Source organism: Geitlerinema sp. PCC 7407 (assembly GCF_000317045.1).
Classification (GTDB): Bacteria; Cyanobacteriota; Cyanobacteriia; order PCC-7407; family PCC-7407; genus PCC-7407.
In genome coordinates this window covers 257,501-370,995 of record NC_019703.1, presented here as the reverse complement: position 1 = coordinate 370,995, position 113,495 = coordinate 257,501, and the positions used below count along the sequence as shown (strand labels likewise).

Sequence of the window (113,495 nt, the reverse complement as noted above, 5' to 3'; positions counted from 1 at the left end):
TGCGAATCTGAGAAACAGTAAAGCTGGGTAATCTTTCAGCTTAGTTGAAGAAGTAGCTGGAAAACAGGATGCCCAGCACAAACACCAGCAGCAGACCCAGGTACAGAGAAGTCCGGTTTAGCTCAACTGGCTGCTTGTTGGGGTTAGTAACTCTTTCTGGCATGGTGATCTCCTATCGCTGAATAAATTGCATTGAAGCGATCGCACCCAAGAAGAAAACCGTAGGCACTGCCAGCGCATGGACCGACAGCCAGCGAACGGTGAAAATTGGGTAAGAAATGGGTTGGTTCGGATTATTGCTCGTCATGATCCCAATATGAATTAAAAGGGTCTATTTACCAATGAATTCTTCGACTTGCTGCTTCGCACCAAAGCGATCCATCACGATGGGCAGTTCTTGACGCTGCTGGGTGAAATACTCGTCTGGACGAGGCGTGCCAAAGGCATCATAGGCCAGGCCAGTGCTCACAAACAGCCAACCAGCAATGAACAGAGCAGGAATGGTAATGCTATGAATCACCCAGTAACGAATACTGGTGACGATGTCAGAAAATGGGCGCTCGCCGGTAGATCCAGCCATGCAGATTCCTCCTTCAACAACACGTTAGACGTATATCTATCATAGTGAAATTCCCCTGACGCTGAATCGAGGATCGCAGCGCGAGCTTCTGAAACATAAGCTCGTTTTTGCAGGGGTCTCGTACTTTGAGCTTTACATCGGAAGATATGCTTCGAGGCCTATGGTGAGGCTCCACATACCAGTTTCACGTTTCCCAAAGATCGGGACACCGATGGGCGTTACCAAGCTAATTTTTGCACTCTTGGCGATTCGTCGCCAACCCTACTTAGAGCTTGAGTGTTGGTCAAAGGTGTTTGACGATTTAGCGTCTCACCACCCCGGCTTTCCTCCCCCACTCGCCTTTTGGTGTAGTGGGGGTTTTCCACCAAATTAGCCAAGAGATCCCTGAATGACTCACAAGAAAGAGAGTGGATTTTCTCTCTGGGTCTATAGGCTTGACCACAGGAGAGAGGCTCCTTTCAAGGATCTCGAAATTGTCTTAGGCTGCCTGGGAATTGCCCTCGTATTTGAGTAGCGTTCCCCGCTGGCCTAACACAAACCCTTTGTCACCATCAAAGAAGACAACCCGATAGAAATTCGAGGGAATATCTTCGACAGAGCGATCTTTCTCCCAAGTCTTGCCGCCATCGACGCTGCGCAACAGGTTAGCGCTGCCGCCGGTCACCCACAGCTCATCCGGGGTCCGATAGGCCAGGTCGAGCAGGCCCCAGCTGGTCGAGAATTCTGGGTTGACGGGCTCATCCCAAGCTTCGTAGTCGCCCTGGGTAAACTGCAGTTCGCCACCGCGAGCGATCAGCCACAGGTTGCCGTCGGCGGTAAAGCCCATGTTTTGGAGGCGGCGAGAAGAGTTGCGGTTGTGCTGAACCCAGCGATCGGCGCCTGGCTCCCAGGTGGAGTAGAAGTTACCCCGAGCGGAGACAGTGACGTACTTGCCGTCGGAGGAGCGAGAAATATTTCGGAAGACGCCGACCGCTTCTTGGACGAGGGCTTTCCAGTTTTTGCCGCCGTCTTGGGTGCGGTAGATGGCGCCCACGTTGGTGGTGAGCTCAGCGCTGTTGGGGCCGAGGGCGGTGATCACCTGGGGCGCACCAGGCAGCTTTTCGCTCAGGGGCACCTGAGACCAAGACTTTCCTTCGTCTGTTGTGTGCAGCAGCAAAGAGGGCTGACCCACAACCCAGCCTTCTTTGCCAGCGAAGCTGACGGAGGTGAGGCTGTATTTTGCTTCGTCGAGGTCCAAAACTTTGGCATCCCAGGTTGTGCCGCCGTCCTGGGTTTCCAAGAGGGTGGAGCGGCTACCGACTAGCCAGCCGTGCTGAGAGTTGCTCTCTGCAAAGGCAATGTCTAGCAGGGTAATGTCTTCTACCTCCAAAGGCAGGCTGACGGAGCGCCAGGGGCTGCTTTCTAGGGAGGGCAGGTAGCCAGCGCAGCCTGCGCACAGCAGGACTACGGCCACGAGGGCGAAAAGTTTTTGCAGGTGCTTGAAGGCGAGTCGCATGCTGATTTGGGTGGGAGAAGGATGGGCTAAGTGGGGTGGAAGTTGGAACAGAGAGGGTTGGAAATAAGGCGATGATTGAGCCTTACTGCAAGCCGTAGAGACTCATAAACAGAAGAAAGGCGATCGCCAATCCCCCGAAGATGAGAAGGTTTTTCTGTCCCGGCGTTAGGGTATTGACGCCTAGTCCATAACCAAGATTCTCCTTGAAACCAGACGGTGATCCAGCTGGACCAATATTTTCGAACTGCGCAGGTCGAGCACTGCACACGGGACACCGCCAGGTTGCTGGCAGCTCTGCGAAAAGGGTTCCGGGCGCAATTTGAGCGCGATCGTCGCCTTTGGTGGGCTCGTAGGTGTAGCCGCAGGCGCGACACTCATAACGATCTAGCGCTGGAGAATCAGGGGTTTCTGTCGTCATCGCCAACTCGCTGTCAACCAGCTCAATAGAAAAATTATTAGCGATCCTTAAAATATCCATTAAGGATTATGACATAACTCGGTACGCTTCTTGAGCGATCGCCGCTGACCCCGGCCACAGACTCATGAATAGCAACCTCTGAAATGCGCTTAGCTAAAGGGTTAGGGGGCGATCGCAAGTGTGAAGGTACGCATCAGGAAGCTCTGCAATCTTGGGGAGGCGGTTCTGAGGGCCGGCAGAAGGAGAAGCGCATCTCTGGGGGGCGATCGCCCCTGGGAAACTCCCCATGGTCTCAGCCAAAACCCCTTTGACGCCTGGGCTTGGCCCGCCCTTCCCGAAAATCCATCTAGCGTTTTCCACCAAATTCTTAGAAACGCGCGACGGCCAAGTATCAACAGGCCTATGGAGGTTGCCAATGGGTGGCCTAGGAAGAATTCACTGCCACGCGTGTCAGGAAGGATGTCAAAATGTGAAAGAGAATTAACGAATGTCCCCTCGCTAAAACGGTGGTCGGATACTGTGTTTTCGCTTAGCGGTTACGAATATTTCTTGGGTTTTCTGCTCCTGTGCAGTCTAATTCCCCTTCTGGCACTCACCGCTTCGAAGCTCGTTCGTCCCAGTCGTCGGGGTCCTGAGCGGCGGACAACCTACGAGTCGGGCATGGAGCCCATCGGCGGTGCATGGATTCAGTTCAACATCCGCTACTACATGTTTGCGCTGGTGTTTGTCATCTTCGATGTTGAGACTGTTTTTCTGTACCCGTGGGCCGTCGCCTTTCATCGACTGGGTCTACTCGCCTTCATCGAAGCGCTGATCTTTATTGCGATTCTGATTGTCGGACTTGTTTACGCTTGGAGGAAAGGAGCACTGGAATGGTCATGAACTCCAACCCTGCGGATTTGAATTGGGAAGCGCAACAGAAGGAGCGAATTCTCAACCCCATCGGATCACCCGAGGTGACCCAAGAGCTGTCCGAAAACGTTATCCTGACGACCGTTGACGATTTGTACAACTGGGCTCGCTTGTCGAGCTTGTGGCCTCTGCTGTACGGGACGGCTTGCTGCTTCATTGAGTTTGCGGCCCTGATCGGCTCGCGCTTCGACTTTGACCGGTTTGGTCTGGTGCCGCGATCGAGCCCCCGTCAAGCTGACCTGATCATCACGGCAGGCACCGTCACGATGAAGATGGCCCCTGCCCTGGTGCGGCTGTACGAGCAGATGCCGGAGCCCAAGTACGTCATTGCGATGGGTGCCTGCACGATTACGGGCGGGATGTTCAGCACCGACTCTCCCACCGCAGTGCGCGGGGTCGACAAGCTGATTCCGGTGGATGTTTACATTCCTGGGTGCCCCCCTCGCCCCGAGGCGATTATTGACGCCATCATCAAGCTGCGCAAGAAGGTGTCCAATGAATCGCTGCAAGAGCGCGGCAAGCTCCAGCAGGTTCACCGCTACTACAGCACCACCCACAACATGAAGCAGGTGGAGCCGATTTTGACGGGTCAGTATATGCAGTCAGCGACTCGCCAGGCGCCTCCGCGGGAGTTGATGGAGTCGATTGGTATGCCGGTGCCCCCCGCACTGAAGGAGTCTCGCAAGGAGGAGGTCGATCGTGGCTGAAGAAGCAAACCAGGTCCCTGCTGAAGGGCAGCCCGAACAAGCGCCGATTATTGAGGCGGGCAAGGTTGCGAAGTGGCTCAACAGCAATGGATTTGAGACGGAGTCTCTGGGGCCAGATCACTCGGGTGTAGAGATGATTCGGGTGGAGCGAGAGGTGCTGGTGCCGATCGGGACGGCCCTCTACGCCTACGGCTTCAACTATCTCCAGTGCCAAGGGGCCTACGATATGGGCCCGGGTCGGGAGTTGGTGAGCTTTTATCATTTGGTGAAGCTCAGCGACAATGCCGATCGGCCGGAGGAAGTGCGCCTGAAGGTGTTCCTCAATCGGGAAGAGCCGACGCTGCCGTCGGTGTACTGGATCTGGAAGGCGGCGGACTGGCAAGAGCGGGAGTGCTACGACATGTACGGGATCGTCTATGAGGGCCATCCCAACTTGAAGCGAATCCTGATGCCGGAGGACTGGGTGGGCTATCCGCTCCGCAAGGATTACATCTCGCCGGATTTCTACGAGTTGCAGGACGCCTACTAGGGCAGGCTTTAGATTCTGGAGGTTCCAAGCACCTCGAAAGCACCAAAGGCAGCGCGATCGCGCTGCCTTTGGTGCGTATTTGGGAATAAACGAGCTGCCACAATGGAGATTGCCCCTGTGGGTCAAAGGCGCGATCGCCTGTTGTTGTGAACTGTCAGCACCGTTATGAATGCTTTGAATACCGCTGTTTCGACCAATTCGCCGACCCCTTCCCCTCGCCCGTATTTGCCCGGCGTGAATGTGGCGGGCTACGTTAGCAGCGAGTTTGGTCTGGGAGAAGCGGTCCGCACAACGATTCGGGCGATCGAGGCGGTCGAGATCCCGGTGGCGATCAACAATTTCGAATTTAATCCCCACCGCAAGCAGGACGCGACGTATCGCGATCGCTTTTCCAGCGACAATCCCTACCCGGTCAACATCATCCAGGTGAATGTGGACGCGGTGGATGTGCTGCTAAAGCAGGTCGACCCCAGTTATTTCCAGAACCGCTACAACATCGGCATTTGGGTGTGGGAGCTGCCGGAGTTTCCGGAGCACTGGCGGCCGCTATTTGGGATTTTTCACGAGATTTGGGTGCCGAGCCACTACGCGCTGGAGGCGATCGCCGCCGTCTCGCCCATTCCTGTGATGCGCCTGCCCCACAGCATTCAGCTTGCCACCCCCCAGGCCACCCGCGCTGATCTCGAGATTCCCGCAGAAACCTTTGTGTTTCTGTTCATGTTTGACTTTTGCAGCGTCTACGAGCGCAAAAACCCGGAAGCGGTGATCCAGGCCTTCCATCAAGCGTTTGGGGATGCCCCCGAGAATGTGCAGCTGATTATCAAAAGCTCCAACGGCGAGCACTATCCCCAGGAGCGGCAGCGGCTCCAGGAGGCCGCCCAGGGCTGCGCGGGCATTCGCTTCATCGATGGCTACCTGCTGCGCGACCAGCTCGACGGCCTGCTCTACCACTGCGACTGCTACGTTTCCCTCCACCGCTCCGAAGGGTTTGGGCTGACGATGGCGGAGGCGATGTTTTACGGCAAACCGGTGATTGCCACGGCCCACTCGGCCAACACCGAGTACATGAATGTGGGCAATAGCCTGCTGGTCCCCTACGAGTTGCAGACGCTGACCGAGGACTACGGCCCCTATCGCGCGGGCAACCGCTGGGCCGAGCCGGATGTGGCAGAGGCGGCCCGCTGGATGCGCTGGGTCTACGAAGAGCGCGATCGCGCTCAGGCCCTGGGCGATCGCGCAGCCCAAGACATCCGCCAGCAGCTCAGCCCCCAAGCCGTCGGCCAGATTGTTCAGCAGCGGCTTCAGGCAATTCAGCACTTCACCGGCCAGTTCAGCAGCCTCACCCCGACGGCCTTTTTGCACACCCAGGTAACCCACGCCCGGATGCGCTACATGGACCTGCAGGTCCAGATGAGCGGCGCCCACCAAGATTTGCTGCGCCTCCAGGCCGAAAAACGCGACCTCGAGGCCCTGGTCCAGCACCATCAGCGCGACGCGGCGTCTTACCAGCAGGGCTACGAAGAGTATCGCCAAGCCTACGAAAAAGCAGCCCAAGATAGCGCCGAGTATCGCAAGGCCTACGAGGAATATCGCCAGGCCTACCAAGAAACCGCAGCCCGCTGCGAAGAGCAGCGCCAGCAGACAATTCAGGCAGAGCAAGCACTTCATGCGCTACAGCTTCCGCAAGCCCGTAGTCCCCTCCAAAAAATCCGGGACCGGCTACGCAGGCTCAGGAAGCAGTAGACAGCACGATCTAGTCCCGCGAAACCGCTACAATCGAGCACGCAGCGTCCTACCGAAGAGGTTGTTTTGAAAGCCACCGTCTTGATTCCGACCAAAAATCCGGGTGCCCTATTTCGCAAGGTGATGGAGGCTGTTTTGAGTCAGGAGACACCTTGGCCCTACGAGGTCTTGGTGATCGACTCTGGGTCAACGGACGGCACCGTGGACTATTGCCGGTCCCTGGGGGAGCAGGTGCGCGTGCACACCATTGCGCCTCAGGAATTTGGCCACGGTCGAACCCGCAATTTGGGGATTTCTATGGCCAAGGGCGAGTTCGTGGCGCTGATTACCCACGATGCGCTGCCAGCGAGCTCTGCCTGGCTGCGAAATTTGGTCGGAGCAGCGGATCAGGCGCCGGACGTAGCGGGAGCCTTTGGGCGTCATTTGCCCTATCCGGGCTGCAATCCTTTTGTGGCGAGAGATTTGCAGCTTCATTTTGATCATTTCTTGACTTGGCCGCTGGTGGCGCGCCTAGAAGATCGCGATCGCTATCAGCGGGAGGCGGGCTACCGGCAGGTCCTGCACTTTTTCTCAGACAACAATGCCTGTGTGCGGCGCAGCGTCTGGGAAAAGTACCCTTATCCCGATGTGGACTTTGCGGAGGACCAGATCTGGGCCAAGCAAATCATCGAGGCGGGCTATGGCAAGGCCTACGCCGATGATGCGGCGGTCTACCACTCCCACAACTACTCGATCGTGGAGTACGGGCGGCGCTCCTTTGATGAGTCGAAGGCGCTGCGATCGCTCTTTGGCTATCAGCTGTGTCCCAGCTTTGTTCACTTGGTCGGCCACTTTGTGCGCAGTACGCTGGCGGACTGGCGCTACGCCAAGCAGACGCGGCTGTTTCGCCAGGCCCCCGCTTGGCCCCTGCGATCGCCCTTTTTGAATCTGGCGCGGCAGCTCGGCTACTACCTGGGGGAGCGGGCCGATCGGCTCCCGCGGCGGCTCGTCGCGACAATTTCCCTCGATCAGTCGCTGAAGCGGCGGGCTTAGAGCGTATTGTTTTGTTGGATGTCTCCGCTGGGGGACTCAGGAGTTAGGGAAAGGGGCGATCGCCGCCAAAGGCACCACTTGTGATCATTATCAAGGTCCGCAAAAAACTAGGGTTACTGAAGTTCTACTGGCGCAAGCTCGGCACCCGCGGCCTCTTGCGTCACCTCTATTTCCGGTATCTCAAAAAGTCCATCACCGATCTTTCGACCCAAAATCTGGGCAAGATTGACGTCGTTTCGTTCTACGACTTTGTCCGCCACCAGCCCTTCGGCGAGCCCCTCGATCGCGATCGCTGCGATCGCAAGTCCGTGAACTGGGTCATCCCCGACTTTGGCATCGGCTCCGGTGGCCACATCAATATTTTTCGTCTGGTCGAAAACCTCGAGCGCCAGGGCTACACCTGCCACATCACCATCGTCGGCCCCTGTCAGTTCGCCTCCGGCGAGGCCGCCCGCGACTCCATCCGCAAGCACTTTAGCCCTGTGCAGGCGAGCGTTGGCATCGGCGAAGCCTCCCTCCAGCCTGCCTGGATCACCGTGGCCACGAGCTGGATCACGGCCCACACCGTCCGCAACTTCCGCGGTACGGCCCTGCGGTGCTATTTCGTCCAGGACTTTGAGCCTTTTTTCTACGCCCACGGCAGCGACTATCTGTGGGCTGAGCAAACCTACCGGTTCAACTTCTTTGGCATCACGGCTGGCCAGTGGCTCGCGGACAAGCTGGCCCGAGAATATGGCATGCGCACGGCGGCCATGGGCTTTTCCTTCGATCGCGACCTCTATCGGCCCTATCCACGCCGCGACCCCCACACACGCACGGTCTTCTTTTATGCGCGGCCGGTGACGCCGCGCCGCGCCTTCGAGCTGGGGCTGTTGGTGCTGGCGGAGGTGGCCAAGCAGCTGCCGGACACCCAGTTTATTTTGGCGGGCTGGGACACCTCCAATTACGTTTTGCCCTTCCAGCACTCTAGCCCCGGGGTTTTGGCTCTCAAGGATCTGCCGGAGCTCTACAGCCAGTGCGATGCGGCGCTGGTCCTGTCCTTTACCAACCTGTCGCTGCTGCCTCTGGAGCTGATGGCCAGCGGCTGCCCGGTGGTGAGCAATCGCGGTCCCAATGTGGAATGGCTGGTCACCGAAGACGTGGCGGTGCTGGCCGAGCCGACGGTGGAGGCCCTGAGCGAGGCGCTGGTGGCGCTGCTGCTGGACGAGCCGCGCCGCAAACAGCTGATCGAGCGGGGCCTAGACTACGCCCAGCAAACCAGCTGGGAAGCGGAATCTGATAAAGTTGCGAAGATCTTTGACCGCCTCAGCCATGAACTCTAAGGGATCGTTGGTGTTGGGAGCCTCGGGGTTTCTGGGCTCCCATCTGTGTGAAGCGCTGAGTGCTGCGGGGCAGCCGGTGCGGGCCTTTGGGCGATCGCAAGTTCCCCTGGTGCTGGGCTCTGGGAAAGTCGAGTGGGCGATCGGGGACTTTTGCGATCGCGCGGCCCTCGAGGAAGCGGTCACGGGCTGCGACACGATCTACCACCTGATCAGCACGACGGTACCGGAGTCCTCGAACCGCGACCCCATCTACGATCTGCGCTCCAATGTCGAGAGCACCCTGCAGCTATTGGCGATCGCCCAAGAGGCTGGCGTCCGCAAGATCGTGTTTGTCTCCTCCGGGGGCACCGTCTACGGCATTCCGCGATCGCTCCCCCTCCACGAGGACGCCCCCACCCAGCCCATCTGCGCCTACGGCATCAGCAAGCTGGCCATCGAAAAGTACCTGCACATGTACGCCGCCGTTCACCACATCGACTACTGCGTGCTGCGGGTCTCCAACCTGTTTGGCGAGCGCCAGCCCCTAGAAAAGCGCCAGGGCGTGGTCGGCATCTTTTTGGCCAAGGCCCTGCGGGGCGAAACCATCGAGATCTGGGGCGATGGCGAGGTGGTGCGGGACTACGTCTACGTGCAGGACGTCGCCGCCGCCCTGGTCAAAGCTGGCCAGTACAGCGGCCCCGAGACGCTTTTCAACATTGGCAGCGGCCAAGGCTACAGCCTCAACCAGGTGCTCGACTCCCTGGAGGCGGTGCTCAAGGCCCCGATCGCCCGCATTTACAAGCCTGGGCGGCCCATCGATGTCCCGATCAATGTTTTGGATATCTCCCGGGCGCGGCAGGTGCTGGGGTGGCAGCCCGAGACCGCCTGGCCCGAGGCCCTGAAAAAAACCTACGCCTGGATGCGACAGCAGATCTAGCGATCGCCCATTCCAGGGCACAATGGCTTGAGTGATTTCCCGGCGGGTCGCCTATGCAGTTTCACCCTTCTGAGATTCCCGACGTCTTGCTCCTCGAACCGCGGGTGTTTGGGGACGATCGCGGTTTTTTCTTTGAAAGTTACAATCAGCGGGTTTTCACCGAAAAGGCTGGAAACTCGGTCCAGTTCGTTCAAGACAACCACTCCTCGTCCCGGCAAAATGTCCTGCGCGGCCTGCACTACCAGATTCAGCAGCCCCAGGGCAAACTCGTCCGCGTGATCGTGGGCCAGATCTACGATGTGGCGGTGGATCTGCGGCGCAGCTCTCCCACCTTTGGTCAGTGGGTCGGCTACGAGCTGAGCGCCCAAAACAAGCATCAGCTCTGGGTACCGGCGGGCTTTGGTCACGGCTTCCTGGTGCTGTCCGAGCAGGCCGAGGTGCTCTACAAAACCACGGACTACTACGCCCCCGAGCACGAGCGCTGCATCCGCTGGGACGATCCGGATTTGGCGATCGCCTGGCCCCTGACGGGTGAGCCGATTCTTTCGGCCAAGGACCAAGCAGGCGTGCCCTTCGCGGCGGCGGAGGTGTTTGCGTGAAACGGTTTTTGCTGACCGGGGTGACCGGCCAAGTCGGCCACGAGCTCCAGCGCACCCTAGCCCCCCTGGGAGAGGTGATCGGCGTAAGCCGCGAAGAGATGGACTTTGCCCATCCCGAGCGCATGGTCGGGCTGCTGGAGACGGTGGGCCCGGATGTGGTGGTCAATGCGGCGGCCTACACCGCCGTGGACCGGGCCGAAAGCGAGTCAGAGCTGGCCTACGCCGTAAACGCGATCGCCCCTGACCACCTGGCCCGCGCCGCCCAGAGCCACGGCGCCGCCTTTATTCACATCTCCACGGACTACGTCTTTGACGGGCGCAAAAACACGCCCTACCGGCCCGACGACCCCACCAGCCCCCTGAGCGTCTACGGCCATTCCAAACTGGCGGGGGAGCAGGCCGTCCAGCAGGCCTACCGGGTGTCCGGAGACGCTTCCTACGCGATTTTTCGCACCGCCTGGGTGTGTGGCCCCCACGGCAAGGGCAACTTTGTCAAAACCATGCTGCGCCTCGGGAGCGATCGCGAAGAGATTCGCGTCGTAGCCGATCAGGTGGGCAGCCCCACCTGGGCCGGGGACTTGGCGGGGGCGATCGCCCAGTTTGTCCCGCACCTAGGCCCCCAGACCGCTGGCATCTACCACTACACCAGCAGCGGCGTCGCCAGCTGGTACGACTTCGCTATCGCCATCTTCGAAGAGGCGCGCGCCCTCGATTTTCCGCTGGCCGTGCAGCGCGTGGTGCCCATCACCACCGCCGACTACCCGACCCCGGCGCGGCGGCCTGCCTATTCCGTCTTGGCCTGCGATAAGCTAGCGGCAGTTCTGGGCGAAACGCCGCCCCACTGGCGTCAGGGCCTCCGACAGTTACTCCACCACCTAAAACAATGAAAGCGCTGATCCTCTCCGGCGGCAAAGGTACGCGACTCCGGCCTCTCACCTACACCGGCGCCAAGCAGCTTGTGCCCGTGGCCAACAAGCCGATTCTCTGGTACGGCATCGAGTCCATCGTGGCCGCAGGCATCACCGATATCGGCATCATCATCAGCCCCCAGACAGGCGACGAGGTGCGCAGCAAAACCGGCAGCGGCGATCGCTTTGGCGCCCAGATCACCTACATCCTGCAAGAGGAAGCCGCCGGACTGGCCCACGCGGTGAAAATCGCCCAGCCTTTCTTGGGGGACGCGCCCTTCATCATGTACCTGGGCGACAACCTGATCCAAAACGAGCTGCAAGGCTTCCTCAATCGCTTCAAGAGCCAGCACCTCGACAGCCTGATCCTGCTGCGATCGGTCAAAAATCCCAGCGCCTTTGGGGTAGCGGAGGTGGACGCCGCGGGCCGGGTGCTGCGCCTGGTGGAAAAGCCCGCTCAGCCCGCGTCTAACCTGGCGCTGGTGGGCGTGTATTTCTTCAATGACTCCATTCACGATGCGATCGCCAATATCCAGCCCTCGGCCCGGGGCGAGCTGGAAATCACCGACGCCATTCAGTACCTGATTGACCAGCAGCGCGCCGTGGAGGCCTGCACCCTGGACGGCTGGTGGCTCGACACCGGCAAAAAAGACGATCTGCTCGAAGCCAACCGGATCATTCTCGATACCAAGCTGCACCACAGCGAGGTGCTGGGGACCATCGACGAGAGCAGCAAAATCATCGGGCGCGTCCAAATCGGGGCCAACTCCGAGATTCGCCACTGCACCATTCGCGGCCCGGTGATCATCGGCGAAAACTGCCATCTAGAAAATTGCTTTATCGGCCCCTACAGCAGCATTGCCAACGGGGTCAAGCTGGTGGATGTGGACCTAGACCACAGCGTGATTCTCCAGGGGGCGACGGTCACCGGCATTCATCAGCGGATCGTCGACAGCGTGATCGGCCAGCGCGTCCAGCTCTGCGTGGCGGAGCGGCGGCCCAAGGCGGTGCGCTTCATGGTGGGCGACGATTCCCAAATTGAGCTGGTGTGATTTATTTCATCACGGTCAACTACCGCTCATCGGCGCTGCTGGCGCGGCTCCAGGCGTCTCTCATGGCGGAAACGGCGATCGCCTGGCGCTGGGTGATCGTGAACAACTCACCCGAAGACCGGGCCGTCTACCAGTGGGCGAGCGATCGCACCGTGATCTTGGAGACGGGGGAAAACTGCGGCTTCGGCGGCGGCTGCAATGCGGGCCTGCACTACGTGTTTGCGCAGGATCCCCAGGCGATCGCCTGGCTGATCAATCCGGACGCGTGGCTGGGCGATCGCGCCCTGAGCCAAGCCCAGCAGCTATGGGAAAGCCAGCCTCCAGCGTCCATCCTGGGGACCGTGGTGCTGACGCCGGAGGGGGAGCCCTGGTTTGGCGGCGGCTTTTTTGATCCGGCGCGGGGCGAAATCCACGCCCTCGAAACCCTGCCCTCCCCAGAGCAGCCCTGGATCCCTACGCCCTGGGTGAGCGGCTGCAGCCTGATGCTCCAGCTGGGGCGCTTTAACCGGTGTCCCCAGTTTGATCCGGCCTATTTTCTCTATTACGAAGACGTGGATTTTTGCCGCCGCTACGCCGAACAGGGCCACACCGTCGGCCTGGCGACCCAGGTGCAGGTGATTCATGCGCCGTCCTCGGTGACGAGCCGCAACGCCCGCCAAAAGTTTCGCTACAGCACCGAGAGCTATCTGCTGACGCTGGCGCGCTACGCCCACCGGCGGGCGCTGTGGGGGCGATCGCTGCGCCTCGGCCTAAAGGCGATCGCCCTGCTGCCCCTCAAACCCGCGATCGCCCTTGGTAAACTACAGGGGTTGTGGATGTCCGGGCGGCGCGCCCTAAAGCTTTGAGCGATTCTCTGCTGATCAATCTATCGCTGCTGATGCAGCAGCCCACGGGCCTGACCACCTACGCTCGGCAGCTGGTGCCTCACCTGCGATCGCTCCAGCCCACCCTGCTGACAGCCCATCCCTTCGAGGGCTTTCGCTGCATCCCGACCCCCGCCAACCTCACCGCCGAGCACGGCTCGCGAGGTCACCTGCGGCGGCTGCTGTGGACCCAGTTTCAGCTGCCCAAGCTGTATCGCCAGCTGGGGGCGTCTCTGCTGTTTTCCCCGGTGCCGGAGACGCCTCTGTGGCGACGCACCCGCTCGGTGGTCACCGTCCACGACCTGATTCCCCTGCGCTTCGGCTCGGCGCGATCGCCCCTGCGGCTGTACTTTCGCCACTACGTGCCCCAGGTGCTGCGCCAGGCTGCCCACATCCTCTGCGACTCGGAGGCCACCGCCCGAGACATCACCCACTTCTACGGCCTGCCCGCCCGCAAAATGACCGCAGTGCCCCTGGCCTACGACGCCGAGCACTTCCGGCCCCTTTCTTTGCCGACCCAGAACTACTTTTTTTACGTCGGTCGCCACGACCCCTACAAGAACCTCCACCGCCTGATCGAGGCCTTTGGTCAGGTGCGGGATTTGCCTGACGTCGAGCTGTGGATCGCTGGCCCCGCCGATCCGCGCTTTACGCCCGCTCTGGCGGCGCAGGCGGCCGAGCTGGGCTTGGCCCACCGGGTGAAGTTCTTGTCCTACGTGCCCTACGGCGATCTGCCGCGCTTGCTCAATCAGGCGATCGCCCTGGTGTTTCCCAGCCTGTGGGAGGGCTTTGGCTTGCCGGTGCTGGAGGCCATGGCCTGCGGCACCGCCGTGATCACCTCCAACCAGGCCTCGGTGCCCGAGGTGGCCGGAGATGCAGCCCTGCTGGTGGACCCCTACCGGCCCGAGGCGATCGCCGCCGCCATGCGCCAGGTCGCCACCGATGATCATGGGCGATCGCAGCTTCAATCCCTCAGCCTCGCGCGATCGCAGCAGTTTAGCTGGGAGCGGACCGGCCAGCAAACCGCCGCCATTTTGGGCCAGTATTTGTAACTCCAGGGACCGGGCGATCGCGCCTTGACGCCGGGGGTCGCTATTAGCGATACTGATAAACTGGCTGTCTTAATTCCTGCTCGGATCAGGTTCAGACATCGCGAAAGGCCGGAGCATCCGACGAGCGGACTCACTGGCTACCTGTACGGCAATTCTGGAAACCACCACCTGCTATGACTTACGCAATTATTGAAACCGGCGGCACGCAGCTGCGCGTCGAGCCCGGTCGCTTCTACGACGTCAACCGCCTGGCCGTCGACGCCAATGGCACCCTCACCCTCGATCGCGTGCTCCTCGTGCAAAACGATGGCGAAGTGACCATCGGCCAGCCCTTTGTCGAAGGGGCAACCATCGAGGCAACCGTCCTCAGCCACCTGCGGGGCAAGAAGATCATCGTCTACAAGATGCGCCCCAAAAAGAAAACCCGTAAGAAGCAAGGTCACCGCCAAGAGCTGACCCGGATTATGATCGACGCCATCAGCCTGAACGGCACCAAACTGACGGCGGCTGAAAAGGCTGAGGCCTAGAAACGCTAGGCGCGATCGCCCACGGTTTACCCCTAAAGAGACGACAGGAAGGACACAATGGCTCATAAGAAAGGAACAGGTAGTACTCGTAACGGCCGCGACTCAAACGCCAAACGCCTCGGCGTGAAGCGCTACGGCGGTCAAGTTGTGCGGGCTGGCAATATCCTGATTCGTCAGCGCGGCACCAAGGTCCACCCTGGAAACAACGTGGGTCGGGGCAACGATGACACGCTGTTCGCCCTCGTAGACGGCATTGTGACCTTTGAGCGTCGCGGCAAGAGCGGCAAAAAGGTCAGCGTCTACCCCATCGCCGCAGAAGCTACGGCTTAATTGCCCAAGCAACCAGAGACTGACGATTTGGGGTTTGCTGCATTCGATCGACCCTAAGTCAAAGAGGCGATCGCCCTAGGGCGATCGCCTCTTTGCGTTTGTCTGCGGTTTGTTTGCTTTCCCAGATCGCGAGACTTTACAGAACATTACGGCGGCGCAGTCCCGTCTTGGTCAGACCTTAAACTTTTAAGAAGTCCCGCCGACCCTAGACGTTTTTCTAAAGCGCGTAGCACAAGAAGATTTATGTTCCCAGTTCATCGTCCCCGCCGACTGCGCAGCAACGCCCAAATCCGCCGGATGGTGCGCGAAAACAGCCTCACCACCAGCGACCTGATCTACCCGCTGTTTGCGGTGCCCGGTGAAGGCATTGCCCAGGAAGTGAAGTCCATGCCGGGGGTGTACCAGCTCTCCATCGACAAGATCGTCGAAGAGGCGAAGGAAGTCTACGACCTGGGAATTCCGGCCATCATCCTGTTTGGGATTCCGGCAGACAAGGACATTGACGCTACGGGCGCCTGGCACGACTGCGGCATCGTCCAAAAAGCGGCCACGGCGGTGAAAGAAGCGGTGCCCGATCTGGTGGTCATTGCCGACACCTGCCTGTGCGAGTATACCAGCCACGGCCACTGCGGCTACCTGGAGACGGGCGACCTGACGGGTCGGGTGCTGAATGACCCCACCCTGGAGCTGCTCAAGAAAACGGCAGTGTCCCAGGCCAAGGCGGGGGTTGACATTATTGCGCCGTCGGGGATGATGGATGGCTTTGTGCAGGCCATTCGGGCGGGTCTGGACGAGGCGGGCTTCGAGCAGATTCCCATCATGTCCTACGCGGCGAAGTACGCATCGGCCTACTATGGCCCCTTCCGGGATGCAGCGGAGTCGGCGCCCCAATTTGGCGATCGCCGCACCTACCAGATGGACCCCGGCAACGGCCGCGAAGCCCTCAAGGAAATTGCCCTCGACATCGCTGAGGGTGCTGATTTCCTGATGGTGAAGCCAGCCCTAGCCTACATGGATATCATTTGGCGAGTGAAGGAAGCGACGAACCTGCCCGTCGCCGCCTACAACGTTTCGGGCGAGTACTCCATGGTCAAGGCCGCCGCCCTCAATGGCTGGGTAGACGAGGAAAAGCTGGTCATGGAAACCCTGCTGAGCTTCAAGCGGGCAGGGGCTGACCTGATTTTGACCTACCACGCCAAGGACGCAGCGCGCTGGCTGGCCCAATAGAGACCCAATAGATTTGATTGACTCGGCTATCTGGCTCCCCTGTGGGGGAGCTTTTTTTGGGCTTTTTTGCGCGGCTAGTTGAGGGCGGTGGGGGGCTCGGCGGGCTGGCGGGGCTGGGGCGATCGCGCCAAGCCGATCACCCGATACACGTCCACCAAGTGGTGCTTGCCCTTGAGGGCCAGGGGTCCCCAGTGATCCACCTCGAATTCATCGTTTAGGTAGACCAGGGTTTCCTTGGCGATCAGGACGCGGCACACATCGCCCTGGCGATCTTTTTCGCAGCTTTCGAGGCGGGCGGCAATATTCACGCTGTCGCCGATCACGCCGTACTCTAGGCGCTCCTTGCTGCCGAGGCTGCCCGCCACCACTGGCCCGGTGAAGATACCAGCCCGAATTTCAATCAGGGGCAGGCCCTGCTCGCGCCAAAGCTGGTTCATGGCCCGGAGGCGATCGCCCATCACCAGGGCGCACCGCACGGCATTGCGGGCGTCGGCGGCGATTTCGGCCTCGCTCTGCCGCGGCACCGGCACCCCAAACACGGCCATCAGGCCGTCTCCGGTGAACTTGTTCACCACGCCCTGGTGGGCGAGGACTTCTTGGGTGGCTGCCGCTAGGTAGGTGTTGAGCCACTCCAGGAGCAGCTCGGGCAGCAGCATCTCGGAGATGGTGCTGAAATTTTTGATGTCCACAAACATGGTGGTGGCCGTCAGCTTTTGGCCGGGCAGCTTGCCGGACTTGAGGAGGCGATCGCGGCTGGTCCAGAGGGCCGCAGCCACCTCCGGCGAGGTGCTCTGGCCCAGCAGGCGCATCACCGTCTGCTGCTGCTGGTGGGCCTCGTAGGCGCGGTGGGCCACCACCAGGCTGCCGGTCAGGACCAGCCCCAGGGCCGGGGCGATCGTCGGCACCCAGTAGGCGTGGGCCTCAAACAGCGAAAAACTCGCCATTCCCAGCAGGACCAGCACCCCCGCTGCGCCGGACAGCAGCAACGCCGGATGGCGCACCCGCCAAGCCAGGACGCCCCCGGCGATCGCCCATCCCCAGAGCCACAGGCCCTCGCCCGTCGGCGTCCAGTAGCGAAACAGCGGGCGATCGCCCGCGACCGCATCCAAAATCTGGCTCAGCATTTGGGCGTGGACCAGCACCCCGGGCATTTCGGGGATTTCTTCTTCGCTAGCGCTAAAGGGCGTATAAAACACATCTTTTTGGCTTGAGGCCGTCGTGCCCACCAGCACCACCTTGTCGCGCACCCAGGCCGGGTCAAACTCACCATTGAGCAGCTGCGTCAGGGAGATTTGGCGCACCGATTGGCGGCCAGAGCGGTAGTTGATCAGCAGCTGATAGCCCCGAGCATCCACCTTGGCGTAGCCCCCCGAGGTCGCCTGGAGCGGCTCAAACACCGTCTCGCCAATCTGGAGATGGTTGGGGTTGCTGGGGCTGTTGCGGGCCGTTTGGCCTTCGGTATCCAGATAGGCGATCGCCAGCAGCAGCGGAAAGGAAAAGTAGGTCTCTTCGGCCACGGACGCGATCATCAGGTGGCGGCGCACCACATTGTCGCTGTCGATCAGCAAATCATTGAAGCCGACTCGGTCGGTGGGCAGGCCCTCAGGGGCGGGCACCCCGGCGTCGTCGCCGCTGCCCAGATTGGTGATAGCGATCGTGTTTTCCGCCTGGAGCGCTTTGAGCAGCTGCGATCGTCCCGGCATCTGGGGCACATCTCGATACACATCCAGGCCGATCAGGCGGGGCTGGTGCTGCTGCAAGCGCTGCAAGGCGTCGGCGACGGTCTGATCCGACAGCGGCCAGCGGCCCTGGCGCTGAATGTCTGCTTCGGTAATGCTCACCACCAGCAGGCGCGGGTCCGGCCCCAGCTCAGGACGGCGGCGCACCATCGTATCAAAAACCTTCAATTCGGCCTGCTGCAACGCTCCCACAGACTGGAGCCCGAGCAAACTGGCGGTCACTGCCGCACTGGTCACAAACGGCATCACAACCGGAGCCAGCAGCCACTTTTTGAGGGGCAGCGACTCAACTCGCGAACAAACCTGGGCGAGACGTTTTAAGACCACAAAGGTGGAGGAAAAAGAATGAGGAGAAGGCAAGCGATCGCGACCGGACAGCCTGAGCGAGAGCCAGGGATCCCTTTTCTCCTCCGAGCGCACCAACGCTTGATCCGGAGAGGGGACGCGGTCTCACCCCAATCGCAGCGACTCCACCACTATGGCACTTTTTAAATGAGGGGTCACACCCCCCAGGCGCTGGGCGGCTCATCGGCGATCGCCCCCCGTACCAAAATAACCGTACAGGGACTTTTGCGGGCGATCGCCTCCGGGATATTCCCCTGCATCACCTGCTGCAGCAGCCCCTCCCGCGTTGCCCCCAGCACGATCACATCGGTCTGATCGCGCAGCGCCAAATCCTGAATGGATTCAGCCACCGAGGAATCCTGGGCCGTGGTCGCGACCACCGGGCAGTTGAGGTGCTGACTCAAAAATTCCACATCCTGGACCAGCAGGTCGCTCGACATCGGCGCCTGAAGCGACGTGAAAACCTGGTACAGCCGGACCTTCGGATGCGAACTCAGGGCAATGAGCCCCGGCAAAAAGTGCAGAGCGCGCTGGGCATTGGGTCCGCCCGCGATGGGCAGCAGCCAGCGATCGAAGTTTTGGAGGGAGGCAGCCGCCCGCGCCTTTTCCCCGCCAAAGGGCAGGCGGTGGGCCTCCGCAAAGATCGGCGAGCGCGGGGCGAGGGCCACCCCCGCCCCAAACTTCACCAGCATCACGTCACAGGCCGCCTGCCGAATCACGGTATCCATGGTGCTGCCAAACACCCGCCCCGGCGTGGTTGTGCTGCCTTTCCAGCCCATGCAGATCAAGTTGATGTGGCGCTCCTCAATGGTTTCCAGCACCGCCTGCGCCGGGTCGTGGGCCACTCGGATTTGGGTGTGGACGGGAATGTGCAGGTCACGGCCCAAGCGGACGGCGCGCTGGAGCAGGCGGCGACTCTCCAGGGTGTCCACGCTGGTTTCCGTGGGCAGCTGGTGGCGCGAAATCTGAATCACCCGCAGACACTCGATCTCGTAGTGGCGATCGCGGGCGATCGCCACCGCCATTTGCAAGAGCAGATCCGCCGTCTGGGGATTGCCCAAGGGGACCAGCAGGCGGCCCTGGCCGACCGTGGGCGATCGCGTCTGGTACACGCAGTAGGACGGCGCCGTCTGGGGACCGGGGCGATCGCTTTCTCCCGTTAGCCGGTCCGCCTCCACCCGGATAATGTCCGCCCGCGTAATAATTCCCACCAGCCGCCGCCCCTCGGTCACCGGCAGGCGGCTGAGCTTGTAGCGGTTGAGCAGATACAGGACCTGGTTGAGGGTGTCGTCCGGGCTGACCGTCACGGGCTGGGGCGTCATCAGATCCCGCAGCACCGTGGCCGAGCGGGCAGCAGCCTGGGCCAGGTCCGACTGGGTGATGATGCCCACCAGCTTGCCGTCGTCAACCACTGGGAAGCCCCGATGGTGCGATCGCGAAAAGGCCTGCATCGCCTCTTCAACGCTCAGCTGGCTGGCCAGGGTCTCGACCCGTCGCTGCATCACATCCGCCGCCCGCAGGTTGGCCCACTCTGGCTCTGCACTGGGCGATCGCTCCAGCTCGATGCCATTCCAGGCCAGCAGATGGTCGTAGAGCGACGCACTGTCCACCTTGTCCGCCACAAAATAGGCCACCACCGACCCCACCATCAGCGGCAGCACCAGATTAAAATCCGTCGTCATCTCAAAGATGATCACCACCGACGTGATCGGCACGTGGGACACAGCGCTAAAAAACGCCCCCATGCCCACCAGGGCATAGGTCGTCGGCAGGCCCACCCCCAGCAGCTGCTGTTCGCCAGCCCCCACCATATAGCCCAGGGCCGACCCCAGCACCAGAATCGGCGCAAACAGGCCGCCAGGAGCCCCCGAGCCGTAGGCCAGCATGGTCAGCACCGCGTGCGCCCCAAAGGCGATCGCCATCGTCTGCCAGTCCGCCGCCCCCGTCACCAAAGACGCCCGCAGCCCCGCATGGTCCCGAAAGGGCAGCGGCAACACCGACACCACCAGCCCCGACAGACAGCCCGCCAAAGCCATGCGCCAGGGCATACTCAGCTTGAGCACCCGCCGATTAATGGTCAGACTGGCCAAAATGCCGCGGCAAAACAGCGGCCCTAGCACCCCCGCCAGCAGCCCCAGCAGCAGATAAAACGGGATATCCACCGCGTGAAAATTGGCCTGCACCGGCACCGCAGCTAGATTCACGTCCAGGCCGCGTCCCCCCAGCAGTCGCGCCACGACGGACCCAATGAACGAGGCCAAAATCGCCGTCCCCAGCGTAAAGCCCGAGACATCCCGCAGCAGCTCCTCGACCACAAACAGCACGCCCGCCAAGGGCGCATTAAAAGAAGCCGCCAGCCCCGCCCCTGCCCCCGCCGCAATCAGCTGTCGACGGTGATCGGGCGACGTCGGAAACCAGCGGCTCAGCTGAGCCCCGATCGCCGCTCCCATCTGAATCGTCGGGCCCTCGCGCCCCAGGGTCAGCCCAGACCCCAGCGCCAGCACCGCGCCCAGCAGCTTGACCGCCGCGACCCGCAAGTCCAGAGGGATCGGCACTCGGGCCAAAACCGCCTTGACCTGGGGAATGCCGCTGCCAGCGGTCTCGGGGGCCACTCGCTCCACCAGCCAGCCAGCCAGAAAGCCGCCCACAGCCCCAATGCCCGACAGCACCAGCCAGGCCGGACCTTGCTGGGCCAAGTGGACTCGCCATCCCCCCAGCAGCCCAATGCCCTGACGCAAAATCACAACCGCAAAGGCCGCGACCAGCCCAATGAGGCATGCTTCCAGAATTGCGGTCCGTTTGGGTCTCAGCAACGGTCGCACAAACTGGAGCACAGGGGGGTAGCGCATGGGGTTAGGAGTGGGGGGACAGCTGGCGGCTATTGACGTCCGGTGGTGGAGAGCCCCTCAACGATGAGCGACGGGGTGTAGCAGGAGCCGTTCCAGTCGGCGTCACCCCCGAGTTCGACAAGCTGCTTGAGGGCTGCGTAGACATTGCCAAACACCATGGTGTCTTTGACCCGTCCAGTCACCTGGCCCTTCTGGACTCGGAAGCCGAGGTCAACATTGATCGAGAAGTCGCCCGAGAGACCAGCACCCCCGCCGAGCATCTGATCCACGATGATGGCGTCATCGAGCAGACTGATCAGGTCTGACAAAGACTTTTGGCCCGGCGCTACCAGCAAATTGAAAAGGCCCGGCGTGGGATAGCTGCCCAGCCCCGGCCGAAATCCGTTGCCGGTGCTGCCGCTGCCTAGCTGGCGGCCCGTGGTGCCGTCGGCATAAAACATTTGCAGCACGCCGTCGCGAATGAAGACGAAGGGATGGGTTGGCATGCCTTCGTCGTCAAAGGGACAGCTAAAAGGACCCGCGTCGGGGTCCTGGGAGAGGGTGAGCTGGGGCGCAATGACGAGCTGCCCCAGGCGATCGCTCCAGGGAGAAGATTTTTCAAGGACGTGCTTGGCGTTGAGGGCGGCCTGGATGGTCCCCCAGAGCATGTCGGCGGCCTTGGCGGTGAAGAGGACCGGCACGCGGCCAATGGGCGGCGCGACGTTTTCTTGGGCCCAGGCCAGGCGCTGCAAAATTTGGTCTGCCAGGCTGGCGGGGTCGAGGACGTCGCGCTGGGTCTGGCCGTCGGACACGCTGAGGAAGTCGTCCCCCCGGACCCACTCCGCCGAGAGGTAGCAGCTCAAGGTGGTGTCGGTGTAGCCGCAGTCTAGGCCCTGGGAGTTGACCAGGCGGGTGGTTTCGACGTCGCACTCCCACTCGGCGGTGCACAGCAAATCGGGATAGACCTGGCGCACGAGGGCGATCGCCTCGCGGCCCCACTCCACCAGCTGCTCCACCGGCACCGAATGGCCTAAGTCGGGATAGGTGGTTTTGCTGGTGTTGGCAAATTCGACCGTTTCGGGCTCGTTGAGCTGGCTGAGGGCGATCGCCCGATCCACCAAGACTTGGGGCTCCACCGGGCCATAGGCCACGGCCAGCCCAGGCCGTCCTGCGCGCCAGAGTCGGAGACTGGTGCCTGCCGCTTGAGCGCTTTCCAGCTGCTTGAGGCGGTTGGCCTCGAAGTACACCGGGCGCGAGAGGGACTGCGACTGAAACACCTCCGCCGCCTCGGCTCCAGCCCGAGCGGCCAACTCCAACAGCTGTTCTGCCAGCGCCTCCTGTTGCAACTTATCAGACCCCATGACCCTGCGATGCTGAATCCTAAATGACCGGAGGCCGCAAGCAGCCGCCCGCCTAAGATTTAGACTACGCTAGATTGACCTCCTGTAACAGCCAAAATCCGCTAAAGGCCTCAGACTGAGGATCGCTCTGAACGCCAATGAAATGGACATTCTGAGCTGCTTGCTTGGCTAACTCAAAGTTTTTGGCCTCCTGCTGCTGCGATCGCTCCGCCAGATTTCCGCGCAGCAGCCAGCGCTCATTGGCCCCCGTATCCAGGACCAAACAGGGGTTGGGCGTCTCCTCGTAGCGCACAAAGGCCATCTCGAGTCCCGACATCCAGGCCGCCAAGGGCAGCGCCCGCGACGAAAAGAGCAGCACCCCCGGCACCCGCGTCTCCGGAGTCAAGCCCAGGGCCTCAAGGGGAAACGCCTCGCCAAAGTCGATGCTCCACTCGGTCATATCGGCAAAGGCACCGGCCTCCAGGGTCACAAAGGCCAGCCGGTCGTAGTTGAGGGCATCGGGGAGTCGCTTGGGCTCGGGGGTTTCGAACTGCACCGACGGCACCACCACCCCCTCGCGGTAGTTGGGATCGAGAGGATAGACATCGCGCGATCGCTCCTCCAGCCACTGATTGAGCGTGACTGTCCGCCGACTGGGCAGCGGCAGCACTCCCAGATCGCTACAGGCCTTGGTGATCATGTTGGTGAGCTGGCGGCGAAAAAAGCGGATCTTGTCTGGAGGCTGGGGGGCTTGGGCGATCGCCCGCTCCAGAGCCTGACGCAGCCGCACCGAATTCACTTCACCACTGTCGCAGTACTCGGCATAGCGAAATAGCGTCTCCGGTGCCTGGTTGACGGTCTGGGGACTCTCGCATACAAGCACTTCCCACACCTTCTTTTCGCGCTCATCCAAGATTGGACGGGAATAGAAATCAAGCTCCCAAATCGTCGCCATGGTGATTTAACGTCAGCATCTTAAACAACCAGCGAGGGCTGCCAGGGCCTCTTTCGCCAGGGCTCAAGGCTTGCGGGGGCGGCTATCTCCAGGCCCAGCAATCGCTGTTTGAGCGCGACAAAAGAGGCGGCCTGGTAGCCGCCCCTTTATCAGTATCGTTGAGGTTGGGAACCGATAGTGCGATCGCCCTCTCAGGACGATCGCTGATTGCCCATTATTCCGCGTCGCTGAGCTGCTTTTTGGCCCGGCTCGCGCGATCGCCCGCCTCCGCCATCACAGTTTCAAACTTCTCCAAAATCTCGCCCGGATAGCTCTCCAGCACCCGCGTCGACAGAGAAATGCGCCCCTGCCACTCGTCGAGGTCCGTGATCACCACTTTGATGGCTTGGCCCACGGAGAAGTGCGCCTGGAGAGACGAGATATAGTTTTGGCTGATCTGCTTGATGTGCAGCAGGCCCGTCGTGCCGCCCAGGTCCACAAACAGGCCAAAGGGCTTCAGGCTGACCACCTTGCCTTCGACCAGCTGACCAATTTCAAACTGGCCAATGCTGGCGGCTTGGGCGGCCTGGCGGTGGGAGAGCACCAGCTTATTGGTCTCCCGGTTGACCTCCAGCAGCTTCACGGTCAGCGTCTTGCCGATGAGGCTGTCGAGGTCCTCGCGCTCCACGAGCTGCGATCGCGGAATGAAGCCCCGCAAGCCTTGGGCATCGGCCGTCACGCCCCCCTTATTCACCCCAGAAACGCGCACGGCGATCGTCTCATTGTTGGTCTGCATCTCCGCCAGGCGCTCCCAAACGCGATTGAGCTCCAGGCGGCGCACCGACAGGGTCACCTGACCGTCGGCGTTTTGGTTCGAGATGATGAGAAAGTCCCGCGCCTCATTCAGCGGCAGCGCCGTTTGCAGATCGACTCGGCTGCTGAGGGAGGCTTCTCGGGCCGGCACAAAGGCCGCGGCCTTGCCGCCGATGTCTACATAGGCACCGCTGCTGTCATATTCAAAGACCGTACCGCGCACAATCTGCCCCGACTCAAACTGGTAGTCGTGGGATTCTAGGGCCTTGGCAAAGTCATCCATTGAAAAGCCAGGAGCCGCTGCTTGAGGACGCGTTGATTCGGAATTCATGATTACTTTTGAACTAAAACGAATGGTGCACGACGAGCCATGGGGATGAGGCGACGCCGCGCGAAGATATCGCCAGAGCGGGCCTGACCTCGGCCTAGAGACCGACAGCCCAGGACATCCTAGAGCAGGTACCCACCTCGGTCTCGGAGTGCCCCTGACGAGCTATCTCCACTTTGACACTTCCTGCTCCAGAAACGCAGAAAATCCCGCCGCCTCTGAGGGGGGACTCCGGGGCGCGATCGCCGCCGAGTCTAATCTCCCTGGAGAACGCCCTGGAAGAGGCGCTGCACCTGCTCCCAGGCGTCGGCGGCGGCTCGGGACTCGTAGCTCTGGCGGCGATCGCAAAAGAAGCCGTGGCCCGCCCCTGCGTAGCGAAACACCCGATGCTTTACTCCGTGCTGGGCCAAAGACGACTCGATCTGGTTCACGTGGGCCTCAGGAATGCTCTGGTCCTCCATGCCAAAGAAGGCGTAGAGGGTGCCAGAAATTTGGGCGGTCCGCTGGAGGGTGGGCTGAGCCTCGCCGGGACACCAGTCCGGAATGCCAGCGCCGTAAAACGAAGCCGTCGCTCTGATCGCGGGCAGGGTCGCGGCCAAGTAGGCCACGTGCCCACCAAAGCAGAAGCCGATCGCGCCCAGGGCCTGGGCGCGCACATTGGGCTTTTGCTGGAGATAGGTAAGGGTGCTCTGGATGTCGCTGAGCAGCTCTGGAGCGCGGGTTTGGTTTTTGTATTCGCGGCCAACCTGAATGTCTTGGGGCGTGTAGCCCGCTTCGAAGCCCGGAGCCAATCGCTGGTAAAGGGCCGGGGCGATCGCCACATAGCCCAGGCGCGCCAGCCGCTCAGTCACCTCTCGAATATGCGCATTCACGCCGAAAATTTCTTGCAGCACCACCACCGCCGGAAACGGTCCGGGGCCAACCGGCTCTGCTAGGTAAGCGGCGATCGCCACTTCACCCGGGACTGTCACCGTTTCTGTCCGAATGTCTGCCGCCATGATCACCCTCGAAGCAACCGAAAATACGTTTGTTATATCGCGCCCTCCCTATATTTCGCCCTTCAGTCAAAGGGCTCGGAGGGTATGCCCCTGGACCCAGGCCCTCAAAAATAGGTTTGGCTGCCCCTTCCCGAGCCCATGAACTGGCTCATAGATCAGGCGATCGCGCTGGGCAACTTTTGGCCCCCTTGGCGCGTCTAAAACGCTGGGCCGCGCCTCCAAAGCATCCACATTACCGTCCTGGGTGGTTTGGATGCCCGTGGCCTAAAGTATTATCAGGAGCGAATCGCTGCAATTTGGCCGCAGACCACCGCAGGTTCCCGTTGGCCGGCGAAGACGCTTCTACTTCGCGGAGCATTGCTTTTCTGACGGGCGATCGCCAAAAAAGTCCGGTTTTTGGTCACTTCAAGCCCTGTGGCCGGCATCGCAGCCCTGACCCGTCAGCCCTCAGGAGGATCTTGGGATGGTTCAATTTCATATTCAGTCCGACAGCGACATTCCGGCGTCTGCCCAGCTCTACAATCAAATTCGTTTCGCCATTGCTTCGCGGCAGTTTCCCCCCGGACACCGACTGCCCAGCACCCGGCAGCTCGCCATGCAGACCGGCCTCCACCGCAACACCATCAGTAAGGTCTACCGACAGCTCGAAGAAGCAGGGGTGGTCGACGCCCAAGCGGGCTCTGGCATCTACGTGCGCGCCCAGGGCGACGAAGGCGGCACCCAAGCACCGCGATCGCCCCTCTTTGAGAAATATCCCATCGCCTCTCGCCTCGTGCGCGGCAGCCTCGACGAACTGCTCAAGCAAGGCTGCTCCCTCAATGAAGCGCGGGAGCTTTTCCTTAGCGAGATCGACTGGCGGCTGCGGTGCAGCGCTCGGGTGCTGGTCACGGCGCCCCAGCAAGACATTGGCGCGGGCGAGCTGATGGCCCGCGAGCTAGAGCAGGCCTTGCAAATGCCCGTTCAGCTAGTGCCCATGGAGGAGCTCGGTCAGGCCCTCGACCAGACACGCTCGGGCACCGTTGTCACCAGTCGCTATTTCATTGGCGATGCGGAGGCGATCGCCGCTCCCAAATCCGTGCGCGTGATTCCCGTCGACATCTACGACTACGCCAAGGAAATCCAGATGCTGCTGCAGCTACCCAAGGATAGCTGCGTTGGCCTGGTCAGCCTCAGCAGCGGCTTTTTGCGGGCCTCCGAGCTGATTGTGCACAGTCTGCGGGGCGATGACCTGCTGGTCATGACCGCCCAGCCCGATGACGCCTTCAAGCTCAACGCCATGGTGCGCGGCACCCAGCAGATTGCCAGCTTTGACCCCAAGAGCTGCGCCGCCGTCAAAACGGCCCTAGCCGCCGCCCGCGAGGACATCATTCGTCCGCCCAAGCTGATGTGCTGCGAAAACTACATCGGCACCAAGTCCATTAACCTGCTGAAGCGGGAACTCGGCCTCGACTAAGTCCCCTAGGTCTCTCTCCCAACTCCCTCCCTGGGCGGTTGCCTTTTGAGGGCCGTTCTCTGAAGCTAGGACTCACGGGGAGTCGCCAGCAGCGGCTCTTTGGCAGGCTCCAGTACGCCCTCAAGAGCGAGACTTGACATGACCATCGAACTTCAGCCTTCTCTAGGACTTCAGGCAGCGATCGAGCAGCGTCGCGCGACGCGCTCTTTTCGTCCTGACCCGATTCCGCCAGCCATTCTGGAGGAGATTTTTCGGCTGACGCTCCAGTCTCCGTCTGGCTACAACCTCCAGCCTTGGCGTTTTGTCGTGGTTCAGGCCCAGGAGAACAAAGACAAGCTGCGAGAATGTGCCTTTGATCAGCGCCAGGTGAGCGAAGCGCCGGTGGTGGTGATTTGCTGCGGCGATCGCCGGGTTGGGGACAGCGACTACATTGAGGCCGTCATCGATCTGGGGCGACAGCACGACGCCATGACCGATGCCTACGCCGAGGTCGTCCGCCAGCAGGTACCAGGCCTCTTTGAAAACAAACCCTGCTTTGAAACCATGGAGGCCTGGACCAACCGCCACACCATGCTGGCTGTGGCCCACATGCTCATCGTCGCCAAAAGTCTCGGCGTCGACAGCTGCCCCATGGAGGGCTTCAGCAGCAGCCAGGTCAAAGCCGCCTTTGGGATTCCGGGCGAAGTAGACGTGTGCTGCCTCGTAGCCCTAGGCTATGCTGCCGAGGAACCCGCCAAATCCTACGGGGGACGCTTCGAGATTTCTCAAATGTTCTTTGGTGAGCGCTTCGGCGATCGCCTGCCCAACCACACCCTCTAAGGCGACCAGCCCTGCCGATCAGCTCGGAGAGGACGTCGCAGGCTGCTCTGCTGCCAAAAAGCTTCGCACCCGGTGGAGATAGGTCTCCGGATCCTCCAGCATCGGGAAATGAGCCGTCTCCGGAATCACCGCCAGCTCCACGCGATCGCTCAGCTGAGCAGCCTGACGCCCCATCTCCGCCGGGATAATGATGTCGTACTCCCCCGCCACCAGCAGGGTCGGCACCGTTATAGCCGCAAACTCGCGCGGCATTTCTAGAGCCGCCCGCTCGCTGACCGCCGTATAGATCGTGTTTAGGGCCGCGTCATAGTCCGCCTGAATGAAATCCTCCAGAAATGCCTGACTGATCGCATCCGGCAGAGAGCGCCGCAAAAAGCGCGCCATAAACAGACGATTGGCGAAGGGGAGTCTGGCCAGCCAGGGGGGGCGAAACTTCACCACGTAGCCGCCAAACTTGTGAAAAGCCTTGAAAGCGCGCTCGTCGTACTCAAAGATGCCGCTACAGGTCAAGATGGCTCGGTGAACCCGCTCAGGATAGCGATTGACAAACAGCGTGGCGATCGACGCGCCGGTGGAGTGGGCGTTGAGGTAGACCCGCTCGAGCCCCATCTGATCGAGTAAGCCCGCCAAATCGTGGGCGTAGCTCTCGAGGGCGTAGCGATCGCTCTCTTCGTAGGGCGGCACCGCTTCCGGCAGAGTCACAACTCCGCGCGATCGGCCAAAGCCTCGCAAATCGTAGAGCAGACAGTCAAACTCATCGGCGATCGCCTGGGCCGTGCTCTGCCAGTAGCGCAGCGAGCCCCCCCAGCCATGCAGAAACACCATTACCGGCTTACCCGAGGGCTGGTCTCCCGCCTCGCACACCCACTCGTAATAGTGCTCGACCCCGAAAATAGAAGCGTAGGGCATCAGGCAGACTCAGGCTTGGGCAGCGAGGATGGATGCATCAGCAGCTCAGCCGTCGATCGCTTCTCCACCATCTCCCGCGTGATCAAGCAGCGCGTCACATCCTTGCGCGACGGCAGCTCATACATCACATCCAGCATCAGCTCCTCGACAATGCCTCGCAGGGCTCGCGCTCCGGTCTTGCGGCGATAGGCCTCTTGGGCGATCGCCCGCACAGCCTCCTGCTTAAACTCCAGCTGCACATTGTCCATCTTTAGCAGCTTCTGATACTGCTTCACCAGCGCGTTGCGCGGCTCCGTCAGGATCTCCGTCAAGGCGTCTTCATCCAGCGGATCGAGCACCGCCACGATGGGCACCCGGCCAATAAACTCCGGAATCATGCCAAACTTCACCAAGTCATCCGGTTCTAGGTGCTTGAGCACATCCGCCGCCCGCTTCTCCTTCGACATCGGATCATTGGGCTGCACGAAACCAATAGACTTCTTGCCGATGCGCTGCTCGACAGACTTCTCGAGGCCCACGAACGCCCCGCCACAGATAAAGAGAATATTGCTCGTGTCGATCTGGATGCAGTCTTGGTAGGGGTGCTTGCGACCGCCTTGGGGCGGCACATTGGCCACCGTTCCTTCCAGCATCTTCAGCAGCGCCTGCTGCACACCTTCCCCAGACACGTCCCGTGTGATCGACGGGTTTTCGCTCTTGCGCGCAATCTTGTCAATTTCGTCGATGTAGATAATGCCGCGCTGGGCTTCTTCGACATCTAGGTCTGCCACTTGCAGCAGCCGCAGCAGAATATTTTCAACGTCTTCGCCGACGTAGCCCGCCTCCGTCAGAGTCGTCGCATCAGCGACCGCAAAGGGCACGTCCAGGATCTCAGCGAGGGTTTGGGCTAGCAGGGTCTTGCCGCAGCCCGTCGGGCCAATCAGCAAAATGTTGGACTTTTGCAGCTCTACCGCGTCGTCAAAGTCGCCCTTGCCCTTGCCTTGGATATAGCTGAGTCGCTTGTAGTGGTTGTAGACCGCGACCGAAAGAATCTTTTTGGCCGATTCTTGACCAATGACGTGCTCATCGAGATATTTCTTAATCTCTTGAGGCTTCGGCATCTGGCCGAGGGACAGGTTCGAAGAACGCGTGTGGCGCTTCTCTGGGGTCTGTTCTCGACGAGGCGCTGGCTGAGGAGCCGCTGCGCTAGAGTCAAACAGCTCCTCGTCCAATATCTCATTACAAAGATCGACGCATTCGTCGCAGATGTAGACTCCCGGACCGGCAATGAGTTTTCGTACTTGTTCCTGTGACTTACCGCAGAAGGAACATTTCAAATGGGAGTCGTACTTAGACATAGCTGCCTCTTACTGCGCTAGAGCAACGTTTTCTCCCGGAGTCGGAAGAGTTTGCCGAGAGATCACTTGGTCAATCAAGCCGTAGTTGCAAGCCTCTTCAGCAGACATGAAGAAGTCGCGTTCGGTATCTACCTCGAGTCTATCAAGGGGCTGTCCGGTGTGATGGGACAACAGCTCGTTGAGTCTGCGCTTGTGGTAAAGGATTTCTCGCGCCTGGATCTCGATGTCCACGGCTTGTCCCTGGGCTCCCCCAAGGGGCTGGTGAATCATGATTCGAGAGTTGGGCAAGGACAGGCGTTTGCCCCGGGCACCGCTGGCTAGCAGAAACGCTCCCATGCTAGCAGCCAAACCGAAGCAAATGGTAACGACGTCGGGGCGCACTTGCTGCATGGTGTCGTAGATTGCCATGCCTGCCGTGACCGATCCACCGGGGGAGTTGATGTAGATCTGGATGTCTTTTTCGGGGTCGTCCGCTTCTAGAAAGAGCAGCTGCGCAACGATAGAGTCGGCAACAGCGTCATCTACGGGCGTGCCCAAGAAGATGATGCGTTCGCGCAGGAGGCGGGAGTAAATATCAAAGGCTCTTTCACCCCGACCGGACTGCTCCACCACCATGGGAACGATATTGCTCGGTCCGGCATAGATGTTGTGGGCTTGAAGGCTTGAGATCGCGTATTGGGATGATTGAGATTCCAACATAGGGGTCACGATAGATGAGCAATCAGCCCGCTGCAATGCCGAGTGAAGACACTGTCTAGGCCACGGTAGGGCATTTATACCCTCTCTGCAACCATTATGCCCTAACTGCTTTGAGACCGTCGGCAGAGGGTATCAAAATCCTCTTGGCACGTTGGCGTACGGATTAGGGGCGATCGCGACAAGATTTTGGAAGGAAGTTTGCGATCGCCCACGCACACTCTTTTCAAAATTCTTAACGTTGGGTCCAGAAGCATTTAGGCCCAGTCTCGCAAAGCGATAACTGGGCCTAAAGGGCAAGATTACTCTGCCGGGGTTTCTTCAGTCTCAGAAGACGCTTCTGCCTCTTCCGCCGCAGCCTTGCTGAGGGTTCCTTCGGGGACGAGCTCCACCGTGGACTGCTCGATCAGCCAGGTGAGGATTTTTTCCTTGAGCATGTCCTCTTCGGTGACGGCCCGCAGCTGGTCAACGTCAATTTCTTGAGCTTGACCTTTGTACTGCTCGAGCACTTCTTGGACACGGGCATCAACGGCGGTCGCCTCGATCTCGATGGACTCTTTCTTGGCGACTTCGCCGAGGGCCAGGGTCCGCTTGAGGCGCAGAACGGCCTCCGGACGAGAGCGATCGCGCAGTTGCGGAATCGTATCTTGGTTGAACAGCTGCTTGATGTCCATGCCCTGATTGCTCAGCTGCATGGCGGTCTGGGTGAGCATGTAGTCCACTTCCCGCAGGATCAAGGTCTCCGGCAGCTCAGCTTCGACGCACTCCACAAGAGCATTGAGCACCGCTTGCTCCTTGTTGCCGCGCGTCTTCTTCTCAGCTTCCTCGCGGTAGCGCTTTTCGAGGGACTCGCGCAGCTCTGCCAGGGTCTCGAACTCGCTGACATCCTGGGCGAAGTCATCGTCCAGTTCAGGCAGCTCTTTCTCTTTGACTTCTTTGAGGGTGACCGTGAACTGGGCGTCCCGACCCGCAATGGTTTCTTGGGGGTAGTCGGCGGGGAACTTCACGTCAATTTCCTTGGTTTCCCCAGCGCTCATGCCGACAATGCCGTCGATGAAGCCTTCAATGAAGCGGCCTTCTCCGAGGTCAACCTGGAAGTCTTGGGCCGTTCCGCCCGGGACCTCTTCAAATTCACCCGCGTCGTTCTTGTAGCGACCGGCGTAGTCTACGACAGCCACATCGCCCGATTGAGCGGGGCGGCCTTCTACTGGCACTAAGGTGGCCATACGCTTGCGGTAGTCCTCTAGGACAGTATCCACCCGGCCTGCGTCGTAGGTCACTTCTTCTGCTTGCAGGGTCAGACCCGTGTAGGTTTTGAGGGTGACTTCGGGCTGGACATCAACCGCTGCCGAGAAAGTCAGGGCTTTGCCGGGCTCGTACTGCTCAAGCAGCTCATCAAAGGACGATCGCAGCTGGTAGTTGCCGATGGCTTCGATGTTCTCTTGCTTGAGGGCCGCTTTCAGACTGTCTTGCACCAGATCTTCTAGGGCCGTCGCCTTGAGGCGCAGGGTCCCAAGGCGCTGAACCAGAATGTGGCGAGGCACCTTTCCTTTCCGAAACCCAGGAATGTTGGCCTCACGGATAAATCTTTGGACAACCCGCTCGTAAACTTGCTTGGACATGTCGGGCGAAATTTCGATTTCCAAGCCAATTTGGCTGGCGGGAAGTTTCTCCTGGGTGACTTTCATCGGCTCTCTTAAATCTTTCAGATGACTAGTAATTGACGGACTCCCTAACCCAGAGCGGGCGAGGATTTTGGGTTCAAGGCGCGATCGCAGGCATTGCCTGATAGTGCGATCGCGCTACCCATGGGTCGAGGCCCCAACCGCGTTGCCGTTCAGCATTCTTCTGGAGCTATGCTACAGAAGTTCGCAACAGCTTTTGTGGGTCCGCTCCTACCCCACGCAGACTTAGGTTTGGGACTTGGACGAGGACAACAGGCAATAAGTCCCTGAGGTCTCCCAAATTCTAGAGTTGGGACCCCAACTCGATGAGAGAGGAGGCTGAAGCTGACCCCTGGTGAAGCATCGCGCTCTATGGAATGACAGTAGCTCGTGAAAACCCACTGTGACGGCGCTTCCAACACGGTTGCTGAAGGGATTGGCCCCTCTGGCGATCGCCATTGACCAAACTCTGAACAGTAAGCTAGCCTAGCACCTCCCTGATACCTCTGGCATAAATTTGGGCAGGCTAGGGAAACCAGAGAAAAAGTTCGGGTTAAGATGGAGCTTGGCTATAAATTGCCCATCGCGGCCTTCAGGCCACCGACTCGTCATAAACTAAGGTCTAGCTAGTCGAAGACGAGTGGCGAACTAGCGATATCATTATTCAAAATTTTACTTAGATACTGATACCCTCAGCCAATATCAAGAAACTTGTACAAAAGCTCTTCTGCAAACTGCCACTAAACCTTTTGTTTACTGACCTAAAACCCCAACGGGGAGGAGAAAATCAGCTTGGATCGAACCTATAGCGTCGCCATCTTGGGTGCAACCGGTGCAGTCGGCACTGAGCTGCTCGCCCTGCTAGAGAGCCGCAACTTTCCCCTCTCAAACCTCAAGCTCCTTGCCTCTCCTCGCTCTGCGGGCACAACCTTGACCTTCAAGGGAGAAGCGCTGCCGGTGACGGCCACTGATGCAGCAGCCTTTGAAGGCGTGGATATTGTTTTGGCGTCCGCAGGTGGCTCTACCTCGAAGCTGTGGGCCCCCAAAGCCGTTGAGGCGGGTGCAGTGGTCATTGACAACTCCAGCGCCTTCCGGATGGACCCCCAGGTCCCCCTGATCGTGCCGGAGGTCAACCCAGAGGCCGCTGCCCAGCATCGGGGTATCATCGCCAACCCCAACTGCACGACGATCCTGATGTCGGTGGCGATCTGGCCGCTCCACCAGATTCAGCCGATTCAGCGAATCGTGGCGGCGACCTACCAGTCGGCCAGCGGCGCGGGCGCTCGGGCCATGGAAGAGGTCAAGCAGCAGGCCCAAGCGATTTTGGCGGGTGAAACGCCTAAGACAGAGGCATTCCCCTATCCTTTGGCGTTCAACTTGTTTCCCCACAATTCTGCGCTCACCGATCAGGGCTACTGCGAAGAAGAGCTCAAGATGGTCAATGAGACTCGCAAGATTTTCGGAGTGCCGGATCTGCGGGTAACGGCCACCTGCGTGCGCGTGCCGGTGCTGCGAGCCCACTCAGAGGCGATCAATTTGGAGTTTGCCCAGCCCTTTAGTCCGGAAGCGGCCCGAGAAGCGCTGAAGCAAGCTCCTGGGGTGAAGCTCGTCGAAGACTGGCAAGCCAACTATTTCCCGATGCCGATTGATGCTAGCGGCCAGGATGATGTGCTGGTGGGTCGCATTCGTCAGGACTTGTCTCACCCTTGCGGCCTAGAGCTGTGGCTCTGCGGGGACCAAATTCGCAAAGGCGCGGCGCTGAATGCTGTGCAGATTGCGGAGCTGCTAGTCCACAAAAATCTTTTGAAGCCGACTGCCGCGATCGCTCAGTAGCAAGCCTTTGGGCCTATTCCTTTGCGAGGCCCAAAGTCAGTCCTCTTGCCAAGATTTCGTCAGAACGGATTGGTTACCAAGATTGGGAGTTCACAGCGTGTGGTAGATTTCGGACAAGTGCTGACGGCGATGATTACGCCGTTTAAGGAAGATGGATCGGTCAACTATGAGGTGGCCGAGAAGCTGGCTGCTCACCTGGCGGATCACGGTACGGACACGCTGGTCGTCTGTGGCACGACAGGGGAATCTCCGACGCTGACTTGGGCTGAGGAGTACGATCTTTTCCGCGTGGTTCAGCAAGCAGTGGCTGGGCGCGCTAAAGTGGTAGCAGGAACCGGCTCCAACTCGACCCGTGAAGCCATGGAGGCCACTGAAAAAGCCGCCAAGCTGGGTCTAGATGGCTCTTTGCAAGTTGTACCGTACTACAACAAGCCACCCCAGGAAGGTCTCTATCAGCACTATCGGGCGATCGCGACAGCCGCGCCTGAGCTGCCAATTATTCTGTACAACGTCCCCGGTCGTACCGGACAGAATCTGTTGCCAGAGACCGTTGCCCGCCTTGCCGAAATTCCTAACATCGTCGCGGTCAAGGAAGCGAGTGGCAATCTGGATCAAGTGAGCCAGATCCGCCGCCTGACGCCGCCTGAGTTCATCATCTATTCGGGTGATGACTCGTTGACCTTGCCCATGTTGGCCGTGGGTGCGACCGGGGTGATCAGCGTGGCCAGCCACGTCGTCGGCCCCCAGATGAAAGCCATGATTCAGGCTTTCTTTGCGGGTCAACCTCAGGCAGCCACGGACATCCACATCAGCCTGTTTCCTCTGTTCAAGGCGCTGTTTGCAACGACAAATCCCATTCCGGTCAAGGCGGCCCTGCGGCTGCAAGGCTGGGAGGTTGGCACGACGCGATCGCCCCTTTGCGATCTTCCTGAGTCCCTGCTAGCCCCTCTCCAAGAGGCCATGGGCGAGCTTGCCTTACTGCCCTAGGCTTCCTAAAGCTCCAGTTTTTCGACAACTAAATAGGCTGTGTCTGTCACGGTTTTCTTCTGGTTTTCGCTGAGTCCCTCGACGCAGGCCCTGGTGCCCTAACTTCCAACCCTGTCGCGATCGCCCGTCTGCACCAGCCCAGAACCTCCTCACGCCTGACCCTCGGTTCCCCCTAGCCCCATTGCCGCCCTTCGTTGCATGGGAATCCCTTTGCTATAGCTAGAGGCCATTTTTCTACTTTCAAAATCTGGTGACAGCAGCTGCTACGAGAAACAAATTTTTCCTCTGAAATTTGTCTTTAACCCTTCTACATTTCAAACGCTTTGAGTACCAAACACCCGAAAGGACCCCGCATGAGCAAAACTGACGCGACCCCCGCGCTGAAAGTCATTCCCCTCGGAGGACTGCACGAAATTGGCAAAAACACCTGCGTCTTCGAGATCAATGACGAAATTATGCTTCTCGACGCAGGGCTAGCCTTCCCGACCGACGGCATGCACGGCGTCAACATCGTGCTGCCCGACATGACCTACCTGCGGGAAAATCGGCACAAAATCAAGGGCATGATTGTCACCCACGGTCACGAAGACCACATCGGCGGCATTCCCTTTCACCTCAAGCAGATCGACATCCCCGTCATCTACGGCCCCCGCCTCGCCATGTCCCTGCTCCAGGGCAAGCTCGAAGAAGCGGGCGTGGCCGATCGCACCGAACTGCGTCCCGTTCGCCCGCGGGAGATGGTGCGCGTAGGCAAATATTTCTTGGTGGAGTTCATTCGCAACACCCACTCCATCGCCGATAGCTTCTCGGTGGCGATTCACACCCCCGCTGGCATCGTGATCCACACCGGCGACTTCAAGATCGACCACACGCCAGTAGATGGCGAGTTCTTCGACTTTCAGCGGATGGCGGAGTACGGCGAAAAAGGCGTGCTGTGCCTGATTAGCGACTCGACCAACTCTGAAATCCCCGGCTATACGCCGTCGGAGCGATCGGTGTACCCCAACCTCGATCGCGTCTTCTCCCAAGCCCAGGGCCGCCTGATCGTCACGACCTTTGCGTCGTCGGTCCACCGGGTCAACATGATCTTGGATCTGGCGAAAAAGCACGGCCGCGTGGTCTCGGTGCTGGGACGCTCGATGCTGAACGTGATCGCCCAAGCCCGCACCCTGGGCTACATCAAGTGCGATGACGAGCTGCTGCAGCCGCTCCACGTCCTGCAAAAGGTGCCCGATGAGAATGTCTTGATCTTGACGACGGGCTCTCAGGGCGAGCCGCTGGCGGCGATGACCCGGATTGCCAACTGCGAACACCGCCAGGTCAAGGTGCGCAAAGGGGATACGGTGGTCTTCTCGGCCAACCCGATTCCGGGCAACACGATCGCGGTGGTCAACACCATCGACAAGCTGATGATGCAGGGCGCGAACGTGATTTACGGGCGCGACAAGGGCATCCACGTGTCGGGTCACGGCTGCCAAGAAGAGCAAAAGCTGATGATCGGCCTGACGCGACCCAAGTTCTTCTTGCCGGTCCACGGTGAGCACCGAATGCTGGTGAAGCACGCGTCCACGGCCCAGAGCATGGGCATCCCGGCCGAGAACATGGTGATCATCAACAATGGTGATGTGGTGGAGGTCGCGGAGAACGGCATTCGAGTCGCCGGCCGCGTGCCTTCGGGTATCGAGCTGGTGGATACGTCCCGCTCGGGCATTGTCAACGACCGGACGCTGAAAGAGCGTCAGCAGTTGGCCAATGACGGCATTGTGACGGTGGCGGCCGCCGTAAGCCCTGAAGGGAAGCTGATTGGCAAGCCGGAGGTGCACCTCCACGGGGTAGTGACGTCCATCGAGCGATCGCGCCTTTTGGAGCGGGTGCAGGAGGCCATCGAGTCGACGCTGAACGATCGCTGGCGGGAGTATGCGCGCAGCTTTGACGATGATGAAGTGGTGGAAATTGACTGGGCTGGCCTGCAAGTGCAGCTCGAGCGTGGCGTGCAGCGCTGCATTCGCCGCGAGCTAGAGAGCAATCCGCTGCTGGTCTTCCTGATGCCGAGCCCTGAGGCCGGTGCTCCCAAGCCGGGACGGCGTCGCCGCTCGACGGCCAAAGTCGCCTCGTAATACCGCTCACGTTATCTGAGCCTATGCCTCAGCTCTGAGCTGGGGCTTGAAGGAGCGCGATCGCTTTTCTAGAAGATCTCTTTGACAGAGAGCTTTTCTAGGAGCGATCGCGCTCTAGTTCTTCAATGACGCGCAGAATATACCAGTCCTCTGGCATGCCGGGATAGCGCTCGGCGACCTGCTCGAGCATCCGTTCAGCGATTTCCCAGTGCCCGCCGACCAAGTTCAGCAGGTGCTGGCGCAGCTCATTGAGATAGTCCGCGGCCGAAACGTAGACCATGCCGGGGCGGGCGGCGGAAGGCGACGCTTTGAGGCTGGTTTGCTGCTGGCGGAGCTGGTCCACGCGATCGAGGGCCTGCTGGTAGCGCTTCCATTCTTCTTGCTCGAACCACAGGGCCGCAGCCCGCTGGTAATCTTCGATCGCGGCCTGATGGGCGCCGTAGCTGGCGTGGGTGATGGCGCGGCTAAAGTAGGCCTCGGCATCCTGGGCGTCTAGCTGGAGGGCCTGGGCATAGTCCTGGAGGGCTGCGCGGTGATCTTCGAGGCCCTGGTGAGCGACCCCCCGCCCCACGTAGGCCGGAGCGTAGCCGGGCTGTAGCTCCAAAGCCCGATCAAAATCGGCGATCGCCCCCCGATAGTCTTTTTGCTGGCAGCGGATGACGCCGCGGCTGTAGTAGGTGGGGGCGCTTTGGGGGCTGAGCTTGAGGGCCTGATTGAGGTCTGAAATCGCGCCTTGATAGTCTCCGATCTTGCTGCGGGCCACGCCGCGATGGCGATAGACCTGGGGGTCTTGGCTGTTAATTTGCAGTAGCCAGTCAAAGTCGGCGATCGCCCCTCGCACATCCCCCTGGCGACTTTTTTCGATGGCTTGCTCCAGAAAAGCCTGGGGGGACTGGAGGGGACTGAGGGAAGGCGCTTCAGGAGCCGGGACTGGAACCGGCGGCGGGCCAGCGATCGCTTCGATCCAGGCGATACAGCGGCGGGCGTTGGCTGCGTCTTTTTGGTCCAAGTAGAGCTGAGCGGCCTGTTTCCAGCAGGCGATCGCCTGGGATGTCTGGTCGAGGCGGCGATGGGCTGTGCCGCACAGGCTGTGGGCTGCCGCCAAGGAAGGCTGACAGCTCAGGGCCTGCTCTGCGTCCGCGATCGCTGCCTCAGGCTGGTCTAGGGTCAGATAGGCAAAGCCGCGGCGCAGCCAGGGTTCAGCCCCTTCATAGCCGTGGGCGATCGCCTGGGTGTAGTCATCCACCGCCGCAGCGATTTCCCCAAGATTGAAGTGGGCCAGGCCCCGCTGATAGTAGGCCGCTCCATAGTCAGGCCGCACCCGCAGGGCGCGACTAAATTCTTGGACCGCAGCCTGAAAATCTTCTGCTGCGGCCTTTTCGATGCCTCGCTGATAGAACGCCTCATCCATCCGCTCTCACCTCCGCCTTTAAGCGATCGCAATGTTCGCAACGGCTTGCCTGCGCACTCCCCTGAGCCCTAGCGTGTCCCAACGCTAACCCTTTGGGTCATGGCCGCAGAATGGGCATAGCTTACCGCACTTTGTTGGGGGTTCTGCCCCTAGGATGCGATCTCTGCCGGGCAATTTCCAGAGAGGAGCCCCCTGGCATCACAAACCTTTGCGATCGACTGCAAAACTCCTGGCTTAGAGGCGGTGGGAGTGGCGTCTGCGCGCTCGATGGGCTGGAGAGCGACCGTGCTTGTGGCGCAGCGATCGCACCAGCCACAGCCCCCCGACATAGGCGATCGCCCCCGCGATCAGCGCCGCCACCGTCGATCCAAAAAACAGCGTCACCGTAAATTCCAGACCGAGCTGGGAAATCCCGTCTAGGGACTGCAAGTCATCTAGGGTAAAGCTCTGGCTTTGGGAGCCCAAAATCCACTGCCCCAGATGAAAATTCATCGCGTAGATCGGCAAATAGGTCAGCGGGTTGCTGACCCACGTAAACGCCGCTGCCGCAATTTTACTGCCGCGACAGAGCGACGCCAGCACCACCGCAATGGCAATCTGGAGCCCAAAGAGGGGATAGAACCCCGCAAAGACGCCCACTGCCATTCCCCGCGCAATGTCTTCTGGGGTTCCACGTAGACGAATAAAGCGCCAGTAGTAGTAGCGCAGGCTGCGGTGCACTGGCCAGCGAGGCCCCCGCCGATTATCCATTCGAGGCGCATCAGGGGGAGGAGTCATGGGCAAAGGGGCGCGGGAGGAGGTCGTTTCCGGGGTGGGGCGTGGGTGAGACATGCAGGAACCGAAATCAGCGATGGTGCACAGGACTACTCCTACTATGGAGATCGATGGCAGGTTTTGCCCAGTAGTATCTCGCGCCGGGGATCACAATCTCGCCTGGGATCGCGCCCTTGTCCTAGCTTTTCACCGTTGAGTCAGCATGGCTACTTTTTCAGACCGTCTCGGCACGACCATTGCAGCGATCGCCACCGCCGTCGTCCCCCAGCAAGGCAGCGTGGGGATCGTTCGGGTTTCGGGTCCCCAGGCTTTTGCGATCGCCCGCAGCATCTTTCAGGCTCCGGGCCGCCAGCCCTGGGACAGCCATCGCATTCTCTACGGCTTCGTTCGCCATCCCGACACCCAGGCCACGGTGGATGAGGCCCTGCTGCTGCTGATGCAGGGGCCTCGGTCCTATACTCGCGAAGATGTGGCAGAGTTTCACTGCCACGGCGGCATGATGGCGGTGCAGCAGGTGCTCCAGCTTTGTCTGGAGGCTGGCGCGCGGCTTGCCGAGCCCGGCGAGTTTACGCTGCGGGCGTTTCTCAACGGGCGGCTGGACTTGACCCAGGCTGAGGGGATCGCAGACTTGGTGGGCGCTCAGTCGCCCCAGGCAGCCCAAAGCGCGATCGCAGGCCTCCAGGGCAAGCTGGCCCAGCCGATCCGCCATCTGCGATCGCTCTGTTTGTCGCTGCTGGCCGAAATCGAGGCCCGCATTGACTTTGAGGACGATCTGCCGCCCCTAGATGAAGGGTATATCCAGCGCCAGCTCCAGGCCGTCAGCGCCGAGGCCCGACAGATTTTGGCCACCGCCGATCGCGGCGAACTCCTGCGCACCGGCCTCAAGGTCGCCATCGTGGGCCGGCCCAATGTCGGCAAATCCAGCTTGCTCAATGCCTGGAGCCGCAGCGATCGCGCCATTGTCACCGACCTGCCGGGGACCACGCGGGACGTGGTCGAGTCCTATCTGGTGGTCGGGGGCATCCCGGTGCGGGTCCTGGACACCGCTGGCATCCGCGAGACCGAAGACCAGGTAGAGCAGATCGGCGTCGCCCGCTCCCAGGCTGCCGCGGCCGCCGCCGATTTGGTCCTGTTCACCATCGATGCCCAGGCGGGCTGGACCGCCGATGACGAGGCGATTTACCAGGTAATTCAGCAGCGATCGCTGATTTTGGTCGTCAACAAGGTGGACCTGCGGCCCGATCTGGGGACTGATTTCCCAGGGACCCTGACCTATCCAGCGGCGATCGCCACCGTGGTGCACACTGCCGCCGCCCAGCAGCAGGGCATCGAAGACCTAGAAAAAGCCATCCTGGCCACCATTCACGCGGGCGCGACCCAGGCCGCCAATCTGGACATCGCGATCAACCAGCGGCAGGCGGAGGCGCTCCTGCGGGCCGAAACGGCCCTGCGCCACGTCCAGGAGGCGATCGCCCAGCAGCTCCCCCTGGACTTTTGGACCATTGACCTGCGGGGCGCCATCCAGGCCCTCGGCGAAATCACCGGCGAAGAAGTGACCGAGTCTGTGCTCGACCAGATCTTCAGCCGGTTCTGCATCGGCAAGTAGCGTTCTAGGCGCGGGGGCGGCCCAGGGTCGTCACGTACAGGGCCGCCTCGTCCTCCGGAATGCCCAGCACTTCATTCACCTGATCGTCAAAGAAGCCGCCAACGCCGCTCACCCCCAGCCCCAGATAAATCGCTGCTAGGTTGAGGCGCTGGCCCAAGTGACCGGCGTCCATGTGCAGATAGCGATAGGCGCGATCGCCGTATTCAGAGACTGCCTGACGCAAGTCCGCCGTGTGAAAGACCACCGCCGCCGCGTCTCGCCCCAGCTCCTGACCCAGACACAGGAAATGCAGCTCTCGCCGGAAATTCTTGAACCGGATCTGACGCAGTTCCTGGGCCTTGGGCGCGTAGTAGTAGCAGCCTTCCTCCAGATCCGTCACCCCAGACACCGCCACAAAGGTCTCGATGCGGTGGATCGCGAAATAGTCCGGCTCCCCATCAAAGTCCTGATCGCGGTAGTGCTCCGGCTGATAGGTAAAGTCCAGCAGCGCCAGCAACTCCTCGAGGCTGACATCAGCGCCGCTGTAGCTGCGGGTCGATCGGCGGCGCAGCAGCGTTTGGTCTAGGCCCGATCGCCCGGCGCCCCAGTCAATGGGCGCGGACACCGAGGACACCTTGGTGCAAAAGGGAAAGTTGTACTTGTCCTTGCGCGCTTCGGCCTCGGGGTCGAGCCGCCACTGAGTGTCAGGGGGCGTCTCCTGAGAAATCTGGGTCGCCTGATGAAAATAGGGCAGCAGCTCTCCGTCGACCACATCGGGATACTCATGCTGGGTGGTCGAAGCCAGAGCGGTCCGGAAGCGCGGCAGGTTTTGCTGCACGTCCAGCAGGTCGGCGAGGGCCATCACGGCGATCGCCCCTTCTTGCTCCCGATTGAGGTAGAGCAGCGCATCCACCGACTCATCCGCAAAGCCGCCAATCAGGTGGGGCCGATAGTCCGCCAGCGCTCCCGCCATCTCCACATTGCCCAGCAGGTGGCCAATATCCAGGCAAATGCGGCGGTAGGCCCGGTCCTGATAGCGCCAGGCTGAGCGGAAGAAAGTCGCCGTCACCACCATCGCCAGGGGCACGTTATCGAGGGCCGGATGCCAAAAACATCCCCCCTGCAAACCGCCCCAAACGTGGTCATCCCAGAAATGCACCAGAGCATGGGTCTTGGGCTGGTAGTGGTACAGCCCCGGCGCAAGGAGCGCCGTCCCGCGAGACACCAGATACACCTCTGCCGGGTAGAGCCCTCCCGCAGAGGGCGCTGTCCGCAGATACAGGCTCTTGTCGCCGCCCAGGGAGACTTTGGCGGTCAGGCCGTAGGTGCAGTAGAGCAGCTTGGACAGCCGGTGCCACTGCTGGGCAGTGCGATCGCCCGCTGGCGGCTCATCCAAAAAGGCCTTGAGATCAATCTGCGTCCCGATTTTGTAGTCCTTAAACGGAGTTGGCTGGTGATCCCAATCTGGCGATCGGCCCTTGGACGCAATGGTTTCTGGAGCGTACTTGGTCCGTTCGTGATAGTGCTGGGCGATCGAGACGTGCAGTTCTGTCATAGGACTGGTTGGAAGACGGTTCACCTCAAGCTCGATCTTGACACTCTTGCCGTCATTTGAGGCGCTAGAGCGGCCGGATACCGTCAAGATTCCAGGCTTGCGATCGCCTTTATCAACCCATGCCTCTTTAACGCCCCATCTTAGGGTCAAAATTCCCTCAGAGAGGGCCGTGTCTCCCTATCTATCGGAGTAACGAACCCTAAAGGAAAGTTTAAGTAGCGTTATTTTATCAACACATTATTTTACATTACAGGACTATTGCGCTGCCCCAAGTCGATGCCTGTTTCGAGCCTGGAAATTGCGATCGCCCCTTGTTTATCGAGCCGACCGGATACCGCTCAGACCCCTGACTTGTCGACGCAGGTGCTCTTGGCTCAAAGCATCCCCTGAGGCCCTCGTTTTGGACCCTTTCAGAGAGTCATTTACCGTTCGTTTATTTTTGAGCACTCGCTGACCTACTGACGCTGTCAGCGAAGCACATACAAATCACAATGCAAAAAGTTAGTCCAACCGACTTCCTCCTGCAATACGCTCAGGGAAAGCGAAACTTCGATGAAATCGACTTGAGAGAAGCCAATTTATTCAACGCAAATCTAGAGGCCGTTAGCCTGCAAAACAGCGATTTGCGATCCACCTATTTGCCGTACACCAACCTCAACAAAGCCAACCTCCAAGGGGCCAAGCTCCAAGGGGCCGAAATGAGCGATGCTCAGCTCTACCAAGCCAATCTCGCCGGAGCGGACCTGCGTGGCAGCAACTTGAGCCGAGCAACCCTGCGCTACGCCAGCTTGCAGCAGGCCAACCTCCAGGGCGCCAACCTCCAGGGCGCAGACCTCTACGGCGCCAACCTCCAGGGCGCCAATCTCCAGGACGCAGACCTGCAGCGAGCCGACCTCGATCAAGCGACCCTGAAGGCGACCATCTTGGCCAACGCCAATCTGTTTCGAGCCCAAAACATCGACTGGACAGGGGCTGCCGTGGACTCTATGACCGTATACCCCGACGGCTATCGCCAGGGAAGCGATCCGCCAGAGACGCCCTGAGGGGCAAAGGAGGCGATCGCTGTGCCCAGCGCAAACCCCTGTATTCGCCGTGGGAGAGCCCATAATAAGATCTAAAATGAGAAGCCTATCCCACAAGCGTTTGAGCGAAATTATCAATGAAGTCCTACCTGGCGGCAGCAGTCCAAATGACGAGCGTGCCTGATCTGGCCAAAAACCTGACACAGGCAGAAGAACTAATTGATCTGGCAGTGCGCCAGGGGGCAGAAGTCGTGGGCCTGCCCGAAAACTTCTCCTTTCTCGGAGATGAAGCCGCCAAGGTCGCCCAGGCAGACGCGATCGCCCAGGAAAGCGAAAAATTCCTCAAAACCATGGCCCAGCGCTACCAAATCACCCTGCTGGGCGGCGGTTTCCCCATCCCCGTGGGCAACGGCAAAGTCTACAACAGCGCCCTGCTCATCGGTCCAGATGGCCAAGAACTGGCCCGCTACGAAAAGGTGCACCTCTTTGACGTGGACCTCCCCGACGGCAACACCTACAAAGAATCCGCCGCCGTCCTGGCCGGTATCAAGCTGCCCAGCGTCACCCCCAGCAAAGACTATGGCAACCTAGGACTCTCGGTCTGCTACGACGTCCGTTTCCCAGAGCTCTATCGCCACCTTTCCCAGATGGGCGCCGAAGTCCTGTTTGTGCCGGCTGCCTTCACCGCCTACACCGGCAAAGACCACTGGCAGATCCTCTTGCAGGCCCGGGCCATCGAGAACACCTGCTACGTGATCGCGCCCGCCCAGACCGGCAAGCACAACACCATGCGCCAGTCCCACGGCCACGCCCTGATCATCGATCCCTGGGGCACCATCTTGGCTGACGCCGGTGACCAGCCGGGCGTGGCGATCGCCTCCATCGAGCCCAGCCGCATCGAGCAAGTGCGCCGCCAGATGCCCTCCCTCCAGCACCGCGTTTTTCTGTAGTTGCGATCCTTGGACCGCCCCTTGAGTCTCACTCACAAAATCGCCCAGGCTTTATGAGGCTGGATTTTTAACTTTATTACTTGGGCTCAACCCATCCCTGAGACCCATGTGAGACTGGCGAGAAACCGGTACAGTGGAAAAGACGATTTCTGCGGAGCCGATGGTCGATTCCACTACATGGGTGACGTCCTTCGTCCCAAATTTTCCTCTACCCACACCGCTCCTCGCCACCGCCTCTGCCGAAGCAGGCCCCATGATCCTAGCCGGGGTCCTGCTCAGCTTAGTGGTGGTCTATCTGGCCAGCAAGCTCGGCGGAGAGCTGTGTGCTCGCATCGATCTGCCTCCTGTTTTGGGAGAACTCGTTGGCGGGGTCGTGGTGGGGGTTTCAGCCCTTAACCTGCTGGTGTTTCCCGAAGGAGGCGCCGACAGCAGCAGTTCCCTCATCATGTCTTTCCTGCAAGCGACCGCAGGACTCACGCCAGAGGCCGCAGAGGGAGTTTTCCAGGCCCAAAGCGAAGTTATCTCAGTCCTTGCTGAGCTCGGGGTCATTATTCTGCTTTTCGAAATCGGTCTTGAGTCTGACCTCAAAGAGCTGATTCGGGTTGGCCCCCAGGCTGCCGTCGTGGCCGTGATTGGGGTCACCATCCCGTTTGTCGCCGGTACCGTCGGCCTGATTTATCTGTTCAACGTGCCCACGGTTGCCGCAATTTTCGCTGGGGCCGCCCTCACGGCGACCAGCATCGGCATCACGGCCAAGGTCCTCGCCGAAATCCAGCAGCTGAGTTCTCGCGAGGGCCAAATCATCATTGGCGCCGCTGTCTTGGATGATGTCCTAGGGATTGTGATCCTGGCGGTGGTGGCGAGCCTGGCCAAAACGGGCGAAATCGAAGTCAGCAATGTTATTTGGCTGATTGTCAGCGCTGGGGTCTTTTTGATCGGCGCCATTTTGGTGGGTCGACTGCTGAGCCCGCTGTTTGTCGCGCTAGTCAACAAGCTGAAGACGCGGGGCCAGCTGCTGCTGAGCGCCTTGATCTTTGCCTTTGCGCTGGCCTACATCGCTGCGGCCATTAACCTAGAGGCGATTTTGGGTGCCTTTGCGGCGGGCCTGATCTTGGCGGAGACCGAGAAGCGTCATGAACTCGAAGAGCAAGTGATTCCCGTGGCCGACATCTTGGTGCCGGTCTTTTTTGTGTCGGTCGGTGCCAAGACGGACCTGAATGTCCTCAATCCGGCGGTGCCCGCGAACCGCGAAGGCCTGATCATTGCCAGCTTTTTGGTGGTGGTGGCCATCATCGGCAAAATCTGCGCCGGGGTCGGAGCCTTTGGGAAAGAGAAGGTCAACCGCTTGGCCGTCGGGGTGGGCATGATTCCCCGGGGCGAAGTGGGTCTGGTGTTTGCTGGGGTCGGCGCGGCCAGCGGCGTGCTGTCGGAGTCGCTGGACGCCGCCATTATTGTGATGGTGATTGCGACGACGTTTTTGGCGCCGCCCTTCTTGCGAGTGGCGTTCCAAACGGGAGAGAAGGCGAAGCCTGAAACGGCGCCTGCTCTCGACAGTGCGGCGGGTGAGGCGATCGCCCTGGACGCCAGCGCCCCCGAGAAGGCAGCAGAAGCCGTCCAGGAGTCTTCGCAAAACTAGCGATCGCGCCTTTCCTAGACTGGCTCTGGCAATTTTTGCCATTGGGCAAAACAAAACCCCGCACCTCATACAGGGCGGGGTTTTCGCATGAGACAAATAGTTTGAGAGGGCTCAAGGGTTGGGGTCTTGGCTAGGAGCCAGGACACAGGGTCCGCCGCATGTTGCGCATGTTGGCGGGCAGCTCGAGCTGGAGCGCCTGCTGCACCACGAAGGACGGGACCGGAATCGACGGCGTTGCGCAGACGCTGTAGGTCATCAGCGTGCCCGCTTGCCAGTCTTGCAGATAAAGGTCTGCCGAAAAATCAACAAAGTTGCCGCGCTCTAGGCGAAACTCGATTTTTTGCTGCGATCGCTCTGTGACGCGCAGATAGATTTCGACCTCGGCGGTCAAAAAGAGAAACGCCTTGCGCGCCATTTGGTAGATGCGCTTGCAGGCTGGATTGTCGGCATCGACGGCGAGCAGGCGGCTGTTGGTGATGTCGGTGAAATAGTGAACCCAGCGAGAGTAGTTGGTGAGCTGGCTCCAAGCAAGGTCGCGGGCCATCGGCAGATACATCTGGGCGGTCGCTGAGCCGCCGCCGCTGGGGTGCACTTGGGGATGGAGCAAAATCTCGCCCCGGTGGACTGCGCTCTGCTGCCCTGCGCTGACATTCCAGTGGGCAAAGGCATCAAAGAAACTGGGCGTAGAAACTACCATGGTGAAAAGCCTGAGGAGAAGGAATTGGGATGCTGGAGAAGCAGGATCCATCAGGGTCAAGCAAAAGGCTCAAAGGCTGGGCAACTGAAGCGAAAAGGTTGGGCCCATGCAGTGACATCTAATAATCCAAGACAATTGAAAACCACAGGTAACGACATCCGTATTAACCCTAGGTTTGAGTCTGCGTGATGGAGCGAGGTTCCGGCATTCCTTCCAAACCTTAGCGAGGGTTGGCTAAAAAAGGGGCGAATGGTCAATGAAGATTCAGTTAACATTGCCACCAAAACCCTAAAGGCGATCGCCCGCGCCTTCCCTCAGAATTTCCTGATATTCGGGCACTGCCCCATGGACCACGCCTTTCCTCAAGTCTGCGATCGCCCCTAGGCCCGCCCTTTGGCCCAATGAGCATTCCACCCCCATGTCCCCAGGCCCTGACCACCGTCTACTACCCCTTTGACCGTGAAACTGAGACCTACCACTATCGTTTTTTTGATCGCCCTCAGCAGTACGCTGATCGTCTGGGTGCTGCGGGGCATCAAGCTTTTGAGCTTCATGCCGGGAGCAGTCTTGTGGATTTTGATTCTCTTTAGCGTCATTACCGGCATCTTGGCAGGGATCGATCGCACGCGACGCCGTTACTAGTTCTTGGTTCTCGAGTTCACCGCTTTTTCAGCCCTGGAGCTGCCCCATGATTCCAACCTGGCGCGTTTATGGTCTGCTGCTGGGCGCGATCGCGATCGCCGCTCTCATCGCAGCCTTGGGGGATCTGCGCACCAGCATCATCGCGGTCATCGCCTTTGATGTGGTCGTGCTGGCGCTGATGGCCATCGACAGCTGGCGGGTGCGGTCCCAGCGAGTCACCGTGGCGCGCCAGCCCCTGCGGCGGCTCTCTATCGGGCGAGACAACACCGTGCACCTCACGGTCCAGACCGGCAAGCGCCCCGCCGAGCTGCAAATCCGCGACGGCTACCCAGAGGTCGTGGCAGCCACGCCGCCGATCCTGACGGCCCGTCTGCCAGCGCAGCACAGCGAAGAGCTCACCTACAGCGTCCGGCCCAGCCAGCGGGGCGAGTTTGCCTGGGGCGCAGTCCAGGTGCGCCAGCGGGGCCCGTGGGGGCTAGCGTGGCACGACTGGAGCATTCCCCAGCCCCAAGCCGTGGCGGTGTATCCTGACCTGCTGGGCCTGCGATCGCTCTCTCTCAAGCTCACCCTCCAGTCGGCGGGCTCGATTCGCCAGAGCCGCCGCTTCGGCATGGGCACCGAATTTGCGGAGCTGCGCAACTACAGCCAGGGCGACGACCCCCGCCTGATCGACTGGAAAGCCACCGCCCGCCGAGCCCATACCCAGGATCAGTCTCCGTTTTTGGTCCGGGTTTTGGAGCCCGAGCAGGAGCAGACCCTGCTGATTTTGCTCGATCGCGGTCGCCTGATGACTGCCCAGGTCCAGGGGCTGAAGCGCTTTGACTGGGCCCTAAACGCGGCGCTGTCTTTAGCGACGGCTGGCCTCCATCGGGGCGATCGCGTGGGGATTGCCGTCTTCGATCGCGAGATCACCACCTGGATCCCTCCAGAGCGCGGCATTGAGCAGCTTCCCCGCTTCATCGAGCGCCTCACACCCCTCCAGCCCGTCTTGCTCGAGCCGGACTACCTGAGCGCCGTCACCACCATCGTCAACCGCCAAACTCGCCGCGCCCTGGTGGTGCTTCTGACTGACTTAGTGGATCAGACCGCATCGGGTGAGGTGCTTTCGGCCATGGGCCGCCTTGCGCCCCGCTATCTTCCGTTTTGTGTGGCGCTGCGAGATCCCCGCATGGACGAGCAGGCCCACACCACCACCCAGAGCATCGAAGCGGCCTATGCCCGAGCGGTCGCCCTGGACTTGCTGGCCCAGCGCCAAGTCGCCCTCGCCAGCCTGAAGCAGCGCGGCGGCCTCGTTCTCGACGCGCCCGCTCACCAGGTGACCGATCAGCTCGTGGAGCAATATCTGCGCCTCAAGGCCCGCAACCAGCTCTAGGCAAGCGGCTCCTAGGGACGGCCCATTTCGCGCAGGTAGGGCTCTGGATCCTCCGCCACCCAGCCCAGATCCGAGTTGCGCCGCACCTCAAAGTCCAGGGACGGACTGGGGAGATTGCCTTCCCCAACGGCTCCAACCACGTCCCCCGCTTTCACGGTTTGGCCAGTTTTCACCTGCATGCTCGCCAAAAAGCCGTAGCGGGTTTGCAGGCCGCCCTGGTGATTGATCACCACCAGGTTGCCGTAGTTTTCCCGCATCCCCACGAAGGCGACTGTGCCATCGCCCGCCGCGTATACGGGCGTCCCTGCGGCGGCCTGGAGGTTGACGCCACTGTGGAAAGCCACCTCGTTGGAGACGGGATGCACCCGCCAGCCGTACACGTCTGCGACCTGGGCAGCGCTGGGCAGGGGATAGCGGGTGAGATAGCGCTGGGGGGTCGGGGGCGCAGCGGCGTACTGAGCGCCTGGGGTGTTGGGTGACCAGTTGACCCCCGGCACAAAGATCGTCGTGGGGGAGGCGACACAGCCGTTGACCTCGAAGAGGGCGTCGGCGCGGACGCCATAGGTATCGGCGACGTCTCGCCAGGTTTGGCCCGCTGGCACCACAACGCGAATGCCGTTGTAGGGGGGCACCAAAATTTCTTGGCCGACCGGCGCTTTGCCGCTGCGCAGGGCGGGGTTGAGGCCCATGAGGGTGGCGGGCAGCAGACCGTAGGCCTGGGCAATGCTGTCGAGGGTTTCGCCGGGGGCGATGGTGTGGCGGACGACGCGGGACAGGGCGGGCCGGGGGCACAGAGACTGATCGCTGGCGTCTTGGGCGATCGCCCCTTCCGAAATCGCCAGGACGATCAGGCCAGCCAGGGACGCGAGGAACGCAATCGACTTAGCAATCATGAATTTATGCAAGAAACTGAGGGAGGACAAACGCGGCGCTGAAATGACTATCACTAGCCAGTCTAGACAGTGAAATTCGCGATCGGGTTTCAAACCCTCACCCAGTCGCCCCAAAAGGCGATCGCCCGCCAAAATCACGCTTCTCTCGTCAAAAGACTAGACAGCGCAATCGACCAGACTACAATGGGGCTGGCGAATTGCGCCGTTCCCATCAACCCTCCGCAACCCGTCAATTTGAGGAGTCCAGACGATGCGACAAATCAATTTTCTGATTATTTTTGTCATGCTGTTGGCCTTGGTGCTGTTCAGTCTCCAAAACACCGAACCCGCCCTTATTCGGGTGGTAGAAGGCGTGCAGGTCCAGGCCCCGCTGTGCGTTGAGCTGATTTTGGCCATGGGCGCCGGAGCCGTTCTCGCGTGGATCTTCAGCGTGTGGACGCGCATGCAGCGCCTGATCGAAGCTCGAAAAGACATCCAGGAGATCCAAAACCGGGATGTGCGGATCCAGGAGCTTCAAGACGACATCGAGCGCTACAAAGTGGAAATCAACGAGCAGCGCAGCTTGCCGCCCGCCGAAAATAGAGGCGACGGCGAGACCGTCGACGCCTACGCCAGCTAGCCCTCTAGGCGGGCTCAGTCAGCCGCCCCTGTGGTATAAAGACGGGATATTCTAAGCCTCGGCTGGCTGGCCCCGCCTCCCTGAGGCCCTTGGTCCTGGGTGCGGTCACAGGACTGCATCCCGCGATCGCCCTTTGCCCTTGCTGATTGCGGTACTCCCCATGACCCCCACCGACTGGATTACTCCCAGCAGCCTTTGGAGCTTGTGGGTTCCGCTGAGTTTGCTGGGGCTGATTGTGGCTGCGGCGGTTTATTTTGTGCGCATCACGCCCCGCTAGTCGCCCCTAGGCGGGCTTGCTAGGCCTGCCGCGATCGCCTTTGACCCCCGACTTTCTGCCAGATGCGGGAAAGTCTTCGCCAGGACGCAACCATGACCGCTTCCCTCGCTCAACACGCGATCGCCATGCTCATCGACCTGGCCGAACGGGGCGAAATCAACCCTTGGGACGTCCAGGTCATCGACGTGATCGACCGTTTTTTGAGCGAGCTGAAGCCCGTCGAGACCCAGGCCTTCGATCGCGCCGCCTACGAAGCCGAACTGTCGCGATCGGGCCAAGCGTTTCTCTACGCCTCCATGCTCGTCCTGCTGAAAGCCGACAGCCTGGCGCGCCTCGAAACCGACGAAGCCGAGGCCCCCGCCGAGGTCGAAGAATTTTTTGAAGACTTTTCGCCCCTGGGCAGCAATCCGCTGCCCCTAAACCTGGAGCGCCGAATCCGTCGACGGGCCGTCGCTCGGCCGCCCCAGCAGCGCCGCGTCACCCTGCCAGAGCTGATCGAGCAGCTGGAGCTGATCGCCGTCGCCCTGGAGTCGCGACCGCCCCGGCCCCGCACCCGCCGCATCCCCAAACAAAGCCGCAGCCAGACCGTCCGGGCAATCACGCAGCTAGCCCACCAGGAAAACCTGACGGAGGTGGCGATCGCCCTGGAGACCCTGCTGCGCGACCAGGGAGACGCCCTGCACGCAGAGCGAGAATGGCTCGATTTTGATCATCTGCTGACCCTGTGGGCCGACTGCGGCCACGAACTCGCCAAACCGAGCGATCGCGTGGGGGTTTTCTGGGCCTTGCTGCTGCTATCGGCCCAGTCCAAAGTCGAGCTGCTGCAAGATGATTTCTACCAAGATCTCAAAATTCGTATCCTAGAGCCCGCCCTCGAAGTCGCGCCCTCCGCCTATGGGCAGGTTGGCGCTGGCTAATTGTGTCACGTGACATCCTCCCGACGCTGACCCTACGGGTACAGCGAGGGCTTCCCAACCTCGCGATTGGATATTCCTGCCCCACGCCACTTATCTAGGTCATAGACCCCCGACAGACCGACTTGGCAGGCTGTTTCCTTTCCCCAGAGTCCCTGGGCTACTACGTTCTCTAGTCCACGGTGCAAAACCATCTCTGCTGCGGCATGGTCACGATGTGTTCGATACCCACACTCAGGACATTGATGCTCTCTGATTCCCAGACCTTTGCTGACAGTAGCAAGGCAGGACGGGCAGGTTTGGCTAGTCCCGTTGGGATTGACCGTCGCAAAGTACACCCCCCGTTTCCAGCAGACCCATTCCGTCAGAGACAGAAATTGCCCAAAGGCAGCATCAACGCAATCTTTTCTCAGTATTCCTCGCGTCAACCCTTCGACGTTGAGGTCTTCTGCAAAGATCATCTGTGCTTGGTCGCAAAGCTTGTGAGCCGTTTTCAAGTGAAAATCTTTACGACGGTTCGTAATCCGGTGGTGCATCCTGGCCACTTTGACCTGCGCCTTTTCCCAGTTTTGAGAACCCTTCTGTTTTCGCGCCGATCTGCGTTGCAGCAATTTCAGCTTGCGCTGCATCGACTGGAAAAATTTAGGACGCTCCTGGAAACTGCCGTCCGAAGCTGTCAAGAATCGTTCCAATCCTAAGTCAATGCCAATCGCTCGACCATAAACTGGGGCATCGGGAACCGACACATCCGATTCAATGGTGATAGCGACATACCACTGAGTCCCTCGCACTTTAGATAAGATTCACGCCTGCTTTACCTTGAAGCCTTCTGGAATGGGGCGATGCAGGTTGATCGGTACTTCCCCGATCTTTGGCAATTTGATCGTGAAGCCATCGATAGGGTTGTCCTTGAACTGGGGGAACACAAAGGACTTGAACTGACCAAACTTTTTGAAACGCGGGAATCCATGTCCACGCTTCTGAAACGCTTCCCAGCTATCGTGCAGTCTACGAATCGTAGTTTGCAAAACCTGAGAATGCACCTTGCCCAAGTGCGGGAATTGCTTCTTAGCTTTGGGCAGGTTGTTTTGTTGGCGATGGTAGGACGGGAACGGCTCATTGGCGGGAATGATATATTCCTTTTCGAGCGAACACCTGTCTACCGAACACTTACGCGAAGCAATCCAGTCTTTGAGTTCGCACAAAGCGTAGTTATACACGCCTCTACACGTCTCAAGCCACTCCAACAGCTCTGTCTGTTGCGTGACATCTGGATAGATTCGGTAGGTGTAGTTCATTGTTAGCATGGCTATCGTTGACCACAAGTTATGGCTGCTGGTAAATGCTCGTCTCATCCCCAGCGAGGGGAATCGACAAGCGCGGGGAGTCCATGTATTCCGATGCTAATGCTTCGCATACAGCGCGGGACTGATAGCTCCCCAAACCCCTCGTTAGTTAAAATGGGCCAGACGACAAATAACGACGCAACCTAAGTGATTTGACTTAGGCCGTCCGCCAGACAAGAGCCGTCGTACCTGAGACGCACCCCAGGGTTGCACTGAACCCAGAACCGACGTTAATGGCCTAGCGCTAAGAGACCCAAATTTATGAAAGCCATGATCCTGGCAGCGGGTAAAGGAACCCGTGTCCGTCCCATCACCTACACGATTCCCAAACCGATGATTCCCATCCTGCAAAAGCCAGTGATGGAATTCTTGCTGGAGTTGCTGCGCCAGCATGGCTTCGACCAAATTATGGTCAATGTCAGCCACCTCGCCAACGAGATCGAGAGCTATTTTCGAGATGGCCAGCGCTTTGGCGTTCAGATTGCCTATTCCTTTGAGGGACGCATTGTCGATGGCGAGCTGATGGGTGAAGCCATCGGCTCGGCGGGCGGTATGCGCAAGATCCAGGATTTTTCGCCCTTCTTTGATGACACTTTTGTGGTGCTGTGCGGCGACGCCCTGATCGACCTCGACCTGACGGAGGCCGTGAAGTGGCACCGCGAAAAAGGGTCGATCGCCACCATCGTCATGAAATCAGTGCCCCGCGACGAGGTGTCGAGCTACGGGGTGGTCGTGACGGACGAGTCTGGCCGCATCCAGGCGTTTCAAGAGAAGCCCTCTGTGGAAGAGGCCCTCAGCACCGATATCAACACCGGTATCTACATCTTTGAGCCGGAGGTGCTGAACTACATTCCCTCAGATGAGGCCTTCGATATCGGGGGGGACCTGTTCCCCAAACTGGTGGCCGCAGGGGCACCCTTCTACGGCATTTCGATGGACTTCCAGTGGGTGGACATCGGGAAGGTGCCGGACTACTGGCGGGCCATCCGGGGCGTGCTGGCGGGCGAAATTAAGAACGTGTCGATTCCGGGGCATGAGGTGGCTCCTGGCATCTACACGGGCCTGAATGTGTCGGTGAACTGGGACAAGGTAAATATCCAAGGCCCGGTGTACATCGGCGGCATGACCAAAATCGAGGACGGCGCGACGATCATTGGTCCGACGATGATCGGTCCCAACTGCTGCGTGTGCAGCGGCGCGACGGTGGAGAGCAGCGTGATCTTCGAGTATTCGCGCTTGGGTCCGGGGGTCCGCTTGGTGGACAAGCTGGTGTTTGGTCGCTACTGCGTGGACAAGACGGGGGCAACGATCGACGTGCAGGCGGCGGCCCTAGACTGGCTGATCACCGATGCGCGTCAGGTAATGCCGTCCCATCCTCCGGCGGAGCGCCAGGCGATCGCAGAATTGCTGGGAGCAGACGGCGTCGCTCGAACCTAGGGCCGCCGCGCCATCACCAGCCCCGCGAAACAAAGCCGGTTCAGCGGGGTGCCAGGAAGGGAGTGGGGGAAACCTGCACTCCCTTCCTGGGCAAAATGCTCTCAGGGCGCGTTGTTAGCGGGCGATCGCCGGGAATCCTGAGCCTGTCGCCTTACTCTGCGGCCTTTTTTCGTCTCGGTTCAGACAACCCTTTTTTCTATCAGGTCTTTCTATGCCAACGAGCGTCGTCACAGGAGCTGCGGGATTTATTGGCTCCCACCTTGCCGAAACGCTGCTCCAGCGCGGTGAGCAAGTCATTGGCATTGACCAGTTCAACGACTACTACGACCCCAGCCTCAAGCGCAAAAATGTCGCCGCGCTACAGCAGCACCCAAATTTTCGGCTGATCGAGGGCGACATCCAGGCCCAGGACTGGAGCAGCATCCTGGAAAGCGTGGACGTGATCTACCACCAAGCGGCCCAGGCGGGCGTGCGGGCGAGCTGGGGTAAGGGGTTCCACGACTACACCGAGCGCAACATCAGCGCTACCCAGATTTTGCTAGAGGCTACCAAGGACGCCCCCAAGCTGCGGCGCTTTGTCCACGCTTCTACGTCGTCGATCTACGGGGACGCCGAGACGCTGCCCACCACAGAGACGATGTGCCCCAAGCCGGTGTCGCCCTACGGCATCACGAAGCTGGCGGCGGAGCAGCTCGGCCTCCTATACCAGAAAAATTTTGGGGTGCCTTTCGTTTCGCTGCGCTACTTCACGGTGTACGGCCCCCGGCAGCGGCCAGATATGGCGTTTCACAAGTTTTTTCGGGCGGCGATGCTGGATGAGGCGATCGCCATCTACGGGGATGGCCAGCAGACTCGGGACTTCACGTTTGTGGCGGATGCGGTGGCCGCAAATCTAGCCGCTGCTGAGGCTCCCGCAGGGGAGGCGGTGGGAGAGATTTTTAATATCGGGGGTGGCAGCCGGGTCGTCCTCGCGGAGGTGATCGACACGATGGAGCGCATCGTGGGTAAGCCGATCCAGCGCCAGCACATTGGTCAGGCAATGGGGGATGCTCGCCACACGGCAGCCGATGTCTCTAAGGCGCGATCGCGCCTCGGCTACAATCCCACCGTGCCCCTCGCCGAAGGCCTCACCCAAGAGTGGGCCTGGATCCAGTCACTCTACAGCTAATCCCAAGCTTCTAGTTCTTGGAGCCAGTTGCGGACCAGGGCTAGGACTTGCTCCCGGCGCGTCTCGAAGGTAGCCGCCAGCCAGATCAGGAAAATGCCGAGGGTGAGACCGATGATCCACTTTGAGAACGGGTACTGACCGATCAGCACCACGAGCTGGTAGAACACCGTGGCCACAAAGGTCAACGTGCCGATATAGAGGTAGGCTCGCACCCGCAGGGCTAGGCCCAAAAGGACCGCCACCAGACCAATCCCGCCAGAGACCAGGCCCGTCTGCTGATTGACGAGGGCGACGATCGCCAGCAGACCCAGGGCCGCCGTGCGGAGGGCGTGGCGCTGGCCTTTGGCGTCGCGCCGTCGGAGAGCTGGATCTACCTGGGCCACGTAGAGCAGCGGGAGACTGACCAACGCCACATAGAAAAGAAGACTGGTGAGATTTTGGCCAAGCAGCCAGCGCAGCGCCCAAAAGTCCAGAACCGCGATCGCTCCGTAGGTCAGGCGGATCTCTCGGCGGCGCTGCGCCATCCAGAAGTAGCTCGCCGCGACAATCAGCAGACTGACATCGCCGGGCAAAGACAGCGTGAGCACCAGGGCGATCGCCGGTAGAGCCGCCGCGCTCCGAAACCAAGGCCGCGCAGGCCAGCCCCAGCGCTCCCAGGGCAGCTCGATCAGCAATACCGCCACACCCGCCGCGATCGCCGCCCACCAAGGATCGAGGCCTCGCAGGGCGGACCAGCCCAGCCGGACATAGATCAGCGTGGCGATCGCCTGGGCCACGCCCAGATAGACCCAGATGCCCTGCTGGATTTGGCGAGCCCGCAGCAGGGCGTACAGCGACAGACCCGCCCCAACCACCAGCCCCAAGCCGATCAGCTGCGCTGTCTGGTCAGGCGTGAAAACCTGGACCGTCAAGAAACTAGTCGCCAGCATCAGGAAGACGCTGCCCAGCACCCAGTGCAGATCCGCCGCCAAGCTCAGCTCAGGGGCCGTCAGGCCCAGAAGGCGATCGCGCCGCTGGACCCACCCAGTGGCAGCAGCCTGGTAGAGCGCGGCGATCGCCCCCGCCACCAGCGCCAGCACCACCAAGCCATCGGCAGGGCTGCCACCGGGCATCTGGCTGAGGCGATAGATCACCAGCTCGTACCAGCCCAGGGTGCAGGCCGCCAAGGACGCGTAGGTCAGCAGCGAGGAGCGATCGCGCTGGCGCATCACGCTCAGGCCCACCACCCCCGCCACCAAAAACAGACCGCCCGTCCAGGACGTCCAAAGCCCCGCCCGAAATCCCAAGGCCAGCAGAGCGCTCAGCAACGGCAAAATCCGGACGCTCCACAGGACCGGTCGCCGTCGCTGGAGCACCTCCGTCAGCCCCAGCAAAGCCAGGGCCAAGGCTCCATTCGCCGCCGCGATCGCCAGCACCGAGCCGCCTTGCAGCTGCACCAGCACAATCACCAGCAGCTCCAGAGCACAGGCCCCCTGATAAACGCCGTTGTCGGTGGGAGCGCCCCAGCGTCGCCAGAAGCTGCACACCAGCAGACCCGCGAGGGCGATCGCCGTTATGGCCGACAGCGGCACCTCCGCCGTCATGCCGAACTGCTGCACCGTAAACCGCACCAGCAGGCCCGTCGCACAGGACAAGAGCACCACAAAGGTCACTATGTCCGCCCAGACTTCAGCCGATCGCCCGTATATCTGGGCCAGGGGCTGGGAATAGCGGATCAGGCTGCGCATCAGCGCCGACAGCAAGCCCACCGCGATCGCCCCAATCAGCAGCCAGCTCTCCCAAGACAGTAGAGGCGCTTCGGCAAAGATCAGCAAAGCGGCTCCCAGCACCACGCCGCCCACCGCCACCAGCGCCAGCCAGAGCGATCGCCAGTACACCGTATTCCACAGCAGCAGCCCCGCCGACAGCAGCAGCCCGATGCCGTGCAGCCTCGGAAGCCCCAAAAACAGCAGTTGGGCCGCTCCCAACGCACCCACACTGAGCTTCAGTCCGGTCCAGCGCTCTGGCTCGGGCTGGCGGGCCGCCCTCAGGGTCATTCCCCCGGGCACCAGCAGCCAGATCAGGCTCCACATCGACGGGATTGCCGGGTGCCCCAGCCAGGGCTGAAAGAGAGGCAGCAGCAGCAAATAGCTCACACCCGACAGGATCAGGGCCAGACGCCCAGCGCTCACGCGCCAGTACTCCCAGCGCTCACCCACACTGAACCACAGCTCCAGCAGGGTCACACTGACCGCCAGGACGGCCCACACCTCAGGCGCGAGGTTCGTCAGCAGGCTCAGCGTCATCGCCCCGATCAACAGCCCCACTGCATGGGTGAGGCTGACCAAGGGCTGAGTCTGGCCGCGCCGCCGCAGCTCCCACAGCAGAGTGACGCCGATTTGCAGCAGATTGAACAGGCGCAGAGACGGACTGGCCACGGAAATCAAAAACAGGACCGTGCTCATGCCTAGGGCGATCCAGTCCGTCAGGGAAGCCAGCGATCGCTGCTGATTCTTGGCCAGCCAGGCCCGCAGCCGCAGCACCGCCCAGATATAAGGAAACATCACCGGGCCGATCAGCGCCCAGGGCGTCGCCGAGGCCTGGAAAACGGTGAGCAGTTGCTGCGTCACGCCATCGCGCCAAGGCTGGGGCAGCAGCAGCCACGCCAGATACACAATTTGCAGCCGCACCAGCAGCAGCACCAGCAGATCCGCCACCTGCCAAAACCGCCCCAAGCGCCGGTGGAGCAGCCACAGCGCCGACGCGCTGACCAGCAGCGCCTGCCAGGGCGGCTGAGCCGTCACCGACACCAGCCAGCCCCCCAGCAAGAGAAGGCCGCCGATCAGTTCCCAGACATGCCAGGAGGCGTCCTCCGTCTCGAACTGCTGCTCTGCCAGCCACGCCAGCAGAGTACCGCAAATGCCCAGCGCCAGGCCCAGCTGCGCCAGGGGAAGCTGCGCGGTGACAATGGCGCGGCCCAACAGCAGCACCAGCGCGTAGATCACCAGCAATCCGGCCAGGGGCGGCAGAGCCGGGGCTGCGGCCTCTCGGGCATTGGGCGATCGCCCGGTTTGCGATCGGGTTTGCTGCCAGAAGGTAAACAGGGTCGTCCCCACAGTCCCCACATACACCGCCACCAGCGGCATACCGTCCAGACGCCAGCCCCAGTGCAGATAGGCCAGCCCCAGCAGGTTGATCACGGGCCAGCGGCCCAAAGCCAGCGCCGCCGGGGGCGATCGCAGGCTCCAGGCCAAACCGCTCAGCCCCACCGCCGCCAGCAGCACCACCAGCCATTCCCAGGGCTGCTGCCACAGATCAAAGCTATCCATCGCCCAAAAGTTCACCGGCACCAGCAGCAGCACCGCGATGTGCAGCGTGCGGGCCGTCAGGCGCAGGTTTGCTTGGCGCGCCGCCCAGCGCCCCACCCCCCAAAACACCACTGTGTAGGCCGCCAGCACGCCATACTGGCCCACCGCCGGAAAGCGCGTCCACTGCGTCGCCGCCAGCACCCCCGACGACACCACCACCAAAAACACGCCCAAAAACAGGAGCCAGCGCAAGCTCAGCTCCGCCATAAAAGACTGCAAAACCTGCGTCACCAGGCTGGGCGCTTCGGCTCGGGCCGGGGGACGGGATTGGGAGCGGCGGGCAGGGGTGCGAGGCTGGGAGACATCGGGCAAAAAGCTGCGATCGCCCCCTTCAGCCGCCGCCGCGTCCGCCGCTCGCGAGGGTACACTGCTCTGCTGGGGCAGCGGCTCCGGGATCAGACAGCTGAGGGAAGTGCGGGCAATCTGGAGAATCTTGGCTTCGCTGATCAGCCCAAGGGCGATCCACGCTTCAAGGCCCTGCAACAGCACTGCCTCATGGGCAGCGATCGGAATTTCCAGGCGAATTGAGCGATTTTCCGGAGCAGTCATAGACCACAGCCTTTTTGCGGAGCGGTGTATGCCCATGATGGCGGCGATCGCCACTTTGCCCAGATTTTCTGTGCCAATTCTTCAAGATCAACGTCCCCGTGATCCTTGGCGCTGGTAGGCCAGATACACTGCCTCCAAAAAGACATCCGGGCGCACCCGCTGGGGCAGATCTCCCAGGGCGATCGTCTCCTTGATCGATCGCGCCAGCTCCAGATTGAGCTGCGATCGCGCCGGGGGCAGCAGCGACTGCCGCCGCTGCAAATAGGACCGCACCACCGCAAACTCATCCGGCGACAGCCGCGACACATCTCCCAGGCTCATCACCTGCTCCACCAGGCCTTCTCCCTCCGGCGACACCACAAAATTCGTGGCCGTCAGCGGTCGATCCTCCTGGATCACCACCGTCCCCGCCACCCAGTCGCCGATCCGCTTTTCGCGCTTGCCCAGGGCCACCAGCAGCGATCCCACTAGAAACAGATCGTCCACCGGCCGCATCAGCGATCGCAGCGCCGACTGACCCAGCCCGACCCTGCGCCCGTTATCGCGGATCACCCGCAGCCGCAGCAGGCGCTTGCCCGGCGTCTGGCCCTGCCACAGCGTCTCAAAAAACACAAAATAGCCGGTGTAGACGGAGTAGAGCAGCAGCAGCGCGATCGCCAGCAGCCACTGCCCCAAGGAATCTAGATTGTCTGAGCCGAGCCAAAACTCCAGCAGATTGAACAGCTGCTCAGCAAAAATGCTCAACAAAATCAGCAGCACACTCAAAACCAGCCCCAGGATCAGATAGTCCGTCACCAGGGCCAAAGCGCGATTGCCGATGCCCGCCAGCGTGAATTCCAGCTCCACGCTCTCCGGAGTTTGCAGACGCACGCGATTAAAAAACCGATCGGCTAGCACAACCTTGTTGCTAAGCGACAGATCCAGGCCTTCTTGGCGCGATCGCACGTCGTAGTAGAGCACGGCTTTCACCGCCTGCCACAGCATCGTGATCAGCGCACTCAGCCCAAAAAACAGAACCAGATTGATGACCGTGCTAATCACCGACACCGACGTCGGTTCGAGCGAGAGCCACTCCCCGACCAACAGCGCCGCCACCGGCAGCAGCTGGACCACGACATTCACCGGCAGCGTCACCAGCAGGAAAATCAGAAAGAGGCCCTGAAGGCGCAAGGCGATCGGCACTCCCTGGGTCAACCGCCAAGATCGACCGATCGCCTTCACCGGATCGACCGATGGCTCCACGGCCAGCACCACCTCCGGGATGAAAAACCGTCCAACCAGCCAGGCAAACAGGGCCGCAATTAGCATCAAAACGAGCAGCGGCAGCACCACAAACAGAAACAGCGCCAGCGCCCAGTTATTGGTAATGTCTGCTAGAGAATTTTGAAACGCCACGGCTCCAATACCAGCGAAGATCCCTGCCAGCAGCACCACCGCTACCAAAGCCGCGATCGCGCACGCCCCAAACAGCAGCGACACCAGCAGCCCCACCGTAAAGAAATTCCAAAGATCGTGATCGATCGATTCTCGAGTCGACTTCAGGCTCTCGGGCTGACTCGTCAAGCGATCGTAGGTTAGGCGGGAGATCAAAGCGCACAGCGCCGAGTACTTGGCCCAGCCATAGATCGGCACCAAAATCCATAGCCAGGCCACCAGCGCCGTCCGAAAAAACAGCTTGGGGTAGGCTCGACACACCTGCACACCGACGCTGACAATGTCTCCCACACTAAGAGCGCGCAGAGAACTGGTTGATTGTTGGTCCGCGGCCATTGCTCGTCCTTCGCGATTCAGACAACATCGAAAGATGCCGCTATCCTAGGCTAGGCTAGGCCCAACTTCGGCAAAAGTCTTAGCAAGACTTCAGAAATTTCAGCACTATTTTTATGAATATTCAGCGGTGGATTGCGCGGCGGGAGAGCGACTGGAAGCAGCTTGACGCCTTGCTGAGGCGGGTCGAGCGGCGGGGCCTGCGCACCCTCAAGGCCGAGGAAATTCAGCAGTTGGCCAGCCTCTATCGCTCAGCCTCCGCTGACCTTGCCCGAGCCCGCACCCATCAGGTGGGCGAAACCCTGGTTCGCGAGCTCCAGCTGCTGACCACGCGGGCCTATACCCAGGTGTACCAGGGCTCGCGGCGGCAGGAATGGCGATCGGTTGTCCAGTTCTATCGCTGGGGCCTACCGGCGGTGATTCAGCACACCTTCGGCTACACCCTGGCCGCCACGGGGCTGTTTCTCGTGGGCGCGCTGGTGGCGTGGTGGTTTAGCTGGCGAGATCCGTCGTTTATGGCGCTGCTGGTGCCCAATCAGCTAATTGAGATGGTGCGCGATCGCCAAGAGCTGTGGATGGGCTCCATCGTCGGCATCGAGCCCCTCGCCTCCAGCAACATCATGATCAACAACATTCAGGTGTCCTTTGGGGCAGCGGGCGGCGGCATCACGGCCGGGCTCTACACCGCCTTTCTCATGGTCTACAACGGCCTACACATCGGCGCTGTGGCCACCCTGGTCGGCCAAAACAACCTGGCGTTTCCCTTTTGGGCCTTTGTGTTTCCCCACGGCGCCCTAGAGCTGCCCGCGATCTTCTTGGCAGGGGGCGCAGGTCTGCTGATTGCCCGTGGTCTCCTGCTGCCCGGAAAGCTGCGCCGCCCGGACGCCCTGAAGTACTACGGTCTCCTCGGGGCGCGTCTGGTGTTTGGCATCGTGCCCATGCTGGTCATCGCTGGGATCATCGAGGGCTTTTTCTCGCCCAATCCCGGCATTCCGGACCCGGTGAAGTACCTGGTGGGCATTGGTTTGCTGACGCTGCTGGTTCTCTACGGCAGTCAGGCGATTCCTGCTGAGGTCCGGGAGCAGGCGACGCAGGTCGACTAGCGATCGCCCGCCAGCACCGGCACCCGCGTCCCCGCTGGGGCCAGGGCCTCTGCGTAGACGGCGTCTAGGTGGCGACTGGCTACCTCTGAGCTGTGGTGCGATCGCGCCCGCTCTAGGGCATTGCGGCTGAGGCTTTCATACACCGCATCCCGGTCTGACCGATTCCAGAAGGTGGCCAGGGTCTCGAAGGCCTGATCGGCTAGGCGATCGTAGGTGGCATTGAGGACATCCCAGTAGTCTTCTGGGGGCAGGGTTTTGCGAGACTGCCAGTCGCGCCACATCTGGTTTTCGTCCACCGGCAGCGGCAGGAGATACCCCGTTTTTTCGTGCTCGATCCACTCAGGAACTGCGCCAATATTGGTGGCGATCGCCGGGGTCGCTGTGGCCAAGCCTTCGATAATGCTGTAGGCGCAAATATCTTGCAGCGTTGGCAATAGCTGAAAGTGACAGGCCTGAAGTTTTCTCAGCACTTCAGCATTGGGCAATCGTTCTGAAAAAGTGATATTTTCCAGGGTCAAAAGTTCTAGGTCAGCCGCATATTTTTGGCGATCGGGAAAGTCCGTCGGAATCCCTGCGCCTATTTTCAGATCTGAAACAATTTCAATCGTGATCGGCAGCTTTTCTTTGAGGAGTTTCTGGGCCAAGCGAAGGGCTACAATTCCTCCTTTGCGCGCCAGATGGTGCCCCACAAACAGCAGTTTGAGCTGAGGCTGGGTCGCAGAGAGGGTTTTAGGCGCAGACACCTGGATCGGGGCATTGGCCGGGATCACGGTCAGCTTGTCAGCGATGCTGGGCGATCGCCCGCCCTCGGCCCAGCGCTTGAGAAATCGCCCCTTGGCGTACTCCGAAGACGCAATGATTTTGCGGCAGTTGGGCAAGGTGAGGCGATGGCACAGCAGGCGATCGAGGGCCTGAGCCGCCATCCCCTGGTGGCTGGCGTAGATATGGGGCAAAAAGAGCTCAAAACTGACCACAAAAGGCCGCTGAGTATAGGGAACTGCCTTGAAGCCGTGGATCAAATCGTAGGGTGCTGCAATGGGTTTCCAGGTGCCGAGGGCTTCGAAGGGGGGCCAGAAGCGATCGAGGGAATAGCGGCCGGTGGGAAACTTCTTGGGAAATAGCAGGGTGTTCTCGGAGTGATGCGCCCAGTTGTGGCTCATGAAATGACGGCTGCCAATCATCAAGATGGTGGCCATAAGTGGAGGCTCCTAGGGGCATAAGAGGCGGTTTAAATCTAACGCGATCGCCCCAAAATACACCTGCCAAATTGCAGACTTCATCTCGCTTTTATTTCCTTAGATAAGCAATTTCAGCATGCTTTCTTTTTTTAGGAGAGGCCAACGAAGTCAAGCTTTAATTCAACAGAAAATCATTTTTTATATTGCAGTTGACTGTAAAAATTCTGAGTCAATACTTCCTTAGAAGTACGATTTATTGCTTATTTTTTCTAAAGGCGATCGCCCTTTCCCCAGCAAGATTTTTCCTGTCGCGCCTTTTGGCAGGCTTTTGGGCACTCTAGGCCTCGTATCTGGCAATTTTTCTACTGAGTTCCCTATGGAATTTTTGCGTTCTTGCGCTGTAGCGTGCTGTGTCTTGGCGATCGCCCTGTCAGGCTGCGAGACCGTCGATAGCCTGGCGGCGAATAGCGAGACCCTTGAAGACGCGGGCGACTTTGTCCTGGAGTACCAGCCCGTCGAAGATCCAGAGCTGCGAAGCATTCGGGAAATCCTTGAGAGCAGCGAGTTCTATGACGGCCTCGTCGCCGACCTAAATGAGACCTTTGCCCTGCCCCAGGATGTGCTGATTTCCTTTGATGCCTGCGACGAAGAAAACGCCTACTACGACGCCGAAAATTCCCAAATCACGATGTGCTACGAGCTGATTCGGTACTACGCCGATGCGTTTGCGGCGGATGAGGAGCGCGAGACCGACTACGAAACCGAGGTGCTCTACGCCGGATTTTTCACCTTTTTCCATGAGCTAGGGCATGCGCTGGTGGACCAGTACCAGCTCCCCATCGTGGGCCGCGAAGAAGACATCGTCGATAATTTCGCGGCCATCTTGCTCACTGAGAGCGAAGAAGAAGACGCCGTGATCGCGGCCATTGAGCAGTTTGACTTGGACGCGGCAGCCGAGGCCGAAGAGGAAGATCTGGCCTTCTGGGATGAGCACAGCCTCAGCGTCCAGCGGGGCTACAACATGACGTGCCTGCTCTACGGCAGCGATCCGGAGAGCTATCAGGACTGGGTCGAGGCGGACTGGCTGCCGGAGGACCGGGCCGCGCAGTGCGAGGCCGAGTATGAGCAGGCCATCAGTAGCTGGGAAGCGCTGCTCGAGCCCTACCGCAAGCCCTAGACGCCCGCCTCAGCCACAAAAAAAGCGATCGCTCAGGGCGATCGCTTTCTGCAACAGGGAACGCTGAAAAACTTTAGACCTTGCTCAGGTACTCAGCGAGGGCTTCGGAGCCGCCAATCAGATGACCGTCGATGTACACCTGGGGCACCGTGGTCGAGCCCGTCACCGCCCGCAGCGATCGCGTGGTGATGTCGGTCCCAAGGACGATTTCTTCGTACTCCATGCCCTTGGACTTCAGCAGCTCTTTGGCGCGGGCGCAGTAGGGGCAGCCTTCCTTGGCAAAGAGGGACACCAGCTTGGGACGAGCGGCCTCGGGGTTGAGATATTGGAGCATGGTCTCAGCATCAGAGACCTTGAAGGGATCGCCGGGCTCCTCCGGCTCGATGAACATTTTCTCGATGACGCCATCCTTGACCAGCATGGAGTAGCGCCAAGAGCGCTTGCCGAAGCCCAGGTCCGCCTTATCCACCAGCAGGCCCATGCCAGCGGAGAATTCGCCGTTTCCGTCGGGAATTAGCCGAATATTGCTGGCTTCTTGGGATTTAGCCCACTCGTTCATCACGAAAGCATCATTCACCGACAGGCAGATGATGTCGTCCACGCCGTTTTGCTTGAACACGGGGGCGAGGTCGTTGTAGCCGGGCAGGTGGGTCGCAGAGCAGGTGGGGGTGAAAGCTCCCGGGAGCGCAAAGACAATGACGGTCTTGCCGCTGAAGAGTTCATCGGTCGTGACATCGACCCAGTCGTTGTTCTGGCGGGTGCGGAACGTGACGCTGGGGACGCGTTGGCCTTCGCGATTCGGCAGCATGAATGACTCCTTTTGAGGGCGAGTTGAACGTCAGAATCTCAATGAATAAAGCGTACTCGTAATGAGTCCGACTTGTCAAGAAGATTTTTGACCGGGCGCAGGGCAGGCGATCGCCTGTTGTAATATCAAATTTCGACGCTAGGGTGCCTCTAGCGCGAGGCTGAAAGGCGATCGCGCCGTCTCGGGCAGCGCCGCCAAAATCACCTCTGGCCCCGCTCCCACCCGGCACGCGTTCTCGGTGATGTGGCGCTTCCAGGCGCGGCTACCGGGCTGCCCGTTAAACAGTTGCAGCATGTGGCGGCTGATCCGGTTGAGCTTGAACTGGGGACCAACCCAGCGGGCAATGTAGGGCACCATGGCCTCGGCCACGGCTTGGCGAGTCGGCGGCTCGACGGCTTGACCGTAGAAGTCGCGATCGACGGTGGCGAAGAGAAACGGATGGTCGTAGGCAGCGCGGCCAATCATCACGGCGTCCACGCGCTGAAGATGATCGCGGGCCTGCTCCAGAGTCGTGATGCCGCCATTAATCTCGATAAATAGGTGGGGAAAGTCTTGCTTGAGCCGGTACACGTCGTCGTAGCGCAGGGGCGGCACGTCGCGATTTTCCTTGGGGCTGAGGCCCTGGAGCCACGCTTTGCGGGCGTGAACGGTGAAGTGACGGCAGCCCGCTGAGGCGACGGTTTCCACAAAAGCGGTCATGTCTTCGTAGCGATCGCGATCGTCGATGCCGATCCGGTGCTTGACGGTGACGGGCAGCCGGGTCACGGCCTGCATGGCCGCTACGGCCTCGGCGACGCGCTCGGGCTGGGCCATCAGGCAGGCCCCGAAGTTGCCGCTCTGGACGCGATCGCTCGGGCAGCCCACATTCAGGTTGATCTCGTCGTAGCCAAAGTCCTCGGCAATGCGGGCACACTGGGCCAACTGGGCCGGATCATCACCGCCCACCTGGAGCGACAGCGGCTTCTCTTCAGGGGAAAATCCCAGCAAATGGTCGCGATCGCCGTGAATAATCGCCGCGCTGGTCACCATTTCGGTATACAGCAGCGTGCAGCGGGTAATTTGGCGCAAAAAATATCGAAAATGGCGATCGGTACGGTCCATCATCGGCGCAATGCTCAAGGGATTGCCAGTCACCACCGATGACCCAGACAAGTCAGAAAAAGACACAGACATCCAAGCAATAAAGGTCGTCGTACAACACTCTAGCCTAGGGCACCCCACCACCACTCAGCGCCGAAACCCCTGGAGGCGATCGCCATTATCCAGGGCCCGCCGAAAGAACGCGATCGCGCTGCTTCCTATCAGCCAATTCCCTGCTTCAAAATCACAGTCTAGGCATAAGGTTAACAAGATTTTAATTTTCGAGATTTGATTAACAGCAGTGCTATTCTGAGTTTTTATTTCAAAGTCAAAGGGAAAATCTTCTCTGCATGATTTCGGAAATTCGCGACGCCACCCAAATATTTGTTAAAAATTTTGGACTTCTAAGCGCCTTAAAATTAACGATTTGGCTGCCAGGATCCATTTTACTGGTCTATTTGCGGCTCTACGTCTTTCCGGAGATGATGGGAGGAGATGAAGCGCGAATCTATCTTCAGGAATTGAGGATTGCCAACATCATTGAGCTAGCCTTTGGCCCCTTTTATATCGGCGCGATTCTCCACGCGGCTTCCCAGTTCCAGCAAGGCCAGCCTCTCAGCTATGGCGTATCCATGTCCCACGGAGCCCGCAAAAGCTTTAAGCTGCTCCTGACTCGCATTTTAGTCAGCGTCATTACGATTCTTGGCCTGATTGTTTTTATTATTCCAGGTATTTTGCTGGCGTTGCGGCTCTCTTTTACCGATGCGATCGTCGTTTTGGAGGGTGCCACGGGTCTACAGGCCTGCAACCTGAGTCAAGAACTCACAAAAGGCAAGAAATGGGATATTTTCCTAACAATAATCCTGATTTTTGTCGGCCTAATTTTAGGCATGATTCTCTTCATTTCATTTCCCTTAGGACTTCTCAATCAAGATCAGAATTTGATTGTTCAAGTTCTGTCTGAATGTATTTACCAGATTCTCTTCATTGTTCCGGTTTTGGTCTTGTTTATGTTTTATTGGAATGCCAAACACGCAGCCGCTGAAGCTCCAGCAGCGGAGACAGATTGGCAAGCTTAAAGCCCCACTCCCAGCCCATCCATGGCCGGACCCACGGATGGGCGATCGCACGATGAACTTTTTGGCACACCTTTATCTGGCGGACCCCACCCCCGAGGCCCTCATGGGCAGCCTGCTGGGGGACTTTGTGAAGGGGCAGCCGGACGAACGCTTTGGGGCAGAAGTGATCGCGGGGATTCGGCTGCACCGGGCCATTGACCACTTCACCGACCACCACCCCACAGTTTTGGCCAGCAAGCGCCTGATCAGCCCGCTGCGCCGCCGCTTCGCTGGCATTATTGTCGATGTGGTCTACGACTACTGCCTGTGTCAGCACTGGTCCCGCTTTTCGAGCGGGTCGCTGCCAGGGTTCATCGCAGCGACCTACAGCGCGCTGGCGCAGTACCAGGGATACCTGCCCGAGCGGGCCGCGATCGCCGTTCAGGCCCTGATCGCCGAGGACTGGCTGAGCTGCTATGGCAGGCTCGACGGCATCGGCCACACCCTCAACCGGATCTCGCAGCGCATCAAGCGCACCAACTCCCTCGCAGGCGCGATCGAGGAGCTAGAAGCCCACGAAGCCGCCCTGTGTCAGCACTTTCTGGACTTTTTCCCGGCCTTGGTCCAGTTTGTCAACGAGCGATCGTCCGCTTCGGGCACCCCCCTCTGGAATCCACCGTCACCGCCCCGTAGCCCTTGTTAAAACTTCTTGGGAGATCTTCGATTATGCGCCTCTGGTCTTGGACTACTAGCCTTGCCCTGGCCACCCTGATCGGGCTGCCCACCGCTGCCCGCGCCGAGGCGACCCCGAGCGCCCCGGCCCCCGCCACCCAGCCAGCCCAGGCACCCCTCTCCGCCGAAAAGCGCGCCCTGATCGACCAGCTCATGGAGCTCACCGGCGGGCGCAAGCTCTACGAGCAAACCATGGCGGTCACCCTAGAGCAGGCCCGCATGAGCCTGCCCCAAATCTTGCAGGGGATGGCCGGCACCCAGATGAACGCCAATCAGCAAACTGCTCTCGAAACCCAGTCGCAGCAGATCTTCGATAAGCTAGCCACCCGCATGATGGCGGCGGTCACCTTTGATGAGCTGATGAGCGAGGTGTACTATCCGCTCTACGACAAGTACTTCACCGTCGAAGACCTGCAAGACATCATTGCCTTTTACCAGACGCCGACGGGCCAGCGCCTGATCCAGAGCCAGCCACAGCTGATGCGCGAAGCCACCGAGCGCAGCACGGCGCTGATGACGCCGCGACTGATCAAGATCATGCAAGAAACCCTGCAAGAAGAGCTCCGCCAGCCAGGAAACGGCAACTAGCACGCTGTTGCTAGGGGTGTTCTTCTTAATTTTCTAGATAGGCGGGCTATGCGCAGAAATCTCCGTGTGGGCTTGGTGGCCTTGGCGCTGGTGCTGGGTCCGGGAGCAGCGGCGATCGCCGCTCCCCGGGCGCCTCTGGGCCAGGTTCAGTGCGCCAGTATCCAGGGGTCACAGCGAAATAACGCCCTCTGGTACGCCTCCGTCGAGCCCAACGACACTGGCTTCACCCTGGTCCTGAGCGAAGACCTTGGCACCCACGTGTTGACCCTCAACCCTGATCTCACGGTGGCCAGTGCAGGCACCCTCGACGGCGCTCAGGTCATGACCTGGAACCTGGTCGGCTACGACGGCTCCCCCATCGAGCTGCGGCAAGACGGACAGTTCGTCGTCGATATGATGGTCAGCTCGCGATCGACCTGTCGCTTTGAGGGAAAGGCCAATTTTCTCCAGGGGGCTGAGGTTCAGCTCTTCGGCGGCGACAATCCCTAGAACTGGGCGATCGCCGGGAACGCCTTCGCCACCTCGGTACTCGCCCCCTCCCCACAGGTGCGCGGCGTCGGGAAAATCTTGGTCGGATTCGCCAACCCCTTGGGATTGAACGCGCCCCGGACCCACTGCATCGTCTCCAGATCCGCCTCGCTAAACATCTCTGGCATGTAGCAGCGCTTGTCGGCCCCGATGCCGTGCTCCCCGGAGATGCTGCCTCCCACCCGCACGCACAGCTTCAAAATCGCCCCGCCTAGGGCCTCCACCTGGGCCAGGGCGCCGGGCTCTCCGTTGTTGTACAGGATCAGCGGGTGAAGGTTGCCGTCCCCCGCGTGAAAAACATTGGCCACCCGGTAGCCGTACTGCTCCCCGAGGGCCTCGATTTCCTTCAGCACGTAGGGCAGCTTGGTGCGGGGAATCACCCCGTCTTGGACGTAGTAGTCTGGGCTCAGCTTGCCCATGGCCGCGAAGGCCGCCTTGCGGCCCTTCCAGAGGCGCAGGCGCTCCTCCGGATCTGAGGCGCTGGTGACGTTGCGAGCGCCGTTTTTGCGGCACAGCTCCTCGACCCGGCGGCTGTTGGCGTCGACTTCCACCGCCAGACCGTCTACCTCTACCAGCAAGATCGCCTCCGCGTCGCGGGGGTAGCACTGGGTGGCCACGACGTCCTCGACAGCGTTGATGCTGAAGTTGTCCATCATCTCCATGCCGCCAGGGATAATGCCTGCGCTGATGATGTCCGAGACCGCCGCTCCGGCAGCCTCCACGCTGGTGAAGTCCGCCAGCAGCACCCGAATGGTTTCAGGGGTTTTGACGATGCGCAGGGTGATCTCGGTGGCGATGCCCAGGGTCCCTTCGGAGCCGACAAACAGGCCCGTGAGGTCATAGCCGGGCATCTCGGGCACCTTGCCGCCCACCTGGACGATGTCGCCGTTGGGCAGCACGAGGGTGAGGCCGAGCACGTGGTTGGTGGTGACGCCGTACTTGAGGCAGTGGACACCGCCGGAGTTTTCGGCCACGTTGCCGCCGATGGAGCAAATAATCTGGCTGGAGGGGTCAGGCGCATAAAAGAAGCCGCGACCGCTGACGGCCTGGGTGACCCAGTTGTTGATGATGCCGGGCTGGACGACGACGCGCTGATTGTCGTAGTCGATTTCGAGGATCTGGCGCATTAGGGAAGTGACCACCAAGACGCTGTCTTCTAGGGGCAGCGCGCCCCCAGACAGGCCGGTGCCCGCGCCCCGAGTGACAAAGGGAATCCCTTCGCGATCGCACACTTTGAGAATCTCGGACACCTGCTCGGTGGTGCGGGGCAGCACGGCTAGGGCGGGACGCTGACGATAGCTGGTCAGGCCGTCACACTCGTAGGTCAACAGCTCTTCTCGCCGCTGAATGACGCCCCGCTTGCCCACGATGGCCTCAAATTGCTGGATGACCGGTCGCCAATCGCGCGATCGCCCGTTTTGTTGCTCTAGCATTTATCCCCCTTTGCCACGGCGCAGTGCTCACCTGGCCTTGATCCTACCGCGTCTCTCCGATCGCGTTTGCCCTGGGGCAAACACGCCAAACGCCGGTCCGACTAGGGCCGGCGTCTTTAATTGGCTCAGAATGCTTTCACCTAGAGGCCCAAAAGCCTAGGGCGCAGGGGCCGGAGCCGCAGGAGTCGCGGGACCCATCAGCACGGGATTGTTGGGCTGACGCTGGAGCAGCAGCATTTCCCGACGCTTCCGGAACTGCTCCGCCTCACTGCTGACGTTTTGCCGCTGCTCGGCGGCGACTTCATTGATATCGCGGCTGCCCATGCTGGCCTGGTGCACCAGATCCCAGACGCTGGACGCATCCCCTTGACCCGAGAAGGGGTCACTGCTGGCGTCTTGGGGTCTGAGGTCCTGGAGGGGATCGACGGTGCCGCTGGGATTGGCGATCGCCCGTCCCGAGAGCAGGGTCAGGCCTGCGCCCACGGCCAGAGCGCCGAGGAGCAGATGGGTCATGGGTGTGGCAGCAAAAGATTGAGTAGCCATGGCAGGGGTCCGCAAAACGTCACTCTCTCACGATTGTATGCAAGACGCGGGAAACAGGAGATTGCTCCCCAATTCTTTGGGATTTGTTTAGGGGTCAGCGTCTTTGAGCAGGGCCAGCAGTTCGAGAATCACGCCGTTGGTCCAGCCAAAGCCAATTTCGTTGGTGCTGTAGCCGAAGTGAATCTCCTCTGAGACTTTTGAGGAGCAGTTTTCGACGTCGTACTTCTCTAAGAGGGTGTTGGTGCGCTCGAACTCCTGGAGCACCAGGGCGAGGAACTTGCGGCCAATGCGATCGCCCTCCACCCGGTAGCCGTAGCGCCGCAGCCCCTGAACCGCCATCAGGTGGAGCGGTGCCCAGCCAAAGGGGGCGTCCCACTGGTTGCCGGTGACGTGGGTGCTGGTGAGCAAGCCGCCGGGGGCCTCGAACTTGCTGAGGTTTTCGACGACGCGGCGAGCCTGGGTTTCAGACGCAATTCCCGCCCACAGGGGATAAAAGGTCGTGGCGTACTCGTAGTGGCGGCGCTGGTCGGTGCGGAAGTTGTAGTCAAAATACAGCCCCCGCTCCTCGTCCCAGAGAAACTGATCGATCAGCTGTACGCGGCTCTGGGCGCGATCGCGCCAGTAGGCCGCCGACTCCTCGTGGCCCAAAATCGCCCGAATTTCCCCCAGATCCTGCTCCATTTGGTAGAGCAGCACATTCAGGCACACCGGCGCATAGTGAATGATGTCCACGCTAAAGGGGCCAAAGCGGTGGGTTGGATCAAGGCCCGACTCGCGCATGGAGCGATCGCCCTTGTAAAACAGGTCCGTCAGCGTATCGGTCTGGGCATCGTAGTAGAGGCTCACGTCGTAGGCCTCCACCCGGAAGGTGCGATAAAACTCCCGCACGCGATCGTAGTGGGTGCGCCCCTGATCGTCCTGCTCCGAGGCCACTACCTCCGGCGCTGGCCCCTCTCCAAAGTCGTAGTAGCGCGAGAGGCCTGTGCACTGGTTGAGGTGGGGCGGCACCATCCAGTAGTAGTAATAGGTCTCCAGGATATGCAGGATCGACTCCAGCCACGCCTTGTCCTGGCTGTGCTCAAACATGGCCAGCACCATGCGCGTGATAAAAGGCGGCTGCGATCGCGTCAGGAGATAGGTCCGATTGGCGTTGAGAATCGTGCCGTAGTGGTCGATCTCGTAAAGCAGCTGATCCACCAAGTTTTGGGCCAGATCGTACTCTCCGTCCCGCAGCAGCCCCAGCTGGATGAAATAGCTGTCCCAGCCGTACATCTCATTGAAGCGGCCCCCCGGCACCACGTAGGACTTGGGCAGGTACAGCAGGCCGTGGGGATCGATCTGCTCCAGCTCCGACGGCAGCACCCGAATCTCGATTTGGGCGTATTCGTGGGGGCTGATCGCGCGCCGGATCGCGCCGTCCACCTGGGTACAGTCTTCTTTGGGGGAAATATACACCGGCCACGGCGAGCCGGGCAGGTGGTCGATCTTGGAGTCGCGGGCCGCCTCCAGGATGTGGCTGTGGTCCCGCGAGAGGGTCTGCCAGGTGCGCTTGATATAGGTGCGCATCATCGCAATGCGATCGGGCGCAAAGTCTAGGTCCAGCGTACTGGAGCGAATGTCAGGGGTTTCTAAAACCATAAATCTTTGATTCGTCAAAACTTCAGGGCGGTGGGGTTTTGATTGGGCCGCCTCAGGCCTCCGCACCCACCAGCAGGGCCACCGGAAACTGTCGCAGGGCATCGGCGATCGCCAGGGTGCCCGAACCGGCGATCGCCTCCTGGGTCAGCGCATTTTTCCAGGTGCGCGGGAAGCCCTCCGGCAAGACAAGGTGGGTGTCCTGCCACACCGTCTCCGCCAGGGGATCACAGTCTGGCGGCACCAGCTCCGTCACAAAGCGCGGCACCACGGCGATCGCGCACTGGTCTCCCAGCCGGCGCCCAAAAGCCACCACATTGGGCGATCGCGCCCCCGCCACCGCCAGCGGCACATAGCTCCCATCCTGAAACAGGGCCGACCACTGCTGCCGAGCTTGCAGCACCTGGTGCACCAAAAACAGCTTGATCCGGCCATCCCAGCGCTGGGCCAGCAGCGTCTCCAGCAGCCCCGGCAGGTCTTTCTTCACCGCCGTCTTCAGGTCCCGCAACAGCTCCAGGCGCTGCTCAAAGTCCACCGGGCGACGATTGTCCGGATCTACCAAGCTCAGATCCCACAGCTCCGTCCCCTGATAAAAGTCCGGCACCCCCGGCATCGTCGCCTTCAGCAGCACCTGAGACAGGCTGTTGAACAGGCCATAAAAAGACACCATCTGCTGAAATTCTCGCAAATCTTGCAGAAACGCGTTGTCCGGCGTCGGGTCCAAAATCTGGTCAATGAACTGCAAAAAGCCCGCTTCATAGTCACTGTCGGGCCGCAGCCACGCCGTGTGAACCTTCGCCTCCCGCACCGCCTTGATCACGTAGTCCTTGATGCGCTGCACAAAGGCCGGATACTCCGCCTCCATCAGGGGATAGGCCCCCACCAGGGTCTGGTACAGGAAATATTCGTCATTGTCGTCGGGGGCCGCTAGGCCGCTGACGTAGCCCTTGTGGGCTCGGTTGAGCTCGCTCCAGGCAGTCACTACCGCCTCCCAGCGATCGGGGATTTCCGAGAGCACGTTCAGGCGCGATCGCACGTCCTCGCTGCGCTTGGTGTCGTGGGTCGAAGACGCCGTCATCGCGTGGGGCCAGGTTTCCTGGCGCTGCTGATTGAAGGCGTGAAACACCCTCAGATCAAAGCCAAAGCAGTCGGGCGCGCCCCCCACCTCATTGAGGGAAACAAACCGGTTGTAAACATAGAAAAACGTATCCTCGATCCCCTTGGCCATCAGCGGCCCCGAGAACTGCTGGATCTTCAGGGCAAAGCGCAGCCAATCTTTCTTTTCGTCCTCGCCCAGGGACTCGTCATACTCCAGCAGCAGCAGCCGCTCGATCAGGTTCAGCTCGTTGACCAGCTGGGGAATTTCTCGGCGGGCCTGACCCATCACGTCCTGGACATAGGCGCGATCGCGATCGCTCACCCCCGCCTCCGTGATGTAGGTGCGATAGATCGGAAACAGCACCAGCACCTCCGAGATCGCCCGCTTCAGGCCATTGAGCGTGAAGTCGCGCCCCGACCGGTGCCGCCCCGCAATCCGCTTCAGCAGGCGGGCCAGATTGTCCACGTCCCCCGCCAGGTTTTTCTCCGCGATCAGGCGCTTCTTCTCGATCACGAGCTGGTGATAGGGCGCCGTGAAATCATTAAAGCGGGCGTAGATGGCGCTAAAGCGGTCCTGGTGGGCTGGCTGACAAAACAGTGTATTGAGATAAATCAGGGCGTCATAGCCCGACGTCCCCTGGATCGGCCAGTCCTGCGGCAGGGCTTCATCGGTCTCCAGAATTTTCTCGACCAGAATATAGGTGTCTCCCACCGCCTCCCGCAGGCGCTGGAGGTACTGGGCCGGGTCGTACAGGCCGTCCACGTGGTCGATGCGCAGCCCCGTAAAGCGGCCCTGGGCCACCAAGTCAGTGATCAGCTCGTGGGTCCGCTGAAACACCTTGCGATCCTCGACCCGCATCGAGATCAGCTCATTCACCGTAAAGAAGCGGCGGTAGTTTAGCTCCTCAGCGCCCACCTTCCAGAAGGCCAAGCGAAACCACTGATCGTTCAGTAGCTCATCAAGCAAATCGAAGCTTTCTGGCTTGCCCGGCTCTCCGTTGAAAATCTGGATATTTTTGTCAATAAACGCCTTGATCTCGGGATTATCGCGGTACAGCTCCCAGAGAATGCCTTTGACAAAGGCTGACTGGTCCCGATGCTGGCGACCGGAGGTTTCGGTGGCGAGGCTGCGCAGCAGGTAGAGGACCCCCAGCAGCTTGATAAAGTCGGGGTGCTGCCGCCCCAGAGCCCGGTTTAGGCGACCCAGATCGTGCTTAATGAAGCTGCTGTAGGACTCCATGCGCAGGGGAATGCGCAGGCTGTAGTAGTTGACCGTCAGGCCCGCTTCATCGTAGGAGAGCTGGATTTCTCCCCGCTCCAGGCACTGGCCGTAGAAGTCTCCCAGCATGGGCGCAAGGACCTTGCCCTTGATGTCGTCGTAGGGGTGCTCCCACTCGATGTCAAAGAACTCCAGAAACTCCGAGTCCGGGCCGTTGGCCAGGACGTCCATCAGCATGGCGTTGCGGCTGTCGTAGGCCATGTGGTTGGGCACGATGTCCTGGAGCCAGCCCAGCCGGTGCTGCTGGGCGGTGCGCAGGAGCTGCTCAAAGGCCAGGGACGAGCCCAGTTCGGGGTTGATCTGGTTGGGGTCGACGACGTCGTAGCCGTGGGTGCTGCCGGAGCGCGCCGCAAAAATCGGCGAGGCGTAAAGGTCGGAGATTCCCAGCTCAGCCAGGTAGGGCAAGATTTTTTCGGCGTCGGCGAAGCCAAAGGCGGGGTTGAACTGAAGGCGGTAGGTGGCGGTGGGGATACGCATAGGGGGAGAGGTGGAGGAGGGCTCAGTCAGCGAGGCGATCGCGGCGATCGCCCCTTAGAAGCGGCGTTCGTAGAGCACCAGGCTCTGGGCGGGCAAGGTCAGGGTTTCGCCCGCGGGGGTGAGCTTTTCGGGAGCGGTGGCCCCGGCGCCCTGCCATTGCGGCTCCGCAGAGTCGAGGATTTTTTCCCAGGTGCCCTGGGGCGGGCGATCGCCCACGGTCTGGGGCTGGAGGCTGTAGTTGAAGGCGGCCCACAGGTGGTTTTCTGCCGCCGATCGCTGCAAAATCAGCAGCTTTGAGTCATCGTGGCCGATCGCCTGGAGGTTTTGACGGGTCAGGGTGCGCAGGGCTGGGCGCGATCGCCGCAGCGCCAGCAGCGCCTGATAGAAGCTCAGCAGCACCTGGTGTTTGCCGCTCTGGCGCAGCTCCCAGTTCAGGGTCGATCGCTCAAAGGTTTCGCGGCTAAAAGGATCGGGCGCTTCGCCCTCAGCGTGAAAATCGGCGAATTCCTCTCGGCGGCCCTGGCGCACCGCTTCGACGAGATCGGCGTCCGTATGGCTAATGAAGTACAAAAAGGGCGCTTCTTCGCCGTACTCTTCGCCCATAAACAGCAGCGGAATGTAGGGAGAAAGCAGCACCGTCGCCGCCGCCAGCTTCAGACCGTCAAAGCTCGTGAGTACCGAGAGGCGCTCTCCCAGCATCCGGTTGCCGATCTGGTCATGGTTGCGGCTGGAAACGACGAACTGCACAGGCGGGCGATCGCGGGCGTCGCTGCCGTGGTAGCGCTGGCGAAAGGGCGAGTAGCGCCACGAATACACAAAGCTCTCCTCCATCGCCGTTGCCAGCTGCTCACACCGGCCAAAGTCGGCGTAGTAGCCAGTTTTTTCGTCGGTCAACACCGTCCGCAGGGCGTGGTGAAAGTCATCGCTCCACTGGGCATCCAGGCCGTAGCCCCCCAGGTCTCGGGGCCGAATCACCCGCACATCATTCAGGTCGCTCTCGGCGATCAGGTAGCGGGGGCGGCCTTCGGCCTGGGACAGCAGCGCGGTCGCCTCGGCCAGCTCCTGGAGAAAGTGCTTGGCCCCAAAGTCGTAAATGGCGTGGATGGCGTCCAGGCGCAGGGCGTCGATGTGGTAGTCCCGCAGCCAGTGCAGGGCATTTTGAATAAAAAAGTTGCGCACGCCGTCGCTGTGGGCGTGGTCAAAGTTGATGGCGCTCCCCCAGGGAGTGCGGTACTGCTCGGTGAAGTAGGGACCGAACTCCGCGGTGTAGTTGCCTTCGGGGCCGAAGTGGTTGTAGACCACGTCCAGTACCACCGCGAGACCCGCTTGGTGGCAGGCATCCACGAGTTTTTTGAGGCCTTCGGGGCCGCCGTAGGAGGTCTGGACCGCGTAGGGGTAGACGCCGTCGTAGCCCCAGTTGCGATCGCCCGGAAACTGGGCCACGGGCATCAGCTCGATCGCCGTCATCCCCAAGGCCTTGAGGTCGGCCAGGCGGGGCACGATGGCCTCGAAGGTGCCCTCCGAGGAAAAGGTGCCGACGTGCAGCTCATAGATCACGTAGTCCGCCAGGGGCAGGCCCTGCCAGTCGCGATCGCCCCACCGGTAGGCGCTGTGGTCCACCACCGCTGAGGAGCCGTGGACATCCTCTGGCTGAAAGTGGGAGGCCGGATCAGGGCGCAGCTCACCGCCATCGATTCGGTAGCCGTAGCGGGTGTCCGGCGGTGTGGTCACCACTGCGCGCCAATAGCCGCGATCGCCCTTCGTCAGGGGGATCGTCTGGGGCTCCGGCGCCAAAATTTCGAGGGAAACCGACTGTTTGTCGGGGGCCCACACCGTAAACTCACAGCGATCGCTGCCTAGATACGCCGCACCAACTCGCATAAAAATCTTTGCTCAGCCACATCAGAGTCCTCCCCCGAGTGTGCCGTGGGCGGTGGGCTGCCAGCATCTATCCCCAGAGGAGACTCCCCCAGCCCGCAAGGCAGAGCTTGGAGCCGCTTCCCGAGGCGATCGCCCCTATCCAGCACAAAAGCCGCCCTCACAGAGCGGCTTCTTCAAAAAACCTGGACACTTTGCAGCAATTCGTCAGCTCAGTAGTGCCCTCACCCCTTTGATTCCCCTCTCCCAGGTTTGGGAGAAAAGAATTTTAGCCCCCCTTCTCCCAGATTTGAGATAGAGAAAAAGGATTTCAGCCCCCCTTCTCCCAGGCTTGGGAGAAGGGGCCGGGGGATGAGGGAAACTCTTTAACCGCCCAGACAGCCCCTAAGACAGCGTCCGCTTCAGCAGCGGCTGAATCATCACCAGCGCCACCGACGCAAAGGCCAGCAGCACCAGCATCGACGCCCCCAAAGTCACCGACCCAAAGGGCGCCTGCATCACCACGCTGGCAAAGGACCAGTCAGGATGCAGATACAGGTAGCGAATCGGCTCAATGGCATAGCTGAGGGGATTGAGGGACGCCACCCACTGCAACCACGTCGGCATGAATGCCAGGGGCGCCAGGGCCGTGCTCGCAAACAGCAGCGGCAAATTCACCACGAAGATCACCGCAATCAGCTCGATGTGCCCCGGCAGCGCGAAGGCCAGACCCAGGCTCAGGCCCGTCACCCCCAGCACCAGCAGCAGGACCACCAGGGCCACCAGACCCAGACCCGCCACGTTGGGCAAGCCTGCGCCCATCACCGCCGCCGCTGCCACGATCACCGCCGTCTGCAAAAAGCTCATGGCCGTGATGTAGATCGCCGACGCCAGCACGATCGAAAACCGCGACGCCAGGGGCGCCACCAGCAGCCGATTGAGAAAGCCAAACTCCCGGTCAAACATCACCGGCAGGCCCGCATTCAGCGCTCCGGCAAAGGCCGTAAACACGATGACCCCGGCCCCCAGAAACTGCCCGTAGTTCTGGCTCTCGCCAAACAGGCCCTGGGGCGCATTCTGAAACAAAGCCCCGAATAAAATCAGCCACATCAGGGGCTGAATGATCCCAGCCACCAGGGTGGAAGGACGCCGCTGAAGCTGGATAAACAGACGCCGCGTCAGGGCCGCTGTCTCCTGGACTAGCGCCGAGGAGAAAAAGCCGGGAGCCGAGCCTGCGAGGGCCTCGACCCCGCGATCGGCGGCAGGTTGGAACGGAGTTGCGCTATTGCTCATAGGATTTTTCTTGACAACAGGTTGTCGGGATAGGGATCGCCCCTATCGCATGTTTTGCTTGCGCTCTTTCTTGGGATCGCGGGCGCTGGCAGCGGCCAGTTCCGCGTCCATCAGCGTGCGGCCCGTCGCCGCCAGGTAAACATCGTCCAGGCTCGGGCGCGACTGGGCGATCCCGAAGGTGGGCAGGCCCGCCTCCCGCAGCGCCTGCTGCACCGCCGTCAGCGCGTCGCCCTGGGAGGACACCACCAGGTTTAGGGAGTTGCCCTGGGCCGCGTTGACGATCACTTCCTGAACGCAGGAAAGCTTTTCGAGGAGCTGCTTGGCAGCCTCGGCCTCCGCCATGGGAGAAAATTCACGCAGGCGCAGGGTGATGCGATCGCCCCCGACCCGGTCCTTGAGCTCCGACGGGGTGCCGCTGGCAATCACCATCCCCTGATCAATGATCGCCACGCGATCGGCCAGGGCGTCTACTTCTTCTAAGTAGTGGCTGGTGATCAGCACCGTCGTGCCGCCGTCGCGCAGCTGCCGCAGAAAATTCCACACCGCCACCCGGCTCTCGATATCTAGGCCCACCGTCGGCTCATCGAGCACCAGCACATCCGGCTGATGGAGCAGACCCGCCGCCAGGTCTAGGCGTTTTTTCAGGCCGCCGGAGTAGGTTCCCGTCCGCTGGTCTGCCCGATCCTCTAGGCCCAGCAGCTGCAAAAACTGATTGATGCGTTCCTTGGCCACGGCCTTGGGCAGGTGATAGAGCGCCGCTTGCAGCTCCAGCAGCTCGCGACCGGTCAGCACCTTGTCGAGGGCCACTTCTTGGGCCACGTAGCCCAGCCGCTGCCGCGCCACCTTGGGCTGGGCGATCGCCGAAATTCCCGAGACCTCGATGCGCCCCGCATCTGGCGTTGTCAGGGTACACAGGCAGCGGATCGTCGTGGTTTTGCCAGCACCGTTGGGACCGAGCAGTCCAAAGATGGTGCCCGGCTCCACCTGAAGCGAAACATCTTTAACCGCTTCGACGCTGCCGTAGCGCTTTTGCAGGTTTTCAATCAAAACGGCGGGAGCCATGCTTGTCTCAATGCCTTTTCTAGACAACCTGAATCCAAAAGGAAAGAACAGGCGTTGTAACGCCCTCTTCATATTCTATGAGGTTTGTCACCCAGGCCCCGCACCGTCGAGTCTAGATTCCAGCCAGCATCGGGATCGCGCTCAGCAAGGCGCTCCACTGGTAGGCAAACTGCTGGGTCAGCGGCTGAAACACCGGCAGGCTGTCCACCACCAGGGCCGCGCTCAGCAGCATCAGGTAAAAAATAGAGAACTTGAAGAGCGATCGCGCCAGGGTGCGATTGCTCGAATCTTGCCACAGCGCCCAGGCTTTTTGGATGAACACGGCTCCCAGCAGGAAGGCCGCCCCGGTGTACACCACCCCCGCCACCTGAAGCGGAAAGGCCAGCAGCAGCGTCACGGGCAGCAGCAGCAGGGTGTACAGCCAAATTTGCCAGCTGGTGGTCTGTTCACCCTCGACTACCGGCAGCATCGGCACCCCGACCTTGGCGTAGTCATCGCGAATCATCATGGCCAGCGCCCAGAAGTGGGGCGGCGTCCAGACAAACACGATGGCAAACAGGACCCAGGCAGGCCAGCCCAGATCGTTGGTGACCGCCGCCCAGCCCACCAGGGGCGGGATCGCGCCCGCTGCCCCGCCGATCACGATGTTTTGGGTGCTGTGGCGCTTGAGCCAGTGGGTGTAGACCAAAACGTAGAAGACGATACCGGCCATAGCCAGCAGGGCGCTGAGCAGGTTGGCGCCCAGGGTCAGCAGGGTGAAGGAAAACACCGCCAGCCCGATCGCAAACACCAAGGCATCGCGGGGCTGCACTCGCCCGGAAGGCAAGGGCCGGTGGCGCGTGCGCTCCATGACGTAGTCGATGTCGCGATCGTAGAGACAGTTGATGGTGTTGGCGGAGGCGGAGGCCGTCGCGCCCCCGATGAGGGTGATCAGCAGCAGCTGGGGATCGACCGAGCCTTTGGCGGCCAGCCACATTCCGGCAGCGGTGGTGATCAGCAGTAGCAAAATAATCCGGGGCTTGGTGAGCTGATAGTAGCTTTGGAGCACTTGCAGCAAGTTGGCGTGATGGCGAGGCGCACGCGTGAGAAAGGTTTCTTGCATGTTCTTTTGGGTATGAATTTTCGAGGGTGCCGGATCCTGGCTAGGATTGGGCGTTGGCAGGATTGGCCCCAGACAGCAGGGCAGCATCGGCGGGGATCGGATCGTCGGAGACGCGATCGCGCCAGCCCAGTACCGTGATGCCCACCAGGGATCCGAGCAGCAGCGCTCCCACGCTTTGGTGAGCGACGGTGAGGGGCTCGACTTGCAGGTGGAGGTAGAGGGTGCCGAGGCCCAGGAGCAGCTGCAGGCCTAGACAGCCGCCTGCGAGCAAGGCCCAGCGCCGCAGGACAGGATGAAGAGCGGGGGTGCGCCAGGCGATCGCCACGACGGCCAAGGTTGCCAGGGTCGGCGGCACCACGCCCACGAGGTGGCTGTACAGCACGGTGCACAGGCCCGACTGGCTCAGGCATTGGTGGGCGGCCCATTGCGATCCCACCAGGGCGCCCAGCAAGCTCTGGACGTAGACCAAGACGGCGGCCAGCAGGCTCACCCAGGGCAGGTTGCCAGCGGTTCCCACGCCCTGGTGGGGCGTGAGCATAGCCCACATCACCAGCAGCGTGACAAAGAACAGGAGGGCAGTGCCCAGGTGGGCCGTCACGATGTCAAAGCGCAGCATCTCGGTGACGGTCAGGCCGCCCAGGACGCCCTGAAAGACGATCAGGCCGAGGGCCAGCCCAGAGGCTTTGGGGACCCAGGTGGGCAGGTGGCGACGCTGCCAGAGAGAGAACCCAACCAGGGTAATGGCCGAAAGGCCCAAGAAGGCTGCATCGAGACGGTGGAACCATTCGAGGAATACTTGCAGGTTCATCTGCTGGCCGGGAAAGAGGGTGCCGTAGCACAGGGGCCAGTCGGGGCAGGCCAAGCCTGCATTCATGACGCGGGTTGCGCTCCCAATGGCCATGAGGATCAAGGTTGCGATCGCCATTCGCCCCACTAGACGACGGATTTGGCGAATCGCAGCGTCTCCTTCGGCGATCGCGTCCCCGACCTGGGGCACCGACTCTGGGCGGAGAACAAAATGGGTCATGGGCTTTCACCTCAAGATGCGCTAGGGCAGACACAGTTCAGCGACTCCACGTCCCTTGCTCACAAGCCCCCGGTGGGCCAGGAATGCAGCAGTCGTCAACGGGCTGGGACTGCAAAGGCAAGGGCGGATTCCAGATGATTCCGATGAATAAAGTTCGCAAATGAGTGAGTAATGACTCTCAGCAATATCTTGAGAGTCTCTAGCTACCACTCTAATGAGCCTGCTTCTGAATGGTTCAGTCTTTAGAGATTTTTTGGATTGTTTTCAGATTTTTTAATCAAAAACTGTTGTTACAGAAAACATTAAATTTTCATAAACAGTTACATAAAAGCGATCGCCTTGAACCAAGACGCTGAGAGCGATCGCCCTTTTCGATCAGATCCCAAAGAAATTCCTAAAAAACATTTGAAATCCCAGACAGATCCGTGCGAATTCAGGAGGTCTGTTCTACCGTGGTAGGTGAGCTTTTTCTAGGCTCCCAGGACCTTGCAGAACGCATGATTTTTGAGAATTCACTGGCCTAGTCTTTCAAGAATGCTGGTGAATTTTTCAGCGATCGCCCCCGCAGCGGTTTCAGGGCGAGAGGTCCTGCAACGGTTTTTCTGGCGCTCTCTAGACGATGTCCGCCACCCTCGCAAAGCGCGACTCTAGGCGTTTTGGACAGGGCGGGCGATCGCTGCTGGGGGCTTTGAGAATAGTCAATCGGCCCATTCTGCGAGCCTTTTGTAGGCTTTTGGGGCGATCGATGGCCTCTCCCAACGTTTCTGTGTTTAGCAGGCAGCCGTGAAAATTCCAAGCAACATCACAACGCTCATTGCCGGCATCTTGCTCACCTTGGTGAGCCTCTGGTTTGGCCAAAACCATGGCCTCCTTCCCGTTGCCGCCACCGAAGACGCCGTCCGCATCGACGGCCTCTTCAACGCGATGATGACCGTCTCTGTCGGCCTCTTTTTGCTGGTCCAAGGCGTCATCGTCGTCGCCGCCATCCGGTTTCGTCGCCGCCCCGGAGACACCACCGACGGCCCGCCCATCGAGGGCAACATTCCGCTAGAAATCCTCTGGACGGCGATTCCGGCGGTGATCGTGCTGGTGATTTCGATCTACAGCTTCGATGTCTACAAGGACATGGGGGGCTTCGATCCGGAGGCGGGCTCCGATCACCACGGGGTGCGCGTGGAGCAAACCACGGCCAAAAAGTCGATGCCCGGCGCGGCGATCGCCGCCACGCTGTCTGACGAGAGCAGCCTCCCCGCCACCCACCATCACGATGGGATGCCCGTGGCCGCTGGCGTCGGCGCGCCGCCCGAGATGGAGACCCAGCCCGCAGACCTGACGGTGGATGTCACCGGCATTCAGTATGCGTGGCTGTTTAACTACCCCGGCACCAACATCACCGCCGGAGAGCTCCACGTGCCGGTGGGCAAAGAAGTCAAGCTGCGGATCATGGCCAATGATGTGCTGCACGCATTCTGGGTGCCCGAGTTTCGTCTCAAGCAAGACGCCATTCCCGGTCGCCAAACGGAGCTGCGCTTTGTGGCCACTCGCGTTGGGGACTATCCGCTGATCTGCGCAGAGCTGTGCGGCCCCTACCACGGCGCCATGAAGTCTCGGGTGTTTGTGGATTCGGTCGAGGACTATGAGGCGTGGGTCCAGGCCCAGCTACCGGCCCCGGATGCCCAGACTGCGGCGGCCTTCGTGCCAGCGGGCGATCGCACTCCCGATGAGTTCTTAGCGCCCTACGTCGAAGCCATGGGCATCGATTCTGAGGCGATCGCCCAGATGCACGCCCATCACCACTCCGCTTCCTAAATCATCTTCGTTTTCTCAGCGGCGCGTCTCCCTCTGGCGCTCCGCCCTCTTGTCCGACCTGCTGCGAGAGCCTCCATGACACAAGCCTCCGTCACCAACAGTCCCAATCCCGCCGCAGACACCCCCCAAATGGGCCATCTGCGCAAGTGGACGGACTACTTCACCTTCAGCACCGATCACAAAGTCATCGGGATTCAGTACCTCGTCACGTCGTTCATCTTCTATCTCATTGGGGGCGTCTTCGCCACCGCCATGCGCACCGAGCTGGCGACCCCCAACCCAGACTTTGTCAGCCCCGAAACCTATAACAACCTGCTCACCCTCCACGGCACGATCATGATCTTCCTGTGGATCGTGCCAGCGGGGGCAGCCTTCGGTAACTACCTGATTCCGCTGATGATCGGAGCGCGGGACATGGCGTTTCCGCGCCTCAACACCGTCGCTTTCTGGATGATTCCCCCGGCGGGGATCCTGCTGGCCCTGAGCCTACTGCTAGAGGCACCCCAGGCGGGCTGGACGTCCTATCCTCCCCTGAGCGTGATGTCCGGCCAGGTGGGCGAAGGCATCTGGATCATGAGCGTGCTGGTGCTGGGAACCTCGTCGATTTTGGGGGCGATCAACTTTTTCGTCACCATCATCAAGATGCGGGTGCCCAGCATGAGCATCAACCAGATGCCGCTGTTTTGCTGGTCTATGCTGGCGGCTTCGGGGCTGATCTTGATCGGGACGCCGGTTTTGGCCGGGGCGCTGATTCTGCTGGCCTTTGATCTGCTGGCGGGGACGGCGTTTTTCAACCCGACGGGGGGCGGCGATCCGGTGGTGTACCAGCACATGTTCTGGTTCTACTCCCACCCGGCGGTGTACATCATGATTTTGCCCTTCTTTGGGGCGATGTCAGAGATCCTGCCGGTCCACTCTCGCAAGCCGATTTTTGGCTACCGGGCGATCGCCTATTCCAGCATCGCCATTAGCTTTTTGGGCCTGATCGTCTGGGCGCACCACATGTTCACCAGCGGCACCCCCGCCTGGCTGCGCATGTTTTTCATGATCACGACCATGATCATCGCTGTCCCCACCGGCATCAAAATCTTTGGCTGGCTGGCCACGCTCTGGGGCGGCAAGCTGGACCTAAACAGTTCTTTGCTCTTTGCCCTGGGCTTCCTGTCGACCTTTGTGATCGGCGGTATCACGGGCGTGATGCTGGCCTCGGTGCCCTTTGATATTCACGTGCACGACACCTACTTTGTGGTGGCCCACCTGCACTATGTGCTGTTTGGGGGCAGCGTGTTTGGCCTCTTTGCGGCGATTTATCACTGGTATCCGAAGATGACGGGCCGGATGATGAATGAATTTTGGGGCCGCGTGCACTTCGCGATGACGCTGATCGGGATGAACGTGACGTTTATGCCGATGCATGAGCTGGGCCTGCTGGGCATGAATCGCCGGGTGGCGCTCTACGATGTGGAGTTCGAGCCGCTGAACCTGATCTGCACCATTGGCGCCTATCTCCTGGCGGCCTCGACGATTCCTTTCTTGATCAATGCGGTGTGGAGCGCCTTTAAGGGGCGGATCGCGGGGGACAACCCCTGGCGGGCTCTGACCCTGGAGTGGCAAACGACTTCGCCGCCCGAGGTGGAGAATTTTGAGACGCTGCCGGTGCTGGTTTACGGTCCCTATGACTACGGGACGGGTCACCGCGAACCCGCCGGCCAGGTTCCCCCGGAGGATTCGCCCCTTTCGGCGGCGTCCTAGGGGGCAAGGGGCGATCGCAATTCATGAATTGCGATCGCCCCCGTTGCGGTTCACCAATGCTTTTGATGACGCTATCGGCACAGCACTATGCAAGGTTCAACTGTTGATCCCTCTTCAGCGGATCTCAACTATTCCCACGAAGCCGCCGTCGACCACCACGCCGAACATCCCGACTTTCGGATCTTTGGCCTGATTGTGTTCCTGGTGGCGGAGGGCATGATTTTCCTGGGTCTTTTTGCGGCCTACTTGACCTTCAAGCTGGTCTCGCCAAACTGGCCCCCCGAAGGTACCCCCGACCCGGAGCTGCTGATCCCCGGCATCAACACGATCATTCTGATTTCCAGCAGCTTCGTGATCCACGCCGCAGACGGCGCCATCAAGAGAGATGATGTCGGGAAGATGCGGCTGTGGTTTGGCTTGACGGCGCTGATGGGGATTGTCTTCTTGGCCGGTCAGATCTATGAGTACAGCAACCTCGAGTTTGGCCTCAAAACCAATCTCTACGCGAGCACGTTCTATGTGCTGACGGGTTTTCACGGGCTTCACGTGTTTGTGGGGCTGCTGGCGATCTTGGCGGTGCTGTGGCGATCGCGCAAACCAGGGCACTACGGCAGCCAGTCCCACTTTGGCGTAGAAGCTGCTGAAATTTACTGGCACTTCGTCGATGTCGTGTGGATTGTTCTGTTTTTGCTGCTTTACTTGCTAATTTGAGGCTTTTTGGGGCTTTAGGCACCAGCTTTTTGCTTCTGGCTCGCACAAGCTCAGTTTCACGGCTTCAGCCTGCGATCGCGCGATCGCAGGCTTTTTTGCTGCCCTGACCAGAAGCAGGGGGCGATCGCCGCTCAGACGGGGAACGCGACGAATCTTGGTAAGATCGGAACGGAGAATTTAAAGCTGTCCTTAGATCTCCGGAGAAAAACATGAAATTTCTAAATTCCATCGTGCGGAGCCTCGGTCTCGCGCTGTCGGTGGTTGCTATCGTCGCAGGAACCTTCTTCCTCGCCGCAGCCCCCGCTTCTGCTGAAACCTACACCATCAAAATGGGCGCCGACAACGGCATGCTGGCTTTCGAGCCCGCTAATGTCACCGTGAAGTCTGGCGACGTGGTCCAGTGGGTCAACAACAAGCTGCCTCCCCACAACATCGTGTTCGACGCAGCCAACGTTCCCACCAAGAGCGCTGACCTCGCCAAGGAACTGTCCCACCCCCAGCTCCTCTACACCGCTGGTGAAGAGGTGAAGCTCGAAATCAAAGATCTGCCCGCAGGCACCTACACCTACTACTGCCAGCCCCACCGTGGCGCAGGCATGGTCGGCAAGATCACCGTTGAAGGCTAAGCTCGTCTGAATTTCAGACTGCGGTCGAAGCACTTTTAACCATTGGTCTCCTCCGAAGCGGCTCAGCGACGATCCGTGGGGATGTTGAGAAGAAATCGTAAGATTTTCCCAGCAACCTTCCCGCAACCGCTGTTGTTCCCTTCGGAGGAGATTTTTGTTGCATGGTCAGAAAGCTAGGGCTGTGGCTGGGGGCGATCGCCCTCGGAGGGCTGCTCTTTTGTCAGGCAGCCTGGGCAGAGTCCACAAGAGAAGGGGCAGCACTCTTTCAGGCCAACTGCCGCATGTGCCACAGCCAAGGGCGCAACCTCATCGTGCCGGAGAAAAACCTTCAGCAGAAGACTTTGGAGCGCTTCGCCATGAACTCCCAAGGGGCGATCGCTCGCCAAGTGAAGTACGGCAAAAACGTCATGCCGGCCTTTGGCGAGTCCCTCAGCGATGAGCAAATCGCGGCGATCGCCGACTACGTCCTGGATCAAGCAGCCCAGGGCTGGCCATCGGCGGCTTAAACTCAGGGCCGCTTTTCTCCGCAGCAACCCCTACCTTGAGCTAGAAGACATCGTTAGAAAAAACACAGTATTCTCCTGAATAAACCAGGATTTCGCCAAAACTGTGGTTCCTCTACGCGACAACAACCCAACGCAGACGACGGCTTACATTACCTACGCCCTCATCGTTCTCAACGTTGTCATCTTTCTATTTGAAATTAGCCTGACCCCGCCCCAGCTCAACGCGTTTTTGCAAGAGTGGGCCGTTGTGCCGCGAGAGCTGACCTCCAGCTTTGTGAATGGCACGCCTGCCGGTGAGTGGATCACGCTTTTTACGTCCCAGTTTCTCCACGCTGGATTTTTGCACCTGGGCGGCAACATGCTGTTTCTGTGGATCTTCGGCAACAACGTCGAGGACAAACTGGGCCACGTGCGCTTCATTCTCTTTTATTTGCTCTGCGGCGCGCTGGCGGCTCTAGCCCAGTGGTTCTTTGCCCAGCAGTCGCCGATTCCGTCTTTGGGCGCGAGTGGGGCGATCGCGGGCGTGATGGGCGCCTACATCTTGCGCTTTCCCCGCGCAGAAGTGCTGACACTGCTGCCCCTGGGCATCATTATTACGACGGTGCGCTTGCCAGCGGTGCTGTTTTTGGGGTTTTGGTTTATCCAGCAGGCCTTCAATGGAACCGTCAGCCTGAATGTCCAGACAGATGTGGGCATGAGCGGCGGCGTCGCCTACTGGGCTCACGCGGGGGGCTTTGTTTTTGGGGCGGTGCTAGGTCCGCTGTTTGGTCTGTTCTCGGACAAAACCCGCAGCGATTTCTAGATTGCAAACCCAGATTTCAGGCTGGTCGTCGCTCCCTGGTTCGGGAGCGATTTTTTTGTGCTCTGCCGGGTTGCTGCTAGCCTAGGCGTCTTCGCCCCAGGAATTGTCTACCGGGAAATCGGGCCGCCACTGATAGCGCTGAAGAGAAATTTTGTCGTTGTCATCAAAAATGATGCCCTCGTCCTCAAGGAGCGCTCGCTGGACATAGTCGCTTCCTTCGCGCAGGACGGAATGGGAAATTTCGCCTTTGGCATTGATGACGCGCTGCCAGGGCACGTCCGAGTCTTTGGGCACTCGAAACAGGGCGTAGCCAACCAGGCGCGCTTTGCCCGCGAGGTTGGCGATCGCCGCAATCTGGCCATAGGTGGCGACTTGACCGGGCGGGATCTGCCGCACCACATCATAAATCGCCTCATAGAGCGATCGCTGGGGCTGGGAGTCAGGGAAGTTCGGGCCGGTCATGGTAGGGCGGGCGCCGTCTTGAGGGACTGCCAAAATTTTCGCGGACTTTTGGCCCTAGGAGAGCGATCGTCCGGTCAAAGATAACTTATGTCAATATAAATAGTACTATTGTACCATAATAGGTTTACAATCAAATCGTTAGGGTTGCACAGCGTTCCAGGAAGCATCGCCTAGGCGATCGCTTCCTGGTTTTCCGAGCGGGGTGTGCCCTGGATTTTGCTGGCTGCCAAGACTGGTTACCACAGGTCTTTGGGGGCTGATTTTTGCTGGCCTTGGGGCGATCGCGGCTCTCTCATCTTTTCAATCTATGCATCGAGGAAAACCACCATGACTCATCCCAGACCGCGCCGACGGCGGTCTCGCCGTCTTGAGTTACCCGGGCTGCTCACCGGCGGCTCGATTTTGGCTGCGTTGGGCCTGTTTTTGGGTCTGCAAAACGCCTTTCAGCTAGAGCAGCGCCATCAGCAATGTCAGGAAGTGGTCCAGCCCAAGGCGGTCCTTTCGCGCAGGCAGCTTGCCCAGTTGCTGACCATCCCCGAGCGAGACCTCAAGGAAAAGGTGCGGGCTGTGGTCAAGGAGCCCTACTGCCGGCTGCCAGCGCTGCAGGTGCGATCGGGCATTGTGGCGGAGCGGGAGGCGTACCCGCTCGAGTTTGATCCCAAAACGTGGATTGTCGTCCTGTATGAGGAGAACGAGTATGCGGGGTATCAATTCAGTTTTCGCTAGGGTGCTATTTGGGGCGGCGATCGCCAGCAGTTTTCTGTGGGTCAACCGCACGCTGTCCCAGCAGCGTCAGGCGAGCGTCCCTCGCACGGTGCAGATTTCTCAGCAGTGGGAGCTCCAGCCCGGCGATGAGGTCGAGGGCTACCGGGTCACAGGCGGTCTGGGCGATATCTCAGTGGACCTCGACGGCAAGTGGGTGCGCGCGCCGTTTTCGGGTACGGCCTACGCCTACAACCGCGAGTGTCTACTGTTTTCTAGCGCTGAGGTACCGGCCTATTTGTTTCGGTTTTGCGGCCTAAAGCGGGTGCGCCTCGGCGATCGCAAGGCCGGGGATGCCCTGGGCACTGGGGAACAGCTGCATTTTGCAGCGCTGCGCAAGCAGCCCGACGGCACCTGGGCCATGATCGAGCCCGCCAAGCAGGTGCTGGAGCGATCGCTCCCATGAGGGTTCTCAATAGCAGGGCGCCAGATAGGCTAGGGGCGATCGCCGATCTGAATCGCCGATCTGAGCGACTGAGGCGCGTTTTTCAGCCGCAAAAGCGCGACTTGCTAAAGTGAAAGGGTCAGCTTTACTCGCTTGAGGGATTGAGCTATGACTGCTTCTGCTAGCGTGCGATCGCTGGTTCCCCAGTCCATCACCGCCGCAGCCTTTGAGCCCTACGGCCAAGTCCTCTGGCCCAGCGAAGACGGCGCACCCTACGGCCCTGGCGATGCCCAGCTCGAGCTCTCCGCTGGCATTCCCCGCTTTTATCTAATGCGCCTGCCCTCTCCCGGCCTGCAGTTTCACACCATCACCCGCCACCAGCGCTGCACCCAGTGTCTGGGCTCCCTCGCTGACAAAGACTGGCTCATGGCCGTTGCCCCGCCTAGCGCTGATCCCCATCCCGATCTCGAGGCGATCGCCGCGTTTCACATCCCTGGCAACTGCTTCATCAAGCTCCATGTCGGCACCTGGCACGCTGGCCCCTACTTCAGCCACGACTTCGTCGACTTCTACAACCTCGAACTCAGCGACACCAACCTCACCGACCACGACACCTGGGATCTCCAGCACCAGGACCAGATGCACTTCCAGTTCATCCTCTCTTAGGCGATCGCCCCTAGCCCCACATCTATCTCCCGCTAGGTGGCAACAATTTTGGCCTTTCGTATCCTGCGATATAGTCAACCCTCTCAAGCCCAGGAGAGAATTGTAAATCTGGCTACAGCAGCAGCCAGACTTCAGGTCAACCATTAGGACATTGCCCGAGAGCAGCATCGTCCTTTCCGTCCGCACCTTTGAGAAGTTGCCTGTTATTTATTTGCAGTTTGGGGAACCCTAGACTCAGACCTTCTTTGAAGCAGGGTCCAAGCAGGTGCGCCCCCTGGCAACTTCGGTATAATGCTTCAATCAATAAAATTTTTAGACTTATTTGTCCGGTTGCCTACTCCTGATATCACTCTGAGCTAGCGCACCAACCTTAGCAGCCAGAACCAGAAACGCCTCCTCGAACAGGTCACCCGCTATCCTGGATTGGGGAGGTTTGTTAACCTCGTCTTTACGATGAGGTTCTATTGTTCTATACGTTTACGCGTAACGCTGCTAGTAATTTTTTCCCTAGGACGATGCTCTCCAAATTAGCTTCCCTTACCTCGACCCGCTTGGTCGCAATTTCTGCGATCGCGCTCACGGTCGGTCTTTCCGCTTGCCAGAACACCGCCAACGCTCCCAGCGGTACCACCGGTGGGGAGGCCTCTCCCGCTGCCCAATCCGGCAGCAACCTCCAAGCTCGCCTTAGCGGCGCTGGCGCAACCTTCCCCGCTCCCCTCTATCAGCGGTGGTTCGCCGAGTACAACAAAACCAACCCCGGCGTGCAGATCAGCTACCAGTCCGTGGGTAGCGGTGCCGGTGTCAAACAATTTATCGCCCAAACCGTCGACTTTGGCGCTAGCGATGCACCTCTGACCGACGAAGAGAAATCTCAGATCCCCGCCGAAAAAGGCGCCATGCAGGTTCCCATGGTGGGAGGCGCTGTGGTGTTTGCCTACAACCTACCGGGTGTTGACGACCTGAAGCTGTCCCGCGAAGCCTACTGCGGTATTGTGCAGGGCGAAATCACCAAGTGGAACGATCCCAAGATTGCAGCCGAAAACGCCGGCGCAACCTTGCCCGATCGCGACATTTCCTTCATTCACCGCTCCGACGGCAGCGGCACCACCTTCATCTTCACCAACCACATCGACGAAGCCTGCCCCAACTGGAGCGCTGGCTCTGGTAAATCCATCGAGTGGCCCGTAGGCATCGGTGGCAAAGGCAACGAAGGTGTCACTGCTCAGGTGAAGCAAGTTGAGGGCGCCATCGGCTATGTTGAATATGCCTATGCAAACGAGAACGATCTCAGCATGGCATCCCTGCAAAACAAAGCAGGCCAGTTCGTAGCACCCACTCCAGGCGCTGCGGCCAAGGCAACCGAAGGGGCTGAAATTCCCGCAGACTTTGCGCTGCTGATTCCCGACCCGACGGGCCAAGACGCTTATCCTATCATTGGTTTGACCTGGCTCTTGCTGTACGAGAAGTACGATGATCCAGCCAAGGCTCAAGCGCTCAAGGAAATGATCCAGTGGGCGCTGGGTGATGGTAAGCAATATGCTGAGCAGCTGGGCTATGCGCCCCTGTCTCCGGAGCTCGCTACTAAGGTCACGGCGGCTCTTGAGAAAGTTCAGGTTGCTCAAGCTGCGAAATAACGGCATTATGGCTGGGCTTGTCTCTCAAGCAGAGCGAGCCCAGCCCTCTGCTGAAATGTCTTTCATTCGGTAAACAGTCGCTATGACGTCCCTCTCTGAGGATCCAGTCCAGAGCATTCAGCCTCGCTCAGCGCGATCGCGTGCGGTCGACATCAGCTTCAAGTGGATTACCCGCCTCCTGGCCTTCACCGTGGCGGGTGTTCTCATTTGGATTGCCCTGGTCGTCGCCAAAGATGCTCTACCCGCTATCCGTGAGTTCGGCCTTCAGTTTGCTTTTAGCAGCGCCTGGGATCCGGTCAACGATCGCTACGGCGCTTGGCCTTATATCTACGGGACCATCGTCAGCGCCATTCTCGCGCTGCTCTTGGCGCTGCCCATCGGGATCGGCGTAGCCCTGTTTTTGAGTGAAGACTATCTGCCCCCAAAGATTCAGCGCATTTTTGTCTTTTTAATTGAGCTGCTGGCAGCGATCCCCAGTGTAGTGTACGGCCTGTGGGGCATTTTCGTCCTAATTCCCCTGATGCGGGAATTGGGCTTGTTTCTCCACGAGCACCTCGGCTGGATTCCGCTATTTAGCACGGCTCCGTCTGGCCCTGGAATGCACGTGGCCGGGGTAATTTTGGCGATTATGATTCTGCCTATCATTTCAGCGATCTCTCGGGACGCGCTGATCTCCGTTCCGCCGGAGCTGCGTCAGGCCTCGATGGGTCTGGGCGCAACCCGCTGGGAAACGATTTTCAAGGTGATTTTGCCAGCGGCGTCTTCGGGGATTGTCGGCGGCACGATGCTGGCGCTGGGTCGCGCTTTGGGTGAAACCATGGCGGTCACGATGGTGATTGGTAACGCGAGCCGGGTCTCTGCGTCGATTTTCGAGCCGTCTTCGACCATTGCGGCCCTGTTGGCCAATCAGTTTGCCGAGGCGGGGGGACTTCAGGTTTCTGCGCTGATGTACGCGGCACTGGTGCTTTTTGGGCTAACGCTGGTGGTCAATATTTTGGCCGAGCTGCTGGTCCGCCGGGTCAGCCAAAAGCTTTAGAGCGCTGCTGTGTGATGTGATAGGGAATCAAGATCTGTGGTTAATCCATTAAATTCTCCAACTGCTGAAGACCCAAGAGCCTTGGCGGCGGCGCTCAAGCGAAATCCTACGGCTCCGCGCACTCTGTTTTCTATGGCGATGAGTGTGTTGACTATGGTGTTTATGGGGATTGCGCTGTTGCCGCTGGTGGCGGTGCTGTCCTATGTTCTGATCAAGGGCGGGAGCCGCCTGGGTCTGGCTCTGTTTACGGAGCTTCCGCCGCCGCCGCTGGTGGATGGTGGGGGCTTTGGCAATGCGATCGTCGGGACGCTGTTGACGGTGGCCCTAGGAGCGGCGATTAGTATTCCGATTGGCATTTTGGCGGCGGTGTATCTGTCAGAGTTTGCGCGGGATACGGCGATCGCCAACTGGATTAATTTCTTTACGAATGTTTTGAGCGGGGTGCCTTCGATCGTGGTGGGGGTCTTCGCCTACAGTACGGTGGTGCTGACGACGGGGACGTTTTCGGCGATCGCGGGGGGCATTGCCCTAGCGGTGCTGATGCTGCCCATCGTCGTCCGGACCACCGAAGAGGCATTAGAGTCCATTCCCGGCGAAGTGCGCCAAGCGTCGGTGGGATTGGGAGCTACCGATTTTCAGACGACAATGGGAGTCGTGCTGCCAGCGGCGGTGCCCTCCATCGTGACGGGGGTCATGCTGGCGATCGCCCGGGCCGCCGGAGAAACCGCTCCCCTGATCTTTACAGCCCTATTTAGCCAGTACTGGCTAAATGGCATCATGCAGCCAACGCCTACCCTATCGGTTTTGGTTTACAACTTCGCCATTACCCCCTATGAAAATCAGCAGGAACTCGCTTGGGCCGGTTCACTGATTTTGGTTGCATTGATTTTCATCACCAGCATTCTTTCGCGTTTTGTGACGCGACAGCGCGCCTAGTTGAGGCTTTGCTCCACGGCGCTTTGATTGCTCGACGACCTTTGCAAGCCCTTCAACTCGCACACAGACCATTGCTGTATATGACTTCCTTCAACCAGATATCTGCACCGGTTCAAACTGAAGCTGTTTTGAAGGCTGAGCACGTCTCAGTTCACTACGGCAGCTTTCTCGCGCTGCGGGAAGTGTCCATCGAGATTCCCAAAAACCGTGTAACCGCCTTTATTGGGCCTTCTGGATGCGGCAAAAGCACGCTGCTGCGCTGCTTCAACCGCCTCAATGACTTGATCAAGACCTTTAGCATCAAAGGCCGGATCACCTACCATCATCAGGATCTGTACGCTGCGGACATTGACCCGGTGGCCGTGCGGCGACGCATTGGTATGGTATTCCAAAAGCCCAATCCCTTCCCGAAGTCGATCTACGACAACATTGCCTTTGGACCGCGGCTGATTGGCTTTAAGGGCGATCTAGACGAGCTGGTCGAGCAGTCCCTGCGCCGGGCGGCCCTCTGGGACGAGGTCAAAGACAAACTCAAAGACAGCGGCTTGGCGCTGTCGGGGGGTCAGCAGCAGCGTCTGTGCATTGCGCGGGCGATCGCCGTTCAGCCCGACGTCATCCTGATGGACGAGCCCTGCTCCGCCCTAGACCCCATCTCGACCCTGCGGATCGAAGACCTGCTTCACGAGCTCAAAGAGGACTACACCATCGTCATCGTGACCCACAACATGCAGCAGGCATCGCGGGTCTCGGACATGACCGCCTTCTTCAACACCGAGGTCAACGAAAAAGGCAACCGCTCCGGTCAGCTCGTCGAATTCGATCGCACCGAAATCATCTTCCAGAGCCCCCGCGAACAGGCCACCCAGGAATACGTCAGCGGTCGTTTTGGCTAAGGCTTGCAGTCCCTGCTCCTTAAGCCTCTATCCTGCTTCTGATGCCCGTATTGCTGAATCACGGTAGGATAAAACTTATTTTGATTGCTGTAGTTCGCAAAATTCACCTATGAAGCGCTTTTTCTCTCATCTGCTCGCTTTGGCCCTGGTGGTTGTCATCGGACTCACAGGTTGCTCCGCAGCAGGCGGCGGTGCCAGCATCACCGGCAACTACCGGCAAGACTCCCTTGAGCTCATCAACAGTCTCCGAACCGCCATCACCTTGCCCGAAGATGCCCCCAACAAAGCAGAAGCCCAGGCAGATGCTCGTCAGCGCATCAACGAGTTTGTGTCCCGCTATCGTCGTGATACCAGCGTGACCACCCTCGGCTCCTTCACCACCATGCGGACCGCCCTCAACGGCTTGGCAGGGCACTACAGCTCCTATCCCAATCGTCCGATTCCCAAGAAGCTGATGGATCGCCTTGAGCAAGAGTTTGATCAAGTCGAGATGGCGCTGCGCCGAGAGGCATAGGTACAGCCAACCAGCGCTTCTTCTCTTGAAAGGTTCATCACCCTTGACCAAACATGGGTCAAGGGTGAGCGTTTGAGCTATTTTTCAGATAATAGAGACTTTTAAAGGCGACTCAGTGAGTCGCCTTTACTTTTGGTGTGGGGTGCGATCGCCTATCGGACCATCGGCGCCACCTCCACATCAGACGGTTGCAAAATCGCCGTCAGCATCGACGCCGGTGGCTGCCCGTGGGGCCACGCAAACGCATGCCGAAACGCCGATCGCTGGCACGCCTCCAGCTCCTCAAACCCCAAAATGTCCAGCGTCAGCAGCGTCTCGTATTCAAAGGGCAAGCGCACATTGTGCAGCCCAGCATTATCCGTGCAGATTGCAATATCGACCCCTGCCTCAAACGCCCGATCAAACACCACCTTGAGCTGACGCAGATCTTGCAGCGTTCCCGTCTTCAGGTAAGTCGTCGGGCACACCTCCAAGCACTGGCCCCGAGCCGCCACCTCCCGCAGCAGCTCTGGATACTTCAACGGGATCTGAATTCCGTGGCCGATGCGCTGCAAATAGGGCAGCAGATCCGGATAGCATCCCTCCGAGGTTTCGTACAGATGCCCCGTGGTCTTGAGTCCCAGCGATCGCGCGTAGGCATACAGCGACACAAACTCCTCTAGCCGCGCCCCGTAGTGCCCATCACCCCCCGCCAAATCCACCGCACAAACATAGTCCGGCATTTGCGCTGCCAGATCCACGATCGCCCGATTGACCTCATAGGGAAGCCGCGAATGCATACAGAGAATTTGGCTCGTCACAATTGGATAATCATGGCTTTGGCTCGCCTTCCCCACAATTTCAACAATCTCCGCCATCCCTGCAATCCGCTTACTTTGATCCCAGTGATCCGGTGTTCGTAGATAAGGGGTGTAGCGCAATTCCAAATAGGCCAAATTCTCAAAAATATAGGCCCCTCGAATTAATCGATAAATGAAATAAGGAAGCGTTTCAAAGGTCTGCACGCTTTCTACCAACGTGTGCAGCTCCAAATACTCATCCAGCGTATTTCGCGATCGCGTATAAAACTGCTCAAAGTCCGAATAATCGGCAAATCGCCGGGATAAATCAGGCGAGTGGCGCTCAAAGTATCGCCACAAAACTCTAGGGACAACCGAACCGCCCAAGTGGCGGTGTAGTTCAGCGTGTAAAGACACAGAACCCCCTAATAGTGAGGAAACGACGATAAAATGCCAAACTGAGCCAAATTTGCGCGGCTTTGGACTTCTAGCGAGTCACCGCACTTTCCACTTTCCCTAACAGCAAGCTCTCTTTGACTCACCCCTAGCCCTCTCTTCTGGCGCAGAATTTGTCCCTATTTAGGAACGTCTATTTTTTGGCTGAGCTGGTGAAATCTTCGCGACGCAAACTCTCATCAAAAACGAGAAGATTTGCTTTATATAACTATAAGTAATTTCTCAAAAAACGTCCGGTCCCCTGTCAGGACAAGGCTTCGACCATCGAACGAATCTTCTCTCAGAAGACATTGACACAGATTGCATGACCTGTGGATAATTAGGGTTTGTGTGAACTTTAGCGCGGTCAAAAAGCCTTGGCTAACGTAGTTGTAATCGGTGCCCAATGGGGCGACGAAGGAAAAGGAAAGATCACCGATCTCCTGAGCAAGTCTGCTGACGTCGTCGTTCGCTACCAAGGAGGAGTGAACGCAGGCCATACGGTTGTTGTAAAGGATCAGACCTTCAAACTTCACCTGATTCCTTCCGGCATCCTTTATCCGGATACCGATTGCATTATCGGGTCGGGCACTGTCATTGACCCCAAAGTTCTCATCGAAGAACTCGATCAGCTCGAAGCGTTGGGTGTTTCGACAGCCAATCTGCTCATTTCTCAGACAGCCCACGTGACGATGCCCTACCATCGCCTGATCGATCAGGCGGCAGAGGAGCGTCGCGGCACTCACAAGATCGGAACCACAGGCCGAGGCATCGGCCCGACCTACGCGGACAAGTCCGAGCGCACCGGCATCCGGGTGCTGGACTTGATGAACTCCGAGGTCATGAAGGAAAAAATTCGCTGGAGCGTCAACTACAAAAACGTTCTCCTTGAGAAGTTTTATGGCCTCCAGCCCCTCGACCCAGAAGCGGTCATCGAGGAATATCTCGGCTACGCAGAGCGGCTCCGTCCCCACACGGTCGACAGCTCACTGAAAATCTACGATGCCGTGCAGCGCCGCCGAAACATCTTGTTTGAGGGCGCCCAGGGAACCCTGCTGGACCTCGATCACGGCACCTATCCCTATGTAACCTCCTCAAACCCGGTGGCTGGGGGAGCCTGCGTCGGGGCCGGGGTTGGTCCGACCATGATCGACCGCGTGATCGGCGTGGCCAAGGCCTACACGACGCGGGTGGGAGAAGGGCCTTTCCCGACAGAAATTCATGACGAGATGGGCCAGCTCCTGTGCGCTCGCGGTGCAGAATTTGGCACCACCACCGGGCGTCAGCGCCGCTGCGGCTGGTTCGACGCAGTGATCGGCCGCTATGCCGTGCGGATCAACGGCCTCGACTGCCTGGCCATCACCAAGCTCGACGTCCTCGACGAGATGGACGAGATCAAGGTCTGCGTGGCCTATGAAGTCAACGGCCAGCGCTGCGAGCACTTCCCCAACAGCGCTGAGCTGTTTGCCCAGTGCACGCCGGTCTACGAAACCATGCCTGGCTGGAAGCAGTCCACGGCAGATTGCCGCAGCCTGGAGGACTTGCCGGCGGAGGCGCTGTCCTACCTCAAGTTCTTGGCAGAGCTGATGGAGGTTCCCATTGCGATCGTGTCCTTGGGCGCGAGCCGCGATCAGACCATCATCGTCGAAGACCCCATTCACGGTCCGAAGCGGGCGCTTTTGTACGCCAACGGTACGCCCGCTGGCGTATAGCTTAAGGCCGATTGAACCACTGACTGCGCAACTGAAGAATCTCTCTGGGGGAGGCCGACGGCCTCCCCCTTTGACTGTTAATCTCCGTTTATAGCTAATCGAAGTTTTCATAACTTGCAGTTAGCAAAGAATCAGAGGTTATTAACATATGCAACTGACAGTTGAGTGCAAACAGCGTCCTTCTCACAGCAAGCCCAATGCTTTGCGTCGTGAGGGCCTGATTCCGGCGGCTCTCTATGGCCACAAAGGAGCAGGATCAGAGGCACTGGTGCTCAATGCCAATGCTGCCCAACTGCTGCTCAAAAACGCCACGATCAACAACACGCTGGTGCAGGTCAAGCTGCCTGACACTGCTTGGCAGGGACAGGCGCTGGTACGTGAAGTTCAGGCCAATCCTGTGAGCGGCGTGCTGTATCACATCAGCTTTTTCTCGGTGGCGAATCAAGACTCTCTGGAGGTGACGGTCCCGCTGAACTTCACGGGGGAGGCGGTTGGCGTCAGCGAGGAGCGAGGCTCGCTGGACACGGTGCTCACGGAGCTGGCGGTGCAGTGTGCCCCCGATGATATTCCCGACAGTATCGAGATCAATGTGTCCCATCTGAAGGTGGGAGATGTCCTGAGCGTGCAGGAACTGGTGGTGCCGTCAGGGGTGACGGTGCTGGGTGAGCCAGAGCGCACGATCGCGACGGTGCTGCCGCCTCGGGTCAGCGCGGTGGAGACAGACACCGACGAAGAGACAAATCCTGACGTGGAAGCCGTCATGGCGGCCTACGGCGGATCCGCTGATGAAGCCGAGTCGCCTAACTAGAGAGGCGATCGCCCCTTGACAGCAACTCCCTGCGATCGCGGGCGCTTCTCATCCCCCTTCCGAACTTGGAAGGGGGATGCTGCTATTTCGGTTGCCGAGAGGTGCTTTGCCGGCTGGCCTTGCGCTGCGAAGCGTGGTCTAATCGGTAGAGTTTGTCTTGCCTGGAGTAGGGCCCACCGTTTGCCATGACCGAAGCGACTCTTCCGCCCCTGATTCAGCAAATGCTGCAGCCGACGTTTTACCCCCACCCGGTGGTAGAGCCGATTCAGCTGATTCAAACCCACGTCTCCTATGTTCTGCTGACAGGAGAATATGTTTATAAGCTGAAAAAGTCGGTGAACTTTGGCTTTTTGGACTACTCCACGCTGGAGCGGCGGAAGCATTTCTGCGAAGCAGAGCTGACGATGAACGACCGGGGCGCGCCGGGGCTGTATCTGGAGGTTTTGCCGATTTATCAAGCGGGCGAAACCTTTGGCCTGAGCGGTGATGGCGAACCGGTGGAGTACACGCTGAAAATGCGGCAGTTTCCCCAGGCAAACCTGTTTACGGATTTGTATGAGCGTGGCGAGCTGACGGTGGAGCGGGTCGAGGAACTGGCCCGAGTGGTGGCGGAGTTTCACCTGACGGCGGCCACCAGCGACTATGTGCGGGCCTTTGGGGAAGTGGCGCGGATCCGAGAGGCTTTTGACGAAAACTACGAGCAAACTCGGGGCTACATTGGCGGGCCGCAAACCCAAGCCCAGTTTGATGAAACCCAAGCCTACACGGACCGGTTCTTTGCCACCCAGGAGGCGCTGTTTGCTCAGCGGCGATCGCGCGACTGGATTCGCGAGTGTCACGGCGACTTGCACCTGCGCAACATTTGCCTGTGGAATGGCAAGGTGATGCTGTTTGACTGCATCGAGTTTAATGAGCCATTCCGGTTTGTCGATGTGATGTTTGACATCGGCTATATCGTGATGGACTTTGAGGCTCGGCAGCGGCCCGATCTTTGCTATGCGTTTTTGAATGCCTACCTGGAGCGGACGGGGGACTGGGAAGGGCTGCTGGTGCTGCCCATTTATGTCAATCGACAGTCCTACGTGCGGGCAAAGGTGACGTCGTTCTTGCTGGGTGACCCGGCGATCGCCCCTGAGGAAAAGCAAAAAGCAGAGGCGATCGCGGCGCAGTACTACCGCCTGGCGTGGCAGTATACCCAGCCTCGCCAAGGCCGCCTCATTCTGATGTCTGGCCTCTCGGGCGCGGGCAAGAGCACCGTTGCCAAGAGCCTGGCGGGCAAGCTGGGGGCCGTTCACCTGCGATCGGACGCTGTGCGCAAGCACCTGGCAGGGGTCCCGCTCTACGAGCGGGGCGGCCCAGAGCTCTACACCGCTGAAATGACGCAAAAAACCTACGATCGGCTGCTGGAGCTGGGCCTCCAGCTGGCCGAGAGCGGCTATGCGGTGATTTTGGATGCCAAGTACGATCGGCAGGCCCTGCGCAAAGGGGCGATCGCCCAGGCAGAGGCGCGGCAAATCCCGCTGCAAATCCTGCACTGCACCGCCCCCGAGTCGGTTCTGCGCGATCGCCTCGATCAGCGCACGGGCGACATCGCCGATGCCACCGCCGACCTGATCAGCGCCCAAGCCGCCGCTGCGGAGGCCTTTGGCGAAGACGAGTTGGCCTATGTCACCCCCTTGGACACGACCCAAACGGGCGAGGCAGAATGGGAGAGCGCTCTTCTCTCCTGAATCAGGCGCAGGCCTGAAAAAGGCGAAGAGTCCTGGAGAAATCCATCGCAGGAGCCTAGATGGCGAAAAACTCGGAGGATTCGAGGGGGTTAGCGGCAGGATTGCGGGCCTGGCTGTTTTTCTTGCTGGGCTTCACGATTCTGCGCTGGCCGATTCCGCTGAGTATTCTGCTAGGCGCGATTGGGGGACTGGCCTGGGGCAGCCTGGTCCACTGGTGGCACATCGAAACCATCCCAGAAGTCATGACCAAGGCTGAGGTCGAGCAGGAACGCCTAGAGAAGCGGCGCACCCAGCGACGACTGCAAAAGCGCCAGCCCGCCCAGCGCCGTGCCCGTCTGCGGCTTTCCCAAATGTTTCAGCGGGGCTCCGAGGAAAGCTAGCCCTGACGGGCCACGGTCTACCGCGACGATTGCACCATGTTTTTGTACCTCTCCAAACTGTTACCGCTGCTGTTTTATCCCCTGGGCCTGACCTGCGTGCTGCTGGTGGTGGCTCTGGTGACGCTGACAAAGTGGCCTCGGGTGGCGACGGGCGCGATCGCCACGGCCCTAGTGGTGCTGCTGGTAGCCAGCAATGGCTGGGTCTCGACCGCCCTTGTGCGGTCCCTCGAATGGCGATCGCGCCCAGAGAGCCTGCCCCAGGCCGATGCCATCGTGGTTTTGGGCGGCAGCACCCGGCCGCTGATGCCGCCTCGGGCCTCGGTGGAGGTCAGCGAAGCCGGCGATCGCGTCCTGTACGGCGCTCAGCTCTACCGCGAAGGCAAAGCGCCGCGCCTGATTCTGAGCGGAGGGCGCATCGACTGGCTCGGCGGCGGTCCTCCCGAGTCCGCCGACATGGCTGCCATGGTCCAGACCATGGGCGTCCCAGAATCAGCCATTCTCGAAGATCCAGACTCCTACAACACCTACCAGAACGCGATCAACGTCTTGCAGCTCATGCGGGCCAACAACATCCAGAAAATCCTGCTCGTCACCTCCGCAATGCACATGCCGCGATCGCTGCGCATCTTCCAGAAACTCGGCGTTGACGCCGCTCCAGCGCCCACCGACTTTCTGGTCACCCAGCAGGAACTGGAGGAGTACACCGGCAGCCTCCAGGCGATTTTGCTGAACCTCACCCCCGATAGCGAGAGGCTGCTCCAAACCACCCGCGCCCTCAAGGAGTACATCGGACTGGTTATTTATCGTCTGCGGGGCTGGCTTTGAGGGCGGCCAGGGAAAGGGGCTGCAAGCCATTTTCGCGATCGCGCTGCTGATCGCCATTTTGCGGTGTAGCTTCCTGCTCCTTCAAAGTCAGTCCCCGAGGCCGCAAAATCGTCTCTCGCAGCTGATACTGCACCTCCACATCCAAAAATCGCTCGAGGAGCGGCAGCCACGCCTGCCACAGGCGCACCTGCTCTGCCTGAAATTCCTCAGCCAGGCTCGGCAGGGCTTTCGGCCAAGACTTGCCCAGGGTCTCGCTGAGCAGAGCTTGCAGCACCGCCCCATCCTGAAGGTGGCCTAAGGCGTCCTGGGCGTGCTTGAAGTCTCGAATCTGCGCCTCGTAGGACGCACCATAAAAGTCCGTGAAAAACTCGGTTTGGTAGCGGACCCGCTTGATTTGCTTGCGCAGATCGTGGACTACTTCGCCTTGGTCCCCGAGCACCTGGTGAATGGTGTCAGCGTCCATCGCCATATCCACCTCGGGCACGCCGTGATTCAGGCGGGCTCCCACCAGCCAGCCCGGATGCAAAAACAGGTGGCTCACCAGTGGCAGCAAAACATCGGGCACCATTCGCACTGCCGCGACAGGCGCGATCGCCCCAAACTGAGGTTCCTTCAGCCACGCATGGTAGCTACTGAGAAACTTTTGGTAGAGCTCGCTCTCGAAGAGCTGCTCCATCTGTGCGAAATCTTGGCGTCGCCGCTTCTTTAGGGCTCGAGTCACCTTGTGTAGCTGCTTCTGCTCCGCTTTGGGCAGCTGGGGCCGATAGGTCTGCTCCAGCATGGCCAGCAGCACATCCAAGTCGCGCACCGCACCCAGAATCCGCGCAATCTTGCCGATCTTCTGCTGGCTAGCCGCCTTGGGCAAAACCACCACTGGCTCAAAGACCCTCAGGGCCGTCCGCAGGCGCCGCATGCCCACCCGCATCTGGTGCAGGGGCTCCGAGTCTTGGTCAGAGAGCACCTCAGCCTCATATTTGATGACTTTATTGAAGTGCTTGCGAATCGCTTGGTGAGCGCACTCTCCCAGGGTTAGGGTCGTCAAGGGCGAAGGAGTTGCCATAGCAGATTCCTCACGGAGGGTCTCCATTGGCAGGATCGCCTGCCAATGGAGGTGAGCGTAGGAAGCGATCGCCCGCTGCCAGGACACGATAAGCCAGCCCCTCTTCCCAAACCTGAGACGTCTTTGGGGTGCCTTTCGCGGCACGCGGGGGCGATCGCCTTTGATACTCTCATTGTCGCAGGTCTCACCTGGGGCTCTCAGATGTCTTCAGAAAGATTTTGGGGGCTGACTGGGCGTATTTTCAGCCCTTTTCGCCCTAGGAGATTCGCAGAAACGCTGATACGGGCGATCGCAGTCTAGGCCGCTGGCGCTATGCCCATCTCAGGCATAGACCGCTAGGATAGGACAGAGTTACCGGGATGCAGAATGATGATTCCCCATGAGCGCTTCCAGAACTTTCCTGACCACGGCGGCGAAGCGTTTTCCGTGACCCAGACGACGCTGGAGTTTTATCAGGAAGTGCAGTATCGGGAGGCCCATGGGCGATATTGCAGCTGGTATGCGGCGATCGCCCACGCCCACCAGCAGGAGCTGATTAAAATGCGAGGTGAACCCAATCTCTTGGGGTGGTTCACCCAGCGGCGATCGCCTCGATAGAGCATCTTGGCCGCAGCTACACTAGCTCCAGTTCTCCATCCCGCAGGTGGGCCCGAAACTTTTTGCTGAACTGAATTTGGAAAGGCAGGTTAGCGCTGATGGCCGTTCCTTTCCACTCGTGCAGCACCCCCACGATTTCGCCTTCCTGGCCCTGAATATCAAAGGGCTCATTCCGGTGCTCGGGATGATGATAGACAATGACCGATTCTTTCACGCGGACGCGATCGCCAACTTTCATAGTTTCGATGAGTACTCTCTCTTGAGTGAAGTTCGAAGCTTGGTTGCATTCACGGGCACGAGCAACGCCGCGCTAGCATCCCCCATCAATCTGACGTCGCAGCCGACCGCTGAAGGATCGAGGATCAACGCTACCGCACCATCGATTTGCTCATTTGTCCAAGCAGTTTCCCTATCTTCACACAAGTCCACCCACCGTCGCTTAGCTTTTTCGACCGGAATCTCCACCCTCGATCCTGCCCAGTTCGTCGGGAACAGGCAGGCGAGCGATCCAGGTAGACCCAAGGCTTTTTGCCTCAGGCGGACGTTTTTGAAAGGCGATCGCCCACTTCAGTTTTTTTAGGGCGCTGGAGGTAGGGTGTCGTCCGCCGGCGACGGAGGCAGCAGCCGATCGAGCGGCCTCGGCAAGTTGGGCCGCAGCTGCTCAAACTGAGTGGGCGCAAACTGCCACATTGCCACTAAGCCAGCGCCCCCGCCCAACACCAGCAGCAGCAAGCCAACCATCACCATCACCAAGCCGCGAGGCCGCGATCGCGGCTTTCGCACCGCAGTCACCGGCTCTTCTAGCGGAATCTCTTCAACCACCTCCGACTCCCCGTACAGCAAAGCCCGAGACGCTTCTGACCAGTCCGTTCGGCTTTGGCCGCGAGCCTCGCTCACGCCTAGGGCTTGGGGATCAAAGAGGATAGGCCGCACAGGAGACACCAAGCAGCGCATCATCACCACAGAGGTGTTGTCGTAGCCATTTTCTTGGTTGGCGATCGCAATCAAGTGCTCCACCGCATCTTGCAAAGTTTGCTTGCGCTGCAAAACCGGCTCCGCGTAGGCCTGCCACGACTTCTCGACCCAGCCGTTGTCGCTCAGGCCGTCCGAGCACAGCAGCACAATACCATCCTCTTCCAAAATAAATCGCTGGACCGTTGGCCTCAGCAGATCTGCATCTCGCGTTCCCAAGGCTTGGGTCAGCGCCCCAGCATCTGGCCGCTGCAGCGCCTCGCGATAGAGGCCGCGCTCCATCCGCACCTCTCGAGTGGCGACATCATCATCCACCGTCAAGCACTGACACCGCGTCGGCGTAATCCAGTAAGCGCGGCTGTCTCCCACGTGGGCCACATACAGCTCATGAGTGGTGGTTTCGCTGTCGGTTTGGCCGAGGGTCTGGGGCAAGTGCAGCGCCATCACCAGCGTCGTGCCCATTCGCCGCCGCGCCTCGCGCCCCTGGCCGTCGTTTTGGGCGGCAATTAGGTTGTTGGCCACGCGAATGCTGGCCGAAAGCTGTTCTGCAATCAAGTCCGGCGTCGCCAGTTCTGGCTGCTCGGCCACCTCCGTCAGCAGAGCCTGAACCTGGAGCCGCAGCGATCGCACGGCCAGCTGGCTCGCCACCTCGCCCCCCTCATGTCCGCCGATCCCGTCACACACGATCGCCAGGTGGGGCACCAGCGGATCAATCACCGTCGCGGTCAGATCCGCCGCCACCGGGTAGCAGCTATCTTCGTTGTGATCGTGCTGAGGCCCCGTATCGGTCGCGCCGAAAACATCTAGCTTGAGCGGGAAGCGAGCTGCCTGGGTCACCAGCAGCCGGTTGAGCTGAAGGGCGATCGCCTCATACTGGGCTCCGGGCTGCTGTAGCTGCTGACAGAGCTCTTGCAGCGGCTTCTGGATACCGCTGTCCGCCGTCTCCGACCAGTTGGCCCAGCAGTACCCCAAATCCTGAAGCGAAGGGCGCAGCTGCTCCACCTCAGGGGCGATCGCGTCAAAGTACAGCTCCCGTAGCCGCACCCGCCATCCCTCCACCCGCAAATTTTCCGGCGACAGCAAGCTCAGCGTCGCCTGATGCTTTTCCAGCAGCGGCCAAAGCTGCAAAATCTGCCAGAGCCAGTAGAGCTGTCGCACCGACGACGCCTCCGCCCACTGATCTACCAGACTCGCCGCTAGCTGCCCCTGATCATCAATGGGCACATTCTCTAGCAGCAGCACCAGCGGAGAATCGGGGCGCGTCGGCTCCAGGGGGCAAAAGCCGTAGGCCTCCGGCACATGCAGTCGCTGAGGATACAGCGCCAGGTACGGCAGCACCTGATCGGGAAACACCTCCGGCACCAGCGGCAGCTCCCCCGGCCGCAAATCCAGCCAGATCTGAGGAGCCACCACGTAGTAGCGATCGCCCACCGCCTGCCCCGGCGGCATTGCCAGCGCTGCCTCCCCCACGGCCCACACATAGCGATAAACCAGCGGCGTCTGACACACTTCACACACCGACAGCCCCAAGGGATTCGCCGGGCGATCGCAATTTGGGTTAGTACACAAAATTGACGGAGGAGAAGTACTCATGGACGCAAAAGCAGCGGCTTCAAAAGCTTAAAGGATACGTTAATTCCGGCACAGAGGCTCGCTTGGACAGCTTAGACTGGACGTGCAATGGTCTGCGTACTTTCGGGATTCACGCGATCGCGCTCCCGCCACCACCTCTCCCAGAGCCACAGGTTGGGATCAATATATCAGCGATCGAAACCCCCGCCACACCTCAAAGCTTGAGCGATCGCAGACTCAAAGGAGTCCCCCATGCCCGCCAACCCGACCCTACTGTGGCTCCTAGCCGGCATTGTCCTCTGCCTGATGGAGCTGTTTCTCCCGACAGCTTTTGTTGAATTCATGATGGGCATCGCGGCCCTCATCGTCGCTCTGCTCTCCCTTTTCATTCCCCAGCTTGGCCTTCAAATCTTGCTGTGGATGATTTTGTCCACTGGACTGGTCCTGCTAGCGCGACGATTTCTGCGGCCCAAGCACGCGATCGCCCGTGAAATTGAAGACTCCCACGAGGCCCGCGTTCTAATTGCCATTCCAGCAGGCGAAACAGGTCGCGTTCTGTATGAAGGTAACTCTTGGCAAGCCCGTTGCGAAGACGAGCACCTGCCCCTAGGAGCCAACCAGCGCGTTTACGTCGTCCGGCGAGAAGGAAACACGCTGATCGTCGTTCCCGAAACGCTGCTGCGCTCCTAGCCCCCACTCACTTTTTAAAATCACATTTTGAGGGAATGTTCTATGGGACAGCTATTTTTGTTAGTCATGCTCGCCCTCGGTGGATCCGCGATCGCCGGCTCCGTCAAAATCATTAACCAAGGCAACGAAGCCCTCGTTGAAACCATTGGTCGCTACAACGGCCGCAAGCTCAAACCCGGTCTCAACTTCGTCACGCCCTTTCTCGATCGCGTCGTTTACAAAGAAACCATTCGCGAAAAAGTTCTCGACATCCCGCCCCAGCAGTGCATCACCCGCGACAACGTCTCCATCAGCGTTGATGCCGTCGTTTACTGGCGCATCCTCGACATGGCCAAAGCCTACTACAAAGTCGAGAACCTCAGAACCGCCATGGTCAACATGGTTCTCACCCAAATCCGGGCCGAAATGGGCAAGATGGAGCTCGACGAAACCTTCACCGCCCGCTCCGAAATCAACGAAGTCTTGCTCCGAGAGCTAGACATCGCAACTGACCCCTGGGGCGTCAAAGTCACCCGGGTTGAGTTGCGCGACATCGTTCCCTCCAAAGCCGTTCAGGACTCCATGGAGCTCCAGATGGCCGCCGAGCGCCGGAAGCGAGCAGCCATTCTCACATCTGAAGGCGAGCGGGAAGCATCTGTCAACGCGGCTCGCGGCGCAGCAGAAGCCCAAGTCCTGGAAGCCGAAGCACGCCAAAAGTCCTCAATTCTAGCGGCCGAGGCCGAGCAAAAAGCCTTGGTCCTCAAAGCCCAGGCCGAACGCCAGGAGCGCGTCCTCAAAGCGCAGGGAACTGCTGAAGCCATTCAGATCATTGCTCGGACCATCAATGGAGATGCCGATGCCCAGAATGCTCTACAGTTTTTGCTCGCCCAAAACTATCTGGAAATGGGCATGCACATTGGCAGCAGCAACAGCAGCAAGGTGATGTTCATGGACCCCCGCAGCATTCCCGCCAGCATTGAGGGTATGCGCAGCATTATTAGTGATGCCAGTGACGCATCCCCGGCTGCTCCTCCGGCCAACCCCCTCAAAGATTTAGGCCTCTAGATGCTGTTCTTGAGTCACCTGGCAGCGATCGCACAAGCCGTAGAATTCGAGCGTGTGATAGTAAATCTTGAATTGGTAGCTCCGATGTAGCTGCTCTTCGAGGGCGTGAACTGGACATTCATCAATGGGAATAGAGTCCCCACACTGCAAGCAAGTGAGGTGATGCTTGTCCTGTTTCATGGAGCTGTAGAGTGACTCTCCAGTCGCCAAGGTGCGCACTTGTACTGCTCCCTCTAACTTCAGGGCATCTAGGGAGCGATAGACCGTTGCGAGTCCCATACTTTGATTTTGTTCGCGCAGCTTTATATAAATTTCTTGGGCTGAACACTCCTGCTCGAGGGATTTGAGGAGTTTGAGAATGCGGGACTGGCTACGAGTACGTTGGCCTTTCATAGGGTTTGAGATAAAGGCTTTTGCGAGGAAAGCAGCAGGAACAACGGGAGAGGCGATCGCTCGTCCAGCCTCCCTTTAGAATAGAAAGGTTATGGCACAAGCGATCGCAACCAAACCACCAACCATACCGGGAGCGCAACGGTGACTCAAACGTATCAGGCTCGAATCTATGTTACTCTTCGGCCTTCTGTCCTGGATCCTGCCGGCACAGCAGTACAGTCTGGCCTTAAACATCTAGGCTACGAAAATGTGAGCCAAGTTCGCATTGGCAAGTATATAGAACTAACTCTAGACGCTGAGAATGAGCAGTCTGCAAACGAACAACTCGATCGCATGTGCGATCAGATGTTAGCCAACCCTGTCATCGAAAATTATCGGTTTGAGCTAACACTCTCTACCAATCTTGAGACTGCTGCATCCCACTAGGACTTCTCTATGCAATTTGGAATTATTGTATTTCCAGGCTCTAATTGCGATCGCGATATGGCCACCGTTACTCGCGACATCCTCAATCAGCCAACTCGCATGATTTGGCACGAGGAAAGCGACTTATCTGATGTAGACGTCATCATCATTCCTGGTGGATTTAGCTACGGCGACTACCTTCGATGCGGGGCGATCGCTCGCTTCTCTCCCGCAATGCAAGTTACCATCGAACACGCACAGCAAGGCAAACCCGTCCTTGGAGTCTGCAACGGCTTTCAGGTGCTTACCGAAGCAGGACTACTACCCGGTGCACTGACCCGCAATCAAAATCTTCATTTCATTTGCGACCAAAGCATCCTTAGAGTCGAGCGAAACGATCTCTTTTGGACCCAAAAATATCAGCAGCATCAGACGATTACCCTTCCCATTGCCCATGGCGAAGGTCGCTACCAAGCAGACGCCAACACTCTTGCAAAGCTGGAGCAAAATAGACAGATTTTGCTTCGCTACTCATCCCCCTCAGGGGAAATCAATCAAGACAGTAACCCTAATGGCTCTCTCAACAACATCGCCGGGATAAGCAATGAGAGAGGGAACGTCGTTGGCATGATGCCCCATCCAGAACGAGCCGCCGATAGCCGCCTCGGCAACACGGACGGCCTCATGCTTTTCCAAGGCATCCTGGAACAGGCCCTGCTCGCCGCCTAGCCCCTGTTGACCGCTCTCACAACCCAGTCTCGCTGGGAGACCTCACTCACTCCTCCTCACAGTCTCCCAGACCTTCTCTACCTAAAAGCCATTATTGAAAAAAGGAAGAGGCCCTCCAAAGCACACTCGCTTCAGAAGGCCTCTTCCTCTTATTAATAAGCTGGCATCGAGCTATTTTTGCAGGAGGCTACCCTCCAACTATCTTCGCCGCTACAGCGTTTCACCTCTGAGTTCGGGATGGATCAGTGTGGTTCCACTGCGCTATAGACACCAGCAAACCCTTTGGGCTGCTCTCAACCCTCAAGACTGCATAGCAACTCGCTTCTTCAAGCTCTCTCAATCTGTGTAGCTAAACACATTCACCTACGTTGAGGTCAAGCCCTCGGTCTGTTAGTACGCCTCAGCTTCATACATTACTGCACTTCCACCTGACGCCTATTAACGCGTGTTCTTCGCGTGACCTTACCTGGTTGACCCAGTGAGAGCACTCATCTTGAGGTGGGCTTCCCACTTAGATGCTTTCAGCGGTTATCCGCTCCGCACTTGGCTACCCTGCGTTTACCGTTGGCACGATAACAGGTACACCAGCGGTGCGTTCTTCCCGGTCCTCTCGTACTAAGGAAGAATCCTCTCAATGCTCTTACGCCTGCACCGGATATGGACCGAACTGTCTCACGACGTTCTGAACCCAGCTCACGTACCGCTTTAATGGGCGAACAGCCCAACCCTTGGGACGTACTACCGCCCCAGGTTGCGATGAGCCGACATCGAGGTGCCAAACCTCCCCGTCGATGTGAACTCTTGGGGGAGATCAGCCTGTTATCCCTAGAGTAACTTTTATCCGTTGAGCGACGGCCCTTCCACTCAGCGCCGTCGGATCACTAAGGCCGTGTTTCCACCCTGCTCGAGTTGTAGCTCTCGCAGTCAAGCTCCCTTATGCCTTTACACTCTTCGGCTGATTTCCAACCAGCCTGAGGGAACCTTTGCGCGCCTCCGTTACCTTTTAGGAGGCGACCGCCCCAGTCAAACTGCCCACCTGATACTGTCCCTCGCCCGGATTACGGGTCAAAGTTAGAATTCTAGCTCTGCCAGAGTGGTATCTCACCGGCGGCTCCTCATTCCCCACAAGGAATGTCTCTAAGCCTCCCACCTATCCTGCGCAAGCAGAGCCCGAACCCAATACCAAGCTACAGTAAAGCTTCATAGGGTCTTTCTGTCCGGGTGCAGGTAGTCCGTATCTTCACAGACAATCCTATTTCGCCGAGCCTCTCTCCGAGACAGCTCCCAGATCGTTACGCCTTTCGTGCGGGTCGGAACTTACCCGACAAGGAATTTCGCTACCTTAGGACCGTTATAGTTACGGCCGCCGTTCACCGGGGCTTCAGTCGCTAGCTTCAGGATTGCTCCCTGACCAACTTCCTTAACCTTCCGGCACTGGGCAGGCGTCAGCCCCCATACATCGTCTTACGACTTAGCGGAGACCTGTGTTTTTGGTAAACAGTCGCCTGGGACTCTTCACTGCGACCACCTCTCGGTGGCACCCCTTCTCCCGAAGTTACGGGGCCATTTTGCCGAGTTCCTTAGAGAGAGTTATCTCGCGCCCCTTGGTATTCTCAACCTCCCTACCTGTGTCGGTTTCGGGTACAGGCACTAAATGCTTAACGTGTTTAGGGCTTTTCTTGGAAGCTTGACATCAACCACTTCGAGTCCGTAGACTCTCGTACTCACAACTCAGCTCAGAACGTTTTCGCCGCTCCTCATCGCCTCGTATGCTTGAACCGGTAACCATCATCCGGCTGGTTTAGCCTTCTCCGTCCCCCTTCACAAACATTTAGCGGTACGGGAATGTTGACCCGTTGTCCATCGACTACGCTTCTCAGCCTCGCCTTAGGTCCTGACTAACCCTCCGTGGACGAGCCTTCCGGAGGAACCCTTAGGGTTTCGGGGCATTGGATTCTCACCAATGTTTTCGCTACTCAAGCCGACATTCTCACTTCCGTTTCGTCCACACCTGCTCTCGCTGATGCTTCTAACTACTGCGGAACGCTCCCCTACCGATACATCGATAGATATATCCCACAGCTTCGGTATGCCGCTTAGTCCCGTTCATTTTCGGCGCAGGAGCGCTTGACCAGTGAGCTATTACGCACTCTTTTAAGGATGGCTGCTTCTAGGCAAACCTCCTGGTTGTCTATGCACTCCCACCTCCTTTACCACTTAGCGGCAATTTGGGGACCTTAGCTGGTGGTCTGGGCTGTTTCCCTCTTGACGATGGAGCTTATCCCCCACCGTCTGACTGGCTGAGTGTACACTGGGTATTCAGAGTTTGTCTCGATTTGGTACCGCTCTCGCAGCCCGCACCGAAACAGTGCTTTACCCCCCAGCTATAATCTCAACCGCTATGCCTCAACATATTTCGGGGAGAACCAGCTAGCTCCGGGTTCGATTGGCATTTCACCCCTAACCACACCTCATCCGCCAATTTTTCAACATTGGTCGGTTCGGACCTCCACTTGGTGTTACCCAAGCTTCATCCTGGACATGGTTAGATCACCCGGGTTCGGGTCTACAAACAGTGACTATCGCCCTATTCAGACTCGCTTTCGCTTTGGCTTCGGCATTCTCGCCTTAACCTGCCACTGCCTGTAAGTCGCCGGCTCATTCTTCAACAGGCACACGGTTAGCCGTTTAATCGGCCTCCCATTGCTTGTAAGCTGATGGTTTCATGTTCTATTTCACTCCCCTCCCGGGGTTCTTTTCACCTTTCCCTCGCGGTACTGGTTCACTATCGGTCACACAGGAGTATTTAGCCTTACGAGGTGGTCCTCGCTGATTCACCCGGAATTTCACGTGCTCCAGGCTACTCGGGATTCAGCTAGTATCCTTTGACTTTCGACTACAGGACTTTCACCTTCTCTGGTGCAGTATTCAGCTGCTTCGTCTAGCCTCTAGATTCCATGTCGCTGTCCCACAACCCCAAAATGCATGCACTTTGGTTTAGGCTCTTCCCGCTTCGCTCGCCGCTACTAGGGGAATCGATTTTTCTTTCTCTTCCTCCAGCTACTAAGATGTTTCAGTTCACTGGGTTAGCTCTTACCACCCTATGGATTCAGGTGGCAGTATATAGGGTTGCCCCATTCGGAAACCCACGGATCAATGCTTGCTTCCAGCTCCCCGTGGCATATCGCCGGTAACCGCGTCCTTCATCGCCTCTGTGTGCCTAGGTATCCACCATCAGCTCTTGGTAGCTTGACCACTTAACATTGGTGTCTGTGTTTCTTCGACTTCGCTTGACAGACTCTTGGCCTATCAAAGCTTCAGTCGCTTACTACCTGACTGATTCGTTGCTATGCAGTTTTCAAGGTTCTTGCTGAACTCAAGAGTTCAGCAGTCTAATTACTTCTCTCAAAAACTCTCATTTAGCACTGATGCTTGAGGGTTTTTAAGACTTAATTAGGTGCTGACCTTTGAGTCACTCGATCTAGACTACCATGCTCAT

Annotated in this window: 101 protein-coding genes, 2 rRNA genes and 1 pseudogene; 60 read left to right on the top strand and 44 right to left on the bottom strand. The window is 59.7% G+C overall.

All coding sequences use genetic code 11. The features are described 5' to 3' along the window. Positions 1 to 40 precede the first annotated feature (40 nt). The 5 genes from GEI7407_RS01680 to GEI7407_RS01665 all read right to left on the bottom strand — a co-directional run bounded on the left by GEI7407_RS01680 (position 41) and on the right by GEI7407_RS01665 (position 2,493). On the bottom strand, positions 41 to 163 hold the full coding sequence (locus tag GEI7407_RS01680; RefSeq protein ID WP_015170397.1) for a photosystem II reaction center protein L: 123 nt from the start codon (positions 161 to 163) through the stop codon (positions 41 to 43). Between the two features lie 9 nt (positions 164 to 172). Next, the gene (gene psbF, locus GEI7407_RS19825; protein ID WP_015170396.1) at positions 173 to 307 is read right to left on the bottom strand and encodes a cytochrome b559 subunit beta; all 135 of its coding nucleotides are present in this window, start codon (positions 305 to 307) and stop codon (positions 173 to 175) included. A gap of 24 nt (positions 308 to 331) precedes the next feature. Continuing rightward, a complete protein-coding gene (psbE, locus tag GEI7407_RS01675; RefSeq protein ID WP_015170395.1) occupies positions 332 to 580 on the bottom strand; it encodes a cytochrome b559 subunit alpha in 249 nt (82 codons plus the stop codon). Positions 581 to 1,058: 478 nt separating this feature from the next. Beyond that, the gene (locus GEI7407_RS01670; RefSeq protein WP_015170394.1) at positions 1,059 to 2,075 is read right to left on the bottom strand and encodes a photosynthesis system II assembly factor Ycf48; all 1,017 of its coding nucleotides are present in this window, start codon (positions 2,073 to 2,075) and stop codon (positions 1,059 to 1,061) included. 82 nt (positions 2,076 to 2,157) lie between these two features. After that, on the bottom strand, positions 2,158 to 2,493 hold the full coding sequence (locus tag GEI7407_RS01665; RefSeq protein WP_041268595.1) for a rubredoxin: 336 nt from the start codon (positions 2,491 to 2,493) through the stop codon (positions 2,158 to 2,160). Between the two features lie 519 nt (positions 2,494 to 3,012). On the opposite strand from GEI7407_RS01665, the gene ndhC reads away from it, so the two are divergent. From ndhC to hemB, 15 genes are all read left to right on the top strand, one after another. Then, positions 3,013 to 3,375 (top strand): photosynthetic/respiratory NAD(P)H-quinone oxidoreductase subunit C, encoded by a 363-nt coding sequence (gene ndhC / locus GEI7407_RS01660; RefSeq protein ID WP_041268594.1) that lies wholly within the window; start codon positions 3,013 to 3,015, stop codon positions 3,373 to 3,375. Beyond that, on the top strand, positions 3,366 to 4,112 hold the full coding sequence (ndhK, locus tag GEI7407_RS01655; RefSeq protein ID WP_015170391.1) for a photosynthetic/respiratory NAD(P)H-quinone oxidoreductase subunit K: 747 nt from the start codon (positions 3,366 to 3,368) through the stop codon (positions 4,110 to 4,112). The genes ndhC and ndhK overlap by 10 nt, the downstream gene beginning before the upstream one ends. Then, positions 4,105 to 4,641 carry an NAD(P)H-quinone oxidoreductase subunit J gene (locus tag GEI7407_RS01650; RefSeq protein WP_015170390.1) on the top strand — a complete coding sequence of 179 codons (537 nt, stop codon included), beginning with the start codon at positions 4,105 to 4,107 and terminating at the stop codon, positions 4,639 to 4,641. The genes ndhK and GEI7407_RS01650 overlap by 8 nt, the downstream gene beginning before the upstream one ends. A gap of 165 nt (positions 4,642 to 4,806) precedes the next feature. Then, on the top strand, positions 4,807 to 6,384 hold the full coding sequence (locus tag GEI7407_RS01645; RefSeq protein WP_015170389.1) for a glycosyltransferase family 4 protein: 1,578 nt from the start codon (positions 4,807 to 4,809) through the stop codon (positions 6,382 to 6,384). 66 nt (positions 6,385 to 6,450) lie between these two features. Further along, entirely contained in the window at positions 6,451 to 7,416 is a 966-nt protein-coding gene (locus tag GEI7407_RS01640; RefSeq protein ID WP_015170388.1) for a glycosyltransferase family 2 protein, read from the top strand. An 80-nt stretch (positions 7,417 to 7,496) separates the two neighbouring features. Beyond that, positions 7,497 to 8,738: a glycosyltransferase family 4 protein gene (locus GEI7407_RS01635; protein ID WP_015170387.1), complete on the top strand. Its 1,242-nt coding sequence runs from the start codon at positions 7,497 to 7,499 to the stop codon at positions 8,736 to 8,738. Next, positions 8,728 to 9,654, top strand: a complete 927-nt coding sequence (locus GEI7407_RS01630; RefSeq protein ID WP_015170386.1) for an NAD-dependent epimerase/dehydratase family protein — start codon at positions 8,728 to 8,730, stop codon at positions 9,652 to 9,654. Before GEI7407_RS01635 ends, GEI7407_RS01630 begins: the two co-directional genes overlap by 11 nt. A 53-nt stretch (positions 9,655 to 9,707) precedes the next feature. Continuing rightward, on the top strand, positions 9,708 to 10,253 hold the full coding sequence (gene rfbC / locus GEI7407_RS01625; protein WP_015170385.1) for a dTDP-4-dehydrorhamnose 3,5-epimerase: 546 nt from the start codon (positions 9,708 to 9,710) through the stop codon (positions 10,251 to 10,253). Continuing rightward, on the top strand, positions 10,250 to 11,140 hold the full coding sequence (gene rfbD / locus GEI7407_RS01620; RefSeq protein ID WP_015170384.1) for a dTDP-4-dehydrorhamnose reductase: 891 nt from the start codon (positions 10,250 to 10,252) through the stop codon (positions 11,138 to 11,140). The genes rfbC and rfbD overlap by 4 nt, the downstream gene beginning before the upstream one ends. Then, positions 11,137 to 12,213 carry a glucose-1-phosphate thymidylyltransferase gene (locus GEI7407_RS01615; protein WP_015170383.1) on the top strand — a complete coding sequence of 359 codons (1,077 nt, stop codon included), beginning with the start codon at positions 11,137 to 11,139 and terminating at the stop codon, positions 12,211 to 12,213. The genes rfbD and GEI7407_RS01615 overlap by 4 nt, the downstream gene beginning before the upstream one ends. Next, positions 12,210 to 13,058 carry a glycosyltransferase family 2 protein gene (locus GEI7407_RS01610; RefSeq protein WP_015170382.1) on the top strand — a complete coding sequence of 283 codons (849 nt, stop codon included), beginning with the start codon at positions 12,210 to 12,212 and terminating at the stop codon, positions 13,056 to 13,058. The genes GEI7407_RS01615 and GEI7407_RS01610 overlap by 4 nt, the downstream gene beginning before the upstream one ends. Beyond that, positions 13,055 to 14,128 carry a glycosyltransferase family 1 protein gene (locus tag GEI7407_RS01605; protein ID WP_041268232.1) on the top strand — a complete coding sequence of 358 codons (1,074 nt, stop codon included), beginning with the start codon at positions 13,055 to 13,057 and terminating at the stop codon, positions 14,126 to 14,128. The genes GEI7407_RS01610 and GEI7407_RS01605 overlap by 4 nt, the downstream gene beginning before the upstream one ends. 173 nt (positions 14,129 to 14,301) lie before the next feature. Beyond that, positions 14,302 to 14,655 carry a 50S ribosomal protein L21 gene (gene rplU / locus GEI7407_RS01600; protein ID WP_015170380.1) on the top strand — a complete coding sequence of 118 codons (354 nt, stop codon included), beginning with the start codon at positions 14,302 to 14,304 and terminating at the stop codon, positions 14,653 to 14,655. Positions 14,656 to 14,712: 57 nt separating this feature from the next. Next, a complete protein-coding gene (gene rpmA / locus GEI7407_RS01595) occupies positions 14,713 to 14,985 on the top strand; it encodes a 50S ribosomal protein L27 (protein ID WP_015170379.1) in 273 nt (90 codons plus the stop codon). A 243-nt stretch (positions 14,986 to 15,228) separates the two neighbouring features. Continuing rightward, positions 15,229 to 16,212, top strand: a complete 984-nt coding sequence (gene hemB / locus GEI7407_RS01590) for a porphobilinogen synthase (protein WP_015170378.1) — start codon at positions 15,229 to 15,231, stop codon at positions 16,210 to 16,212. 74 nt (positions 16,213 to 16,286) lie between these two features. On the opposite strand, the gene GEI7407_RS01585 is transcribed toward hemB, so the two are convergent. The 6 genes from GEI7407_RS01585 to GEI7407_RS01560 all read right to left on the bottom strand — a co-directional run bounded on the left by GEI7407_RS01585 (position 16,287) and on the right by GEI7407_RS01560 (position 25,537). Then, on the bottom strand, positions 16,287 to 18,278 hold the full coding sequence (locus GEI7407_RS01585; RefSeq protein ID WP_015170377.1) for a CHASE2 domain-containing protein: 1,992 nt from the start codon (positions 18,276 to 18,278) through the stop codon (positions 16,287 to 16,289). A gap of 173 nt (positions 18,279 to 18,451) precedes the next feature. Further along, positions 18,452 to 21,145: a chloride channel protein gene (locus tag GEI7407_RS01580; protein ID WP_015170376.1), complete on the bottom strand. Its 2,694-nt coding sequence runs from the start codon at positions 21,143 to 21,145 to the stop codon at positions 18,452 to 18,454. Between the two features lie 29 nt (positions 21,146 to 21,174). Continuing rightward, positions 21,175 to 22,485 carry a TldD/PmbA family protein gene (locus GEI7407_RS01575; protein ID WP_015170375.1) on the bottom strand — a complete coding sequence of 437 codons (1,311 nt, stop codon included), beginning with the start codon at positions 22,483 to 22,485 and terminating at the stop codon, positions 21,175 to 21,177. 64 nt (positions 22,486 to 22,549) lie between these two features. Further along, on the bottom strand, positions 22,550 to 23,419 hold the full coding sequence (locus GEI7407_RS01570; protein WP_015170374.1) for a Tab2/Atab2 family RNA-binding protein: 870 nt from the start codon (positions 23,417 to 23,419) through the stop codon (positions 22,550 to 22,552). Between the two features lie 214 nt (positions 23,420 to 23,633). Continuing rightward, positions 23,634 to 24,542 carry a S1 RNA-binding domain-containing protein gene (locus tag GEI7407_RS01565; protein WP_015170373.1) on the bottom strand — a complete coding sequence of 303 codons (909 nt, stop codon included), beginning with the start codon at positions 24,540 to 24,542 and terminating at the stop codon, positions 23,634 to 23,636. Positions 24,543 to 24,793: 251 nt separating this feature from the next. Beyond that, positions 24,794 to 25,537, bottom strand: a complete 744-nt coding sequence (locus tag GEI7407_RS01560; protein ID WP_015170372.1) for a dienelactone hydrolase family protein — start codon at positions 25,535 to 25,537, stop codon at positions 24,794 to 24,796. Between the two features lie 463 nt (positions 25,538 to 26,000). On the opposite strand from GEI7407_RS01560, the gene GEI7407_RS01555 reads away from it, so the two are divergent. Together GEI7407_RS01555 and GEI7407_RS01550 are read left to right on the top strand one after the other, a co-directional pair. Beyond that, positions 26,001 to 26,990, top strand: coding sequence for a GntR family transcriptional regulator (locus tag GEI7407_RS01555; protein ID WP_015170371.1), 990 nt, complete (start codon positions 26,001 to 26,003; stop codon positions 26,988 to 26,990). Between the two features lie 138 nt (positions 26,991 to 27,128). Beyond that, a complete protein-coding gene (locus GEI7407_RS01550; RefSeq protein ID WP_015170370.1) occupies positions 27,129 to 27,809 on the top strand; it encodes a nitroreductase family protein in 681 nt (226 codons plus the stop codon). Positions 27,810 to 27,827: 18 nt separating this feature from the next. Here the strand turns inward: GEI7407_RS01550 and GEI7407_RS01545 are convergent, their stop codons facing one another. The 4 genes from GEI7407_RS01545 to tig form a co-directional block, all read right to left on the bottom strand. Beyond that, positions 27,828 to 28,718, bottom strand: coding sequence for an alpha/beta fold hydrolase (locus tag GEI7407_RS01545; RefSeq protein ID WP_015170369.1), 891 nt, complete (start codon positions 28,716 to 28,718; stop codon positions 27,828 to 27,830). Then, positions 28,718 to 30,055, bottom strand: a complete 1,338-nt coding sequence (clpX, locus tag GEI7407_RS01540) for an ATP-dependent protease ATP-binding subunit ClpX (protein ID WP_015170368.1) — start codon at positions 30,053 to 30,055, stop codon at positions 28,718 to 28,720. Before clpX ends, GEI7407_RS01545 begins: the two co-directional genes overlap by 1 nt. Before the next feature lie 9 nt (positions 30,056 to 30,064). After that, on the bottom strand, positions 30,065 to 30,754 hold the full coding sequence (gene clpP, locus GEI7407_RS01535; protein ID WP_015170367.1) for an ATP-dependent Clp endopeptidase proteolytic subunit ClpP: 690 nt from the start codon (positions 30,752 to 30,754) through the stop codon (positions 30,065 to 30,067). Positions 30,755 to 31,053: 299 nt separating this feature from the next. Further along, positions 31,054 to 32,439 (bottom strand): trigger factor, encoded by a 1,386-nt coding sequence (gene tig, locus GEI7407_RS01530; RefSeq protein ID WP_015170366.1) that lies wholly within the window; start codon positions 32,437 to 32,439, stop codon positions 31,054 to 31,056. Positions 32,440 to 33,207: 768 nt separating this feature from the next. Here tig and GEI7407_RS01525 point away from each other — a divergent pair. The 3 genes from GEI7407_RS01525 to GEI7407_RS01515 all read left to right on the top strand — a co-directional run bounded on the left by GEI7407_RS01525 (position 33,208) and on the right by GEI7407_RS01515 (position 37,352). Then, on the top strand, positions 33,208 to 34,248 hold the full coding sequence (locus GEI7407_RS01525; RefSeq protein ID WP_015170365.1) for an aspartate-semialdehyde dehydrogenase: 1,041 nt from the start codon (positions 33,208 to 33,210) through the stop codon (positions 34,246 to 34,248). Between the two features lie 99 nt (positions 34,249 to 34,347). Further along, positions 34,348 to 35,235 carry a 4-hydroxy-tetrahydrodipicolinate synthase gene (gene dapA, locus GEI7407_RS01520; RefSeq protein WP_015170364.1) on the top strand — a complete coding sequence of 296 codons (888 nt, stop codon included), beginning with the start codon at positions 34,348 to 34,350 and terminating at the stop codon, positions 35,233 to 35,235. 353 nt (positions 35,236 to 35,588) lie between these two features. Further along, on the top strand, positions 35,589 to 37,352 hold the full coding sequence (locus GEI7407_RS01515; RefSeq protein WP_015170363.1) for a ribonuclease J: 1,764 nt from the start codon (positions 35,589 to 35,591) through the stop codon (positions 37,350 to 37,352). Positions 37,353 to 37,449: 97 nt separating this feature from the next. Here the strand turns inward: GEI7407_RS01515 and GEI7407_RS01510 are convergent, their stop codons facing one another. Further along, positions 37,450 to 38,763: a tetratricopeptide repeat protein gene (locus tag GEI7407_RS01510; protein WP_015170362.1), complete on the bottom strand. Its 1,314-nt coding sequence runs from the start codon at positions 38,761 to 38,763 to the stop codon at positions 37,450 to 37,452. A gap of 234 nt (positions 38,764 to 38,997) precedes the next feature. Then, complete coding sequence (locus tag GEI7407_RS01505; protein WP_223294466.1) at positions 38,998 to 39,540, bottom strand: DUF2062 domain-containing protein; 543 nt, start codon at positions 39,538 to 39,540, stop codon at positions 38,998 to 39,000. Positions 39,541 to 39,739: 199 nt separating this feature from the next. On the opposite strand from GEI7407_RS01505, the gene mnmE reads away from it, so the two are divergent. Continuing rightward, positions 39,740 to 41,143: a tRNA uridine-5-carboxymethylaminomethyl(34) synthesis GTPase MnmE gene (mnmE, locus tag GEI7407_RS01500; RefSeq protein WP_015170360.1), complete on the top strand. Its 1,404-nt coding sequence runs from the start codon at positions 39,740 to 39,742 to the stop codon at positions 41,141 to 41,143. 4 nt (positions 41,144 to 41,147) lie between these two features. Here mnmE and GEI7407_RS01495 read toward each other — a convergent pair whose 3' ends face one another. Continuing rightward, positions 41,148 to 42,677 (bottom strand): SagB/ThcOx family dehydrogenase, encoded by a 1,530-nt coding sequence (locus tag GEI7407_RS01495; RefSeq protein WP_015170359.1) that lies wholly within the window; start codon positions 42,675 to 42,677, stop codon positions 41,148 to 41,150. A 491-nt stretch (positions 42,678 to 43,168) separates the two neighbouring features. Between GEI7407_RS01495 and GEI7407_RS01490 the strand changes: the two genes are divergently transcribed. From GEI7407_RS01490 to GEI7407_RS01480, 3 genes are all read left to right on the top strand, one after another. Next, complete coding sequence (locus tag GEI7407_RS01490; RefSeq protein ID WP_015170358.1) at positions 43,169 to 43,720, top strand: pentapeptide repeat-containing protein; 552 nt, start codon at positions 43,169 to 43,171, stop codon at positions 43,718 to 43,720. Between the two features lie 116 nt (positions 43,721 to 43,836). Further along, the gene (locus GEI7407_RS01485; RefSeq protein ID WP_015170357.1) at positions 43,837 to 44,649 is read left to right on the top strand and encodes a carbon-nitrogen hydrolase family protein; all 813 of its coding nucleotides are present in this window, start codon (positions 43,837 to 43,839) and stop codon (positions 44,647 to 44,649) included. Between the two features lie 160 nt (positions 44,650 to 44,809). Continuing rightward, positions 44,810 to 46,285 carry a cation:proton antiporter gene (locus GEI7407_RS01480; protein ID WP_051030824.1) on the top strand — a complete coding sequence of 492 codons (1,476 nt, stop codon included), beginning with the start codon at positions 44,810 to 44,812 and terminating at the stop codon, positions 46,283 to 46,285. A gap of 130 nt (positions 46,286 to 46,415) precedes the next feature. Here the strand turns inward: GEI7407_RS01480 and GEI7407_RS01475 are convergent, their stop codons facing one another. Both GEI7407_RS01475 and GEI7407_RS21750 read right to left on the bottom strand, forming a co-directional pair. Continuing rightward, complete coding sequence (locus GEI7407_RS01475) at positions 46,416 to 46,982, bottom strand: cyclase/dehydrase (RefSeq protein ID WP_015170355.1); 567 nt, start codon at positions 46,980 to 46,982, stop codon at positions 46,416 to 46,418. A gap of 288 nt (positions 46,983 to 47,270) precedes the next feature. Beyond that, positions 47,271 to 47,396 (bottom strand): hypothetical protein, encoded by a 126-nt coding sequence (locus GEI7407_RS21750; RefSeq protein ID WP_255347599.1) that lies wholly within the window; start codon positions 47,394 to 47,396, stop codon positions 47,271 to 47,273. Positions 47,397 to 47,441: 45 nt separating this feature from the next. Between GEI7407_RS21750 and GEI7407_RS01470 the strand changes: the two genes are divergently transcribed. After that, complete coding sequence (locus GEI7407_RS01470; protein WP_190274214.1) at positions 47,442 to 47,624, top strand: hypothetical protein; 183 nt, start codon at positions 47,442 to 47,444, stop codon at positions 47,622 to 47,624. A 46-nt stretch (positions 47,625 to 47,670) separates the two neighbouring features. Continuing rightward, positions 47,671 to 48,996: a DUF58 domain-containing protein gene (locus tag GEI7407_RS01465; RefSeq protein ID WP_015170353.1), complete on the top strand. Its 1,326-nt coding sequence runs from the start codon at positions 47,671 to 47,673 to the stop codon at positions 48,994 to 48,996. Between the two features lie 11 nt (positions 48,997 to 49,007). Here GEI7407_RS01465 and GEI7407_RS01460 read toward each other — a convergent pair whose 3' ends face one another. Continuing rightward, entirely contained in the window at positions 49,008 to 49,889 is an 882-nt protein-coding gene (locus GEI7407_RS01460) for a M23 family metallopeptidase (RefSeq protein WP_041268589.1), read from the bottom strand. Positions 49,890 to 50,139: 250 nt separating this feature from the next. Between GEI7407_RS01460 and GEI7407_RS01455 the strand changes: the two genes are divergently transcribed. Together GEI7407_RS01455 and GEI7407_RS01450 are read left to right on the top strand one after the other, a co-directional pair. Next, positions 50,140 to 50,508 carry a lipopolysaccharide assembly LapA domain-containing protein gene (locus GEI7407_RS01455; RefSeq protein ID WP_015170351.1) on the top strand — a complete coding sequence of 123 codons (369 nt, stop codon included), beginning with the start codon at positions 50,140 to 50,142 and terminating at the stop codon, positions 50,506 to 50,508. Positions 50,509 to 50,877: 369 nt separating this feature from the next. Next, positions 50,878 to 51,702 (top strand): segregation/condensation protein A, encoded by an 825-nt coding sequence (locus GEI7407_RS01450; RefSeq protein ID WP_015170349.1) that lies wholly within the window; start codon positions 50,878 to 50,880, stop codon positions 51,700 to 51,702. Positions 51,703 to 51,734: 32 nt separating this feature from the next. Here GEI7407_RS01450 and GEI7407_RS21895 read toward each other — a convergent pair. Continuing rightward, positions 51,735 to 53,006, bottom strand: a pseudogene (locus GEI7407_RS21895) (RNA-guided endonuclease InsQ/TnpB family protein). A gap of 300 nt (positions 53,007 to 53,306) precedes the next feature. On the opposite strand from GEI7407_RS21895, the gene GEI7407_RS01440 reads away from it, so the two are divergent. After that, on the top strand, positions 53,307 to 54,482 hold the full coding sequence (locus tag GEI7407_RS01440; RefSeq protein ID WP_015170348.1) for a sugar phosphate nucleotidyltransferase: 1,176 nt from the start codon (positions 53,307 to 53,309) through the stop codon (positions 54,480 to 54,482). A 211-nt stretch (positions 54,483 to 54,693) separates the two neighbouring features. After that, the gene (locus GEI7407_RS01435; protein WP_015170347.1) at positions 54,694 to 55,650 is read left to right on the top strand and encodes an NAD-dependent epimerase/dehydratase family protein; all 957 of its coding nucleotides are present in this window, start codon (positions 54,694 to 54,696) and stop codon (positions 55,648 to 55,650) included. Here the strand turns inward: GEI7407_RS01435 and GEI7407_RS01430 are convergent. Together GEI7407_RS01430 and GEI7407_RS21890 are read right to left on the bottom strand one after the other, a co-directional pair. Next, on the bottom strand, positions 55,647 to 59,546 hold the full coding sequence (locus GEI7407_RS01430; RefSeq protein ID WP_015170346.1) for a hypothetical protein: 3,900 nt from the start codon (positions 59,544 to 59,546) through the stop codon (positions 55,647 to 55,649). The genes GEI7407_RS01435 and GEI7407_RS01430 overlap by 4 nt on opposite strands. Positions 59,547 to 59,633: 87 nt before the next feature. Further along, on the bottom strand, positions 59,634 to 61,316 hold the full coding sequence (locus GEI7407_RS21890; RefSeq protein ID WP_015170345.1) for an RDD family protein: 1,683 nt from the start codon (positions 61,314 to 61,316) through the stop codon (positions 59,634 to 59,636). 113 nt (positions 61,317 to 61,429) lie between these two features. Between GEI7407_RS21890 and GEI7407_RS01420 the strand changes: the two genes are divergently transcribed. Further along, the gene (locus GEI7407_RS01420) at positions 61,430 to 62,416 is read left to right on the top strand and encodes a stage II sporulation protein M (protein WP_015170344.1); all 987 of its coding nucleotides are present in this window, start codon (positions 61,430 to 61,432) and stop codon (positions 62,414 to 62,416) included. On the opposite strand, the gene GEI7407_RS01415 is transcribed toward GEI7407_RS01420, so the two are convergent. After that, on the bottom strand, positions 62,413 to 63,612 hold the full coding sequence (locus GEI7407_RS01415; protein ID WP_015170343.1) for a glycosyltransferase family 4 protein: 1,200 nt from the start codon (positions 63,610 to 63,612) through the stop codon (positions 62,413 to 62,415). The two genes, GEI7407_RS01420 and GEI7407_RS01415, sit on opposite strands and share 4 nt — an antisense overlap. Positions 63,613 to 63,970: 358 nt before the next feature. Between GEI7407_RS01415 and GEI7407_RS01410 the strand changes: the two genes are divergently transcribed. Continuing rightward, on the top strand, positions 63,971 to 64,771 hold the full coding sequence (locus tag GEI7407_RS01410; protein ID WP_015170342.1) for a DUF4344 domain-containing metallopeptidase: 801 nt from the start codon (positions 63,971 to 63,973) through the stop codon (positions 64,769 to 64,771). A 73-nt stretch (positions 64,772 to 64,844) separates the two neighbouring features. Here the strand turns inward: GEI7407_RS01410 and GEI7407_RS01405 are convergent, their stop codons facing one another. Continuing rightward, positions 64,845 to 65,579, bottom strand: coding sequence for a glutathione peroxidase (locus tag GEI7407_RS01405; protein ID WP_015170341.1), 735 nt, complete (start codon positions 65,577 to 65,579; stop codon positions 64,845 to 64,847). Between the two features lie 138 nt (positions 65,580 to 65,717). After that, positions 65,718 to 66,752 carry a tRNA dihydrouridine(20/20a) synthase DusA gene (dusA, locus tag GEI7407_RS01400; RefSeq protein ID WP_015170340.1) on the bottom strand — a complete coding sequence of 345 codons (1,035 nt, stop codon included), beginning with the start codon at positions 66,750 to 66,752 and terminating at the stop codon, positions 65,718 to 65,720. 257 nt (positions 66,753 to 67,009) lie between these two features. Here dusA and GEI7407_RS01395 point away from each other — a divergent pair, with 257 nt between their 5' ends. Genes GEI7407_RS01395 through GEI7407_RS01380 form a run of 4 tightly spaced genes read left to right on the top strand, consistent with a single transcriptional unit; the run spans position 67,010 to position 69,526 of the window. After that, complete coding sequence (locus GEI7407_RS01395; RefSeq protein ID WP_015170339.1) at positions 67,010 to 67,738, top strand: hypothetical protein; 729 nt, start codon at positions 67,010 to 67,012, stop codon at positions 67,736 to 67,738. A 52-nt stretch (positions 67,739 to 67,790) separates the two neighbouring features. Beyond that, complete coding sequence (locus GEI7407_RS01390; RefSeq protein ID WP_041268586.1) at positions 67,791 to 68,420, top strand: ACP phosphodiesterase; 630 nt, start codon at positions 67,791 to 67,793, stop codon at positions 68,418 to 68,420. Between the two features lie 23 nt (positions 68,421 to 68,443). Then, the gene (locus GEI7407_RS01385) at positions 68,444 to 69,037 is read left to right on the top strand and encodes a DUF2059 domain-containing protein (RefSeq protein ID WP_015170337.1); all 594 of its coding nucleotides are present in this window, start codon (positions 68,444 to 68,446) and stop codon (positions 69,035 to 69,037) included. A gap of 48 nt (positions 69,038 to 69,085) precedes the next feature. Beyond that, the gene (locus GEI7407_RS01380) at positions 69,086 to 69,526 is read left to right on the top strand and encodes a hypothetical protein (RefSeq protein WP_015170336.1); all 441 of its coding nucleotides are present in this window, start codon (positions 69,086 to 69,088) and stop codon (positions 69,524 to 69,526) included. Here GEI7407_RS01380 and glcD read toward each other — a convergent pair. The 9 genes from glcD to GEI7407_RS01335 form a co-directional block, all read right to left on the bottom strand. Beyond that, entirely contained in the window at positions 69,523 to 70,998 is a 1,476-nt protein-coding gene (gene glcD / locus GEI7407_RS01375; protein WP_015170335.1) for a glycolate oxidase subunit GlcD, read from the bottom strand. The genes GEI7407_RS01380 and glcD overlap by 4 nt on opposite strands. Before the next feature lie 156 nt (positions 70,999 to 71,154). Next, positions 71,155 to 71,541 carry a hypothetical protein gene (locus tag GEI7407_RS01370; RefSeq protein WP_041268230.1) on the bottom strand — a complete coding sequence of 129 codons (387 nt, stop codon included), beginning with the start codon at positions 71,539 to 71,541 and terminating at the stop codon, positions 71,155 to 71,157. Positions 71,542 to 71,628: 87 nt separating this feature from the next. After that, on the bottom strand, positions 71,629 to 73,179 hold the full coding sequence (locus GEI7407_RS01365) for a trehalase family glycosidase (protein ID WP_015170333.1): 1,551 nt from the start codon (positions 73,177 to 73,179) through the stop codon (positions 71,629 to 71,631). A gap of 52 nt (positions 73,180 to 73,231) precedes the next feature. After that, complete coding sequence (gene treY, locus GEI7407_RS01360) at positions 73,232 to 76,030, bottom strand: malto-oligosyltrehalose synthase (RefSeq protein WP_015170332.1); 2,799 nt, start codon at positions 76,028 to 76,030, stop codon at positions 73,232 to 73,234. 54 nt (positions 76,031 to 76,084) lie between these two features. Next, a complete protein-coding gene (gene treZ / locus GEI7407_RS01355) occupies positions 76,085 to 77,911 on the bottom strand; it encodes a malto-oligosyltrehalose trehalohydrolase (protein ID WP_015170331.1) in 1,827 nt (608 codons plus the stop codon). A 381-nt stretch (positions 77,912 to 78,292) separates the two neighbouring features. Then, positions 78,293 to 79,180 (bottom strand): ABC transporter permease, encoded by an 888-nt coding sequence (locus GEI7407_RS01350; RefSeq protein WP_015170330.1) that lies wholly within the window; start codon positions 79,178 to 79,180, stop codon positions 78,293 to 78,295. Positions 79,181 to 79,222: 42 nt separating this feature from the next. Continuing rightward, positions 79,223 to 80,242 (bottom strand): daunorubicin resistance protein DrrA family ABC transporter ATP-binding protein, encoded by a 1,020-nt coding sequence (locus tag GEI7407_RS01345; protein ID WP_015170329.1) that lies wholly within the window; start codon positions 80,240 to 80,242, stop codon positions 79,223 to 79,225. Between the two features lie 112 nt (positions 80,243 to 80,354). Continuing rightward, complete coding sequence (locus GEI7407_RS01340; protein WP_015170328.1) at positions 80,355 to 81,344, bottom strand: heme o synthase; 990 nt, start codon at positions 81,342 to 81,344, stop codon at positions 80,355 to 80,357. A 40-nt stretch (positions 81,345 to 81,384) separates the two neighbouring features. Beyond that, entirely contained in the window at positions 81,385 to 82,371 is a 987-nt protein-coding gene (locus tag GEI7407_RS01335; RefSeq protein ID WP_015170327.1) for a heme A synthase, read from the bottom strand. Between the two features lie 783 nt (positions 82,372 to 83,154). On the opposite strand from GEI7407_RS01335, the gene GEI7407_RS01330 reads away from it, so the two are divergent. The 6 genes from GEI7407_RS01330 to GEI7407_RS01305 all read left to right on the top strand — a co-directional run bounded on the left by GEI7407_RS01330 (position 83,155) and on the right by GEI7407_RS01305 (position 88,577). Then, complete coding sequence (locus GEI7407_RS01330) at positions 83,155 to 84,180, top strand: cytochrome c oxidase subunit II (RefSeq protein WP_015170326.1); 1,026 nt, start codon at positions 83,155 to 83,157, stop codon at positions 84,178 to 84,180. Positions 84,181 to 84,309: 129 nt separating this feature from the next. Further along, a complete protein-coding gene (gene ctaD, locus GEI7407_RS01325) occupies positions 84,310 to 85,932 on the top strand; it encodes a cytochrome c oxidase subunit I (RefSeq protein WP_396229528.1) in 1,623 nt (540 codons plus the stop codon). Positions 85,933 to 86,019: 87 nt separating this feature from the next. Then, on the top strand, positions 86,020 to 86,643 hold the full coding sequence (locus GEI7407_RS01320) for a heme-copper oxidase subunit III (RefSeq protein WP_015170324.1): 624 nt from the start codon (positions 86,020 to 86,022) through the stop codon (positions 86,641 to 86,643). A 209-nt stretch (positions 86,644 to 86,852) separates the two neighbouring features. Then, complete coding sequence (gene petE, locus GEI7407_RS01315) at positions 86,853 to 87,269, top strand: plastocyanin (RefSeq protein ID WP_015170323.1); 417 nt, start codon at positions 86,853 to 86,855, stop codon at positions 87,267 to 87,269. 161 nt (positions 87,270 to 87,430) lie between these two features. Beyond that, positions 87,431 to 87,775, top strand: a complete 345-nt coding sequence (locus GEI7407_RS01310) for a c-type cytochrome (RefSeq protein WP_015170322.1) — start codon at positions 87,431 to 87,433, stop codon at positions 87,773 to 87,775. Between the two features lie 103 nt (positions 87,776 to 87,878). After that, positions 87,879 to 88,577, top strand: coding sequence for a rhomboid family intramembrane serine protease (locus GEI7407_RS01305; RefSeq protein ID WP_015170321.1), 699 nt, complete (start codon positions 87,879 to 87,881; stop codon positions 88,575 to 88,577). Positions 88,578 to 88,658: 81 nt separating this feature from the next. On the opposite strand, the gene GEI7407_RS01300 is transcribed toward GEI7407_RS01305, so the two are convergent. Continuing rightward, positions 88,659 to 89,039 (bottom strand): MGMT family protein, encoded by a 381-nt coding sequence (locus tag GEI7407_RS01300; protein WP_015170320.1) that lies wholly within the window; start codon positions 89,037 to 89,039, stop codon positions 88,659 to 88,661. A gap of 327 nt (positions 89,040 to 89,366) precedes the next feature. On the opposite strand from GEI7407_RS01300, the gene GEI7407_RS01295 reads away from it, so the two are divergent. From GEI7407_RS01295 to psb27, 8 genes are all read left to right on the top strand, one after another. After that, a complete protein-coding gene (locus GEI7407_RS01295; RefSeq protein ID WP_015170319.1) occupies positions 89,367 to 89,765 on the top strand; it encodes a hypothetical protein in 399 nt (132 codons plus the stop codon). After that, positions 89,737 to 90,207: a hypothetical protein gene (locus GEI7407_RS01290; RefSeq protein ID WP_015170318.1), complete on the top strand. Its 471-nt coding sequence runs from the start codon at positions 89,737 to 89,739 to the stop codon at positions 90,205 to 90,207. The genes GEI7407_RS01295 and GEI7407_RS01290 overlap by 29 nt, the downstream gene beginning before the upstream one ends. 147 nt (positions 90,208 to 90,354) lie before the next feature. After that, complete coding sequence (locus GEI7407_RS01285; protein WP_015170317.1) at positions 90,355 to 90,852, top strand: ureidoglycolate lyase; 498 nt, start codon at positions 90,355 to 90,357, stop codon at positions 90,850 to 90,852. A gap of 515 nt (positions 90,853 to 91,367) precedes the next feature. After that, positions 91,368 to 92,486 (top strand): phosphate ABC transporter substrate-binding protein PstS, encoded by a 1,119-nt coding sequence (gene pstS, locus GEI7407_RS01280; RefSeq protein ID WP_015170316.1) that lies wholly within the window; start codon positions 91,368 to 91,370, stop codon positions 92,484 to 92,486. 82 nt (positions 92,487 to 92,568) lie between these two features. Continuing rightward, positions 92,569 to 93,522, top strand: coding sequence for a phosphate ABC transporter permease subunit PstC (pstC, locus tag GEI7407_RS01275; RefSeq protein WP_015170315.1), 954 nt, complete (start codon positions 92,569 to 92,571; stop codon positions 93,520 to 93,522). A gap of 138 nt (positions 93,523 to 93,660) precedes the next feature. Further along, entirely contained in the window at positions 93,661 to 94,458 is a 798-nt protein-coding gene (pstA, locus tag GEI7407_RS01270; RefSeq protein ID WP_223294461.1) for a phosphate ABC transporter permease PstA, read from the top strand. Between the two features lie 80 nt (positions 94,459 to 94,538). After that, positions 94,539 to 95,351 carry a phosphate ABC transporter ATP-binding protein PstB gene (gene pstB / locus GEI7407_RS01265; protein ID WP_015170313.1) on the top strand — a complete coding sequence of 271 codons (813 nt, stop codon included), beginning with the start codon at positions 94,539 to 94,541 and terminating at the stop codon, positions 95,349 to 95,351. A 109-nt stretch (positions 95,352 to 95,460) separates the two neighbouring features. Further along, positions 95,461 to 95,865, top strand: a complete 405-nt coding sequence (psb27, locus tag GEI7407_RS01260; protein WP_015170312.1) for a photosystem II protein Psb27 — start codon at positions 95,461 to 95,463, stop codon at positions 95,863 to 95,865. A gap of 152 nt (positions 95,866 to 96,017) precedes the next feature. Here psb27 and GEI7407_RS01255 read toward each other — a convergent pair whose 3' ends face one another. Continuing rightward, a complete protein-coding gene (locus GEI7407_RS01255; RefSeq protein WP_015170311.1) occupies positions 96,018 to 97,061 on the bottom strand; it encodes an adenosine deaminase in 1,044 nt (347 codons plus the stop codon). 395 nt (positions 97,062 to 97,456) lie between these two features. Here GEI7407_RS01255 and GEI7407_RS01250 point away from each other — a divergent pair, with 395 nt between their 5' ends. The 5 genes from GEI7407_RS01250 to GEI7407_RS01230 all read left to right on the top strand — a co-directional run bounded on the left by GEI7407_RS01250 (position 97,457) and on the right by GEI7407_RS01230 (position 102,534). After that, positions 97,457 to 98,791, top strand: a complete 1,335-nt coding sequence (locus GEI7407_RS01250) for an adenylosuccinate synthase (RefSeq protein ID WP_015170310.1) — start codon at positions 97,457 to 97,459, stop codon at positions 98,789 to 98,791. Between the two features lie 148 nt (positions 98,792 to 98,939). Further along, positions 98,940 to 99,599, top strand: a complete 660-nt coding sequence (locus GEI7407_RS01245; RefSeq protein WP_015170309.1) for a 50S ribosomal protein L25/general stress protein Ctc — start codon at positions 98,940 to 98,942, stop codon at positions 99,597 to 99,599. A gap of 185 nt (positions 99,600 to 99,784) precedes the next feature. After that, a complete protein-coding gene (locus tag GEI7407_RS01240; protein WP_015170308.1) occupies positions 99,785 to 101,329 on the top strand; it encodes an AAA family ATPase in 1,545 nt (514 codons plus the stop codon). Positions 101,330 to 101,388: 59 nt separating this feature from the next. Then, the gene (locus GEI7407_RS01235; protein ID WP_015170307.1) at positions 101,389 to 101,709 is read left to right on the top strand and encodes a hypothetical protein; all 321 of its coding nucleotides are present in this window, start codon (positions 101,389 to 101,391) and stop codon (positions 101,707 to 101,709) included. Between the two features lie 36 nt (positions 101,710 to 101,745). Then, positions 101,746 to 102,534, top strand: coding sequence for a YdcF family protein (locus tag GEI7407_RS01230; RefSeq protein ID WP_015170306.1), 789 nt, complete (start codon positions 101,746 to 101,748; stop codon positions 102,532 to 102,534). On the opposite strand, the gene GEI7407_RS01225 is transcribed toward GEI7407_RS01230, so the two are convergent. Beyond that, positions 102,506 to 103,594 (bottom strand): CHAD domain-containing protein, encoded by a 1,089-nt coding sequence (locus tag GEI7407_RS01225; protein ID WP_015170305.1) that lies wholly within the window; start codon positions 103,592 to 103,594, stop codon positions 102,506 to 102,508. The genes GEI7407_RS01230 and GEI7407_RS01225 overlap by 29 nt on opposite strands. A gap of 366 nt (positions 103,595 to 103,960) precedes the next feature. On the opposite strand from GEI7407_RS01225, the gene GEI7407_RS01220 reads away from it, so the two are divergent. Next, positions 103,961 to 104,191, top strand: a complete 231-nt coding sequence (locus tag GEI7407_RS01220) for a hypothetical protein (protein ID WP_015170304.1) — start codon at positions 103,961 to 103,963, stop codon at positions 104,189 to 104,191. A 16-nt stretch (positions 104,192 to 104,207) separates the two neighbouring features. Here the strand turns inward: GEI7407_RS01220 and GEI7407_RS01215 are convergent, their stop codons facing one another. Continuing rightward, on the bottom strand, positions 104,208 to 104,429 hold the full coding sequence (locus GEI7407_RS01215) for a ferredoxin-thioredoxin reductase variable chain (protein WP_015170303.1): 222 nt from the start codon (positions 104,427 to 104,429) through the stop codon (positions 104,208 to 104,210). 338 nt (positions 104,430 to 104,767) lie between these two features. Next, the gene (locus GEI7407_RS01205; RefSeq protein WP_015170302.1) at positions 104,768 to 106,756 is read right to left on the bottom strand and encodes a PP2C family serine/threonine-protein phosphatase; all 1,989 of its coding nucleotides are present in this window, start codon (positions 106,754 to 106,756) and stop codon (positions 104,768 to 104,770) included. A 231-nt stretch (positions 106,757 to 106,987) separates the two neighbouring features. On the opposite strand from GEI7407_RS01205, the gene GEI7407_RS01200 reads away from it, so the two are divergent. Then, positions 106,988 to 107,425: an NfeD family protein gene (locus GEI7407_RS01200; RefSeq protein ID WP_015170301.1), complete on the top strand. Its 438-nt coding sequence runs from the start codon at positions 106,988 to 106,990 to the stop codon at positions 107,423 to 107,425. A 42-nt stretch (positions 107,426 to 107,467) separates the two neighbouring features. After that, complete coding sequence (locus GEI7407_RS01195) at positions 107,468 to 108,469, top strand: SPFH domain-containing protein (RefSeq protein ID WP_015170300.1); 1,002 nt, start codon at positions 107,468 to 107,470, stop codon at positions 108,467 to 108,469. Here GEI7407_RS01195 and GEI7407_RS01190 read toward each other — a convergent pair. Continuing rightward, complete coding sequence (locus GEI7407_RS01190; protein WP_015170299.1) at positions 108,458 to 108,862, bottom strand: Fur family transcriptional regulator; 405 nt, start codon at positions 108,860 to 108,862, stop codon at positions 108,458 to 108,460. The two genes, GEI7407_RS01195 and GEI7407_RS01190, sit on opposite strands and share 12 nt — an antisense overlap. Positions 108,863 to 109,003: 141 nt before the next feature. Here GEI7407_RS01190 and purS point away from each other — a divergent pair, with 141 nt between their 5' ends. Together purS and purQ are read left to right on the top strand one after the other, a co-directional pair. After that, positions 109,004 to 109,288: a phosphoribosylformylglycinamidine synthase subunit PurS gene (gene purS / locus GEI7407_RS19820; protein WP_015170298.1), complete on the top strand. Its 285-nt coding sequence runs from the start codon at positions 109,004 to 109,006 to the stop codon at positions 109,286 to 109,288. A 9-nt stretch (positions 109,289 to 109,297) separates the two neighbouring features. Next, positions 109,298 to 109,996, top strand: a complete 699-nt coding sequence (gene purQ, locus GEI7407_RS01180) for a phosphoribosylformylglycinamidine synthase subunit PurQ (protein ID WP_015170297.1) — start codon at positions 109,298 to 109,300, stop codon at positions 109,994 to 109,996. A gap of 158 nt (positions 109,997 to 110,154) precedes the next feature. Here purQ and rrf read toward each other — a convergent pair. Then, positions 110,155 to 110,271: ribosomal RNA gene (gene rrf / locus GEI7407_RS01175) — 5S ribosomal RNA — on the bottom strand. A 95-nt stretch (positions 110,272 to 110,366) separates the two neighbouring features. Next, positions 110,367 to 113,251: ribosomal RNA gene (locus tag GEI7407_RS01170) — 23S ribosomal RNA — on the bottom strand. Positions 113,252 to 113,495 lie beyond the last annotated feature (244 nt).

Bases quoted from the DNA above. Each gene is read 5' to 3' on its own strand.
- GEI7407_RS01680 (WP_015170397.1), bottom strand. From the start codon at position 163: ATGCCAGAAAGAGTTACTAACCCCAACAAGCAGCCAGTTGAGCTAAAC.
- psbF (WP_015170396.1), bottom strand. From the start codon at position 307: ATGACGAGCAATAATCCGAACCAACCCATTTCTTACCCAATTTTCACC.
- psbE (WP_015170395.1), bottom strand. From the start codon at position 580: ATGGCTGGATCTACCGGCGAGCGCCCATTTTCTGACATCGTCACCAGT.
- GEI7407_RS01670 (WP_015170394.1), bottom strand. From the start codon at position 2,075: ATGCGACTCGCCTTCAAGCACCTGCAAAAACTTTTCGCCCTCGTGGCC.
- GEI7407_RS01665 (WP_041268595.1), bottom strand. From the start codon at position 2,493: ATGACGACAGAAACCCCTGATTCTCCAGCGCTAGATCGTTATGAGTGT.
- ndhK (WP_015170391.1), top strand. From the start codon at position 3,366: ATGGTCATGAACTCCAACCCTGCGGATTTGAATTGGGAAGCGCAACAG.
- GEI7407_RS01645 (WP_015170389.1), top strand. From the start codon at position 4,807: ATGAATGCTTTGAATACCGCTGTTTCGACCAATTCGCCGACCCCTTCC.
- GEI7407_RS01630 (WP_015170386.1), top strand. From the start codon at position 8,728: ATGAACTCTAAGGGATCGTTGGTGTTGGGAGCCTCGGGGTTTCTGGGC.
- rfbC (WP_015170385.1), top strand. From the start codon at position 9,708: ATGCAGTTTCACCCTTCTGAGATTCCCGACGTCTTGCTCCTCGAACCG.
- GEI7407_RS01615 (WP_015170383.1), top strand. From the start codon at position 11,137: ATGAAAGCGCTGATCCTCTCCGGCGGCAAAGGTACGCGACTCCGGCCT.
- rplU (WP_015170380.1), top strand. From the start codon at position 14,302: ATGACTTACGCAATTATTGAAACCGGCGGCACGCAGCTGCGCGTCGAG.
- rpmA (WP_015170379.1), top strand. From the start codon at position 14,713: ATGGCTCATAAGAAAGGAACAGGTAGTACTCGTAACGGCCGCGACTCA.
- hemB (WP_015170378.1), top strand. From the start codon at position 15,229: ATGTTCCCAGTTCATCGTCCCCGCCGACTGCGCAGCAACGCCCAAATC.
- GEI7407_RS01580 (WP_015170376.1), bottom strand. From the start codon at position 21,145: ATGCGCTACCCCCCTGTGCTCCAGTTTGTGCGACCGTTGCTGAGACCC.
- GEI7407_RS01575 (WP_015170375.1), bottom strand. From the start codon at position 22,485: ATGGGGTCTGATAAGTTGCAACAGGAGGCGCTGGCAGAACAGCTGTTG.
- GEI7407_RS01570 (WP_015170374.1), bottom strand. From the start codon at position 23,419: ATGGCGACGATTTGGGAGCTTGATTTCTATTCCCGTCCAATCTTGGAT.
- GEI7407_RS01565 (WP_015170373.1), bottom strand. From the start codon at position 24,542: ATGAATTCCGAATCAACGCGTCCTCAAGCAGCGGCTCCTGGCTTTTCA.
- GEI7407_RS01560 (WP_015170372.1), bottom strand. From the start codon at position 25,537: ATGGCGGCAGACATTCGGACAGAAACGGTGACAGTCCCGGGTGAAGTG.
- GEI7407_RS01555 (WP_015170371.1), top strand. From the start codon at position 26,001: ATGGTTCAATTTCATATTCAGTCCGACAGCGACATTCCGGCGTCTGCC.
- GEI7407_RS01550 (WP_015170370.1), top strand. From the start codon at position 27,129: ATGACCATCGAACTTCAGCCTTCTCTAGGACTTCAGGCAGCGATCGAG.
- GEI7407_RS01545 (WP_015170369.1), bottom strand. From the start codon at position 28,718: ATGCCCTACGCTTCTATTTTCGGGGTCGAGCACTATTACGAGTGGGTG.
- clpX (WP_015170368.1), bottom strand. From the start codon at position 30,055: ATGTCTAAGTACGACTCCCATTTGAAATGTTCCTTCTGCGGTAAGTCA.
- clpP (WP_015170367.1), bottom strand. From the start codon at position 30,754: ATGTTGGAATCTCAATCATCCCAATACGCGATCTCAAGCCTTCAAGCC.
- tig (WP_015170366.1), bottom strand. From the start codon at position 32,439: ATGAAAGTCACCCAGGAGAAACTTCCCGCCAGCCAAATTGGCTTGGAA.
- GEI7407_RS01515 (WP_015170363.1), top strand. From the start codon at position 35,589: ATGAGCAAAACTGACGCGACCCCCGCGCTGAAAGTCATTCCCCTCGGA.
- GEI7407_RS01510 (WP_015170362.1), bottom strand. From the start codon at position 38,763: ATGGATGAGGCGTTCTATCAGCGAGGCATCGAAAAGGCCGCAGCAGAA.
- GEI7407_RS01505 (WP_223294466.1), bottom strand. From the start codon at position 39,540: ATGACTCCTCCCCCTGATGCGCCTCGAATGGATAATCGGCGGGGGCCT.
- mnmE (WP_015170360.1), top strand. From the start codon at position 39,740: ATGGCTACTTTTTCAGACCGTCTCGGCACGACCATTGCAGCGATCGCC.
- GEI7407_RS01495 (WP_015170359.1), bottom strand. From the start codon at position 42,677: ATGACAGAACTGCACGTCTCGATCGCCCAGCACTATCACGAACGGACC.
- GEI7407_RS01490 (WP_015170358.1), top strand. From the start codon at position 43,169: ATGCAAAAAGTTAGTCCAACCGACTTCCTCCTGCAATACGCTCAGGGA.
- GEI7407_RS01485 (WP_015170357.1), top strand. From the start codon at position 43,837: ATGAAGTCCTACCTGGCGGCAGCAGTCCAAATGACGAGCGTGCCTGAT.
- GEI7407_RS01480 (WP_051030824.1), top strand. From the start codon at position 44,810: ATGGTCGATTCCACTACATGGGTGACGTCCTTCGTCCCAAATTTTCCT.
- GEI7407_RS01475 (WP_015170355.1), bottom strand. From the start codon at position 46,982: ATGGTAGTTTCTACGCCCAGTTTCTTTGATGCCTTTGCCCACTGGAAT.
- GEI7407_RS01465 (WP_015170353.1), top strand. From the start codon at position 47,671: ATGATTCCAACCTGGCGCGTTTATGGTCTGCTGCTGGGCGCGATCGCG.
- GEI7407_RS01460 (WP_041268589.1), bottom strand. From the start codon at position 49,889: ATGATTGCTAAGTCGATTGCGTTCCTCGCGTCCCTGGCTGGCCTGATC.
- GEI7407_RS01455 (WP_015170351.1), top strand. From the start codon at position 50,140: ATGCGACAAATCAATTTTCTGATTATTTTTGTCATGCTGTTGGCCTTG.
- GEI7407_RS01450 (WP_015170349.1), top strand. From the start codon at position 50,878: ATGACCGCTTCCCTCGCTCAACACGCGATCGCCATGCTCATCGACCTG.
- GEI7407_RS01440 (WP_015170348.1), top strand. From the start codon at position 53,307: ATGAAAGCCATGATCCTGGCAGCGGGTAAAGGAACCCGTGTCCGTCCC.
- GEI7407_RS01435 (WP_015170347.1), top strand. From the start codon at position 54,694: ATGCCAACGAGCGTCGTCACAGGAGCTGCGGGATTTATTGGCTCCCAC.
- GEI7407_RS01430 (WP_015170346.1), bottom strand. From the start codon at position 59,546: ATGACTGCTCCGGAAAATCGCTCAATTCGCCTGGAAATTCCGATCGCT.
- GEI7407_RS21890 (WP_015170345.1), bottom strand. From the start codon at position 61,316: ATGGCCGCGGACCAACAATCAACCAGTTCTCTGCGCGCTCTTAGTGTG.
- GEI7407_RS01420 (WP_015170344.1), top strand. From the start codon at position 61,430: ATGAATATTCAGCGGTGGATTGCGCGGCGGGAGAGCGACTGGAAGCAG.
- GEI7407_RS01415 (WP_015170343.1), bottom strand. From the start codon at position 63,612: ATGGCCACCATCTTGATGATTGGCAGCCGTCATTTCATGAGCCACAAC.
- GEI7407_RS01410 (WP_015170342.1), top strand. From the start codon at position 63,971: ATGGAATTTTTGCGTTCTTGCGCTGTAGCGTGCTGTGTCTTGGCGATC.
- GEI7407_RS01405 (WP_015170341.1), bottom strand. From the start codon at position 65,579: ATGCTGCCGAATCGCGAAGGCCAACGCGTCCCCAGCGTCACGTTCCGC.
- dusA (WP_015170340.1), bottom strand. From the start codon at position 66,752: ATGTCTGTGTCTTTTTCTGACTTGTCTGGGTCATCGGTGGTGACTGGC.
- GEI7407_RS01395 (WP_015170339.1), top strand. From the start codon at position 67,010: ATGATTTCGGAAATTCGCGACGCCACCCAAATATTTGTTAAAAATTTT.
- GEI7407_RS01390 (WP_041268586.1), top strand. From the start codon at position 67,791: ATGAACTTTTTGGCACACCTTTATCTGGCGGACCCCACCCCCGAGGCC.
- GEI7407_RS01385 (WP_015170337.1), top strand. From the start codon at position 68,444: ATGCGCCTCTGGTCTTGGACTACTAGCCTTGCCCTGGCCACCCTGATC.
- GEI7407_RS01380 (WP_015170336.1), top strand. From the start codon at position 69,086: ATGCGCAGAAATCTCCGTGTGGGCTTGGTGGCCTTGGCGCTGGTGCTG.
- glcD (WP_015170335.1), bottom strand. From the start codon at position 70,998: ATGCTAGAGCAACAAAACGGGCGATCGCGCGATTGGCGACCGGTCATC.
- GEI7407_RS01370 (WP_041268230.1), bottom strand. From the start codon at position 71,541: ATGGCTACTCAATCTTTTGCTGCCACACCCATGACCCATCTGCTCCTC.
- GEI7407_RS01365 (WP_015170333.1), bottom strand. From the start codon at position 73,179: ATGGTTTTAGAAACCCCTGACATTCGCTCCAGTACGCTGGACCTAGAC.
- treY (WP_015170332.1), bottom strand. From the start codon at position 76,030: ATGCGTATCCCCACCGCCACCTACCGCCTTCAGTTCAACCCCGCCTTT.
- treZ (WP_015170331.1), bottom strand. From the start codon at position 77,911: ATGCGAGTTGGTGCGGCGTATCTAGGCAGCGATCGCTGTGAGTTTACG.
- GEI7407_RS01350 (WP_015170330.1), bottom strand. From the start codon at position 79,180: ATGAGCAATAGCGCAACTCCGTTCCAACCTGCCGCCGATCGCGGGGTC.
- GEI7407_RS01345 (WP_015170329.1), bottom strand. From the start codon at position 80,242: ATGGCTCCCGCCGTTTTGATTGAAAACCTGCAAAAGCGCTACGGCAGC.
- GEI7407_RS01340 (WP_015170328.1), bottom strand. From the start codon at position 81,344: ATGCAAGAAACCTTTCTCACGCGTGCGCCTCGCCATCACGCCAACTTG.
- GEI7407_RS01335 (WP_015170327.1), bottom strand. From the start codon at position 82,371: ATGACCCATTTTGTTCTCCGCCCAGAGTCGGTGCCCCAGGTCGGGGAC.
- ctaD (WP_396229528.1), top strand. From the start codon at position 84,310: ATGGGCCATCTGCGCAAGTGGACGGACTACTTCACCTTCAGCACCGAT.
- GEI7407_RS01320 (WP_015170324.1), top strand. From the start codon at position 86,020: ATGCAAGGTTCAACTGTTGATCCCTCTTCAGCGGATCTCAACTATTCC.
- petE (WP_015170323.1), top strand. From the start codon at position 86,853: ATGAAATTTCTAAATTCCATCGTGCGGAGCCTCGGTCTCGCGCTGTCG.
- GEI7407_RS01310 (WP_015170322.1), top strand. From the start codon at position 87,431: ATGGTCAGAAAGCTAGGGCTGTGGCTGGGGGCGATCGCCCTCGGAGGG.
- GEI7407_RS01300 (WP_015170320.1), bottom strand. From the start codon at position 89,039: ATGACCGGCCCGAACTTCCCTGACTCCCAGCCCCAGCGATCGCTCTAT.
- GEI7407_RS01295 (WP_015170319.1), top strand. From the start codon at position 89,367: ATGACTCATCCCAGACCGCGCCGACGGCGGTCTCGCCGTCTTGAGTTA.
- GEI7407_RS01290 (WP_015170318.1), top strand. From the start codon at position 89,737: ATGCGGGGTATCAATTCAGTTTTCGCTAGGGTGCTATTTGGGGCGGCG.
- GEI7407_RS01285 (WP_015170317.1), top strand. From the start codon at position 90,355: ATGACTGCTTCTGCTAGCGTGCGATCGCTGGTTCCCCAGTCCATCACC.
- pstS (WP_015170316.1), top strand. From the start codon at position 91,368: ATGCTCTCCAAATTAGCTTCCCTTACCTCGACCCGCTTGGTCGCAATT.
- pstC (WP_015170315.1), top strand. From the start codon at position 92,569: ATGACGTCCCTCTCTGAGGATCCAGTCCAGAGCATTCAGCCTCGCTCA.
- pstA (WP_223294461.1), top strand. From the start codon at position 93,661: ATGAGTGTGTTGACTATGGTGTTTATGGGGATTGCGCTGTTGCCGCTG.
- pstB (WP_015170313.1), top strand. From the start codon at position 94,539: ATGACTTCCTTCAACCAGATATCTGCACCGGTTCAAACTGAAGCTGTT.
- psb27 (WP_015170312.1), top strand. From the start codon at position 95,461: ATGAAGCGCTTTTTCTCTCATCTGCTCGCTTTGGCCCTGGTGGTTGTC.
- GEI7407_RS01245 (WP_015170309.1), top strand. From the start codon at position 98,940: ATGCAACTGACAGTTGAGTGCAAACAGCGTCCTTCTCACAGCAAGCCC.
- GEI7407_RS01240 (WP_015170308.1), top strand. From the start codon at position 99,785: ATGACCGAAGCGACTCTTCCGCCCCTGATTCAGCAAATGCTGCAGCCG.
- GEI7407_RS01235 (WP_015170307.1), top strand. From the start codon at position 101,389: ATGGCGAAAAACTCGGAGGATTCGAGGGGGTTAGCGGCAGGATTGCGG.
- GEI7407_RS01230 (WP_015170306.1), top strand. From the start codon at position 101,746: ATGTTTTTGTACCTCTCCAAACTGTTACCGCTGCTGTTTTATCCCCTG.
- GEI7407_RS01225 (WP_015170305.1), bottom strand. From the start codon at position 103,594: ATGGCAACTCCTTCGCCCTTGACGACCCTAACCCTGGGAGAGTGCGCT.
- GEI7407_RS01220 (WP_015170304.1), top strand. From the start codon at position 103,961: ATGATGATTCCCCATGAGCGCTTCCAGAACTTTCCTGACCACGGCGGC.
- GEI7407_RS01215 (WP_015170303.1), bottom strand. From the start codon at position 104,429: ATGAAAGTTGGCGATCGCGTCCGCGTGAAAGAATCGGTCATTGTCTAT.
- GEI7407_RS01205 (WP_015170302.1), bottom strand. From the start codon at position 106,756: ATGAGTACTTCTCCTCCGTCAATTTTGTGTACTAACCCAAATTGCGAT.
- GEI7407_RS01200 (WP_015170301.1), top strand. From the start codon at position 106,988: ATGCCCGCCAACCCGACCCTACTGTGGCTCCTAGCCGGCATTGTCCTC.
- GEI7407_RS01195 (WP_015170300.1), top strand. From the start codon at position 107,468: ATGGGACAGCTATTTTTGTTAGTCATGCTCGCCCTCGGTGGATCCGCG.
- GEI7407_RS01190 (WP_015170299.1), bottom strand. From the start codon at position 108,862: ATGAAAGGCCAACGTACTCGTAGCCAGTCCCGCATTCTCAAACTCCTC.
- purQ (WP_015170297.1), top strand. From the start codon at position 109,298: ATGCAATTTGGAATTATTGTATTTCCAGGCTCTAATTGCGATCGCGAT.